The sequence below is a fragment of the Pseudomonas sp. AU11447 genome (genome assembly GCF_001672555.2).
Taxonomy (GTDB): domain Bacteria; phylum Pseudomonadota; class Gammaproteobacteria; order Pseudomonadales; family Pseudomonadaceae; genus Pseudomonas; species Pseudomonas nitroreducens.
Genome location: NZ_LZDG02000073.1, coordinates 55,552 through 161,947, shown reverse-complemented (window position 1 = coordinate 161,947; position 106,396 = coordinate 55,552). Strand labels below are relative to the sequence as shown.

At 64.2% G+C, this 106,396-nt stretch carries 90 protein-coding genes, 1 tRNA gene and 1 pseudogene (1 of these 92 cut by a window edge); 52 read left to right on the top strand and 40 right to left on the bottom strand.

Annotated features, from left to right (window positions below; translation table 11 throughout):
• The 10 genes from A6723_RS25815 to cyoE all read left to right on the top strand — a co-directional run.
• Positions 1-3,322, top strand: a 3,322-nt coding sequence (locus tag A6723_RS25815; RefSeq protein ID WP_064979887.1) for an Ig-like domain-containing protein, incomplete at its 5' end; no start/stop codon positions are given.
• Between the two features lie 99 nt (positions 3,323-3,421).
• Entirely contained in the window at positions 3,422-4,321 is a 900-nt protein-coding gene (locus A6723_RS25810) for an OmpA family protein (RefSeq protein ID WP_054910356.1), read from the top strand.
• Between the two features lie 265 nt (positions 4,322-4,586).
• Complete coding sequence (locus A6723_RS25805; protein WP_082450824.1) at positions 4,587-6,776, top strand: type I secretion system permease/ATPase; 2,190 nt, start codon at positions 4,587-4,589, stop codon at positions 6,774-6,776.
• A gap of 64 nt (positions 6,777-6,840) precedes the next feature.
• Positions 6,841-8,100 carry an HlyD family type I secretion periplasmic adaptor subunit gene (locus A6723_RS25800; protein WP_306304370.1) on the top strand — a complete coding sequence of 420 codons (1,260 nt, stop codon included), beginning with the start codon at positions 6,841-6,843 and terminating at the stop codon, positions 8,098-8,100.
• A 4-nt stretch (positions 8,101-8,104) separates the two neighbouring features.
• Positions 8,105-9,679 (top strand): TolC family protein, encoded by a 1,575-nt coding sequence (locus A6723_RS25795; protein WP_082450830.1) that lies wholly within the window; start codon positions 8,105-8,107, stop codon positions 9,677-9,679.
• Positions 9,680-10,603: 924 nt separating this feature from the next.
• On the top strand, positions 10,604-11,596 hold the full coding sequence (gene cyoA, locus A6723_RS25790) for a ubiquinol oxidase subunit II (RefSeq protein ID WP_054910358.1): 993 nt from the start codon (positions 10,604-10,606) through the stop codon (positions 11,594-11,596).
• Between the two features lie 6 nt (positions 11,597-11,602).
• Positions 11,603-13,585 carry a cytochrome o ubiquinol oxidase subunit I gene (gene cyoB / locus A6723_RS25785; protein WP_054910359.1) on the top strand — a complete coding sequence of 661 codons (1,983 nt, stop codon included), beginning with the start codon at positions 11,603-11,605 and terminating at the stop codon, positions 13,583-13,585.
• A gap of 4 nt (positions 13,586-13,589) precedes the next feature.
• Entirely contained in the window at positions 13,590-14,219 is a 630-nt protein-coding gene (gene cyoC / locus A6723_RS25780; RefSeq protein ID WP_015475724.1) for a cytochrome o ubiquinol oxidase subunit III, read from the top strand.
• Positions 14,219-14,584: a cytochrome o ubiquinol oxidase subunit IV gene (gene cyoD / locus A6723_RS25775; protein ID WP_024765643.1), complete on the top strand. Its 366-nt coding sequence runs from the start codon at positions 14,219-14,221 to the stop codon at positions 14,582-14,584. The genes cyoC and cyoD overlap by 1 nt, the downstream gene beginning before the upstream one ends.
• A gap of 11 nt (positions 14,585-14,595) precedes the next feature.
• Positions 14,596-15,483: a heme o synthase gene (gene cyoE / locus A6723_RS25770; RefSeq protein ID WP_054910360.1), complete on the top strand. Its 888-nt coding sequence runs from the start codon at positions 14,596-14,598 to the stop codon at positions 15,481-15,483.
• A 221-nt stretch (positions 15,484-15,704) separates the two neighbouring features.
• Here the strand turns inward: cyoE and A6723_RS25765 are convergent, their stop codons facing one another.
• From A6723_RS25765 to A6723_RS25755, 3 genes are all read right to left on the bottom strand, one after another.
• Positions 15,705-17,003 (bottom strand): NAD(P)/FAD-dependent oxidoreductase, encoded by a 1,299-nt coding sequence (locus A6723_RS25765; protein ID WP_054910361.1) that lies wholly within the window; start codon positions 17,001-17,003, stop codon positions 15,705-15,707.
• Positions 17,004-17,056: 53 nt separating this feature from the next.
• Positions 17,057-17,227, bottom strand: a complete 171-nt coding sequence (locus tag A6723_RS25760) for a DUF3094 domain-containing protein (RefSeq protein WP_054910362.1) — start codon at positions 17,225-17,227, stop codon at positions 17,057-17,059.
• A gap of 94 nt (positions 17,228-17,321) precedes the next feature.
• A complete protein-coding gene (locus tag A6723_RS25755) occupies positions 17,322-17,951 on the bottom strand; it encodes a DUF1780 domain-containing protein (RefSeq protein WP_054910363.1) in 630 nt (209 codons plus the stop codon).
• 121 nt (positions 17,952-18,072) lie between these two features.
• Here A6723_RS25755 and A6723_RS25750 point away from each other — a divergent pair, with 121 nt between their 5' ends.
• The 3 genes from A6723_RS25750 (at position 18,073) to A6723_RS25740 (ending at position 19,515) form a co-directional block, all read left to right on the top strand.
• Positions 18,073-18,507 carry a hypothetical protein gene (locus A6723_RS25750; RefSeq protein ID WP_054910364.1) on the top strand — a complete coding sequence of 145 codons (435 nt, stop codon included), beginning with the start codon at positions 18,073-18,075 and terminating at the stop codon, positions 18,505-18,507.
• Complete coding sequence (locus A6723_RS25745) at positions 18,504-19,193, top strand: energy-coupling factor ABC transporter permease (protein WP_054910365.1); 690 nt, start codon at positions 18,504-18,506, stop codon at positions 19,191-19,193. The genes A6723_RS25750 and A6723_RS25745 overlap by 4 nt, the downstream gene beginning before the upstream one ends.
• Positions 19,194-19,299: 106 nt before the next feature.
• Complete coding sequence (locus tag A6723_RS25740; RefSeq protein ID WP_054910366.1) at positions 19,300-19,515, top strand: hypothetical protein; 216 nt, start codon at positions 19,300-19,302, stop codon at positions 19,513-19,515.
• A 176-nt stretch (positions 19,516-19,691) separates the two neighbouring features.
• Here A6723_RS25740 and yacG read toward each other — a convergent pair whose 3' ends face one another.
• From yacG to pilB, 5 genes are all read right to left on the bottom strand, one after another.
• Positions 19,692-19,898, bottom strand: a complete 207-nt coding sequence (gene yacG / locus A6723_RS25735; protein ID WP_024765636.1) for a DNA gyrase inhibitor YacG — start codon at positions 19,896-19,898, stop codon at positions 19,692-19,694.
• Positions 19,895-20,503, bottom strand: a complete 609-nt coding sequence (coaE, locus tag A6723_RS25730; protein WP_054910367.1) for a dephospho-CoA kinase — start codon at positions 20,501-20,503, stop codon at positions 19,895-19,897. The genes yacG and coaE overlap by 4 nt, the downstream gene beginning before the upstream one ends.
• Before the next feature lie 64 nt (positions 20,504-20,567).
• Positions 20,568-21,440, bottom strand: a complete 873-nt coding sequence (locus tag A6723_RS25725; protein ID WP_054910368.1) for an A24 family peptidase — start codon at positions 21,438-21,440, stop codon at positions 20,568-20,570.
• A gap of 3 nt (positions 21,441-21,443) precedes the next feature.
• Positions 21,444-22,661, bottom strand: a complete 1,218-nt coding sequence (locus tag A6723_RS25720; RefSeq protein WP_054910369.1) for a type II secretion system F family protein — start codon at positions 22,659-22,661, stop codon at positions 21,444-21,446.
• A gap of 3 nt (positions 22,662-22,664) precedes the next feature.
• Positions 22,665-24,368 carry a type IV-A pilus assembly ATPase PilB gene (gene pilB, locus A6723_RS25715; protein WP_054910370.1) on the bottom strand — a complete coding sequence of 568 codons (1,704 nt, stop codon included), beginning with the start codon at positions 24,366-24,368 and terminating at the stop codon, positions 22,665-22,667.
• Between the two features lie 223 nt (positions 24,369-24,591).
• On the opposite strand from pilB, the gene A6723_RS25710 reads away from it, so the two are divergent.
• The 4 genes from A6723_RS25710 to A6723_RS25695 all read left to right on the top strand — a co-directional run bounded on the left by A6723_RS25710 (position 24,592) and on the right by A6723_RS25695 (position 28,802).
• Entirely contained in the window at positions 24,592-25,032 is a 441-nt protein-coding gene (locus A6723_RS25710; RefSeq protein ID WP_054910371.1) for a pilin, read from the top strand.
• A gap of 62 nt (positions 25,033-25,094) precedes the next feature.
• Positions 25,095-26,954, top strand: coding sequence for a hypothetical protein (locus A6723_RS25705; protein ID WP_054910372.1), 1,860 nt, complete (start codon positions 25,095-25,097; stop codon positions 26,952-26,954).
• Positions 26,947-28,683 (top strand): hypothetical protein, encoded by a 1,737-nt coding sequence (locus A6723_RS25700; RefSeq protein WP_054910373.1) that lies wholly within the window; start codon positions 26,947-26,949, stop codon positions 28,681-28,683. Before A6723_RS25705 ends, A6723_RS25700 begins: the two co-directional genes overlap by 8 nt.
• 43 nt (positions 28,684-28,726) lie before the next feature.
• Positions 28,727-28,802, top strand: a tRNA-Thr gene (locus A6723_RS25695).
• 58 nt (positions 28,803-28,860) lie between these two features.
• Here A6723_RS25695 and galE read toward each other — a convergent pair.
• Together galE and nadC are read right to left on the bottom strand one after the other, a co-directional pair.
• Positions 28,861-29,877 carry a UDP-glucose 4-epimerase GalE gene (galE, locus tag A6723_RS25690; RefSeq protein WP_054910374.1) on the bottom strand — a complete coding sequence of 339 codons (1,017 nt, stop codon included), beginning with the start codon at positions 29,875-29,877 and terminating at the stop codon, positions 28,861-28,863.
• Positions 29,878-29,980: 103 nt separating this feature from the next.
• Positions 29,981-30,826: a carboxylating nicotinate-nucleotide diphosphorylase gene (nadC, locus tag A6723_RS25685; RefSeq protein WP_054910375.1), complete on the bottom strand. Its 846-nt coding sequence runs from the start codon at positions 30,824-30,826 to the stop codon at positions 29,981-29,983.
• Between the two features lie 278 nt (positions 30,827-31,104).
• Here nadC and A6723_RS25680 point away from each other — a divergent pair, with 278 nt between their 5' ends.
• The 5 genes and pseudogenes from A6723_RS25680 to A6723_RS32725 all read left to right on the top strand — a co-directional run bounded on the left by A6723_RS25680 (position 31,105) and on the right by A6723_RS32725 (position 37,146).
• A complete protein-coding gene (locus A6723_RS25680; RefSeq protein WP_054910376.1) occupies positions 31,105-33,402 on the top strand; it encodes a DUF1631 domain-containing protein in 2,298 nt (765 codons plus the stop codon).
• Positions 33,403-33,477: 75 nt separating this feature from the next.
• Positions 33,478-34,050, top strand: a complete 573-nt coding sequence (gene ampD / locus A6723_RS25675; RefSeq protein ID WP_054910377.1) for a 1,6-anhydro-N-acetylmuramyl-L-alanine amidase AmpD — start codon at positions 33,478-33,480, stop codon at positions 34,048-34,050.
• Positions 34,047-34,889 (top strand): regulatory signaling modulator protein AmpE, encoded by an 843-nt coding sequence (gene ampE / locus A6723_RS25670; RefSeq protein WP_054910378.1) that lies wholly within the window; start codon positions 34,047-34,049, stop codon positions 34,887-34,889. Before ampD ends, ampE begins: the two co-directional genes overlap by 4 nt.
• Before the next feature lie 259 nt (positions 34,890-35,148).
• A pseudogene (locus A6723_RS32730) lies at positions 35,149-36,288 on the top strand (HAMP domain-containing protein); the annotation flags it as partial.
• 144 nt (positions 36,289-36,432) lie between these two features.
• Entirely contained in the window at positions 36,433-37,146 is a 714-nt protein-coding gene (locus A6723_RS32725) for a methyl-accepting chemotaxis protein (RefSeq protein ID WP_371914077.1), read from the top strand.
• A gap of 238 nt (positions 37,147-37,384) precedes the next feature.
• On the opposite strand, the gene A6723_RS25660 is transcribed toward A6723_RS32725, so the two are convergent.
• Positions 37,385-38,164, bottom strand: coding sequence for a TatD family hydrolase (locus A6723_RS25660; protein WP_054906683.1), 780 nt, complete (start codon positions 38,162-38,164; stop codon positions 37,385-37,387).
• 4 nt (positions 38,165-38,168) lie between these two features.
• Positions 38,169-39,161 carry a catabolite repressor/activator gene (cra, locus tag A6723_RS25655; protein WP_054906682.1) on the bottom strand — a complete coding sequence of 331 codons (993 nt, stop codon included), beginning with the start codon at positions 39,159-39,161 and terminating at the stop codon, positions 38,169-38,171.
• Positions 39,162-39,364: 203 nt separating this feature from the next.
• Between cra and ptsP the strand changes: the two genes are divergently transcribed.
• Genes ptsP through A6723_RS25640 form a run of 3 tightly spaced genes read left to right on the top strand, consistent with a single transcriptional unit; the run spans position 39,365 to position 44,987 of the window.
• Positions 39,365-42,259 (top strand): phosphoenolpyruvate--protein phosphotransferase, encoded by a 2,895-nt coding sequence (gene ptsP / locus A6723_RS25650; protein WP_054906681.1) that lies wholly within the window; start codon positions 39,365-39,367, stop codon positions 42,257-42,259.
• Positions 42,259-43,206, top strand: coding sequence for a 1-phosphofructokinase (gene pfkB, locus A6723_RS25645; RefSeq protein ID WP_054906680.1), 948 nt, complete (start codon positions 42,259-42,261; stop codon positions 43,204-43,206). Before ptsP ends, pfkB begins: the two co-directional genes overlap by 1 nt.
• Before the next feature lie 26 nt (positions 43,207-43,232).
• The gene (locus tag A6723_RS25640; protein ID WP_054906679.1) at positions 43,233-44,987 is read left to right on the top strand and encodes a PTS fructose-like transporter subunit IIB; all 1,755 of its coding nucleotides are present in this window, start codon (positions 43,233-43,235) and stop codon (positions 44,985-44,987) included.
• A 99-nt stretch (positions 44,988-45,086) separates the two neighbouring features.
• Here A6723_RS25640 and A6723_RS25635 read toward each other — a convergent pair whose 3' ends face one another.
• From A6723_RS25635 to arnB, 8 genes are read right to left on the bottom strand one after another with little or no spacing between them, the layout of a single operon-like run.
• Positions 45,087-46,469, bottom strand: coding sequence for a UDP-glucose/GDP-mannose dehydrogenase family protein (locus A6723_RS25635; RefSeq protein ID WP_054906678.1), 1,383 nt, complete (start codon positions 46,467-46,469; stop codon positions 45,087-45,089).
• A gap of 40 nt (positions 46,470-46,509) precedes the next feature.
• Positions 46,510-46,938, bottom strand: coding sequence for a 4-amino-4-deoxy-L-arabinose-phosphoundecaprenol flippase subunit ArnF (gene arnF, locus A6723_RS25630; RefSeq protein WP_054906677.1), 429 nt, complete (start codon positions 46,936-46,938; stop codon positions 46,510-46,512).
• Entirely contained in the window at positions 46,935-47,279 is a 345-nt protein-coding gene (arnE, locus tag A6723_RS25625; RefSeq protein ID WP_054906676.1) for a 4-amino-4-deoxy-L-arabinose-phosphoundecaprenol flippase subunit ArnE, read from the bottom strand. Before arnE ends, arnF begins: the two co-directional genes overlap by 4 nt.
• Complete coding sequence (gene arnT, locus A6723_RS25620) at positions 47,276-48,922, bottom strand: lipid IV(A) 4-amino-4-deoxy-L-arabinosyltransferase (RefSeq protein WP_054906675.1); 1,647 nt, start codon at positions 48,920-48,922, stop codon at positions 47,276-47,278. Before arnT ends, arnE begins: the two co-directional genes overlap by 4 nt.
• Entirely contained in the window at positions 48,919-49,806 is an 888-nt protein-coding gene (arnD, locus tag A6723_RS25615; protein ID WP_371914076.1) for a 4-deoxy-4-formamido-L-arabinose-phosphoundecaprenol deformylase, read from the bottom strand. The genes arnT and arnD overlap by 4 nt, the downstream gene beginning before the upstream one ends.
• Positions 49,803-51,824 carry a bifunctional UDP-4-amino-4-deoxy-L-arabinose formyltransferase/UDP-glucuronic acid oxidase ArnA gene (arnA, locus tag A6723_RS25610; protein WP_054906673.1) on the bottom strand — a complete coding sequence of 674 codons (2,022 nt, stop codon included), beginning with the start codon at positions 51,822-51,824 and terminating at the stop codon, positions 49,803-49,805. The genes arnD and arnA overlap by 4 nt, the downstream gene beginning before the upstream one ends.
• Entirely contained in the window at positions 51,821-52,825 is a 1,005-nt protein-coding gene (gene arnC, locus A6723_RS25605) for an undecaprenyl-phosphate 4-deoxy-4-formamido-L-arabinose transferase (protein ID WP_054906672.1), read from the bottom strand. The genes arnA and arnC overlap by 4 nt, the downstream gene beginning before the upstream one ends.
• A 7-nt stretch (positions 52,826-52,832) precedes the next feature.
• Complete coding sequence (arnB, locus tag A6723_RS25600; RefSeq protein ID WP_054906671.1) at positions 52,833-53,972, bottom strand: UDP-4-amino-4-deoxy-L-arabinose aminotransferase; 1,140 nt, start codon at positions 53,970-53,972, stop codon at positions 52,833-52,835.
• A gap of 279 nt (positions 53,973-54,251) precedes the next feature.
• Here arnB and A6723_RS32570 point away from each other — a divergent pair, with 279 nt between their 5' ends.
• The 4 genes from A6723_RS32570 to A6723_RS25580 all read left to right on the top strand — a co-directional run bounded on the left by A6723_RS32570 (position 54,252) and on the right by A6723_RS25580 (position 58,731).
• The gene (locus A6723_RS32570; protein WP_054906670.1) at positions 54,252-56,321 is read left to right on the top strand and encodes an aminotransferase class I/II-fold pyridoxal phosphate-dependent enzyme; all 2,070 of its coding nucleotides are present in this window, start codon (positions 54,252-54,254) and stop codon (positions 56,319-56,321) included.
• A gap of 69 nt (positions 56,322-56,390) precedes the next feature.
• Positions 56,391-57,176 carry a transporter substrate-binding domain-containing protein gene (locus A6723_RS25590; RefSeq protein WP_054906669.1) on the top strand — a complete coding sequence of 262 codons (786 nt, stop codon included), beginning with the start codon at positions 56,391-56,393 and terminating at the stop codon, positions 57,174-57,176.
• Between the two features lie 81 nt (positions 57,177-57,257).
• On the top strand, positions 57,258-57,968 hold the full coding sequence (locus A6723_RS25585) for an ABC transporter permease (protein ID WP_015475765.1): 711 nt from the start codon (positions 57,258-57,260) through the stop codon (positions 57,966-57,968).
• A gap of 13 nt (positions 57,969-57,981) precedes the next feature.
• Entirely contained in the window at positions 57,982-58,731 is a 750-nt protein-coding gene (locus tag A6723_RS25580; RefSeq protein ID WP_054906668.1) for an ABC transporter permease, read from the top strand.
• 57 nt (positions 58,732-58,788) lie between these two features.
• On the opposite strand, the gene A6723_RS25575 is transcribed toward A6723_RS25580, so the two are convergent.
• The gene (locus tag A6723_RS25575; RefSeq protein ID WP_054906667.1) at positions 58,789-59,412 is read right to left on the bottom strand and encodes a TetR/AcrR family transcriptional regulator; all 624 of its coding nucleotides are present in this window, start codon (positions 59,410-59,412) and stop codon (positions 58,789-58,791) included.
• Positions 59,413-59,517: 105 nt separating this feature from the next.
• Between A6723_RS25575 and A6723_RS25570 the strand changes: the two genes are divergently transcribed.
• A complete protein-coding gene (locus A6723_RS25570; RefSeq protein ID WP_054906666.1) occupies positions 59,518-60,531 on the top strand; it encodes a succinylglutamate desuccinylase/aspartoacylase family protein in 1,014 nt (337 codons plus the stop codon).
• A gap of 97 nt (positions 60,532-60,628) precedes the next feature.
• Here the strand turns inward: A6723_RS25570 and A6723_RS25565 are convergent, their stop codons facing one another.
• From A6723_RS25565 to A6723_RS25555, 3 genes are all read right to left on the bottom strand, one after another.
• Positions 60,629-61,072: a transposase gene (locus tag A6723_RS25565; RefSeq protein ID WP_054906665.1), complete on the bottom strand. Its 444-nt coding sequence runs from the start codon at positions 61,070-61,072 to the stop codon at positions 60,629-60,631.
• Between the two features lie 177 nt (positions 61,073-61,249).
• Positions 61,250-62,833, bottom strand: a complete 1,584-nt coding sequence (locus A6723_RS25560; RefSeq protein WP_054906664.1) for a peptide chain release factor 3 — start codon at positions 62,831-62,833, stop codon at positions 61,250-61,252.
• A gap of 115 nt (positions 62,834-62,948) precedes the next feature.
• Complete coding sequence (locus A6723_RS25555; protein WP_054906663.1) at positions 62,949-64,208, bottom strand: sodium:proton antiporter; 1,260 nt, start codon at positions 64,206-64,208, stop codon at positions 62,949-62,951.
• Positions 64,209-64,655: 447 nt separating this feature from the next.
• Here A6723_RS25555 and A6723_RS25550 point away from each other — a divergent pair, with 447 nt between their 5' ends.
• The 5 genes from A6723_RS25550 to A6723_RS25530 all read left to right on the top strand — a co-directional run bounded on the left by A6723_RS25550 (position 64,656) and on the right by A6723_RS25530 (position 69,872).
• Positions 64,656-65,372: an ABC transporter permease gene (locus A6723_RS25550; protein WP_038803232.1), complete on the top strand. Its 717-nt coding sequence runs from the start codon at positions 64,656-64,658 to the stop codon at positions 65,370-65,372.
• 26 nt (positions 65,373-65,398) lie between these two features.
• Complete coding sequence (locus A6723_RS25545) at positions 65,399-66,340, top strand: glycine betaine ABC transporter substrate-binding protein (protein WP_054906662.1); 942 nt, start codon at positions 65,399-65,401, stop codon at positions 66,338-66,340.
• A 1-nt stretch (position 66,341) separates the two neighbouring features.
• Positions 66,342-67,007: an ABC transporter permease gene (locus A6723_RS25540; RefSeq protein ID WP_024765896.1), complete on the top strand. Its 666-nt coding sequence runs from the start codon at positions 66,342-66,344 to the stop codon at positions 67,005-67,007.
• 2 nt (positions 67,008-67,009) lie between these two features.
• On the top strand, positions 67,010-68,176 hold the full coding sequence (locus tag A6723_RS25535; RefSeq protein WP_054906661.1) for a betaine/proline/choline family ABC transporter ATP-binding protein: 1,167 nt from the start codon (positions 67,010-67,012) through the stop codon (positions 68,174-68,176).
• Between the two features lie 532 nt (positions 68,177-68,708).
• Complete coding sequence (locus tag A6723_RS25530) at positions 68,709-69,872, top strand: type III PLP-dependent enzyme (RefSeq protein WP_054906660.1); 1,164 nt, start codon at positions 68,709-68,711, stop codon at positions 69,870-69,872.
• Positions 69,873-70,154: 282 nt separating this feature from the next.
• On the opposite strand, the gene A6723_RS25525 is transcribed toward A6723_RS25530, so the two are convergent.
• The 3 genes from A6723_RS25525 to A6723_RS25515 all read right to left on the bottom strand — a co-directional run bounded on the left by A6723_RS25525 (position 70,155) and on the right by A6723_RS25515 (position 73,536).
• Positions 70,155-71,957: a phosphoethanolamine transferase CptA gene (locus tag A6723_RS25525; protein WP_054906659.1), complete on the bottom strand. Its 1,803-nt coding sequence runs from the start codon at positions 71,955-71,957 to the stop codon at positions 70,155-70,157.
• Positions 71,958-72,054: 97 nt separating this feature from the next.
• The gene (locus A6723_RS25520) at positions 72,055-72,849 is read right to left on the bottom strand and encodes a tetratricopeptide repeat protein (protein WP_054906658.1); all 795 of its coding nucleotides are present in this window, start codon (positions 72,847-72,849) and stop codon (positions 72,055-72,057) included.
• 6 nt (positions 72,850-72,855) lie between these two features.
• Positions 72,856-73,536, bottom strand: a complete 681-nt coding sequence (locus A6723_RS25515) for a Fe2+-dependent dioxygenase (RefSeq protein WP_054906657.1) — start codon at positions 73,534-73,536, stop codon at positions 72,856-72,858.
• A 201-nt stretch (positions 73,537-73,737) separates the two neighbouring features.
• Here A6723_RS25515 and A6723_RS25510 point away from each other — a divergent pair, with 201 nt between their 5' ends.
• A complete protein-coding gene (locus A6723_RS25510; RefSeq protein ID WP_054906656.1) occupies positions 73,738-76,044 on the top strand; it encodes a TonB-dependent siderophore receptor in 2,307 nt (768 codons plus the stop codon).
• Positions 76,045-76,225: 181 nt separating this feature from the next.
• Positions 76,226-78,775, top strand: a complete 2,550-nt coding sequence (locus A6723_RS25505; protein ID WP_082450438.1) for a sulfite reductase flavoprotein subunit alpha — start codon at positions 76,226-76,228, stop codon at positions 78,773-78,775.
• Positions 78,776-79,153: 378 nt separating this feature from the next.
• On the opposite strand, the gene lpxO is transcribed toward A6723_RS25505, so the two are convergent.
• Positions 79,154-80,053: a lipid A hydroxylase LpxO gene (gene lpxO / locus A6723_RS25500; RefSeq protein WP_054906701.1), complete on the bottom strand. Its 900-nt coding sequence runs from the start codon at positions 80,051-80,053 to the stop codon at positions 79,154-79,156.
• Positions 80,054-80,182: 129 nt separating this feature from the next.
• Here lpxO and A6723_RS25495 point away from each other — a divergent pair, with 129 nt between their 5' ends.
• The 3 genes from A6723_RS25495 to A6723_RS25485 are packed head-to-tail and all read left to right on the top strand — an operon-like array spanning position 80,183 to position 82,526.
• Positions 80,183-80,938: a 5-oxoprolinase subunit PxpA gene (locus A6723_RS25495; protein WP_024765903.1), complete on the top strand. Its 756-nt coding sequence runs from the start codon at positions 80,183-80,185 to the stop codon at positions 80,936-80,938.
• Complete coding sequence (gene pxpB / locus A6723_RS25490) at positions 80,935-81,612, top strand: 5-oxoprolinase subunit PxpB (protein ID WP_054906654.1); 678 nt, start codon at positions 80,935-80,937, stop codon at positions 81,610-81,612. Before A6723_RS25495 ends, pxpB begins: the two co-directional genes overlap by 4 nt.
• Positions 81,609-82,526 carry a biotin-dependent carboxyltransferase family protein gene (locus tag A6723_RS25485; RefSeq protein WP_054906653.1) on the top strand — a complete coding sequence of 306 codons (918 nt, stop codon included), beginning with the start codon at positions 81,609-81,611 and terminating at the stop codon, positions 82,524-82,526. The genes pxpB and A6723_RS25485 overlap by 4 nt, the downstream gene beginning before the upstream one ends.
• A 2-nt stretch (positions 82,527-82,528) precedes the next feature.
• On the opposite strand, the gene prfH is transcribed toward A6723_RS25485, so the two are convergent.
• The 3 genes from prfH to A6723_RS25470 form a co-directional block, all read right to left on the bottom strand.
• The gene (prfH, locus tag A6723_RS25480; protein ID WP_054906700.1) at positions 82,529-83,140 is read right to left on the bottom strand and encodes a peptide chain release factor H; all 612 of its coding nucleotides are present in this window, start codon (positions 83,138-83,140) and stop codon (positions 82,529-82,531) included.
• Positions 83,140-84,276: an RNA ligase RtcB family protein gene (locus A6723_RS25475; RefSeq protein WP_054906652.1), complete on the bottom strand. Its 1,137-nt coding sequence runs from the start codon at positions 84,274-84,276 to the stop codon at positions 83,140-83,142. Before A6723_RS25475 ends, prfH begins: the two co-directional genes overlap by 1 nt.
• Positions 84,277-84,485: 209 nt before the next feature.
• Complete coding sequence (locus A6723_RS25470; RefSeq protein WP_054906651.1) at positions 84,486-84,968, bottom strand: Lrp/AsnC family transcriptional regulator; 483 nt, start codon at positions 84,966-84,968, stop codon at positions 84,486-84,488.
• A gap of 135 nt (positions 84,969-85,103) precedes the next feature.
• Here A6723_RS25470 and A6723_RS25465 point away from each other — a divergent pair, with 135 nt between their 5' ends.
• Complete coding sequence (locus A6723_RS25465) at positions 85,104-85,730, top strand: LysE family translocator (protein WP_082450433.1); 627 nt, start codon at positions 85,104-85,106, stop codon at positions 85,728-85,730.
• A gap of 117 nt (positions 85,731-85,847) precedes the next feature.
• Here A6723_RS25465 and A6723_RS25460 read toward each other — a convergent pair whose 3' ends face one another.
• The 9 genes from A6723_RS25460 to A6723_RS25425 all read right to left on the bottom strand — a co-directional run bounded on the left by A6723_RS25460 (position 85,848) and on the right by A6723_RS25425 (position 95,130).
• Complete coding sequence (locus tag A6723_RS25460; protein ID WP_054906650.1) at positions 85,848-86,507, bottom strand: hypothetical protein; 660 nt, start codon at positions 86,505-86,507, stop codon at positions 85,848-85,850.
• Between the two features lie 161 nt (positions 86,508-86,668).
• Positions 86,669-87,640 (bottom strand): peptide ABC transporter ATP-binding protein, encoded by a 972-nt coding sequence (locus A6723_RS25455; RefSeq protein WP_054906649.1) that lies wholly within the window; start codon positions 87,638-87,640, stop codon positions 86,669-86,671.
• Positions 87,637-88,614: an ABC transporter ATP-binding protein gene (locus A6723_RS25450; protein WP_054906648.1), complete on the bottom strand. Its 978-nt coding sequence runs from the start codon at positions 88,612-88,614 to the stop codon at positions 87,637-87,639. The genes A6723_RS25455 and A6723_RS25450 overlap by 4 nt, the downstream gene beginning before the upstream one ends.
• A complete protein-coding gene (locus tag A6723_RS32490) occupies positions 88,611-88,733 on the bottom strand; it encodes a hypothetical protein (protein WP_256233599.1) in 123 nt (40 codons plus the stop codon). Before A6723_RS32490 ends, A6723_RS25450 begins: the two co-directional genes overlap by 4 nt.
• A gap of 11 nt (positions 88,734-88,744) precedes the next feature.
• Positions 88,745-89,656, bottom strand: a complete 912-nt coding sequence (locus tag A6723_RS25445; protein ID WP_054906647.1) for an ABC transporter permease subunit — start codon at positions 89,654-89,656, stop codon at positions 88,745-88,747.
• Positions 89,657-89,809: 153 nt separating this feature from the next.
• A complete protein-coding gene (locus tag A6723_RS25440) occupies positions 89,810-90,820 on the bottom strand; it encodes an ABC transporter permease subunit (protein WP_054906646.1) in 1,011 nt (336 codons plus the stop codon).
• A 97-nt stretch (positions 90,821-90,917) separates the two neighbouring features.
• Positions 90,918-92,534, bottom strand: coding sequence for an ABC transporter substrate-binding protein (locus tag A6723_RS25435; RefSeq protein WP_054906645.1), 1,617 nt, complete (start codon positions 92,532-92,534; stop codon positions 90,918-90,920).
• A gap of 52 nt (positions 92,535-92,586) precedes the next feature.
• Positions 92,587-94,191: an ABC transporter substrate-binding protein gene (locus tag A6723_RS25430; protein WP_054906644.1), complete on the bottom strand. Its 1,605-nt coding sequence runs from the start codon at positions 94,189-94,191 to the stop codon at positions 92,587-92,589.
• A 222-nt stretch (positions 94,192-94,413) separates the two neighbouring features.
• Positions 94,414-95,130, bottom strand: a complete 717-nt coding sequence (locus tag A6723_RS25425; RefSeq protein WP_054906643.1) for an SIMPL domain-containing protein — start codon at positions 95,128-95,130, stop codon at positions 94,414-94,416.
• A 230-nt stretch (positions 95,131-95,360) separates the two neighbouring features.
• On the opposite strand from A6723_RS25425, the gene A6723_RS25420 reads away from it, so the two are divergent.
• The 11 genes from A6723_RS25420 to A6723_RS25370 form a co-directional block, all read left to right on the top strand.
• Positions 95,361-96,617: an ATP-binding protein gene (locus tag A6723_RS25420; RefSeq protein ID WP_024765915.1), complete on the top strand. Its 1,257-nt coding sequence runs from the start codon at positions 95,361-95,363 to the stop codon at positions 96,615-96,617.
• A gap of 24 nt (positions 96,618-96,641) precedes the next feature.
• Entirely contained in the window at positions 96,642-97,202 is a 561-nt protein-coding gene (locus A6723_RS25415) for a response regulator transcription factor (protein ID WP_054906642.1), read from the top strand.
• Positions 97,203-97,272: 70 nt separating this feature from the next.
• On the top strand, positions 97,273-99,006 hold the full coding sequence (locus A6723_RS25410; RefSeq protein ID WP_054906641.1) for an ABC transporter ATP-binding protein/permease: 1,734 nt from the start codon (positions 97,273-97,275) through the stop codon (positions 99,004-99,006).
• A 192-nt stretch (positions 99,007-99,198) separates the two neighbouring features.
• On the top strand, positions 99,199-100,167 hold the full coding sequence (locus tag A6723_RS25405; protein WP_054906640.1) for a M23 family metallopeptidase: 969 nt from the start codon (positions 99,199-99,201) through the stop codon (positions 100,165-100,167).
• On the top strand, positions 100,148-100,525 hold the full coding sequence (locus A6723_RS25400) for a hypothetical protein (RefSeq protein WP_064979884.1): 378 nt from the start codon (positions 100,148-100,150) through the stop codon (positions 100,523-100,525). Before A6723_RS25405 ends, A6723_RS25400 begins: the two co-directional genes overlap by 20 nt.
• 18 nt (positions 100,526-100,543) lie before the next feature.
• Positions 100,544-100,984 (top strand): polymer-forming cytoskeletal protein, encoded by a 441-nt coding sequence (locus tag A6723_RS25395; RefSeq protein ID WP_054906639.1) that lies wholly within the window; start codon positions 100,544-100,546, stop codon positions 100,982-100,984.
• A gap of 67 nt (positions 100,985-101,051) precedes the next feature.
• Positions 101,052-101,993, top strand: a complete 942-nt coding sequence (locus tag A6723_RS25390) for an AEC family transporter (protein ID WP_054906638.1) — start codon at positions 101,052-101,054, stop codon at positions 101,991-101,993.
• Positions 101,994-102,181: 188 nt separating this feature from the next.
• Positions 102,182-102,976 (top strand): YfaP family protein, encoded by a 795-nt coding sequence (locus A6723_RS25385; RefSeq protein WP_054906697.1) that lies wholly within the window; start codon positions 102,182-102,184, stop codon positions 102,974-102,976.
• A 38-nt stretch (positions 102,977-103,014) separates the two neighbouring features.
• On the top strand, positions 103,015-104,766 hold the full coding sequence (locus A6723_RS25380; protein WP_082450431.1) for a DUF2138 domain-containing protein: 1,752 nt from the start codon (positions 103,015-103,017) through the stop codon (positions 104,764-104,766).
• Positions 104,730-105,395 (top strand): DUF1175 domain-containing protein, encoded by a 666-nt coding sequence (locus tag A6723_RS25375; protein ID WP_037007436.1) that lies wholly within the window; start codon positions 104,730-104,732, stop codon positions 105,393-105,395. The genes A6723_RS25380 and A6723_RS25375 overlap by 37 nt, the downstream gene beginning before the upstream one ends.
• Positions 105,392-106,396 carry the start of an MG2 domain-containing protein gene (locus A6723_RS25370; RefSeq protein WP_064979883.1) on the top strand. 3,132 nt of this gene lie beyond the right edge of the window, so the window shows 1,005 of its 4,137 coding nt (coding positions 1-1,005); it begins with the start codon at positions 105,392-105,394; its stop codon lies off the right edge, out of view. The genes A6723_RS25375 and A6723_RS25370 overlap by 4 nt, the downstream gene beginning before the upstream one ends.

Below are 106,396 nucleotides of genomic sequence, written 5' to 3'. Positions count from 1 at the left end.
CAACACCAGCATCAAGTCGGATGTCTTCAGCCTCACCACCGACTACACCCCGCCGGACTACAGCAAGCTGGCTATTACTGGCGTGCTGGACAGTGTGGGTGATGCCACCGGCAACATTCTCAATGGTGGTATCACTGACGATTTCCGTCCGGTGATCAGTGGTACCGGCACGGCCGGGGATACTATCGCTGTGTATGCCAAGGACAGTACCGATAACCATCGGATCGGCACGGCCATCGTGGATGTAAGTGGCCATTGGTCGATGCAGCCTGTGATTGCGCTGGTGTCGGGGCTGAATGACCTAACCGCAGTGGAGTCCGATCCCGCAGGCAATGTCACCGCCCCGAGTGCGAAGTACAGCATCATACTGGATGGGACGACGCCGACTAATTTCGCCACCATTACAGGTATCTCCGACGATACCGGTTTCTCTGACCATGACTTCGTCACTCAAGACCGTACGCTGCTGATCAACGGCACAATCGACAGTGCGCTGCAGTCTGGGCAGAAGGTGCAGTTCTCCACAAACGGAGGGGTAACCTGGAAGGACGCCACCCTCAGCGATGATCGTTTGCGCTGGAGTTATGACAACAGGTCTGTGTCCCTGGCGGATGGTACCTATACCTTCGAGGCGCGCGTCGTCAGCGAGGCGGGTATTGCCGGTCAGGTGACGACTCAGCAGGTTGTCATCGACAACTCGCAGCCGACCAACAAGGTGACCTTCGCCCTGGATCCCGCCAGCGACAACGGCGTGTCCAACACCGATAACATCACCTCGATCATGACGCCAACGATCAACGGTACGGTGCAGGCGGGGAGTCACAAGTTCGAGGATCTTACCGTCACGCTGTTCTGGGACAAGAACGGCAACAACCAGATCGATCCCGGTGAGGATATTTACGGGCAAGGCATCAAGGTCAACAGCGATGGTACCTGGAGCGCCGACCTGTGGTCGTTGCACGAAGGCGACTACCTGCTGAAGGCTGTGGTGACGACGGCGTCCGGTGTCACCGCTTCGCCGAGCTATGTTGGCTCGCTGGATGGCAAGAACGACATCCTGACCATCACCAAGGATTCACCGCAGCACTATTACGGTGCCAAGCAGGCAGGCTTTGAGTTCGGCTGGGACGTAGTCAACATCGGTGACTTCAACGGCGACGGCTACGATGACCTTCTGGTGTCCGCACGTAACTCCGATACCTTGGGTCGAGTCAACAACGGTGGTGCATGGGTTCTGTTCGGCGGCGAGAACGGCTTGCCGGTGCTGGACCAGAACACCATCACCAACCTGAGACCTGACCAGGGCATCTTCTTTGCCGGCGCCTACAACGGCGACATCATGGGTACCGGCATTAACGCGCTGGGGGACTTCAATGGCGACGGTTACAAGGACGTCATCATCTCCTCGCACTGGCCGGACAAGATCTATGTGATCTTTGGCGGGCCGAACAACAGCTGGGGTACAGGCACGGTGGACCTGGCTACCATCGATGCTGGCGACAATACCCATGGTTTCGTGATCCGTAACTCGGGCGTCAACCCCAATAACCCCTCTGCGCCAGGCAACGACAGCTGGAACGGTGTTGGTGTCGGTGGTGGTGGCGACTTCAATGGTGATGGCTACTCGGACCTGCTGTTCGGCAACCGCGAGGCGGGTCCGAATAACAGTGGTGCTGGTTACGTTCTGTACGGCGGCGCCGGTGTCAACAAGAACATCGCCATGGATTGGAGCAACCCGGCCACTGGTACCGGCTCCAACCAGACCTGGGCGCACTTCCCGGCTGGCGTGAACGGCACGATGATCATCAACTCGTTCACTGGCACGGTCACTAACTCGTCGCAGGTGAATGGGGTCGACCTTGGCGACTCGATCAACAATGTCGGCGATGTCAACGGCGATGGTATCGACGATTTCGTGATCGCCGACCCGCGTGCCAACAACATCATGTCGCAGGGCTACGGTGCTTCCGCGGGTACCGCCTACCTGGTCTATGGGAAAGAGGGTGGTTTGGGGGCTTCGCTCGACCTGAACAACCTGACCCTGGATCAGGGCATCCGCATCAATGCGCAGCACTACGAGTGGCTTGGCTCGACGCGCCAGGACTACTCGACCAACACCATTACTGCGTTGGGCGATATCAACGGCGATGGCATTGGTGACTTTGCGATCAGTGCGCCTTACTCGGAGCCGGGCGACCCGGGCCGCGTGTGGGTCATCTATGGCAAGGCGGGGGGTTACACCAGCGATATCAACCTCGATGCATTGAATACCGTCGGTGTACCGTCGCAGTTCAACACCAACCCGACGTTCGACTCCAGTGTCGGCTCGCTCATCCTCAACGAGAAGGCGACCTACAACGCAGCCACCGGCAAGTGGACGCAGAGCACCGTAGACGAATGGTTCGGCGTGAGTATCCGTGCAGGTGGCGATATCAACGGCGACGGCATTGATGACTTCATCATCGGTGCGCGTTATGCCGACCGCCCTGGCATGGGTAACGGCGATAACGCCGGTGCGGTGTACGTGGTCTATGGCACCGAGCATGGTCTGCCAGCCATCTGGTCGATCAAGGATGTTGTCAACGATCCGAGCAAGGGCTTCGTGCTGTATGGCGAAGGTGCCGGCTATGAAATGGGTAACGGCGTGGCCATGGGCGACTGGAACGGCGATGGCATGGCGGATATCGCCACGGGTGCCTACAACGCCGACTTCACGGCCAACGACTCGGGAGCGATGTACGTCTACTACTCCTCCTCCGACTCGTTCACCAAGAAGTACACCAATGGTGATGATTACCTGGTGGCGGATGGCAAGGACGACCATGGCAACCCGGTCAATGACTACCTACTGGGTGGGGCTGGCAATGACACCATCGTCAACATCGGCACCATGGACTATGCCAACGGCGGTGAGGGCAACGACTTCATCCATATCGTCAGCACCGATTTCCTGGGTGTTAACGGCGGCTCGGGCACTGACACCCTGGTGTTCGATGGCCAAGGCCTGGACATCAATCTGTCGGTCATGAAAACCAAAGTGATCAGCTTCGAAAAGTTCGACCTGGGGCAAGGTGGCAATAGCCTGACGGTCAAGCTGGACGACGTGCTGCGGATGGGTGAAACCGACCTGATGTTCAAGGACGGCAAGAAGCAACTGGTAGTCAATGGCGACTCCAGCGGCAACGTCGACCTAGTCAAGACCGGGGTCGACTGGACCGAGTCGAGCGCCACCGGCAGCGATGGTCATGCCTACAAGGTGTACAGCTCGGGTACTGGTGAGCTGTGGGTCGAGGACCACGTTCAAGTACACCAGATCGCCTAAGCCCTGGCTGGAGTGCGGAATCTTCCGTGCTCCAGCCTCACCTCCCGTTCAATTGCAAACCTCGCCGTGCAAGCGGCGAGGGTTTGGAGAGTATTTCAAATGGCATTTTCTCTTTTCAGCCCCTTGCACAAAGGCGCCAGCTTCAGTGCCCTGGTGGTAGCCTTGGGTTTCGCCTCGGCTGCCCTGGCGCAAAACGATTCAATCTACGGCAACACCTACAGCCCGGTTCCCAATGCGGTACCGGAACAGGCTCAAGTCGTGCTTTATCGCGCCCTTGGCGAAGGCCGTGAGGCGGATCACGTGTATGTCGATGGCGAACTGCAAAGCGCGTTGATGCCGGGAGGCTACACCGTGTTCTGCCTTGCTCCCGGCCGTCACTCACTGGAAGCCTACGAGGGTGATGCACCGCTGTACGCCGGAAAACGCAATCCTGGAACCTATGCCGAGTTCACCGGTGGCAAGAGCTACTTCCTCAAGGCCCCGGCGGGTGGTGCCAGCAAGGTCCCCACGGCGCTCGCTCGCTCGACTGCCGAGCAGGAGCTGCAAGGCCTGCGCCTTCAGACCCATGTACTCAATCGCGCCAGCGCCGCCGTGCCGTGCCAGTCAGCGACCAAGTTGAGCCTGCGCAGCGATGTGTTGTTCAACTTCGGCAAGAGTTCCTATAAAGACCTGACCGCTCAGGGCCATGCGGAACTGAACAAGATCGCCCAGCAGATCGGTAGCCAGACTCAGGCCATCGAGAGCATCGAGGTCGTGGGCCATGCCGATCCGATTGGTAATGCCCAGGCCAACCAGCGCTTGTCGTTGGCGCGCGCGGAGACCGTCCGCCGTGCATTGGTCGAACTGGGTATCCAGAGCGACCTGGTGCAGGCCAGCGGGCGTGGCAGCAGCGAGCCCGTTGTGCAATGTGATAGCGGTTCGCGTAAGCAGCGCATTGCCTGCAACGCACCCAATCGTCGCGTTGAGCTGGTGATTCTCGGTGTGCGTGGCGACACCTAAGCGGTAATCCTGTATCCGCCGGGACCGGGCTTTGCCTGGTCCCGGCGGTTCTGTTCTGCCCCCTCTCTCTTCCCCCGCGGCGCTTGCCGACCCCGTCCCGTCTCCGCTCGTTCCTACGGCCTTTTCCAGCCGGATGGCGATATCGATGCCCTGGTCTGTCGGTAGACAGAAAGATACGTCAGATCAATCAGGCTTTTCCTATGCCGCGCGAAACGGGCCGTTTCTACCATGCGCATGCCTTTTCTTCCTCATCGTAGGTGCATTGATGAATCCCTCTGCGTTATCCCCTTCCGCCACCGTGGATCTGGGCGCTTCTTCCGAGAACGACAGTCTGCTGGCGGGGGTGCAATGGTTCTGCGCCCATTACGACAAGCCCGCGACTCTCGAGTCCCTGTACGCCGGTCTGCCACGCGGCCAGCGCCTGAAGCCGAGCCTGGTGGTGCGCATGCTGGAGCAGGCTGGCATCGGTGCCGGTTGGGTCAAGCGCCGTCCGGCTGAGCTGTCGTCCTACCTGTTTCCGCTGATGCTGCTGTTCAAGAACGGTGAGGCGCGCATCCTGGTGGCCCGTCGTGGCGAGCAGTTCGAGCTGGTGGTGCCTGAGGCGGGCGGCGGCAGCATGACGCTAAGTGCGGAGGAACTGCAGGAAAACTACCTGGGCTATGCGCTGCTGGTGCGGCCAAAGGCTGCCCCGGATGCGCGTACCGAGATCCCCCAGGGGGAGGGTCAGGCGCACTGGCTGTTCTCCACCTTGTGGAGCTATCGCCGCTATTACTACAGCGCGGCACTGGCGACCTTTCTGATCAACATCCTGGCGCTGTGCAGCACATTTTTCATCATGAACGTGTACGACCGCGTCGTACCCAACCAGGCCTTCGTCACACTCTGGTCGCTGGCAATCGGCGTGATGGTGGCGATCGGTTTCGAGTTCACTTCGCGGCAGACCCGCGCCTACTTGCTCGATTCCGCCGGCAAGAAGGCCGACCTGATCCTAGGCGCCAAGCTGTTCCGCCAGTTGATGGAGGTGCGCCTGGAGCACAAGCCTGCATCGGCCGGCTCCTTCGCCAACCAGTTTCGCGAGTTCGAGTCGGTGCGCGACTTCATCACCTCCGCCTCGCTCGCAACGTTGGCGGACTTGCCGTTCTGCCTACTGTTCATCTTTGTGTTGTTCCTGATCAGCGGCCCGCTGGCTTTGGTGCCCTTGGGGGCAATGATCGTATTGCTTGGCGTCTGCACCTACATCCAACTGCCTCTGTCGCGCCTGATGAAGGAAAACCTGCGCGAGGCGTCCCAGAAGCACGGGTTGCTGATCGAGGCAATTGAAGGCGTAGAGACGCTGAAAGCAACCCATGCCGAGGGCAGCATGCAGCGCCGCTGGGAAGACTTCAGCGCGCAACTGGCAGCCTCGTCGATCAAGACCAAGGCACTGTCGAACCTGGCCAGTAACTCGATCTCTCTGATCAGCCAGGTTACTACCGTGGTTCTGGTCCTGTGGGGCGTGTACCGGATTGCTGACGGCGACCTGACCCAGGGGGCATTGATCGGTACGGTCATGCTGACCAGCCGTGCTATCGGGCCTCTGGCAAGCGCAGTGGGCCTGGCAGTGCGTTACCAGCAGGCGAAGACGGCCTTGAAGTCGTTGAACCAGCTGATGGAAATCCCGACGGTTCGTGAGAACAGCCGGCGGTACCTGCAGGCACCGCAAGACGCGACCCTGTCACTGCGTCGTGTGAAGTTCCATTACCCGGCGCCGCCGATGCAGCCCGCGCCGACCGTGTTGAACAACATCACCCTGAATATCAAACACGGTGAGCGTGTAGCCATCGTCGGCAGTATCGGCAGTGGCAAGTCCACCCTGCTACGAGTACTCGCTCGGCTGTACCAGCCGGTGGAAGGCCAGGTGTTGATGAACGGCATTGATGCCGAACAGATCGATCCGGCGGATTGGAGTGCGGCAGTGGGCTTCGTAGGGCAGGACGCGCGGCTGTTCTATGGCTCGTTGCGGGAAAACCTGCTGATTGGCAACCCGTCGGCGACCAGTGAAGAACTGATTCACGTCGTGCAGTTGACTGGTCTGGCGTCCGTGGCCAGCAGCCACCCGCTGGGGTTCGATCGTCCGGTAGGGGAAATGGGGCAGGCGTTGTCCGGTGGGCAGCGACAACTGGTTGCCCTGGCGCGCTCGCTGCTGCTGCACCCGCAGGTGCTGCTGCTGGACGAGCCCACCAGTGGCATGGATATGCAGACCGAACGGATGTTCCTGCAGCGCCTGGAACAGGCTACGCAAGGCCGCACGTTGGTGGTGGTGACCCACCGTTTCTCGCTGCTGGAGCAGATCGATCGGCTGATCGTCCTGGATGCCGGCCAGATCGTTGCCGATGGTCCCAAGGACGAAGTGCTGCGCGCCCTGCAATCCAACCAATCCCCGACCGAGCCAAGCAAGGCTGCGGTCTATTCCTGACGAGCCCAACATGACTGATTCTCCAATCAAGGTCCCGGTAGCGCCGACCGGTGCGTCACCGAGTGTGCCGGCCGCCAAGAGTGCAGCAAAACCGGTTGCATCCTATGCCAAGGAAGTGGCGCGCCTGCGTGAAAACGACATGGCTTACGTAGAAGACCTGCAGGCGGCACTGATCTCCCAGAAAACCACTGCCAGCACGATTCTCCTGTTGCTGATCGGGGTGATCTTCTGCGGAGCGCTGATCTGGGCTTACTTCGCTCGCGTGGAGGAGATCACCCGCGGAGAGGGCAAGGTGATTCCTTCCAGTCGCGAGCAGGTCATCCAGAGCCTGGAAGGCGGCATCCTCGAGCAGATGAACGTCCGCGAGGGCGATGTGGTGCAAGCCGGCCAGGTGCTCCTGAAAATCGATCCGACCCGCGCCGGCGCGAGCTTCCGCGAAACGGAGTCCAAGGTGCTGGCACTAAAGGGCCAACTGGTCCGCCTGCGTGCTGAGGCCTATGGGCAGAAGCTGAGTTTTCCGGCGGACGTGAAAGCGGTTCCTTCGATCGTCGACTCCGAGACCGAGGCCTTCAACGCGCGTCGGCAGATGCTCGACGAAGGACTCACCGGGCTGCAGAAGAGCCTGTCGCTGGCTGAAGGCGAGCTGACGGTTTCGGAGCAGTTGGCCAAGAAAGGATTGATCTCGGATGTGGAGATCCTGCGCATGCGTCGTGCGGCCAACGAACTGCGCATCCAGATGAGCGAGCGACGCAACAAATACCGCTCGGATGCGAACGCCGACCTGACTCGCACGGAAAGCGAGCTCGCCCAGTCTGTCGAGAACCTTGCCGGGCGCGAGGACGTGATGAAGCGCACCACGATCACTTCGCCGATGAAGGGCATCGTGAAAAACGTGCGGGTGAACACCATTGGCGGCGTGATCCGCCAGGGCGACGACATCATGGAGATCGTCCCGCTGGAGGATCAGTTACTGGTGGAGGCGAAGATCCTGCCCGCCGACGTTGCCTTCCTGCGCCCCGGCCTCCCTGCGACCGTGAAGATCTCGGCCTATGACTACGCCATCTATGGCGGCCTCAAGGGCAAGGTCGAGCTCATTAGCCCTGACACCATCAAGGATGACGAAAAGGCTCGCCAGGGGCGCCCGGATACCTATTACCGAGTGCTGATCCGAACCGACCAGGCCGAGCTGGTCAAGGGCGAGAAACATTTTCCGATCATCCCGGGCATGACCGCGATCGCGGACATTCGCACCGGCGAAAAAACCATCCTGGACTACCTACTCAAGCCCGCGCTCAAAGCACGCGAGGCGTTCCGCGAGAGATGATGAAATGAAACCGCGTAAACCCCTGAAACTCGGGCGCAAGCGTGCCTGGCTCAATGGCTCGGCACTTGCCGTCGCTCTGGCTTCGCTCTCGACCGTTTCAGCTCCTGCTGCACTGGCGGCTGATGACGATGGCGAGCTGCTGAGCTTCCAAACCAAGCCTGCCGCGAGTGTCGCTACGAATGCCAATACTGCCGCAGCGCCGTCCGTGGCGGCCAGGTCTATCGACTCGAATGTCATCGCTCCAACCGCTCCTGTGCCAGCTGCCGGCAAGAAGATTCCGGCCTCCAGCCCAGTGGACCTATCCTTGCCGGTGGCCCTGGCTAGCAATTCAAGCTCGACGGATGGCGCTGGCCTGCAACTGTCGACCCTTGAGTACCTCCGTAACATGGTCGGCATCGCTCTGAGCATCAGCCCGGAGATGAAACAGGCATCTGCCACGCTGGATGCAGCACATAGCGATGTGGACCAGGCGAAGGGCGCACGCTGGCCCCAGGTGCAGTTGGGATTGAATTCGCCGACCCTCCGCTCCAAGAAGCAGGAAGGCGAAGGTGATGGTTCGGGGACGTCAATTCAGGTGGTGACGCCGGTCTATGACTTCGGTGCGATCAGCAACACCATCGACAGTCGCAGCAAGACTGCGAGCGCCCAGGAGCAAGCGGTGGAGCAGGCGCGGGTTACAGTCGCCTACAACACCGTTGCTTCTCTGCTGGAGCTCAGCCACCAGCAGGAAGCGCTGACGGCTACCGATCGCTATGTGTCGCGCATGCGTGAACTGGTGGACATGCTGTCGCAGATTTCCCAGGTCGACCCTGGGCGACGCAGCGAAGTCGTCCAGGCGCGCGCTCGTCTGCTTCAGGCGGAGACTTCTCGCGCCAACGTGCAGGCCAAGCTGCAGCAAGTGAAGACCAGCCTGGCCAAGTTGGTTGGTGAGGACGTGGCGGTGCCTGCCAGCGTGAAGTGGGAGTGGACGCGGATTAACCTGGAGCGAGCCCTGAGCGAGATGCAGGAAAGCCCGGCGATTCAGCAGGCCCGCTGGGAAATGGATGCCGCGCGGGCAAACGCCGAGTCCGTCAAGTCCTCGCAGCTTCCGGCGCTCAATTGGGTAGTCGGACGCAATACCGGCAATGACGTATTGAGCAGCAATGAGCCGTGGTCCACCGGACTTGCCGTGCAGTGGAACGCTTTCCAGGGCGGCTCGGGGAGGGCTGCTCAGCGCGCCGCCTACCAGCGCGCCGATGCTGCCGAACAGAAGATGGAGACTACCCGTCGCGAGGCGGAGTACCAAATTCGCAATCTGGCAGAGCAGCGTGATCTTGCTGTTTCCCGGATTGGCGAGTTCGAGTCCTTGCTGTCGGAGTCCGACGGTGTGCGCAAGATGTTCTATGACCAGTGGTATCACCTGGGCAAGCGTACCTTGCTGGATGTGCTGATTGCGGAGAACGATTATTACTCGGGGCAGGTCCAGTCGATCGACAACTTCTATGCCAGCAAGTCGGCCGATCTGCAGATTCGCTCGGAAGCCAGTGGGCTGCTTTCATGGCTTGCCATGGGCGAGGATCACACGGCTGTGCAGCGGTGATTGCCGGATTCATGCTGTCATTCGCGGGCAATGCTGTGCCGGTGAGGAGATGCGCCTCTTTAAGCAACGAAGAGGTGCTTTCGACTCCAAGGGGCAGCGCCTTGATGGTGGGCAGAATAACGGGGCGAATCGCGATCCTCGCAGGCTTATCCGGAAACAACCTGCATTGATTGAGCGCAGCAAACCGCTTCGATGCGGCGATATGTCGCAATGCAGAATGCCCCCTCCGCCCCCTCGAAAATAACCGTGACTGCAATATTGATCGGGGCGTTGCCCGAGCGTGCGCCGCTCCCTCTCTCGGCATTTGCATCTGGCCTGTAGCCCCTTTGCTACGGCGTCTGCAGCCCATCAAAGGGCTGTGGATAACTGCTATGGGCAGGGGGCAGGGCGCCTGTGTTCGACTGGCTGGTCGAGCAGGGAACGCTCGAGACTGTTTCCTGGTTTGAGAAAATATCTTGTTAAAAATGGGAGGCTGGGGCCTTGAAAGGCGTTTCTGAAATGCTTTGTAATACCCGCCGTCCATTTCCTACCCCCAAATCGCTGAGTCGCACTGACGCAGATCATGGCCAGTGTTCACCCTTCGGTGCAGCGGCATAACAACAGGGGGCTGCCATCGGTGGGCTCCTGTCATCTGACGAGTCGGGCAATCCGCTCGTGCAATCGGTGTGCGACGCGCGTGCTTTAACAGGCCGCCAGTCCAGACACCACACGCTGAATACTCACGGAACGAATCAGCTGACGAAATCGGTTTCGCATCGCGAAGACCGGGCGACCTCCCTTTGCCTGGAATCCTTGCGGCCGCATTCGTGAATCCATGACAGCCCTGGCAGGCGACCTGGAAAGGTCGCGGGTAACGAGTCGTCGAGCGATGCGTGGCGAAGGCTCATGGGCGGTGAAGCGATTTTCATCCACTAAGGCCGCAAGATGAAAAAAGAGCAGTACACAGGAATTTTGAAGAGACTGGCGTGGCTGCCGATGCTGATGCTCGGTGGTTGCAACATGGCGCTGTTCGACCCGAAAGGGCAGGTTGGCGCCGACGAGAAGTCCCTGATCATCACAGCAACCTTGCTGATGCTGATCGTGGTGGTGCCGGTCATCCTGATGACCTTTGCGTTCGCCTGGAAATACCGGGCTTCGAACACCAAGGCCACCTACATGCCGGACTGGTCGCACTCGACCAAGATCGAGCTGGTGGTGTGGCTGGTTCCCTGCCTGATCATTGCCGTGCTCGGCTGGATCACCTGGGAGAGCACCCACAAGCTGGACCCGTATCGTCCGCTGGACTCCGAGGTCAAGCCGGTGACCATCCAGGCCATCTCGCTGGACTGGAAGTGGCTGTTCATCTACCCCGACCAAGGTATCGCCACCGTCAACGAAATCGCCTTCCCGAAAGACACCCCGGTGAACTTCCAGATCACCTCGGATTCGGTGATGAACTCGTTCTTCATCCCGCAGCTGGGTAGCCAGATCTACTCCATGGCCGGGATGCTCACCAAGCTGCACCTGATCGCCAACGAAGAAGGCGTGTTCGACGGCATCTCCGCGAACTACAGCGGCGGCGGTTTCTCGGGCATGAAGTTCAAGGCCATTTCCACCTCCGAGCAGGGCTTCCAGGATTGGGTTGCGAAGGTCAAGGCCTCGCAGCAGACCCTGAACCTGGAGCAATACCCGGAGCTGGTGAAACCGACCGAGAACGTCCCGGCCACCTACTTCGCAACCGTCAGCCCCGAGCTGTTCTCCCACGTGCTGAACAAGTGGGAACACGCTGGCCATGCGATGGCCAAGGCCCATGAGGCCAAAGAGCAGGCCGAGAAGGGCGAGCACGGCGAAGCGCATGAAGAGGCCGCCATGGCGGGCCACGACATGAGCAACATGCAAGGCATGCAGGGCATGCAAATGAATCCGAGCCAGGAGTAACCGCAGATGTTCGGGAAACTGACACTGTCGGCCGTGCCGTATCACGAGCCGATCATCGTCATCACGCTGGCTATCGTCGCCCTGTTGGGCCTCGGTGTGTTCGGCGCGATCACCTACTACCGCAAGTGGACCTACCTGTGGACCGAATGGCTGACGTCCATCGACCACAAGAAAATCGGCGTGATGTACATCATCGTCGCCCTGGTCATGCTGCTGCGCGGCTTCGCCGACGCCATCATGATGCGCGGCCAGCTTGCGCTGGCTGAGGGCGCCAACCACGGCTACCTGCCGCCGGAACACTACGACCAGATCTTCACCGCTCACGGCGTGATCATGATCATCTTCATGGCCATGCCCTTCATGACCGGCCTGATGAACCTGGCCGTGCCGCTGCAGATCGGCGCGCGCGACGTGGCGTTCCCCTTCCTGAACTCCCTGAGCTTCTGGCTGCTGGTCGTCAGCGCCATGCTGGTGAACGTCTCGCTGGGCCTGGGTGAATTCGCCCGTACCGGCTGGGTCGCCTACCCGCCGCTGTCCGAGCTGGCCTACAGCCCGGGCGTGGGTGTGGACTACTACATCTGGGCGCTACAGATATCGGGTATGGGTACCTTGCTCACCGGCATCAACTTCCTGGTGACCGTGTTCAAGATGCGTACCCCCGGCATGAAGCTGATGCAGATGCCGATCTTCACCTGGACCTGCACCTTCGCCAACATCCTGATCGTTGCGTCGTTCCCGATCCTGACCGCGGCCCTGGGCCTGCTGTCGCTGGACCGCTACTTCGACATGCACTTCTTCACCAACGAGCTGGGCGGCAACGCCATGATGTACATCAACCTCTTCTGGGCCTGGGGCCATCCTGAGGTGTACATCCTGATCCTGCCGGCTTTCGGTATCTTCTCCGAAGTCACCGCGACTTTCGCTGGCAAGAAAATGTTCGGCTACACCTCGATGGTGTGGGCGAGCGCCGCGATCACCTTCCTCGGCTTCACCGTTTGGCTGCACCACTTCTTCACCATGGGTTCGGGCGGCGACGTCAACGGCTTCTTCGGCGTTGCGACCATGCTGATCTCCATCCCGACCGGGGTGAAGCTGTTCAACTGGCTGTTCACCATCTACCGTGGCCGCCTGCGCTTCGACACCCCGATCCTGTGGACCCTGGGCTTCATCGTCACCTTCACCATCGGTGGCATGACCGGCGTTCTGCTGGCCATCCCGGGCGCTGACTACCTGCTGCACAACAGCCTGTTCCTGATCGCCCACTTCCATAACACCATCATCGGTGGTGCGGTGTTCGGCTACCTGGCCGGCTTCGTCTTCTGGTTCCCGAAAGCCTTCGGCTTCAAACTGGACGAGAAGTGGGGCAAGCGTTCCTTCTGGTGCTGGCTGGTCGGCTTCTACATGGCCTTCATGCCGCTGTACATCCTCGGCTTCATGGGCATGACCCGTCGCCTGAACCACTACGACAACCCGATGTGGAAGCCGTACCTGGTCGTGGCTTTCTTCGGCGCCGTGCTGATCTTCCTCGGCATCGCCTGCCAGCTGATCCAACTGCTGGTGTCGATCAAGAACCGCGAGAAACTGGCGGACCTGACTGGCGACCCGTGGGGTGGCCGTACCCTGGAGTGGTCCACTTCCTCGCCGCCGCCGTACTACAACTTCGCCGAACTGCCGAAGGTCAACGACATCGACGCGTTCCACGACATGAAGCAGACCGGTACCGCGTACCGCAAGCTGCCGGCCTACGCGCCGATCCACATGCCGAAGAACACCGCCGCTGGCTTCTCCATCGCCGTGTTCGCCTTCCTCTTCGGCTTCGCCGCCATCTGGCACATCTGGTGGCTGGTGGGTGTTGGCTTCGTCGGCATGATCGCTTCGGTCATCGTGCGCAGCTACATCACCGACGTGGACTACTACGTCCAGCCGGATGAGATCGAGCGCATCGAGAACGCCAACTTCCAGAAACTCGCCACCGCGCAGCAGGTATAAAACCATGTCGACGGCAGTACTGAATCAACACCTGGTCGATACGCACGAAGCGGCGCACGACCATGACCACGCCCACGACAGCGGCGGTATGACGGTATTCGGCTTCTGGCTGTACCTGATGACCGACTGCATCCTGTTCGCGAGCGTCTTCGCCACCTACGCCGTGCTGGTCAACCACACGGCCGGCGGCCCGAGCGGCAAGGACATCTTCGAACTGCCCTACGTGGCCGTCGAAACCGCGATCCTGCTGATCTCCTCCTGCACCTACGGGCTGGCCATGCTGGCCGCGCACAAGGGTGCCAAGGGCAAGGCCATCGCCTGGCTGGGCGTGACCTTCCTGTGCGGCGCCGCGTTCATCGGCATGGAACTCAACGAGTTCCATCACCTGATCGTCGAAGGCTTCGGCCCGAGCCGCAGCGCCTTCTTGTCGTCCTTCTTCACCCTGGTCGGCATGCACGGCCTGCACGTATCCGCAGGCCTGCTGTGGATGCTGGTGCTGATGGCGCAGATTGGTACTCGTGGCCTGACCGCGCAGAACAACACCCGCATGATGTGCCTGAGCCTGTTCTGGCACTTCCTGGACATCGTCTGGATCTGCGTCTTCACCGTCGTCTACCTGATGGGGGCTCTGTAATGTCCGCTGCTGCACATCATCACGACTCCCACGGCGCCCACGGCCACGACTCCCATGGTGCCGGCCACGGCAGCCTGGGTTCGTACGCCATCGGCTTCGTGCTCTCGGTGATCCTGACCGCTATCCCGTTCTACATGGTCATCGACGGTGGCTTCTCGCGTCACGCCACCCTGCTGACCATGGTGATCCTGGGCCTGGTCCAGGTCGTCGTGCACCTGATCTGCTTCCTGCACATGAACTTCTCCTCGGAAGGCCGCTGGAACGTCATGGCATTCATCTTCACCGCCATCATCATCCTGCTGGTGGTTGGTCTGTCGCTGTGGATCATCTACACCGCAGACACCCTGATGATGCCGATGCCCTGAGGGCCGATGCCGTGAAACTCAAGCGTTATCTCCTGGTCGCCAAGCCGGGCATCATCTTCGGAAACCTGATCGCGGTGGCGGGGGGATACTTCCTCGCCGCTCGCGGCAGCGTTGACCCGATGCTGCTGCTGGCCACCGTGATCGGCCTGTCCCTGGTCGTTGCCAGCGGTTGTGTGTTCAACAACTGCATCGACCGCGACATCGATCGCTTCATGGAGCGTACCCGCAGCCGCGTCACCGTGACCGGGCAGATCTCGCTGACGGCCGCCCTGGCCCACGGCGTGGTTCTCGGCGCGGCGGGCTTCGGCCTGCTGGCGTGGAAGACCAACGTGCAGGCGACCCTGCTCGCTGCGTTCGGCTTCTTCGTCTACGTCGTGCTCTACAGCCTCTGGCTCAAGCGTGCCTCGGTCTACGGCACACTGGTCGGCAGTCTCTCCGGAGCCATGCCACCAGTGGTGGGCTACTGCGCTGCCAGCGGTCACTTCGACATGGGCGCTGCGGTGCTTCTGCTGATCTTCTGCCTCTGGCAGATGCCGCACAGCTACGCCATCGCGATCTTCCGCCTCAACGACTATCGCGCCGCCGGGATTCCCGTGCTGCCGGTAGAGCGGGGCATCGAAGCGACCAAGAAGCAGATCCTCTACTACGTGCTGGCCTTTGGTCTTGCGACCCTGCTGCTGACCGTCACCGGCTTCGCTGGCTACGGTTACCTGGTGGTGGCGCTGGCCGTCAGTGCCTGGTGGCTGTTCATCGCGGTGAAAGGCTTCAGTGCCGAAGACGATCGCCGCTGGGCCCGCCAGTTGTTCGCCTTCTCCATCATCGCGATCAGCGTGCTGAGCCTGATGATGTCCATCGACTTCCAGGCCATCCCGGCCCAGTCGATGCTGGCGGCGCTGTAAGGCCGCTCTGCTGTAACGAAAAAGCCGCCCCTCGGGGCGGCTTTTTTGTGCCAGGCATTCCTCGGCAATGAAGCTTTTTGTAGGAGCGAGCTTGCTCGCGAACCGCCCCAGCTTAGGAACTGCCGGGAAGAGCGTTCGAGCAGTCTCGCTCCTGCAGAGGCTCCCCGTACAAAAAAGGGCGGATACCTCGCAGTATCCGCCCTTCGTCTTTCATCCCAGGATCAATGCAGCTTCAACCGCGGCTCCGTGCTGCGCCCGATCCGGTCCGCGATCATCAACAACGCCGTGCGGAACGGCCCGTAGAGCGCCATCTGGTGCATGCGGTACAGCGACACGTAGAACATCCGCGCCAACCAGCCTTCGAGCTTCACGCTGCCCATCAGGTTACCCATCAGGTTGCCCACCGCGCTGAAGCGCGACAGCGAGATCAGCGAGCCGTAGTCGGTGTAGCGGTACTCCGGCAGCGGCTTGCCATCGAGCTTCGCGACCAGCGCCTTGGCCAGCAGCGAAGCCTGTTGGTGAGCGGCCTGGGCGCGCGGCGGCACGGTGCGATCGCTGCCATCGCCCATCGGGCAGGCGGCGCAGTCACCGAAGGCGAAGATGTTGTCGTCGCGGGTGGTCTGCAGAGTGGAGCGCACCACCAGTTGGTTGATGCGGTTGGTCTCCAGGCCGTCGATTTCCTTCAGCAGGCTCGGCGCGCGGATGCCCGCTGCCCAGACTTTCAAGCTCGCCGGAATGAACTCGCCTGCTGCCGTGCGCAGGCCGTCAGCCGTCACTTCCTGCACCGCCGAACCGGTGGCCACACGCACGCCGAGTTTCTCCAGCGTCTGGTGCACCGGCTGGCTGATGCGTTCGGGCAGTGCCGGCAGCACACGTGGGCCGGCCTCTATCAGGGTGATGCGCATGTTTTGTGGCTGGATGCCGGTCAGCCCGTAGGCCGCCAGCTCCTGCGCGGCGTGGTGCAGCTCGGCCGAAAGCTCGACCCCAGTGGCACCGGCGCCAACGATGGCGACGCTGATCTGATCGTCCTTGTCCTGCCCGGCGTGGGCGCGCAGGTAATGAGTGAGCAACTGCTTGTGGAAGCGCTCGGCCTGCTCGCGGGTGTCGAGGAAGATGCAGTGGTCCGCGGCGCCTGCGGTGCCGAAGTCATTGGTGGTGCTGCCGATGGACAGGACCAGCGTGTCGTACTCCAGGCTGCGAGCCGGCACCAGCTCCTCGCCCTGCTCATCGAGCGTGGCGGCGAGCTGAATGCGCTTGCTTGCGCGGTCCAGCCCATCGAGGCGGCCGAGCTGGAATTCGAAGTGGTTCCATTTCGCCTGGGCGACATAGTTCAGCTCATCCTCCGAGGAGTTGAGCGAGCCGGCGGCGACTTCGTGCAGCAGGGGTTTCCAGATGTGGGTGAGGTTGGCGTCGACGAGCGTAATGCGCGCCTTGCCCTTTTTACCCAGGGTGCGGCCGAGACGGGTCGCGAGCTCCAGCCCGCCGGCGCCGCCGCCGACGATCACGATACGATGGGACATGTTGCATTCTCATAGCTTAAGGAATCCTGTATCGGCCCGTGGCGGCACGGCGCTCACGCAAGGTAGGCCAGGAGGCGGCTCAGCAAACCCAGGGTGATGACTACCGCGAGCAAGCCTCCCATCATCAGCCAGGGTTTGAACGGCGCGCGTTCGACCTGGTGCACGGGGGAGCTGAGATAGTGATCGACCTTCTGCTGGTCTTCGGGGCTCAGGCGACTGGGCATGGGCGGCCTCCGTTTATAATGTCGAGCATTCTAGTAGGGCTTGGGCGGCCTCTCAATGCGCCGCCGATCAATGCAGCATTGCATGAGCGCCTATTTACAGGCCGACGCCCATGTCGAAAAGGATGCTTCGGCCCAGGCTGCCGCGCAGGAAATCCGGCGCGTCACTGTGGGCGAACAGCACGCGGGCAAAAGTCGGCCCGACCACCGACAGCGAGCGCCAACCCTGGCGCAGGTACTCGGTCGGCGGCGGAAAGGGCGTGTTGAAGTCCGGCGTCTCGCGCTTGAGGCTGACGAAGGCGAGCAGGTCCAGTTCGCGCGGGTCGATGCCGCGTTCGGTGTAGTTGTGTGCCTTCTTGCGCAAAGTAGGCGCCAGGCGCGCCTGCAGCTCCGCGCAGGGAATCCGCCGCGGGCGCTGCTCGCGACGAATCAGCTGGTTGATGCTCTGGGCCATGCGCCGGCGCAGCAGTTCTTCCTTCCACTCCTCATTGAGTCGGCGGCCCTGGTCGAGCACGAAGAACACCTCGAAGGTTGCATCGCGGAACAATACGTCCGGCGGCTGCTGGGTTGGCGCAATGAAGTCTTCCTGGCGATACGGCACCTTGAGCGCCTGCAGCAGTCGCTGGCACGCCCAGCACTCCCGTTCCCACTTGCGGGCATTGGAGAGGAAGTCGTTGGCTTGTTCCGCCTGGCGCGTCAGCAGGCGCAGATAGTCGGACTCGTTCATGCCCCAAGCATAGTTGCTGCGAAGCGCGGGCGGGTGGCGGGGGGGCGTGTAGACTGTTGCCAATCTTTGATGTTCGGGTCGAGGGTCAAGCGTGAAACGACTGCTGAGTGGGTTTGTGTTGATGGTAGTGGCGAGCTTTGCGGTGGCGCAGGAGTCGCCAGCCATCGGTTGGACGCTGCTGGACCAGTTTGACAAACCCTACACGGCGAACGCCGATCTCAAGGTGCTGCTGGTCGCCCACGACATGGCCGGTTCGAAGCTGGTAAAAGCCGCCCTGGCGGATCGTCCGCAGGGATACCTGGAGTCGCGCAGCGCCGCTTTCGTCGCTGACATCAGCCGCATGCCGGCACCGATCTCGAATATGTTTGCCATCCCCGCCATGCGTGACTACCCCTATCGCGTGCTGCTCGACCGCGAACCGCGCGTGGCCAGTCGCTTCCCCGCCACGGCGGATGCGGTGACCTGGTTGCAGCTGGAACAGGGCAAGGTCGTCGCCAGCCATAGCTTCGACTCGTCGGATGCCCTGCGCCAGGCGTTGGAGCGGGGCGCGCCGTGATCGCCGCACAGTTGCTGTCCGAAGAAACCCTTGAGCTTGGCTGGGCGATCTACCTGCCCATTGTCGCCTGGGCCATCTGGCGCGCGCCGTGGCTGGAACTAGTCAGCGATTTTCGCCGCCAGCACCTGGTGTTCGGCACCATGCTCGGGCTATTCCTGCTCTGGCTGGTACGGCGGGATTTTGCTTCCGGGGTGTCCTTCCATTTCATCGGCATGACCGCCGTAACCCTGCTGCTGGACTGGCCGCTGGCGATTATCGTCGGGCTGGTCGCGCAAATCGGCCTGTGCCTGATCGACCGCCAGGATTGGGCCGCCATCGGTGTCAACGGCATCCTGCTGATCCTGATTCCGGTGCTGATCACCGAGGTGGCGGCGATCCTCGTCGAGCATCGGCAACCCCGCAACCTGTTCGTCTATATCTTCTGCTCGGGGTTCTTCCCCGCGGCGCTGGCAGCCCTCTGCAGCCTGCTGCTGGGGCTCGGTCTACTGTGGATGGACGGGCTGTTCCCGATGCCGCCGTGGATCGAGGATTTCATCGGTTACCTGTGGCTGATCATGTTCCCCGAGGCTTTCATCAACGGCACCATCGTCACCGGGCTGGTGGTCTTCTACCCGGACTGGCTGGAGACCTTCAATCGTACGCGCTACCTGCAGGCGCCCTGGAAGGACGACGATGAGCCGCGCTGATGTTCGGCCATCTGCGAGGCCCATGCCCCCTGTGGCTTGATCCAGGTCAGTTCGGAAACCTCCTACGATCGGGGAAGCTTGGCCCCCCTTCGCAAGGAGATTGCCGATGAGCATTCACAGCTGGGCCGAGCAACGCCTCCACGAACTGCTGGTCGAGGCCGAAGCGGCCGGCCAGGACCCGCAACTGGTCGTTCGTGCACTGCTGAGCGCGGTGGTGCAGGCCAACGCGCAGGTCCGCACACAGGAAGACCTGGGGCATGAACTGCATTTCCTCGCCGACAACCTGGATGAGGAGCGGGACTACGCCTTCATGCGCCCCTGATTGAAAACCCCGCAGCCGCGGGACTTAGCTTTTCTGTAGGAGCGAGCTTGCTCGCGAACGTTTTTTAGGCAGTCTTCGTGATTAGGCGGTCCGCGAGCAAGCTCGCTCCTACAAAGAGTCCTGTGGCCTGGAGTGGCGCACAAAAAAGCCGCCTCGAGAGGCGGCTTTTTCACGGATCAATGCCCGCGCGGCGGTTTTTCCAGATCGCCGGAGAACAGCTCGTCTTCCTGGTTATCGCCGGGAATAGCGTGTTCTTCCGCCGCCCAGGCGCCAAGGTCGATCAACTTGCAGCGGTGCGAGCAGAAGGGGCGGAATTCATTCTTGGCGCTCCATTCAACAGGGGCGCCACAGGTGGGGCATTCCACGGTCAGGGGTTGGCTCATGGTTGTCCTCCACGCAGGCCTAGATAGAACTGATGCAGACGCTCGACCTGCTGGTGCAAGTGGCCGAGGTCGCCATCGTTGAGCAGCACGTCATCCGCGTGCTTGAGTCGGTCGTCGCGCAAGGCCTGGGCCTTGAGAATCGAACGGACCTGTTCTTCGGACACCTTGTCCCGGCGCATGGTGCGCTCCAGTTGCAGGTGCTCGGGGGTATCCACCACCAGCACGCGCTGGGTCATACGGTGCTGCCCGGACTCCACCAGCAGCGGCGATACCAGGATGGCGTAGGGCGATTGCGCCTGCGCCAGGTTGCTGGCGATCTCCTGGCCGATCAGCGGGTGCAGCAATTGCTCCAGCCAGCGTCGCTCATCCTCCGCCTTGAAGATGCGCTCGCGCAGGGCGGCACGGTTGAGCTGGCCGTCCGGCAGCAGCACGGCTTCGCCAAAGCGCTCGACGATCTGCGCCAGGGCCGGTCGGCCGGGTTCCACCACCCAGCGCGCGGCGTGGTCGGCGTCGACCATGTGTATGCCCAGCGAAGCAAAATGCTCGGCGGCGGCGCTCTTGCCACTGCCGATGCCGCCAGTGAGGCCCAGAATCCAGGGTTTCATCGTTCTCCTTTCTGCCGGCCCGGTGGCCGTCACAGGCGCCGAGGGAAGTCGGCGCCGGAGAAGGCTAGCGGAAACCGGCGAACTGCAGATAGGTCGCGGTTATTTGATCACCCCAGAGCAGCGCAATCCAGCCGGCGATGGCCAGATAGGGGCCGAAGGGGATCGGCGTACTGGTCTCGGCATTGCGCAGGCGCAGCATGATCACGCCCAGTACGGCGCCTACCAGCGATGACAACAGGATGGTCAGCGGCAGCACCTGCCAGCCACCCCAGGCGCCGAGCATGGCCAGCAGCTTGAAGTCGCCGTAGCCCATGCCCTCCTTGCCGGTGACCAGCTTGAACAGCCAGTACACTGACCACAGGCTCAGGTAGCCGAACACCGCGCCCCAGAGCGCATCGCCCAGGTTGGTGAAGATCCCGAAGTGGTTGACGATCAGCCCCAGCCAGAGTAGCGGCAGCACCAGGGCGTCCGGTAGCAACTGATGATCGACGTCGATCATGCTCATCGCCAACAAACCCCAGGTCAGCAACAGCATCGCCCCGGCCTGCCAGCCGAAGCCGTAATGCCAGGCGATGAAGGCCGACAGCGCGCCGCAGGCCAGCTCGATCAGCGGATAACGCTTGCTGATCGGCGCCTTGCACGACGAACACTTGCCACCCAGAACCAGCCAGCTCACCACCGGAATGTTCTCCCAGGGCTTGATCTCGTGGGAGCAGTGCGGGCACTGGGAGTTGGGCAGGACCAGGTTGTAGGTCGGACGCTTCTCGTCCTCCGGCAGGCCCAGGGTCTCCCGCGCCTGCTGCTGCCAGTCCAGCTCCATCATCCGAGGCAGACGATGGATCATCACGTTGAGGAAGCTGCCGACCAGCAGGCCAAGGAGGGTGGCGCATAAAACAAAGGCCAGCGGGGTGCTGGCCAGGAAGTCAAGAACGGACATGGGTTATACGACGTTGCCCAGTTGGAAGATCGGCAGGTACATGGCGATGATCAGACCGCCCACAAGCACCCCCAGTACCGCCATGATCATGGGTTCCATCAGGGTGGTCAGGTTGTCGACGGCGTTGTCGACTTCTTCCTCGTAGTAGCTGGCCACCTTGTCGAGCATGGCGTCGAGGGAGCCGGACTCCTCACCGATTGCGGCCATCTGAATGGCCATGCTCGGGAAGACCCCGGTGGTGCGCATGGAGAAATTCAGCTGGGTGCCGGAGGAAACGTCTTGCTTGATCTTGTTCACGGCGGTGCGGAATACCACGTTACCAGTGGCACCGGATACTGAGTCCAGCGCTTCGACCAACGGAACACCTGCGGCGAAGGTCGTCGCCAAAGTTCGCGCATAGCGCGCGACTGCTGACTTGTAGAGAATGTCGCCGACAATCGGCAGCTTGAGGACGCCGCGATCTACTGCGTCTCTGAATTTTTCCGAGCGTCGATGCGCTTCCCTCAGGGCAAATGCGATCACGAACATAGCTATCAGAATGACGAACCACCATTTCTGCATCACTTCTGAAATGCCGATGACCATCTGCGTAAATGCGGGAAGTTCTGCACCGAAGCTGGAGAATACGGACTGAAACTGTGGCACAACCTTGATCAGCAAAATGGCCGAGACGATTAGAGCGACGATTACAACCGCAATCGGGTAGGTCATCGCCTTCCGAATTTTGGCTTTGAGCGACTCAGTCTTTTCCTTGTACGTTGCAACTCGATCCAGCAGGGATTCGAGGGCTCCCGACTGCTCGCCTGCATCGACGAGGTTGCAATACAGGTCGTCAAAGTGCTGCGGTTTCTTGCGCAGAGAGTTGGCAAGGCTGTTGCCCGAGGCAACCTCTTGCTTTATCTCATCGACGAGCTTGCGCATGTTCGGGTTGTCGAAACCCTCCCCAATGATGTCGAAAGACTGCAGCAGTGGTACGCCTGAACCCATCATGGTCGCCATCTGACGGGTGAACAGGGCGATGTCCATGGGCTTGATCTTCTTGCCCGCGCTCAGCAGGGAGAGGCCCTTTTTGCGCACCTTGGTCGGATTGATGCCTTGTTTGCGCAACTGAGCCTTAACCAGCGCAGTATTGGTCCCAGAAAGCTCCCCTTTGACCTTTCCGCCCTTTCGATCAGTACCTTCCCAACTGAAAGTACTGGTCCTCAACACTTTTTCCGCCATGGATTAATCCTTGGTCACGCGGTTGACTTCCTCGAGACTGGTGACTCCCTGCATGGCTTTCAGCAGGCCCGAGGTGCGCAGATCGTGGAAGCCTTCTTTGCGGGCTTGATCCGCGATCTGAATGGAATTGCCTTCTTCCATGATAATGCGCTGCAGGGCTGGCGTGATTTTAACCACTTCATAAATACCCACACGTCCTTTGTAGCCGTTCTTGCAATTTTCACACCCCACAGGGGAATACAGCTTGAACGATCCGATCTTGTCTTCCGGAAAGCCTTCGTGCAGCTGGGCTTCGCGCGGAACGTCGTGTTCTTTCTTGCAGTGCGGGCAGAGCTTGCGAGCTAGGCGCTGGGCGATGATCAGGTTGGTGGAGGTGGCGAGGTTGAATGAGGCGACGCCCATGTTGAGCAGTCGGGTCAGCGTTTCTGCAGCACTGTTGGTATGCAGAGTGGACATTACCATGTGGCCGGTTTGTGCAGCCTTGATCGCAATCTCGGCGGTCTCCAGGTCACGAATCTCGCCGACCATGATGACGTCTGGGTCCTGGCGCAGGAAGGCCCGCAGTGCCTGGGCGAAGTCCATACCCTGACGTGGATTGACATTGACCTGGTTGATGCCCTCGAGGTTGATCTCCACCGGGTCTTCGGCGGTAGAAATATTGATGTCCGGGGTATTGAGGATATTCAGGCCCGTGTAAAGCGACACTGTCTTGCCGGAGCCTGTTGGGCCGGTGACCAGAATCATGCCTTGCGGCTGCTTTAGGGCGTCCAGATAGAGCTGCTTCTGTGCTTCCTCATATCCGAGTGCATCGATACCCATCTGCGCACTAGAGGAGTCGAGGATGCGCATAACGATCTTCTCGCCCCACAGCGTTGGCAGCGTGTTGACGCGGAAATCGATGGACTTGGTTTTGGATACCCGCATCTTTATGCGGCCGTCCTGTGGTTTGCGGCGTTCGGAAATATCCAGTCCCGCCATCACTTTCAGGCGGGCGGAGATGCGGCTGGCCAGTTGGATCGGTGGCTTGGCGGTTTCGTGCAACATTCCGTCAGTTCGAAAGCGCACGCGATAGATTTTCTCGTAGGGCTCGAAGTGTAGGTCGGACGAGCCACCCTTGATTGCGTCCAGCAGCATCTTGTTGACGAAGCGAACCACTGGAGCGTCGTCTGCATCGCCCCCGATGGCTTCCTCTTTCTGCTCGGCGCCACCATGCTCAATGTCTAAGCCGTCCAGATCGACGTCACCTAGATCGTCCAGCCCCCCCGTGGCGCTCTCGAAAAGTTTTTCGATGGCGTCACCCAGTTTGTCGTCCTCTACCAGAATTGCCTCGGTAGTCAGGCCCGTACTGAACTGAACGTCCGTGATCGCTTGGTGGTTGGTCGGGTCGGAGAGGCCTACAAAGAGCTTGTTACCCCGTCTCCACAGTGGAATCACCCTGTGTTGCCGAACCAGTTTCTCGCTGATGACTTCCTTGGGGATGCTCTCACGATCAATGCTGCTCAGGTCGCAGAACGCCACGCCGAATTGATCGGCTGCCAGCTCGGTCAGTGGTCGGCTTTTCACGAGCTTGTTTTGCACAAGATAGGTCACGAGCGATAGCTTGTTACGTTGCGCTTGCTGTTGAGCCTGTTGCGCACTTTTTTCATCGAGCAGCTCGGATTGCACCAGTTGACGGGCGAGTCCGGACAGTACGACTTGATCGTTCATGGGTAAATGCCAAGCGGTGGATTGCATGCCTTATAGCGCAGATGCCGCGAGGAGCCAAACTGACGGAAATTTGCTGCCGAAAATTGTCACTTCCTGCGTAAAATTTGCCCGATAGGTGGGCTTATTTCTTGCGAATGAGCTGGTTTTGGGTGTGGGAAAATTGGCACGGAAGCTGCTTTGCTCTCCCTAGGTCTTATGGCCTCGTCTAAACCTGGAGAGAACTATGAAAGCTCAAAAAGGCTTTACTCTGATCGAACTGATGATCGTGGTTGCGATCATCGGCATTCTGGCTGCTATCGCCATTCCGGCATATCAGGACTACACCGTACGTGCTCGCGTAACTGAAGGTCTGTCGCTGGCTTCTGCCGCCAAGACCACCGTAGCTGAGAACGCCGCCGCTGGTTCCTCCCCACTGAGTCTGGGTTGGTCCGCACCGACCACCACTGCCAACGTGAGCGCAGTCGATGTGGATGCCACTACCGGCGCAATCACCATTACCTACACTAGCGCTGCTGGCAACGGCAAGATTGTCCTGAAGCCGACCGCGGCCGGTACTGCTCTGAACGCAGGCACCGTTCCGACTACTTCGATCAACTGGGGCTGCAAATCCGCTGATGGTTCCACCCTGGATGACAAGTATCGTCCGGCCAACTGCCGCGGCTGATAATTGTTCCAGAAAGGCCCTCTATATGAGGGCCTTTTTTCTTTGTGTGTCGGGGGAAGCGTTTGAAGCGGATATTGCCTGTCATTCTGGTGCTGATCGCTGTCATTGCGATCTATTCCCAAGTCGCTCATTTCGAATACGCATGGGATGACTTGGCGCTGTTCATCGATAGCCCCGCGCTCAGAGGTGGGGCTGATACCATCGCGGCCATTACACGGCCGATTCTTCCTGGCACATCCTACTTCCGGCCCGCGGTTCTCCTCAGCTTCCTGCTGGAATTCAAATATTGGGGCATGAGCGCGACGTTCTCGCACCTTGTTAATCTGGCGTTGTTCCTGGCGAACATTGCCATGGTAGGGCTGCTTGCCTGGCGACTGTTTCCTGAGCGGCGTCATCTTCCCGCGCTGACCATGCTGCTGTACGGCATTCATCCAGCCATGATCGAGTCGGTTAGTTGGGTGGCCGGTCGTTTCGATCTCATGGTCACCTTTTTCGTGCTGTTCGGTCTGCTCTGCTATGTCGGAACCGAGCGAGCCATTCTCCGAGTCCTGGGTTGTAGCCTGGCGTTCTTCTGCGCGGCGGCTTCCAAGGAAATGGCAGTTGTCTATCCGCCCTTGCTGGGTGTTATTGCCGTGCTGGCACTGCGTGAGCGATCTCTAGCTTCCATTGTTGCGCGCCTTTCGCGCCGGCGCGACATCTGGGTGGCCGTCAGCGTATTTCTGGCCGGTCTGGTGTACCTGTGGCTACGTCACCATTTCCTGACGAGCATGGCCAATACCGATCCGCGAATGATCGCGCTCTCCATTACTGAGCGGGCAGCATTTGTCGGCCAGACCATCCTGTTCTACCTGCGGGTCTGCTTCCTGCCCTTCATGGATCTTGGGACCATGCATCCCTTCGATCCGGTTGGAATGACTCTGCCGCGAAAGCTTGTCGGCTTGATCGCTCTGCTGGCTTTCTGTGGGTTCTGCGCTTGGGCATTGTGGAGGCGCAGCGTCCTGGCGCTCCTGGCGTTGGCCTGGTGCGTTGCGATACTGCCTGTCACCAATATCCTGCCGCTGACGGTGGGAGGCAATATTGGTCACGAGCGCTTTATGGCTCTTCCGCTGGTCTTCCTCAGTCTGTGGGCCGGCTATGCACTGCTGGGCCTGCTGGATCGTGGACGCATAACTGTCTATTTCGGTGCGTTGGCGGTTGTTTGGTCGGTGGTCTCCATTTTCAACCTGCTGGTGACCGTTCCTCTTTGGCGCGATGATGTTGCGCTCTGGACTTGGGCCTATAACGCTCACCCGGAAATGGGTATCACCCAGTTCAGTGTAGTGTCGTCGATGTTGCGGACGGGCAATCTCGAAGACGCCGGCAAGTACCTTAAGGAAATCGAAGCATTCTATGGCGGAGAGTTGCCTCCACGGCTGTTGGCGATCAAGGGGCAATGGTTGCAGCGGAGTGGGCGGTACGAGGAGTCCATTGCAGCACTGAAAAAGGCATTGGAGGGTGGGGAAATGCTGCCGCATGAGATGCTCATGCAGCAGGGCATCGATTACAGACATTCACAGGTCGATCTTGGCAGTTTTAACGAGTCCTGGTACCTGCGTTTTGTATACGGCGCTATGGCCGAGAGCTATATCGGGGAGCGCAAGTTCGACGAGGCGATCGAGGCGGTGGACGTTCAGAACTTCTATCAACCTGATTACGCACCCGCACAATTGCTCAAAGCCTTGGCTTACTACGGAAAGGATGATGTGGCAGGCGGGGATGTCAACTACGAAAAGGCGAAGAGTTATTACACGCCGGAGCAATGGCCGCACGCGGACTCCATCAAGAAAAACTTCCTGACCAAACTCTGTTCTGAAGACAAGAAGCCAATGGCGGTCTGTGCTCGCTGGAGCTCGGAACAGAAATTGAACCTCGTACATGAATAAGTTCGCTCGTGCGATCACGATTGGCTTGTTGCTGGGTCTGTTCAGCGTTGCTTTCTTGCGAACGGCTTGGGTCACTGAAGACGCTTACATTACCTTTCGCGTGCTGGATAACCTGTTGTCGGGCAGAGGGCTTGTGTGGAATCCCGGGGAGCGGGTGCAGGTGTTCACGCATCCACTCTGGCTCTTCCTCCTGACGCCAATGACTTTGGCTGTTCAAGACCCGTTCTGGGCTAGTCTCTGGCTCTCCTATCCGCTGTTGCTGTTCGTGGTCATTCTGCTCTTCATGGCCGGGCAGCGCCGTCCGATGGCCACTTTGGCAGTGCTCTTGGTATTGCTGGGGTCGAGAGCTTTCATCGACTACTCCAGCTCTGGATTGGAAAACCCACTGGTGCATGCGCTCTTGGCCGGTTTCCTCTGGGTCTACTGGCGTTGGGAGGGGCGCTCTGAGCGGTTGCTCGTTCTCGGCGTACTCTTCTCCACGCTGTACCTGGCGCGTCCGGATGCCATAGTCATAGTGCTTCCGGCGATGCTCGCAGCAGCCATCATTCATCTCCGCCAGTTACGTCGCTTGCCGTGGTCACTGGCAGCAGGAGCCTTTCTTCTGCTAGCTTGGTCAGGCTTTGCTCTCTTTTACTTTGGTTCCGTCGTGCCCAACACTGCGCTCGCGAAACTGGGAACCGGTCTGACATTCCACCAGGCTGCTGCCCAGGCTATGGGAGGGATTCGCTGGCTGCTGGAGATGGACACCTTGACTCTTGTGCTGATTGCTACGGGAGCAGTGTGGGCACTCTGCACTCGGGAGCTGGCGGCACGAGTCTTCGGTCTGGGGATGTTGCTCTGGTTCGTCTATTACCTGGGCGCTGGCGGCGACTACATGGGGGGGCGTTTCTTCAGTCCGGTCGTTCTGGTGGCCTGCTGGTTGCTGATCGATCGTCTGCAAGCATGTGCGCTCGCAGACAGCCAGTTATGGTGCGCCGTACTGGCGGTGATGCTGGTGGTGAGCTTGCGGCCATATCACGGCTTTGCGCCGGTACTGACTGAGGATGATGTCGTTTCCGAACAGGTGCCCGGTGGACTGGCTGCCACCTTGCTGTCACCAAGTGATTTTCATGATTTTCGCATTGCCAGCGATGGAATGGCCGACGAACGAGGCTTTTACTACCGTTATCTAGGGATGTTGCCAAACCTGTTCGAGAAGGGGGTCCGCGAGAAAAATCTGGCTGCGCAGATGGGGATGCAGGCTCGAAATGCTTCGCCCGTTTTCCTGGCATGCAATATCGGCATGTTTGGTTACTACGCCCGGCATAGTATTGAAATCATAGACCCTTTAGCACTGGCTGATCCGATGCTATCTCGTTTGCCTGCTCGTGAGGGCGCGCGGGTGGGGCACTACGAGCGAGCGCTGCCTAAGGGCTACGTAGAAACGCTCGTGGCCGGAAGTAACCGTATTGAAGATCCGTCGCTGGCGAGATTGTGGAGTCTGGTGGAAAAAGTTACCCGCGGCGAGTTGTTCTCCATCGATAGATTGAGTGCAATCTATGAACTGAACGTTCATGGGCGACAACTGGTGAGGTCGGCTCACTATGATCGCAATGATCTGCACCTGCCCGGTGATGCAAGCGGCTCGCGCGCGATGTTTTCCTGTCTGGGGCAAGAGCGTGGCCCGTTCATCTGGCCTTTGCAGCAAGGTGAAACTGGCATCTCGGTGGCGCATTTTGCGGCGCCTTAGTTGCCTTGTCATTTTTCCTGGCGAGTGTTAATTTCGCGCCGCCGCCGGTGTAGCTCAGTCGGTAGAGCAGCTCATTCGTAATGAGAAGGTCGGGGGTTCGATTCCTCTTACCGGCACCATCTTCAGCAAAAAGCCCCGCTTTCGAGCGGGGCTTTTTGTTTTCCGGCAGATGGGAGGTCAGGCGTAGCCGTTAGGGTTCTGGCTTTGCCAGTTCCAGGCATCGCGGCACATGTCCTCGATGTCTCGCTGGGCAATCCAGCGCAACTCTTCGCCGGCCAATGCCGGGTCAGCGTGGTAGCTGGCGATGTCGCCGTCGCGGCGGGGGAAGAACTGGAAGGGCAGTTCGCGGCCGCAGGCTTTTTCATAGGCGCGGATGATTTCCAGCACGCTGTAGCCGCGGCCGGTGCCGATGTTGAAGGTCTTTGCGCCGCTGGCGCCGTCCAGCCAGCGCAGGGCGCTGAGGTGGGCGTTGGCCAGGTCGACGACGTGCAGGTAGTCGCGCACGCCGGTGCCGTCCGGGGTGGGGTAGTCGTTGCCGAAGACGCGGATGAACGGCTGCTTGCCGGTGGCGACCTGGGAGACGTAGGGCATCAGGTTGTTGGGGATGCCGTTGGGATCTTCGCCGATGCGGCCGCTGGCGTGGGCACCCACCGGATTGAAGTAGCGCAGGATGGCCATGGTCCACTGCGGATCGGCATGGGCGATGTCGCGCAGGGCGATTTCTGCCATCAGCTTGGATTGGCCGTAGGGGCTGGCGGGGCCAGTGGGTGCGTCTTCGCGGATCGGGCTCTCGGCCGCCAGGCCGTACACCGTGGCCGAAGAGCTATAGATGAAGCGCTTCACGCCGTGGCGTTGCATGACCTGGCACAGGGTGACGGTGCCCGTGAAGTTGATCTGGTAGTAAGCGATAGGGTCGGCCACCGATTCGGCGACGGATTTGACGCCGGCGAGGTGGATGGCCGCGTCGATGGCGTATTCGTTGAACAGCCGGTCGAGAGTGGCCTCGTCGCGGACGTCTCCCCTGACGAAGGGAATGCTTTGTCCGGTGAGCTGCTCGATGCGCTGTAGCGGGATGGGCGAGCTGTTGCTCAGGTTGTCGAGCACAACGGGCCGATAACCCTGTTCGATCAGTTCCAGACAGATATGGGAGCCGATATAGCCGCAGCCCCCGGTCAGCAGAATCTTGCCCGCCATTGCGCCAGTGCCTCCTTTCGCCAGCTGTAGGAAAGCGCCTAGGTAAATTCAGGCGCTTGGCTGGAAGCGTAGGCGAGGGCAGGCGCGCCTGCCGGGGCGATTACTAGCTCAGGCGCATCGACAGGTCCAGGGCCTTGACGTCCTTGGTCAGGGTACCGATGGAGATGTAGTCCACGCCGGTCTCGGCGATGGTGCGCAGGGTGCTCTCGGTGATGCCGCCGGAGGCTTCCAGCTTGGCGCGGCCGGCGGTGAGGGCGACGGCGGTACGCATGTCGTCCAGGCTCAGCTCGTCGAGCATGACGATGTCGGCGCCGGCGTCCAGGGCCTGGCGCAGCTCGTCCAGGTCTTCCACTTCGATTTCCACCGGCTTGCCCGGGGCGATCCGCTGGGCGGCGGCGATGGCCTGGGCGATACCGCCACAGGCGGCAATGTGGTTTTCCTTGATCAGGAAGGCGTCGTACAGGCCGATACGATGGTTATGGCAACCGCCGCAGGTGATCGCGTACTTCTGCGCCAGGCGCAGGCCGGGCAGGGTCTTGCGGGTATCGAGCAGCTTCACGCCGGTGCCGTCCACCAGGTTGGCGTAGTGGTGAGCGCGGGTTGCGGTGCCGGAGAGCAGCTGGAGGAAGTTCAGGGCGCTGCGCTCGCCGGTGAGCAGGGCGCGGGCGGGGCCTTCCAGGGTGAACAGGGTCTGGTCGGCACTGACCTGCTCGCCATCGCTGACCTGCCATTTCACCTGCACGCGCGGATCGACCTGGCGGAATACCTCGTCGACCCAGGCGGTGCCGGCGAGGGTGGCGTTCTCGCGGGTGATGATGCGGGCGCTGGCGGCGCGCTCGGCGGGAATCAGTTGGGCGGTGATGTCGCCGCTACCGACGTCTTCGGCCAGGGCGGCACGGACGTTGGCCTGGATTTCCCCGGAAAGCTCGGCGAGGGTGAGGTTCGGCATGCAAGGCTCCTGTTCGCAGTGTCGCGATTATACGGGCGGCGGCGCGTGACGTGCAGGGAGTGCCATTTTTTGTCTTATCGCGTGATCTGTCGGACGGACGGTGCCTACTGCTCTGTGAATTTCTTCAAGAATGCGTGAAATGTCTCTTGGTTGTGTAAGAAGCTTCCCTATAATGACGTTGAACCTTTCCGCTTTTTGACGCCACTAAATTGACGTTATGGATGACGCTTCGATGACTGTTGGTGCCGCCAGCCAGGTCTGACGGCAGGAGACTTGCGATGCAGAACGACGCGAACGTAGTGCCGCTGAACAAGCCGGCCACGGAATCCTCGCAGACTTCGTTCGCTGGACGCGTTCCGGCGGGGCTCGTCGCTGTCCGCGACAAGGTCGCCGTCCAGTTGCGTCATGCCATGCAGGCTCTGTTCGACAACGCCGACGATACCCTGTTCGAGATGGCCGATCGCGCCGCCAACAACGCCGAACAGAGCGCCTACTTCGAAGCCATGCGTGACCTGCGCCTGAAGCGCAAGGGTATCGAGCGTGGCTTCCTGCAGAAGGTCTTCGAAAGCTTTGCCAACCTGAACCAGTATGAAATCGGCCGCGCGCCGGTGCTGGATACGGTTTCCTACGAGAATCTCACCCTGGTGCAGAACGACGAGCTGGAAGAGTCCGTCGCCCTGGATGCCATGGTCGCCAAGGTGATGAGCCGCGACGGCGTCGCCCTCACTCACCTCACCACCCGATTCAATACCTTGGTCAGCAAGAAGGTCGAGGACAAGAGCAACCCGCTCGGCCCGCGCCAGCTCTGCGAGGCCTTCCTAGAGGCCTGTCGCGGCCTGGGTGTGGAGATCAAGGTCAAGCTGATCATCCTCAAGCTCTTCGAGAAGTACGTGCTGGCCGATGCCGAGCACCTGTACGCGGAAGCCAACCAGACGCTGATCGCCCTGAACGTGCTGCCGGAGCTCAAGTCCGTTCCGCTGCGTCGTCCGCCGCAACGTACGGTACCCAGCAGCCAGGGCGCCGCTCCGGCCGCCGCTGGTGCCGCCGAGGCGGGCGAGCAAGCAGGCGCTGGCCAGTACATGGACGCCGACAGCCAAGCGGCCTTCGCGGCCCTGCGCGACCTGCTCTCGCAGGTGCGCGGCAGCGCAGCCCCGGCGCGCCCGATGCCTGCCGATGCGGTACCGATTTCCAGCAACGACCTGATGCGCCTGCTGTCCCACCTGCAGTCGCACCTGCCGGCGCAGAGCATCGATGAGATCGATGTGCGCCAGCACCTAGACCACCTGCTGACCCGCGTCAGCAGCAAGAGCGGCCGTTCCCGTGTGGTCGGCCAGGTGGACGAGGACGTCATCAACCTCGTCTCCATGCTCTTCGAATTCATCCTCGACGACCGCACCCTGCCGGATTCGCTCAAGGCCCTGATCGGCCGCATGCAGATCCCGATGCTCAAGGTCGCGGTGCTCGACAAGACCTTCTTCAACCGCGGCAGCCACCCGGCGCGCCGCCTGCTCAACGAGATCGCCTCCGCCGCCCTGGGCTGGGCCGAGCACTCCGACGGCCAGCGCGACCACCTGTACCAGAAGATCGAGCAGGTGGTGATGCGTCTGCTGAACGATTTCGTCGACGACCCGGCGATCTTCTCCGAGCTGCTCGACGAGTTCATCGCCTTCACCGGCGACGAGCGCCGTCGCAGCGACCTGCTGGAGCAGCGCACCCGCGATGCCGAGGAAGGCCGCGCCCGCGCCGATCTGGCCCGCCAGGACGTGGAAGGCGTACTCAATGAGCGCCTGCTTGGCCGCACCCTGCCCGAAGTGGTGGTGCGCCTGTTGCAGGAGGCCTGGAGCCAGGTCCTGCTGCTCACCTGCCTGAAGCACGGCACCCATTCCTCCGAGTGGGAAGGTGCGCTGGCGACCATGGACGACCTGATCTGGAGCGTGGAGCCCCACGAAGACCCGGATTCCCGTCTGCGCCTGCTGGAGATGGTGCCGCAGTTGCTCAAGTCGCTGCGTGAAGGGCTGGCTTCGGCTGCCTTCGATCCGTTCTCCACGGGCGAATTCTTCAGCCGCCTGGAAGGGCTGCACGTGCAGGCCTTCCAGCGCTACAAACAGGTCGAGGAAGCTCCGCTGCTTGACCTGGAAGACGACCTGCCGCTGCTGGACGATCCGCTGGATGCTCCGGCAGCCGCCGCTCCCGCTGTTGCGCAGCCGGCCATGGTCGCGGTGGTCGAGGAAATCGTCCTCGCTTCGCCGGAACCTGCCCGCGTGGTGGAGCCCGAAGAGGCCTTCGCTGATGACGACGAGTCGCTGCGCAAGGTCGACGACCTGCGTGTCGGTAGCTGGGTGGAAATCCAGGAAGACGAAGAGCACAAGCTGCGCTGCAAGCTGGCAGCGGTGATCCGCCCGAGCGGTCGCTACATCTTCGTCAACCGCACCGGCATGAAGGTGCTGGAAAAGACCCGCATGAGCCTGGCGGTCGAGTTCCGTCGCAACGCCGTGCGCCTGCTCGACGATGCACTGCTGTTCGACCGCGCCCTGGAATCGGTGATCGGCAACCTGCGCCGCCTGAAGAACGCCTGAGCCCGCTGGCTGCGCGCCAGCGGGTGCATTTCCCCCGTCGCCTGCTTTAGAGTGGGGCTCTGCCAAGGAGTCTCCATGCAGATCGACCCCGAATCCGGCTGGTGCCTAGACGCCCAGCGCTGCCCTTCGCCGAACTTCAATGCCCGCCCCGATGGCGAGGAAGTCTCGCTGCTGGTCATCCACAACATCAGCCTGCCGCCCGGCCAGTTCGGTACCTGCAAGGTGCAGGAGTTCTTCCAGAACCGCCTCGCTGCCGACGAGCATCCGTACTTCGCCAGCATCTGCAGCCTGACGGTGTCCGCCCACTTCCTCATCGAGCGCGACGGCTCGCTGTTCCAGTTCGTTTCCTGCAACTCGCGCGCCTGGCATGCCGGCGTGTCCAGGTTCGATGGGCGGGAGAACTGCAACGATTTCTCCATCGGCATCGAGCTGGAAGGCACCGACATCGAGCCCTACAGCGACCGTCAGTACGAAGTGCTCGCCGAGCTGACGCGGCAGCTGCGCAAGGTTTATCCCGCGATCACGGCGGAGCGCATCCAGGGGCATTGCGACATCGCGCCGGAGCGCAAGACCGACCCCGGCGAGGCATTCGACTGGACGCGCTATCTCACCGATATCGGCGCGGCTGTGAAGAAGGAGTCGACATGAGTTTCCTGGTGCTGTTGCTGGTCCTGTTGGTCGAGAAATTTTCCAGCTGGCGTGCGCGGGTACAGCGTGATGGCTGGTGGCTCGGCTGGCTGGATACCGTGGGTGGCGTGAAGTCGCTGGTGGCGCAGCCCTGGCTCGGCCTGCTGGTGGCCATCCTGCCGCCGCTGCTGTTGCTGGCGCTGCTGCTGACCATTCTGGAGCCGGTGGCCTACGGCCTGCTGGCGCTTCCGGTACAACTGCTGGTGGTGGTCTGGAGCCTGGGGCGCGGCGATGTGCTGCGTGCCATCGGGCCGTTCCGCGATGCCTGGCGCCGTGAAGATGCCCAGGCCGCCTACCACGTCGCCGAGCGTGACCTGGGCGTGCAGGTCCAGGCCGATGGTGACGACGATCTGTTCGCCGTGGTGCAGGGCACATTGGTCTGGGAGGCCTACCAGGCCTTCTTTGCGGTGATCTTCTGGTACGCGCTGCTCGGCCCGGTGGCCGCGCTGGCCTACCGGCTGCTCGCCATTGCCGCCGAGCAGGGGCGCCAGCCGGTGCTGCGCGAGCGCGCCGCACAGTTGCGCCATGCCTTCGACTGGCTGCCGGCGCGGGCACTCGTGCTGAGTTTCGCGCTGGTCGGCAACTTCGTCGCGGTGACCCGTACGCTGTTGCATGACCTGCTGGCCTGGGATGTACCCGCCGCTCGTCTGCTGGCGCGCGCCGGGTACGTGGCCGAAGACTTCAACGAGGGCGGCCTGGGCGCCAAGGGCGTTGCCAGCCTGGATGCGCTATGGCAGCTGCTGGTGCGCTCCGCCGTGCTCTGGTACGCGGTCTTCGCCATCTGGGCATTGCTGCTCTGAGCTCGCGAATCGGGCCGGTTGCCGCCGGTCCGATGATGGCATTTTAACCTTAAGTTACAGAACTCCCCGCCGATATCAGGTACACATCGATTCCAAAGCGCGAGATGACGGTCGCTGTACGACAGCGGCCGCGCCGATGAGCGCACGTGGCGACAACCCGTCCAGGGGCGCGCCGCACCATCCCCGACAAGCAACATAACAATAACGGGAACAGGAGACGTCTTTCGTGAGGACCGTGCTCTATCCGGCCATCGCGCTGATGAACCGTCTGAGCTTCGGCATGAAGTTCAGCCTGATCAGTGTGCTGTTTTTCCTGCCGATGCTGATTACCAACTTCTACCTGGTGCGCGACTCCTACCGGCAGTTCGTCAGTACCCGTGCCGAACTGGAAAGCCTCCAGTTGATCGGCAACGGGCTGCAGGTGCGCCGCCACCTCGAGTCCTACAACGACCTGTTGCAGATCAATGGTGTGCTCGGCCAGTCGAACAAATCCTCCGGCATCGACTCGCGCATCAGCCAGTTGCACAAGGACCTGCAGGCGCAGATCCAAGCGCTGCAACCGGTCACCCAGGACGCCGAGCAGATCACCGAGTTCAACACCAAGCGCGATGAGTTGCTTGCCAGCCTGAAGGGCGTTGACGCCGAGGGCTCGCTGCAGAGCAAGTCGGCCATGGCGGCGCGCCTGCTCAGCGAAGTGCAGGTCTTCAACAAACTGCTGGTGTCCCAGGCTGGCCTGAGCCAGGACGACGCCCGCGACCTGCGCCAGTTGGCCGAACTGATCACCTCCGGCACTCCGCAGGTGACCGAGACCCTCAGCCAGGGCCGCACCATGGGGGCCAGCGCGCTGGGCCAGGGCTTCCTGAATTCCTCCACCAGCAGCAAGCTCGATGACCTGCTGCAGGAGCTGGAGAAGCTCCACGCCGAATACGGGCTCAAGCTGCAGGAAGCGCTGGGCGCCAGCGCTGCAGCGCAGAGCACGCTGGCCGCCGATGCCCAGGCCAGCCGCGAAACGATCAAGGCCATGGGTAAGCTGTTCGAGGACAAGGTGGTGATGGCCGACACCCTCGACACGCCCTGGCTCGATTTCTACGAACAGGTCAGCAAGGCGATCGAGCAGACCTATCGCCTGGACGACCATGTCCTGCAGTTCTTCGACGGCCAGTTGCAGGCCCGCCTGGCCAGCAAGCAGCGGCAGATGGTGCTGCTGGTGGTGGCGCTGCTGGTGGTGTTCGTTTCCATCGTCTACCTCTACGGCGGCTTCTACGTCTCCACCCGCACCACCCTCAAGAGCCTGGGCAAAATGATGGAGCGCGTCGCCGCCGGCGACATGACCGTCAACTTCCAGGCCCAGAGTCGCGACGAGCTGGGCGAGCTGGGCGATGCCTTCAACCAGACCGTGTCGAAGATCCACGACCTGATCGAGCAGGTCGGCCGCACGGTCAGCGAAGTGGAGCGGCAGACCGTGCGCGTGGAGTCGGTTTCCGCCGAGAGCAACCAGGCGGTAGCCGGCCAGCGCAACCAGATCGAGCAGGTCGCCACGGCCATGAACCAGATGGCCGCAACCGCCCAGGAGGTCGCGCGCAGCGCCGCCGTGGCGGTGGGCAGCGCCCACAACGTGAACCAGGAAACCACCAGCGGCCGCGCCCTGGTGGCATCCCAGGTGGGCAGCATCCAGCGCCTGGCTGGCGAGATCGACGAGTCGGTGGCGGTGATCAACCAGCTGGCCGCCGACAGCGCTTCGATCAGCCGTGTGCTGGACGTGATCAAGGGCATTGCCGAGCAGACCAACCTGCTGGCGCTCAACGCAGCCATCGAGGCGGCGCGTGCTGGTGAGCAGGGCCGGGGCTTCGCCGTGGTCGCCGATGAGGTGCGTACCCTGGCCAAGCGCACCCAGCAGTCCACCGAAGAGATCGAGCAGATGATCGCCCGCCTGCAGAACGGCGTGGGCGCCGCCGTGAAGGCCATGGGCAGCAGCCACCAGACCGCCGATGGCACTGTCAGCCAGTCGGCCCAGGTGCAGCAGGCGCTGGAGAATATCCTCAGCGCGGTCGGCGCCATCGTCGACCAGAACCAGCAGATCGCCGCCGCGGCCGAGCAGCAGACCGCCGTGGCCCACGACATCGACCAGAACATCGTCGAGATCAACCAGGCCGGCGAGCGCACCTCCGAAGGTGCCAGCGAGACCGAGCGCGCCAGCCGCGAACTGGCCGGGCAGGTGGTGGAGCTCAAGCGGCTGATCGGCGCGTTCCGCGTCTGATCCCGGGTTGTGCGAGGCAGGCGCAGCGGTCCGTCTCGCTAAAGGGTTTTCGCCAGCAGACCGATGTCCGTGGGTCGCACGGATGCACCCCATCTCACGGGCATCGGTTTGTCGGTGAATTCGCTATTGGCCTGTAGGAGCGAGCTTGCTCGCGAACAGATTCGGCAGGTCACTCCATCGTCGTGCGGTTCGCGAGCAAGAACTGGGCGTCCCCCTCGCTCCTACGAAGAGCAACCGCTCAACTCCAGCCGAACAACTCCATCGCATTGCGCGTGCTGGCGCTGGCCAGTTCTTCCGGGCTGATGCCCTTCAACTCTGCCAGCGCCACGCAGATATCCGGCAGATGTTCCGGGCTGTTGCGTACGCCGGGATACATCGACGGCGCCATGTCCGGCGAGTCGGTCTCCAGCACGATGGACTCCAGCGGTATCTCCGGCACCACCTTGCGCAGGCGGTTGGCCTGCGGCCAGGTCGGCGCGCCGCCCAGGCCCAGGCGGAAGCCCAGCTTGAGGTATTCGCGGGCTTCCTCGCGGCTGCCGGCGAAGGCGTGGACGATGCCCTGGCGCCCGGGCTTGTAACGCTTGAGCGTGGCGATCATCGCCGCATGGGCGCGGCGCACGTGCAGCAGCACCGGCAGCTCGAAGTCGATGGCAATGCGCAACTGCTCCTCGAAGATGGCCTGCTGGCCCTCGCGGTCGAGGTCTTCCAGGTAATAGTCCAGGCCGATCTCGCCCACCGCGCAGAGCTTCGGGTGGCCGGCCAGACGCTGCAGCCACTCGCGCAGCGCAGCAAGGTGTTCCGGCTTGTGCCGCGCCAGATAGATCGGGTGCAGGCCCAGGGCGGCGTAGAGGTCTGGCTCGCTGTCCACCAGCGCCCAGACGTCCTCCCAGTTCTCGCGGAACACCCCCAGCAGCACCTGCCGTTCCACGCCCAGCTCGCGGCTGCGTTGCAGCACGGCGGCGCGGTCCTGCTCGAAGTCCGGGCAGTCGAGGTGGTTGTGGGTGTCGATCAGGCGCATCGGCTCACTCCGTGCGCAGCTTGAGGTTGCGCGGGATCGGGTGCACGCCGGGCGTGTAGCTGTTCTGTTCGATGGCGGCCAGCGCCAGGTCCAGCGCGCGCTCGGCGATCAGCGCGTGCTGCTGGGAAATCGCGTTGACCTTCAGCGGAACGAAGTCCAGCAACTGGGTATCGCCGAAGGTGGCAATGCGCAGGTTCGCCGGCCAGCCGCTGGGCAGCGCCTGGAGCACGTCGAACACGCCTTCGAGCAGCACGTAGGAGGTGGTGATCAGCGCGTCGGGCAACTGCCCCTGGCCGGCCAGCAGCTCCTCCATCAGACGCCGGCCACACGGACGGCTGAAGGTCTCGCCGTGCTCGACCAGCACCTGGCCCTGGTAATCGCGCAGAGCGCTGCGGAAGCCGGCGGCGCGTTCCTGGGAAATGATCAGCTCCGGCCGCGCGCCAAGCAGGGCGATACTGCGGGGCGCGGGCCTCAGCAGGCTGGCGGTGAGGCGGTGGCTGGCGTCGCGGTCGTCGCTGACCACCGAGCAGAAGCGCTGCGGGTCGAGTTGGCGATCCACCGCGATGATCGGTACGCCGTCAGCCTGCAGGCGGGCGTGGCTTTCGTCGCCGACGGGCAGGCAACTGGCGACGATCAGTGCGTCGCAGCGGCGTGCGCGGAACAGGTTGAGCACCTGGCGCTCGGTGTCCGGTTCGTCGTCGGAACAGGCGATCAGCAGCTGGTAGCCGCGCGCTCGCGCGCCTTGCTCGAGCAATTTGGCGAGCTTGGCGTAGCTGGGGTTCTCCAGGTCCGGCAGGACAAAGCCCAGGGTGCGGGTCTGCCCGCGCCGCAGGCTGGCCGCCTGCTGGTCCGGGTGGTAGCCGTGCTCCTCGATCACCGCGCGCACGCGCTCCACCGTGGCGGCGCTGATGCGGCGCTGGACGGCCTTGCCATTGATCACGTAGCTGGCGGTGGTGACCGAAACACCGGCCAGGCGGGCGATATCACTGAGTTTCAACGCGGGATGCTGCCGACAATTGGGGGCTTCAAGGATCACGCATTATCGAGTAACGTGCCAGTCTCAATAGGTGAAACGATTCAGCATTGCGCGCGCAGTATTGCCTGAACCCTGTTCCTGCCCCGCAGCCTCTAAGCTGATCACCGTACAAGCGGATAACCGCCCCAGCGCCGGCACGCGCGAACGCCGGTGAGGAGAACGCGATGCTCGAATTCAACGCGCAGCAGGTCCGCATGGGCCAGCGCGCTGCCGACAAGCAGGCCGCCCTGGCCATGCTCGGCTCTGCCCTCGAAGACGATGGCCTGGTTGCCGAAGGCTACCTGGCGGGTCTTCAGGCCCGTGAAGCGCAAGGCTCCACCTATCTCGGGCAGGGTATCGCCATTCCCCACGGCACGCCGGAAACGCGTCACCTGGTGCAGCGCACCGGCGTGCGCCTGATGCACTTCCCCGAGGGGGTCGCCTGGGGCGACGGGCAGACCGTGCACCTGGCCATCGCCATTGCGGCCAAGTCCGATGAGCACCTGCGCCTGCTGCAACTGCTTACCCGTGCGCTGGGCGATGGTGAAGTAGGCCCGGCCTTGCGTGCAGCGGAAAAACCCGAGGACCTGCTGCAGCTGCTGCAACGTGGCGCGCCTCAGCCGTTGCTGTTCGACGAGCATCTGGTAGGGCTTGGCGTCGCTGCCGAAGACTTCGACGAACTGGCGCTGGTCGGTGCGCGGCGTTTGAAGAAGGCCGGCTGCGTGGTTCCCGGCTTCGCTGCCGCGCTGCATGACCAGGAGGCCCTGCCGTTGGGCGCGGGGCTCTGGTGGCAGGACAGCGAGCAATGCGTCACTCGTCCGGGCCTCGTCTTCGTTACCCCCGCGCGCGAGCTGAGCCACGCCGGCCAGCCGGTGCGTGGCCTGTTCTGCCTGGCTCGCCAGGACGACGCGCACGGGGCGGTGTTCGCGCGCCTGTGCGACCTGCTGGTGGATGGCCGTGCCGGCGAGCTGGCCAGCGCCACCTCCGTACGTGCGGTGCTGGAAGCCCTGGGCGGTGAACTGCCGGTGGATTGGCCGAGCATCCGGGTGCCGCTGGCCAACCCGCATGGCCTGCACGCGCGCCCGGCGCAGGTGCTGATGCTGCTGGCGCGGGACTACAGCGGCGAAATTCGCGTGCGCATCGCCGAGGGCGACAGCGCCCCGGTTTCCATCCGCAGCCTGAGTAAACTGCTCACCCTTGGCGCGCGGCGTGGGCAGGTGCTGGAGTTCTTCGCCGAGCCGGAAATCGCCGAGGCCGCACTGGCTGCCGTTCGCGCGGCCGTGGAGCAGGGCCTGGGCGAGGAAGTCGAGCCGCTGCCGGAAACCTTCGAGTTGATCGTCGACAGCGTGCAACAGGACGAGCAGGAATTGCAGGCCGTGCGGGCTCCCGAAGCGGGCGCGCAGTTGCAGGCCATTGCCGCATCGCCGGGCATTGCCCACGGCCCTGCGTACGTGCAGGTCGCTCGTGCCTTCGAGTTCGCCGTGCGCGGCGAGTCGGCGGACGTCGAGCGCCAGCGCCTCGATGAGGCGCGTATGGCCATCAGCGGGGAAATCGGAGCGCTGGTGGGGCGCAGCCAGGTCAAGGAAATTCGCGACATCTTCGTCACTCACCAGGCACTGCTGGACGACCCCGAGTTGCTCGACGAGGTGCAGGCGCGCCTGGCCGAAGGCGCCAGCGCCGAAGCGGCCTGGAGCCAGGTGATCGAACGGGTGGCCGGCGAGCAGGAGGCCCTGCGCGACGCGCTGCTGGCTGAGCGCGCGGCGGACCTGCGCGACGTTGGCCGGCGCGTGCTGGCGCGCCTGTGTGGCGTCGAGAGTGCGCTGGAGCCGAGCGAGCCCTACATCCTGGTGATGGACGAAGTCGGCCCCTCGGACGTGGCGCGGCTCGATCCGGAACGCGTGGCGGGTATCGTCACGGCGCGCGGTGGCGCCACTTCGCACAGCGCGATCATCGCCCGTGCGCTCGGCATTCCCGCGCTGGTGGGCGCCGGGGAAAGCGTGCTGGCGCTGGAGTCCGGCACGGCGTTGCTGCTGGATGGCGAGAAAGGCCAGATGACGGTCGCCCCCGATGTGCAAGCGTTGCACGCCGCCGAAACCCAGCGCGACCTGCGCCAGCGTCGCGCCACGCAGGCCGAGGCGCGCCGTCATGAGCCGGCGGTGACTCGCGATGGCCATGCCGTGGAAGTCTGCGCCAACCTTGGCGACACCGCCGGCGCGGCGAAAGCCGTGGAGCTGGGCGCGGAGGGCGTGGGTCTGCTGCGTACCGAGTTCGTCTTCATGGACAACCCCCAGGCGCCCGACCAGGCAACCCAGGAGATCGAATACCGCCGTGTGCTCGATGCCCTCGAAGGCCGCCCGCTGGTGGCGCGTACCCTCGATGTGGGCGGTGACAAGCCGCTGCCGTATTGGCCGATCCCCGAGGAAACCAACCCCTACCTGGGCATTCGTGGCGTGCGCCTGACGTTGCAACGCCCACAGATTTTCCGCACCCAGCTGCGAGCGTTGCTCTGTGCCGCCGCTGGCCGCCCGCTGCGCATCATGTTCCCCATGGTCGGGCAGGTGGAGGAGTGGCGGCAGGCCCGCGACCTCACCCTCGAACTCTGCGCGGAGCTGGGCGGCGAGCACGATCTGCAACTCGGCATCATGGTCGAGGTGCCGTCCGCCGCGCTGCTGGCACCGGTGCTGGCGCGCGAGGTGGACTTCTTCAGCGTCGGCACCAACGACCTGACCCAGTACGCCCTGGCCATCGACCGTGGCCATCCGAGTCTGTCCGCGCAAGCTGACGGCCTGCACCCGGCCGTGCTGCAACTGATCGACATGACCGTGCGCGCCGCCCATGCCCACGGCAAGTGGGTGGGCGTGTGCGGCGAGCTGGCCGCCGACCCGCTGGCGGTGCCCTTGCTTGTCGGGCTGGGAGTGGACGAACTGAGCGTTTCGGCGCGCAGCATCCCGCTGGTCAAGGCGCGGGTGCGCGAGCTGGACCTGCCGACATCCCGCGAGCTGGCTCGCGCGGCATTGGCCCTGTGCTCGGCAGCGGACGTGCGCCAGAGCGTCGCCCTGGCACTGCCGGAGGTGCACTGATGGCCCGTATTCTCACGCTGACCCTGAACCCCGCGCTGGACCTCACCGTGCGCCTGCCGACGCTTGCGCCCGGCGAGGTGAACCGCAGTGAGTCGGCACTCAGCCAGGCCGCCGGCAAGGGTCTCAACGTTGCCCAGGTGCTGGCCGACCTGGGGCATTCGCTGACCGTTGCCGGTTTCCTCGGTGCGGACAATGCGTTGCCCTTCGAGGCGTTGTTCCGTCGCCGTGGTTTCGTCGATGCCTTTGTCCGCGTGCCGGGTGAAACGCGGCGGAATATCAAGATCGCCGAAGGCACCGGGCGGATCACCGACATCAACGGTCCGGGCCCGGAAGTCAGTAGCGCCCAGCAGGATGCGCTGCTCGACCGCCTCGACCTGATCGCTGCCGATTTCGACATTGCCGTGGTCGCCGGCAGCCTGCCGCGCGGCATCGATCCGCAGTGGTTGCGCGAGCTGTTGCTGCGGCTGCAGGGCCATGGCCTGAAAGTCGCCTTCGATTGCAGCGGTGCCGCGCTGCGCACCGGGGTGGACGCCGCTCCCTGGCTGATCAAACCCAACGACCAGGAGCTCGGCGATGCATGCGGAAAACCTGCTGGCAGCGCTGAGGAGTTGGGCGCGCAGGTCGAATCATTGCGCGCGCGCGGTATCGAGCAGGTGGTGCTTTCCCAGGGCGCCGAGGGCGTGCGCTGGTTCGGTCCGCAGGGTGTCTGGCAAGCGGTGCCGCCCAGGGTGGAAGTCGCCAGCACGGTGGGCGCAGGCGATTCCCTGCTGGCCGGCATGGTCCATGGCTTGCTCGCCGGTTGGCCGCCCGAACGTGTGCTGCGCCAGGCCACGGCGGTGGCGGCACTGGCGGTCACCCAGATCCAGTTCGGCATCGGCGACGCGCAGCGGCTCAAGCGCATCGAGGACGCGGTGCAGGTTCAGGCGTTGGCCCCGTGCCAGCCCTGAGCGATAGAACAACAAGAGGTATGACGATGAACCTTGCCCTGATCACGGCCTGCCCCAACGGCCAGATTTCCAGCGTGCTCAGCGCCCGCCTGCTGCGGGCGGCGGCCGAGCGCCTGGGCTGGTCGGTGTGTGTCGAACAACGCGACCCGCAGCATCCGGAACGCCAGTTGAGCGAAGGACAGATTGCCGCGGCCGACTGGGTGCTGGTGGTCAGCGCGCAGCCGCTGGACCTCTCGCGCTTCGCCGGCAAACGCCTGGTGCAGGCGCGCCCGGCCGAGGCGTTGGCCGACCCGGCCGGTTTCCTTCAGCGCGCGGCGGCGGAAGCACCCGTCTGGCAGCCGGGCGAGGCCTCGCCAGTGCCTGCCGAAACGGAACGCGTGGCGAAGGTCGTCGCGGTGACTGCCTGCCCGACTGGCGTGGCGCACACCTTCATGGCCGCCGAGGCGCTGCAGCAGGCGGCACAGCAGATGGGCGTCGAGCTGCGGGTGGAAACCCAGGGCTCGGTGGGCGCACGCAATCCGCTGAGCGCGGAAGAAATCGCTGCTGCTGACGTGGTCCTGCTGGCGGCGGATATCGAGGTCAATCCCGAGCGTTTTGCCGGCAAGCGCATCTTCCGTTGCGGCACGGGTGTGGCGTTGAAGCAGCCCCAGGCGACCATCGAGCGCGCGCTGCAGGAGGCGACGACGGAGTCCGCCGCGTCTGCCGGCAACAGTGCGGCGCCGGCGAAGAACGAAGCGCGCGGCGTCTACAAGCACTTGCTCACCGGCGTGTCCTTCATGCTGCCGATGGTGGTGGCGGGCGGGCTGCTGATCGCCTTGTCCTTCGTCTTCGGTATCGAGGCGTTCAAGCAACAAGGCACCCTGGCGGCGGCGCTGATGCAGATCGGCGGCGACGCGGCGTTCAAGCTGATGGTGCCGATGCTCGCCGGCTACATCGCCTGGTCCATCGCCGATCGCCCCGGGCTGGCGCCGGGGATGATCGGCGGGCTGTTGGCGAGCACGCTGGGGGCAGGCTTCCTTGGCGGCATTGTCGCCGGCTTGCTCGCCGGCTACTCGGCGCGCGCGATTGCCCAGTGGGTTCCGCTACCGGCCAGTGTCGCGGCGCTCAAGCCGATCCTGATCATCCCGCTGCTGGCCAGCCTGTTCACCGGGCTGGTGATGATCTATGTGGTGGGTTCGCCAGTGGCGGCGATGATGAGCGCGCTGACCGATTTCCTCGCCGGCATGGGTACCACCAACGCCATCCTGCTCGGGCTATTGCTGGGCGGGATGATGTGCGTGGACCTGGGCGGGCCGATCAACAAGGCCGCGTACGCCTTCTCGGTCGGCCTGCTCGCCTCGCAGAGCTATGCGCCGATGGCGGCGGTGATGGCCGGTGGCATGGTCCCGCCGATCGGCATGGGCATCGCCACGCTGCTGGCGCGGCGCAAGTTTGCCCAGAGCGAGCGCGAGGCCGGCAAGGCCGCGCTGGTGCTGGGGCTGTGCTTCATCTCCGAGGGCGCGATTCCCTTCGCGGCCAAGGACCCGCTGCGGGTGATCCCGGCAAGTATCGCCGGAGGTGCGCTGACCGGCGCGCTGTCGATGCTGTTCGGCTGCAAGCTGCTGGCGCCCCATGGCGGGCTGTTCGTGCTGCTGATCCCCAACGCGATGAACCACGCGCTGCTTTACCTGCTGGCGATTGCCATCGGCAGCGTGGTGACCGGGGTGCTCTATGCGCTGCTCAAGCGCAGTGAGGCTGCGCCGATGATGGTGATGGGCGAGCAGGCGCCGGGGCGGGGTTGAGCATCCTGGCCTGGTCGGCGTGGGTGAGTTCGCGAGCAAGCTCGCTCCTACGAAGAGCCATGTCCCTCGTGTAGGAACGAGCTTGCTCGCGAATGCTCTTCAGGCCGTGCGCCGCGTGCGTTGTTCGACGACCTGCGCCGGAACCGGCAGGCGGTGCGAGTCGCCGCGGCCCATGGGGAAGTATTCGAAGCCGTAGCGCGCCAAGCGCTCGGGGTCGAACAGGTTGCGGCCGTCGAAGATCAGCGGGGATTTCAGGCGGCTGGCCACCAGTTCGAAGTCCGGCGCCTTGAACTGCCGCCACTCGGTGCAGATCACCAGGGCATCGGCGCCGCCGAGGGTGGCTTCCGGGGTGCCCATCAGGGTCAGGCGTTCATCGTGGCCGTACAGGCGCTGCGCCTCGGGCATGGCCTCGGGGTCGAAGGCGCGGACCTTGGCGCCGGCGGCCCACAGGGCTTCCATCAGGGTGCGGCTGGGGGCGTCGCGCATGTCGTCGGTGTTGGGCTTGAACGACAGGCCCCAGAGCGCGAAGGTGCGGCCCTTGAGCTTGCCGCCGTAGTAGCTGTGGATGCGTTCGAACAGCTTGCTCTTCTGCCGCTGGTTGACCGCTTCCACGGCGCGCAGCAGGTCGCTGGAACAGTGGGCTTCCTCGGCACTCTGGATCAGCGCCTGGACGTCCTTGGGGAAGCACGAGCCGCCATAGCCGCAGCCGGGATAGATGAAGTGGTAGCCGATGCGCGGGTCGGCGCCCATGCCCTGGCGCACGGCTTCGATGTCGGCGCCCAGGTGCTCGGCCAGCTCAGCGATCTGGTTGATGAAGCTGATCTTGGTGGCGAGCATGCAGTTGGCGGCGTACTTGGTCAGTTCCGCGCTGCGCAGGTTCATGGTCAGGATGCGGTCGTGGTTGCGGTTGAACGGCTCGTAGATCTCGCGCATCACATCCAGCACCTCGGGGCTTTCGCTGCCGATGACGATGCGGTCGGGTTTGCGGCAGTCGGCCAGCGCCGAGCCTTCCTTGAGGAACTCGGGGTTGGAGACGATCTCGAAGTCCAGGCTGCGGCCTTCTTCGGCGAGCACCGCGAGTACCTTGGCCTTCACGCGATCACCGGTGCCCACCGGCACGGTGGATTTCTCGACGATGATCACTGGCTGGGTGCGGTGACGGGCGATGCCTTCGGCCACGGCCAGCACGGCACGCAGGTCGGCCGAGCCATCGGGCAGCGGCGGGGTGCCAACGGCGATGAACTGCACGCGGCCATGGGCGGCTGTCTCGGCGACGTCGCTGGTGAAGCGCAGGCGTCCGGCTTCCAGGTTGTCCCTCACCAGCTCGGCCAGGCCCGGTTCGAAGATGCTGATCTGGCCGCGCTTGAGCTTGGCGATCTTGTCCTCGTCGATGTCCATGCACAGGACGTCGTGGCCTACTTCGGCCATGACCGCGGCCTGCACCAGGCCTACATAACCGATTCCGAATACGCTGATTTTCATGGTCTGCTCTCCCGAAAAGGGACTTGAAGCGGGATTGAGGTCAGTCGAACTGCGCGTGCTCGGAGCGAGCGTCGCTGGGTTTGATGACGGTTGTTCTGTCAGGTCGGCGTGGCGCGTTGATCGCGATCACGCCGGCAATTACCAGGGCTACGCCCAGGGTGCGCGGCAGGCTCATCGGCTCGCCGAGGCCCGGCAGCACGGCAGCGCCGAGGTAGACGAAGGCGTAGCTCAGGCTCAGCAGCGAGTAAGCGCGGCTCAGCGGCAGGTGTTTCAGGGCAAGCAGCCAGCAGAGCATCGACAGCGCGTAGGCGAGCACCGCCCCGGCCAGCACCAGAAGTGCGGCGATGTCGAGTTGCGCCAGGTCGAATGGCCAGTGCGAGGGCAGCCGCGACATGCTCCAGCGCATGCCCAGCTGTGCACTGCTCACCAGCAGCACGCTGCCCAGGGCGAAAGCGATGCCGCGCTTCACGAGTGCATCCCCAGCAGGGCGACGCCGCCGACGATCAGGGCCACACCGAACCAGTGGCGGCCGTCGATGCGCTCGCCGAATAGGCGGCTCGCCAGCAGCGTCACCAGCACGAAGTTCAGGCTCAGCATCGGGTACGCGACGCCGACTTCCAGGCGTTGCAGGACCAGCAGCCAGAGCAGCAGGCCGGCGCCCAGGCAGGCGACGGCCAGGATCAGCCAGGGCGAGAAGAGCTTCGCTGTCAGGCTCGAGGGCCCATCGCGCCAGCTTTCCACGGCGAATTTCTGCGCCAGTTGGCCCAGGCAGGTGAGCAGGCAGACGCCGGCCAGCAGCAGGGCGGTCATGGCGCGGCCTGCGGAATCAGCAGGACCACCAGGTGGTTCTGCCGGTAGCTGATGGCGTCGCTGGGCAGCATGGCCAGTTCCGCTTCGTCGCTGGCGCTGTTGACCCGCATGATCACGCCGATGGAGCCCTCGGCGCGGGCGCGGTCGATCCACGCGTGGATGCCCTCGGGCGGGATGCTGCGGCCCTGGCCTTCGGGGTAGCCCAGGCCGAACTTCAGCTCGCCTTCGGTGTTGAACAGCGTGATGTCGCTGCGCTGCGTGCGCCAGGCGAGTGCGGTGGCGGCGCCCAGGTCGTTGCTCAGCAGGCTGTGGGCATCCTTGAGCTGGTCCAGGTGCTCGGCGATGAACTGGTCGGGCATCTTGCTGTTGACCATCTTGTTCGGCATCGCGTTGGGCACCAGGGCCACCAGCAGCCAGGCCGCGAAGGCCGGCGCCGCCCAGAAGCGAGTGGGGCGCAGCAGTTGCAGCAGGCCGGCGAGCAGCCAGACGATGCACACCAGGGCAACCATCAGCACGCTGGGCAGTTCGTCGTGGTACTGCGGGTGCCGTGCCTGCATGAACAGCAGCCCGGCCAGCGCACTGCTACCCAGCACAAGATTGAGCGCGCCGTTGAACTTCAGGGCGACTTGCCGGTGCTGCTGCAGCGCGCGACCGAGGGCATCGGCCATCAGCAGGGCGAGCGGGGCGAAGCAGGGCATGATGTAGGTCGGCAGCTTGCCCTTGGCCAGGCTGAAGAACAGGAAGGGCATGACGAACCACAGCAGCAGGAACAGCAGCTTCGAGTCGCGCCAGCCCTGGATTGCGTTACGCAGCGCAGGGAAGACCAGCACCGCCCAGGGCAGTGCGCTGGCGAACAGCAGCGGCACGAAGAACCAGAATGGGCGGCCGTGCTGGGCGTCGTTACCGGCGAAGCGGCGGATGTGTTCGTGCCAGAAGAAGAAGTCCCAGAAGTCCGGCTCGCGGGCGTGGATCAGCAACACCCAGGGCGCGCAGACCAGCGCGGCTACCAGCACAGCCAGCGGGCCGTAGCGCAGCAGTTCGCCCAGGCGCTTCTGCAGCACGGCGTAGGGCAGGCCGACGATCACCGGCAACAGGAAGGCGAGGAAGCCCTTGGTCATGAAGCCGAATGCACAGGCGGCGCCCAGCAGACTCCAGGCGACAAGGCGCCCGCGCGTGGTGCTGGCATCGAAAGCGAACCACAGGGCTCCGAGGCTGAGGTTCACGCACAAGGTGAACTGCGGGTCGAGGTTGGCATAGCCGGCCTGCCCCGCGATCAATCCGAAGCTCAGGTACAGCAGACCGGCGGCCCAGGTGCGGCGCGGGTCGTTCCAAAGACGGCGGGCGACCAGGATCACCAGCAGGGTGCTCAGCGCGGTGACCAGCGCGGAGGCAAAGCGCACGCCGAACAGGTTCTGCCCGAACATGGCCTGGCTGGCTGCGATCAGCCAGTAGCCGCCGGTGGGTTTCTCGAAGTAGCGCAGGCCCAGCAGGTGCGGGGACACCCAGTCGCCGCTCTGCAGCATGGCCTGGCTGATCTGCGCGTTGCGCGACTCGTCGGGGATCCACAGGCCGTGGAAAGCCATCGGCAGCAGGATGCACAGGATGAAGGCGGCAAGCAGTGTCGGGTAGGCCAGGCGCTTCATGCGTGCTGCACCCCCAGCCAGCCTTCGCGGCCAGCCAGTTCGCCGCGCACCAGGCTGGCGACGGGCAGGGTGGTGGGGTTGTCCGGCAGCAGCCGGCCCAGCGGGACGAAGCGGATGCCGCCGGCCCGTGCCTGGGCCAGCAAGCGGCGGAAGTCGTGGGCCATGAGAATGCCCTCGACCTCGGCGTGAATGGTGTACACGTTCAAGGCGTCCATGTCGAAACGGGAAAGGATGTAGTCATTGAAGGCGGACGGCGCCACCTGTGGGCCGACGACCTCGTCGAAGGTGGGCATGTCCACCGGGATCTGCGGGGTGCCGGCGCGGCCATCGGCCAGGCGCGGGCGGAACAGCGAGCGGCCGCGGCAATCGCTGTTGTAGCGAAAGCCAAAGCGCTCCTTGGCTTCCACGGTGCGTTCGTCGGCGCGCCAGCCTGCCACCGCCGAACACTCCACCGGGTTGCCAAGGATGTCGGCGAGGGTATCGACGCCACGGCGGATCTGCTGTTCGAGCTGCTCGGTGCTCCAGCGGCCGGCGTTGGCCTGCCAGCCGTGGTGGTCCCAGGCGTGCAGGCCGACTTCATGGCCGGCGTCCTGGGCGCGCCGCATCAGGTGGCCCAGGTCGCGGCCGATCGGCTTGCCCGGCCAGGCGGTGCCGGCCAGCAGGATGTCCCAGCCATACAGGCCGGCGGCGTTGGAGCGCAGCATCTTCCACAGGAACTGCGGGCGGATCAGGCGCCACAGGTGGCGCCCCATGTTGTCGGGGCCAACGCTGAAGAAGAAGGTCGCCTTCACCTCGGCCTCGTCGAGCATGTCCAGCAGCCGCGGCACACCGTCACGGGTGCCGCGGTAGGTATCGACGTCGATGCGCAGTCCCGCTCTCATCAGGCGATGCTTTTCTGCAGCGGGAAGGCGTGGGGCACCCCACCTGCACGTTCGGCCAGGGCTTCGCGGAGGAAGAAGTCCAGGGTCTTGCCGATGGTGGCGGAGAGCTCCACGCTCGGCTGCCAGTTCAGCAGGCGACGGGCGTTCTCGATGCTCGGCTTGCGGTGCGACACGTCCTGGTAGCCGTCGCCGTAGAAGCTGCGGCTTTCCACTTCGCGGAAGCCGGCGAAGGGCGGGAACTGGTCGCGCAGCGGGTGCGCCTCGAACTGACGCAGCAGCTCTTCGCCCAGTTGGCGGATGCTGGCTTCGTTGTCCGGGTTGCCGATGTTGACGATCTGTCCGTCGCAGCGGCTGCCTTCGTTGTCGATGATCCGCGCCAGCGCCTCGATGCCGTCGTCCACGTCGGTGAAGCAGCGCTTCTGCTCGCCGCCGTCGACCAGGCGGATCGGCGTGCCTTCCACCAGGTGCAGGATCAGCTGGGTGATGGCGCGGGAGCTGCCGATGCGCGCCGAGTCCAGGCGGTCCAGGCGCGGGCCCATCCAGTTGAACGGACGGAAGAGGGTGAACTTCAGGCCCTTCTGGCCGTAAGCCCAGATAACGCGGTCGAGCAACTGCTTGGAAACCGAGTAGATCCAGCGCTGCTTGTTGATCGGGCCGACGATCAGGTTCGACTTGTCTTCGTCGAAGTTGGCGTCGCTGCACATGCCGTACACCTCGGAGGTGGACGGGAAGATCACGCGCTTGTTGTACTTCACGCAGTAGCGGACCAGCTTGAGGTTTTCCTCGAAGTCCAGCTCGAACACGCGCAGCGGGTTGCGGGTGTATTCGATGGGCGTGGCGATGGCTACCAGCGGCAGGACCACGTCGCACTTCTTGATGTGGTACTCGATCCACTCGGTGTGGATGCTGATGTCGCCTTCGACGAAGTGGAAGTCCGGGTTGCCTTTCAGGCGTTCGATGGCGTCGGAGCCGATGTCCAGGCCGTAGACCTCGTAGTTGCCGTCGCGCAGCAGGCGCTCGGAGAGGTGGTTGCCGATGAAGCCGTTGACGCCGAGGATCAGTACGCGGGTCTTGCGCTTGGGTTTGCCGCTGGCGCCGTGCAGGCGCGAGCCGTCCACCAGGCCCATTTCGCGGGCCAGTTGCGGGCCGGCGAGGAACAGGCCGCTGTCGCCCTGCTGGCCGGAGAGGATTTCCAGCGAGTCAGCACCACAGGCGATGCGCAGCGGGTCGACCGACAGGACCGAGCCGGCCGGCAGGCCGTTGTTGCCGGCGACCACGCGCGAGCTCCAGACGATCAGCTTGCGATCGCCCACCGGGGCGAAGGCGCCGGGGTACGGCTGGGTCACGGCGCGGACCAGGTTGTGCAGTTCGCTGGCAGGGCGCTTCCAGTCGAGCTGACCGTCCGCCGGGGTGCGGCGACCGAAGTAGCTGGCGCGGGATTCGTCCTGGGCGACTTCCTGCAGTTCACCCCGAGCCAGGCGGGGCAGGGCAGTGGCGAGCAGCTCGCGGGTGGCTTCGCGCAGCTTGCCGTGCAGCACCAGTGCGGTGTCGTCCGGGCCGATGGCGACGCTCTGCTGGGCGAGGATGCCGCCGGCATCGGCGCGCTTGACCATGCGGTGCAGGGTCACGCCGGTCTCGCTTTCGCCGTTGACCAGCACCCAGTTGGCCGGGGCGCGCCCACGGTAGCGCGGCAGCAGCGAACCATGCAGGTTGTAGGCGCCCTTGGCGGCGCAGGCCAGCAGCTCTTCGCTGAGCAGGTGGCGGTAGTAGAAGGAGAAGATGTATTGCGGCTGCAGTTCGCGGATGCGCGCGACCCACAGCGGATGGTTGACGTCTTCCGGGGCATGCACCGGGATTCCCAGGCGTGCGCAGAGCTGGGCTACCGATCCGTAGAAACGGTTCTCCTTGGGATCGTCAGCGTGGGTGAAGACGGCGTCGATCTGGTAACCGGCGGCGAGCAGTGCTTCGATGCCGGCGCAGCCGAAGTCGTGGTAGGCGAAGACAATGGTCTGCTGGGTCATGGCTGGATGGACTCGAAAGAAGGGGAGGAAGAGGAAAGCTGCGGGCGCGGTGCGTCGGCGCGGACGATGCGCTCGATGAAGAAGCGGGGGCGGGCGCGTACGTCGTTGTACATGCGGCCCAGGTACTCGCCGAGCAGGCCCATGCCGACCAGTTGCACGCCGGTAAACATGAACAGCACGGCGAACAGCACGAACACGCCGTGGCCGGCCCAGGCGGCGCCGAACAGCAGGCGCAGCACCAGCAGCATCAGGGCGAAGGCGAAGCCGGCCACTGCCATGCCGCCGCCGACGAAGGACAGCAGGCGCAGCGGCGAGGTGGTCATGCAGGTGACCAGGTCGAACATCAGGTTGATTAGGCGCAGGAAGTCGTACTTCGACTCACCGTGCTCGCGCTCGGCGTGGGCAACGAGGATTTCGCTGGTATGGCGGGCGAAGCTGTTGGCCAGGATCGGGATGAAGGTGCTGCGCTCGCGGCAGGCGAGCATCGCCTTGACGATGCTCGCGCGGTAGGCGCGCAGCATGCAGCCGTAGTCATTCATCGCCACGCCGGTGGAGCGCTGCACGGCGAGGTTGATCAGCTTCGACGGCCAGCGGCGCAGGGCGGAGTCCTGGCGTTGCTGGCGCACGCTGCCGACCACGTCGTAACCCTTGGCGGCTTCTGCCACCAGACGCGGGATTTCCTCCGGCGGGTTCTGCAGGTCGGCGTCGAGGGTGATCACCAGGTCGCCCTGGCATTGCTCGAAGCCGGCCATGATTGCCGCGTGCTGGCCATAGTTGCGGTTGAGGATCACCGCCACCACATGGCTGCCGGGCGCTTCGGCGGCTTCCTGCAGGAGGTCGGCGGAGCTGTCGCGGCTGCCGTCGTCGATCAGCACGATCTCGTAGTCGCGGCCCAGTTGTTCGCAGGCGGCGGTGGTGCGGCGCAGCAGCTCGGGGAGGCTGGCCTCTTCGTTGTACACCGGGATGACGATGGACACACGGTTGATCGGATAGGCTTTCACGGTGGCGTTACCGAAGCAGGGTTTCGATGGCGTCGACCACGCGGTCCTGGTCGGCCTGGGTCATGTCGGGGAACAGCGGGATGGAGACGATTCGCGAGGCATTCCACTCGGTGTTGGGCAGGTGCACATCCGGGTAGTGCTGGCGGTAGTAGCTGTGCAGGTGGCTGCCAATGAAATGGATGCCGCTGCCGATACCGCGCTCCTGCAGGCCCTGCATGAAGGCGTCGCGGTCGATGCCGCAGCGCTCCTGGTCGATGCGCAGGACGTACAGGTGCCAGGCGTGGTGCTGCGGGTAGTCCGGCAGCGCCAGGGGTTGCACCGGCAGGTGCGCCAGGCGACTGGCGTAGCCGGCGGCGAGTTCGGCGCGGCGGGCGTTGATCGCTTCGAGCCTGGGCAACTGCACCAGGGCGATGGCGGCGTTGATATCGGTGAGGTTGTACTTGAAGCCCGGTTCCACCACCTGCGCCTGCGGCTTGCGGCCGTGGGTCAGGCGGTCGTAGGCATCCACGCCCAGACCGTGGAACTTCAGGGTGCGCACGCGGTTGGCCAGGGCCTCGTCGTCGGTGACGAACATGGCGCCCTCGGCGCAGGTGAGGTTCTTGATCGCGTGGAAGGAGAAGATCGCGGTGCCGCGCTGGCCCACCGGACGGCCACGGTAGAAGGTGCCGGCAGCGTGGGCGGCGTCCTCGATCACCGGGATGCCGTGGCGCAGGGCGAGCTCGTTGATCGAGTCCATGTCGCAGGCCGCGCCGGCGTAGTGCACCGGAATGATGGCGCGGGTGCGCGGGGTGATTGCGGCTTCGATGCGCGCGGCGTCGGTCATCAGGTTGTCACGGTCGACATCGACGAACACCGGCGTGGCGCCCAGCAGGCTGATCATGTTGACGGTGGAGACCCAGGTCTGCGACGGGGTGATCACCTCGTCGCCCGGGCCGATGCCCAGGGCCAGCAGCGCCAGGTGCATGCCACCGGTGGCCGACGACAGTGCCACCGCGTGACGGCAACCGATGGAGTCGGCGAAGCGTTGTTCCAGTTCATGGTTCTTCGGCCCGGTGGTGATCCAGCCCGAACGCAGGACTTCGTTGACTGCCTGGATCTCTTCTTCACCGATGCTGGGACGGGAGAAGGGGAGGAAGGGCATTTCCATGTGGTGTTCCAAAGGCCATGGCGGCTCTGTCAGGGGGTGAGAGAACGCTACGGGGGTGATCGTTAAGAAGCCGTTAAGTGGATGTCGTGATTCCGTTCGTCGGTCGAACATGCGACAAGCAGCACCCGAAGGTTGGAGGGGGGGGGAGTGAACGGTCTGAAAACGACATGTCTGATGTCGGAAAACGCTGTTGAACACTCGTTCATCCTTGGCTATGGTGGCCCAACGCTCCTGCGGACCCTTCTGCAGGACATTCCGTCATTCGGATGAGGCCCTTGCATGCGTTATTCGTCGCTTGTGGACAGGATGGTCGGACCCGGCGTTGCCGCCTGGGATATTCACTACGCCGCCATTGCCGCCCAACGCGCCGGCCGCGACGTGATAGTGCTCAGCGTCGGCGACCCCGATTTCGCAACCCCGGACTTCATCACCGATGCCGCCGTTTCCGCCTTGCGCGACGGCGACACCCACTACAGTGATGTAGCTGGCCGCCCGGCACTTCGCCAGTCGATTGCCGCACTACATGAGCGACGATTCGGCCAAAAGGTCGCCGCCGAGAACGTCATTGTTGTCGCCGGAGCGCAGAACGGCCTGTTCGCCGCCGCGATGTGCCTGCTGGAAAAAGGCGACGAGGTCATCACCTTCGATCCGGTCTACGTCACCTACGAAGCCACGCTGAAGGCCACCGGTGCCGTGCTGGTCGGGGTTCCTACCCGTCCGGAGAATGGTTTCCGCCCTCTGGCCGGTGACATCGCGGCTGCCATCACGGCGCGCACCAAGGCGATCTTCCTCGCCAACCCGAGCAACCCCACGGGCGTCGTGCTGACTCGCGAGGAGTTGCTGGCGATCGCCGAGCTGGCGCAGGCCCACGATCTCTGGGTGGTGGTGGACGAGGTCTACGAGGGCCTGACCTTCGAGCGCGAACACCAGAGCTTCGCAGCGCTGCCGGGCATGGCCGAGCGCACCCTGAGCATCGGCAGCCTGTCGAAATCCCATGCCATGACCGGCTGGCGCGCCGGCTGGATAGTCGCCAACCCGACGCTGGTCGGGCATCTGGAAAACCTTGCGCTGAACATGTTCTACGGCCTGCCGGGGTTCGTGCAGGAGGCCGCGCTCGCTGCGGTGGAGCGCCACGATGAAGTGGTGGCGTCGATGCGCGAGATCTACCGCCGCCGCCGCGACCTGGTGGTGGCGGCGCTGAGTGATTGCCCGCGGGTGACGGTCCTGTCGCCCGAAGCCGGCATGTTCGTCATGGTCGATGTACGCGACACCGGCCTCAGCTCGCTGGATTTCTCCTGGCAGCTGTTCCATGTCACCGGCGTCTCGGTGCTCGACGCGGCAGCCTTCGGCCCGCAGGCGGAAGGTTTCGTGCGGTTGTCCTTCGGGTTGAGCGACGAGAGCATGGCGGAGGCCTGTGCGCGGATCATTCGCTTCGTCGAGTCGCTTCCCGCACGTGCCGAATCAACTGTAGGAGCGAGGGGGGCGCCTCAGCCATTGCTCGCGAACGCTCCTGATGCTTCTGCGGCTGTGGCTGGTTCGCGAGCAAGCTCGCTCCTACAGAAAGCAGAGCAGCCCACCACTAAGCCGGTGATCGAAGTCCGCGATATCCACAAGCGCTTCGGCGACTTCGAGGTGCTCAAGGGCGTTTCGCTGTCGGCCCGCGAGGGCGAGGTGATCTCGCTGATCGGTGCCAGCGGCTCGGGCAAGAGCACCCTGCTGCGCTGCATCAACATGCTGGAGATTCCCAACCAGGGCTCGGTCACCGTCAATGGCGAAACCATCCGCCTGGCTCAGAGCCGCCAGGGCGAGCCGATGGTAGCCGACCAGAAGCAGCTCACCCGTATCCGCTCGCAGCTGGGCATGGTGTTCCAGAGCTTCAACCTGTGGCCGCACCGCACCGTGCTGGAGAACCTGATCGAAGCACCGACCTTCGTCCTCCACGAGAGCAAGGCCGAGGCCCGCGAGCGCGCCGAGGCGTTGCTGGAACGTGTCGGCCTGGCGGAGAAACGCGACGAATACCCGGCCTTCCTTTCCGGCGGCCAGCAGCAACGCGTGGCCATCGCCCGCGCGCTGGCCGTGCGACCGAAAGTGATGCTGTTCGACGAGCCGACCTCGGCGCTGGACCCGGAGCTGGTGGGCGAAGTGCTGCGGGTGATTCGCTCGCTGGCCGAGGAGGGGCGGACCATGATCCTGGTCACCCACGAGATGGCTTTCGCCCGCGACGTGTCGAGCCATGTGGCGTTCCTGCACAAGGGCCTGATCGAGGAGGAGGGAACGCCCGAGGAAGTGTTCTCGCGCCCGCGCAGCGAGCGCTGCCGGCAGTTCGTCAACGCGCACCAGAATCGCTGACCGATGCCGCGCTGCCGGCGCATCGATGAGCGTGACCCATAACAAACGAAAACAACGCAGGGGATCACGATGAGCAAGAAAGGTCTGTGCAATCTGATGGTGGGTGCGGCGATGCTGATGGCCGGCGCGGCGAGCGCCCAGGCCGAGACGATCCGCTTCGCCCTGGCCGCCGAACCCTATCCACCCTTCTCGCAGAAGCAGCCCGATGGTAGCTGGGTCGGCTTCGAGCCGGACCTGATCCACAAGGTCTGCGCCGAGATGAAGGCCACCTGCGAGATCGACGAAGTAGCCTGGGACGGCATCATCCCGGCGCTGCTGGCGAAGAAGATCGACGTGATCTTCAACTCCCTGTCGATCACCGACGAGCGCGAGAAGCAGATCGCCTTCAGCCGCCCCTATTACGACACCCCGGTCGCCGTTGCCGCGCCGCAGGCGGTGGACGTGCAGATCAGCCCCGAAGGCCTGAAGGGCAAGGCCATCGGCGTGCAGATCTCCACGGTCAGCTCCAACTACCTGAAGAAGTACTACGAGAAGATCGCCGACGTGCGCTACTACGACACCCAGGACTCGGTGAACGCCGACCTGGTGGCCGGGCGCATCGACCTGATGATGGCCGATGGCATTGCCGTGGCTTCCTTCGTCAAGTCGCCGGACGCCCAGGCTGCCGGCATCGTCAACAAGGGCGAAGTGAAGTACGACCCCCTGTTCGGCCGTGGTGTTGGCGCCGGCATGCGCAAAGGCGACACCGAGCTGAAGGCGAAGATGGACGAGGCCATCGGCAAACTGCTCGCCAGCGACGACTACAAGGCGCTGTCGGACAAGTACTTCGGCATGAGCGTCGCGCCCAAGCAGTGACCCCGGCGCGATCCGCTTCAGCGCCCGCGCGCTTGTCCGGCGCGCGGGCACGAACCTGAGCCTCCCATCCTGGAGACGGCCATGCAAAGCATCTTCGACCTGATCGGCTTCGGTCCTACCGGCTGGGGCCCGGCCCTGCTCAAGGGGTTGCTGGTCACCCTGCAGATTTCCGTCGGGGCCTTCCTGGTCGGCCTGCTGATCGGCCTGGCCGCGGCCAGCGCCAAGATCGGTGGTCCGCGCCCGCTGGCGATGCTCGCGCGCGGCTACACCACGCTGTGCCGGGCGGTACCGGAACTGCTGCTGATCCTGCTGCTGTTCTACGTCGGCTCCATGGGCCTGAACCAGTTCTTCGAGTGGCTCGGCTATGGCCAGGTGAAGCTCAACGGCATGATGGTGGCCATCGTCGTGCTCGGCCTGGTGCAGGGTGCCTACGCCTCGGAGATCTTCCGTGGCGCGATCCAATCGATTCCCTATGGCCAGATCGAAGCGGCGCGCGCCTACGGCATGCACGGCTTCGGCCTGTTTCGCCGGGTAACCCTGCCGATGATGGCACCCAACGCGCTGGCCGGCATGGCCAACCTGTGGGTCAACCTGATCAAGGACAGTGCGCTGATCAGCGTGGTGGGCACCAACGAGCTGCTCTACACGGCCAAGCAGGCCGCCGGCTCGACCCGCCACTACCTGACCTTCTACCTCACCGCGGCGGCGCTGTACTACGTGCTCACCGTGCTTTCCAACCTGTTCGCGGGCTACCTGGAGCGACGCTTCCGTCGCTGGATTCCGGCGGTCTGAACGAGGCGCGGCGATGAACGAACACTGGCTATTCGTCTATGGGGCCCTGCTGCTCAAGGGCCTGGGCACCACCCTGGTGATCCTGCTGATTTCCGCCATCCTCGGCTTCGCCCTGGCGCTGGTCGTGGCGCTGGCGCGGATGTCGCGCAACTTCCTGGTCTCGCGCCTGGCGCTGGCGTACACCAGCGTGATTCGCGGCACGCCGTTGCTGGTGCAGATCTATATCTTCTACTACGGCCTGGGCAGCCTGTTCGCGCAGTTCCCGCTGATCCGCGGCAGCTTCCTCTGGCCCTACCTGCGCGACGGCTTCTGGTACATCGTGATCGCGCTGATCCTCTCGGTCGGCGCCTACGTCGGCGAGGTGGTTCGCGGTGGCCTCAAGGCGGTGCCGCGCGGCGAGCTGGAGGCCGCTTCGGCGTTCGGCATGAACCGCACGCTGGTGCTCTACCGTGTGTGGCTGCCGAGGGCGATCCGCCTGCTGCTGCCGACGCTGGCGGGGGAGAGCGTGATGCTGCTCAAGTCCACCGCGCTGGCGTCCACCATCGCCGTGGTCGACCTGCTCGGCGCGGCCAACGTGGTGCGCGCGCAGACCTTCCAGGTGTATGAGCCGCTGCTGCTGGTGGCGGCGATCTACGTCTGCCTGACCTTCATCATCGAGGCGCTGTTCGCCGTGCTGGAGCGCACCACGCCGGTTCGCCGCGAAACACAGAAGCCGGCGCAGCGATCATGGTTGGGCAAGCGTCGCGCAAGAACGGCGGTTTGAATATTCACGGCTCGCCCAACGACATCCAGCCGACGCGCAGCAGATCGTTGCCAAACCTCAGGCGTAGGCGCCGCGACGGAGGCCCTCTACCCAGCAGCGGCTGAGTTCGAGGCCGTCGGCGGCGCTGAAGTTGCTCGGGTTGAGGCACCACTCCAGCCACAGCCCGTCGAGCATGGCGGAGAGGCCGATGGCGGCCAGGCGCGGGCGCGCCACGCTGAAGCTTTCGGCGTGGGCGAGCTCGCTGATGAGTGTTTCGAGGATGGCAAGGTAGCTCTGATAGCCGCGCTCGTGCGCCTCGTTCACCGGCGGCGAGTGGCGGATCAGGCTCCAGAACACCACCCAGGGGCTGAGCAGGTCGGGGTCCAGCACTTGCGGTGAGAAGGAGCCGGTGAGGAAGGCTTCCATGCGTGCGGCGGGATCGCTGCCGACGGCGTCCACCTGCTGGTAGAGCGCCTGGGTGACCTCGCTGGCAAGGGTCTCGTAGGCCTGGGCAACCAGCGCGTCGATGCTGCCGAAATGGTGATTCACCAGGCCAACGGCAACGCCGGCTTCCTTGGCGATGCGGCGCACCGAGATGCCCGCGTGGCCATCGGCAACCAGGCACTTGAGGCAGGCACGTACCAGGTGGTCGCGACGTTCCTCGGAGGTGGCGCGCTGGGCTTTCTGGCGGGGCATGTCCACGGTGCGAGGTCCTTTTGCGGCGTGCCGGAAACCGGCGACTGGAGTCGATACTAGGAGGCGCCGGCAAAGATTTCCATGGGCGATTCGGACAGAGGAGAGGGCTTGATGATCGAGGATGTGTCCTTCAGCGTACCGGGTGACTCGGGCGCGGAGCTGCGCGTTCTGGCGTGGCGTATCGACGGCGGCAAGCCGGGGCCGCGGGTGCACCTGCAGGCCGGCGTGCACGCCGATGAAATCGCCGGGATGCTGGTGCTCCACGAACTGCTGCCGCGCCTGCGCGAGGCCGCCGAACGCGGCGCGCTCAATGGCAGCGTGACGCTGGTGCCGCAGGCCAATCCCTTCGGCATCGGGCAGTTCCGCCAGGGGCGGATTCTCGGCCGCAACCATGACGCCACGTCGCGCAACTTCAACCGTGGCTTCATCGCCTCGGCAGCGGCCAGCGGGACCCTAGACAACCTCACGCTGTGGCAGAAGCGCCTGGCCGAGCTGGCCGCGCCGGCGGACATCGTCCTCGACCTGCACACCGACGACGAGGCGCTGCAGTATGTCTACGTCCACGAGTGCTTCTGGCCGGCCGCGCAGGACCTCGCCGCGGCGTTGCGCGCGGAGTTGGCAATCATCTGGGAAGGCGATGGTGACGGTGCGTTCGAAGAAGTAGTGATTGCGCCCTGGCTGGCCGAACAGCGCTTCGATGGGCGCCTGGTCGCCACTGTTGAACTGCGTGGCCAGGGCGACGTCAGCGATGCCCTGGCGCAGCAGGATGCCGACGGCCTCTATCGCTTCCTCGGCGCGCGCGGCGTGGTGGACGATGCAGGTCCGTTACCGGAATGGAAGGGCGTCGCCACACCGATGGGCTTCATGGAAACCGTGTTCGCGCCGGCGGCGGGCGTGCTGGTTTTCGAACGCGAACTGGGCGAGTACATCGAGGCGGGCGAGCGCTTCGCGCGCATCATTGCCCGCCCTGGCGACGCCAGCAGCGAGCACATCCTGCGCGCACCGCAGAGCGGGCTGCTCGCCACACGCTATCGCGACCGGTTGATCCCGCAGGGCGCCATCGCCGCCAAGCTGACCGGCAGCGCGACTTCCAGCACCTGGAGTTCCGGCGCGCTCGATCCGTAGCGCCTAGCTGCTGTTTTGTAGGAGCGAGCTTGCTCGCGAACAAACCCCGCTGCGGGGCTAGGGTTCGCGAGCAAGCTCGCTCCTACAGGGCTATGCGTTACAGCCAGACAGCGTTCCAGAAGGAATATTCACGAAGTGATTTGACCAGTCCTGCGCGCAAAGGGTTGGCGACCAAATAGCGAGCCGCCGCTTTCAGGTCTTCATCGTGTCGCAGGGCGTAGTCGTGGTAGCCGGATTGCCAGACTTTGCCCGTGCGTTTGAGTGCCTTGTTGAGCGAAATGGCAGTGAGCGATTTGAGCGACTGCATGAAGTCACTGAGCGAGTGTCCATTGAGTTGCACCAGGCAATGCAGATGATCTGGCATCAATACCCAAGCCAGAATGCTCGTCGAAGTTAGTTGATGAAGCTCGCGGGCGACGGCGCTGGCGGCTGACCACTGATGGAAGAGCGGTTCGCGCTGGTGAGTTACTGTCGTCAGGAGGTATATCTGACCGTCAATCGAGCAACGCCCGTTTCGTAGATCCCTGCCATGAAATCCCATCGTGCCGCTCCCGTGCTGTCCGATGTCAAAGATTGCAGAGGAGGTGGGGCATGACTGTAGGAGCGAGCTTGCTCGCGAACCTGCGGGTCCGGTTCGCGAGCAAGCTCGCTCCTACAAAAAGCAAACGACAAAAGCAAAAACGCCCGCGCAAGGCGGGCGTTTTGGTGAGCGGCGAACTCAGTGGTGTTCGCGGGTGGCGCGGAAGGTGATGTCCGGCCAGCGCTCTTCCATCAGGCTCAGGTTGACGCGGGTCGGGGCCAGGTAGGTGAGGTGGCCGCCGCCGTCCACGGACAGGTTCTCGAAGGCCTTGTCCTTGAACTCCTTGAGCTTCTTCTCGTCCTTGCACTCGATCCAGCGCGCGGACCAGACGTTGATCTGCTCGTAGGCGCACTCGACCTTGTATTCCTCCTTCAGGCGGCTGGCGACGACGTCGAACTGCAGCACACCGACGGCGCCGAGGATGATGTCGTTGTTGCGCTCGGGGAAGAACACCTGGGTGGCACCTTCCTCGGCCAGTTCCTGCAGGCCCTGGCGCAGCTGCTTGGACTTCAGCGGGTCCTTCAGGCGCACGCGGCGGAACAGTTCCGGGGCGAAGTGCGGGATGCCGGTGAAGCCCAGCGCCTCGCCTTCGGTGAAGGTGTCGCCGATCTGGATGGTGCCGTGGTTGTGCAGGCCGATGATGTCGCCGGCGAAGGCTTCTTCCAGCTGCTCACGCTCGCTGGAGAAGAAGGTCAGCGCGTCGGCGATCTTCACGTCCTTGCCCAGGCGCACGTGGCGCATCTTCATGCCCTTCTCGTACTTGCCCGAGCAGATGCGCATGAAGGCGATGCGGTCGCGGTGCTTGGGGTCCATGTTCGCCTGGATCTTGAACACGAAGCCGGAGAACTTCTCCTCGGTCGGCGCCACGGTGCGCTCGTGCGCGCCACGCTCCAGCGGTTGCGGGGCCCAGTCGACGATGCAGTCCAGCACCTGGTCGACACCGAAGTTGCCCAGCGCGGTACCGAAGAACACCGGGGTCATTTCGCCCTTGAGGAAGGCGTCCTTGTCGAACTCGTGGCAGGCGCCCTGGACCAGTTCCAGCTCTTCGAGGAAGTTGTCGTAGAGGTCGCCCAGGTGCGCGCGGGCCTCGTCCGAATCCAGCTTGTCGATGACCTTGGTCTCGATACGCTCGTGGCCGTGGCCCGGCACGTAGACGATGATCTTGTCCTGGGCGAGGTGGTACACGCCCTTGAAGTCGCGGTAGCAACCGATCGGCCAGGTGATCGGCGCCGCCTTGATCTTCAGCACGGCCTCGATCTCGTCGAGCAGCTCGATGGGGTCGCGGATGTCGCGGTCGAGTTTGTTGATGAAGCTGACGATGGGCGTGTCGCGCAGCCGGCAGACTTCCATCAGGGCGATGGTGCGTGGCTCTACACCCTTACCGCCGTCGAGGACCATCAACGCCGAGTCCACCGCGGTGAGGGTGCGGTAGGTGTCTTCGGAGAAGTCTTCGTGGCCGGGGGTGTCGAGCAGGTTGATCATGTGCTCGCGGTAGGGGAACTGCATCACCGAGGTGGTGATGGAGATGCCGCGCTGCTTCTCCATCTCCATCCAGTCGGAGGTGGCGTGGCGGTCGGACTTGCGCGACTTCACGGTACCGGCGACGGCAATCGCCTTGCCCATCAGCAGGAGCTTCTCGGTAATGGTGGTCTTACCGGCGTCGGGGTGGGAAATGATCGCGAACGTGCGGCGCTTCGCGACTTCGGCGGCTTGGATGCTCATGGATGGATGCCTGGTCGATTCGGTGAAGACGGGCAGCGAGCGGCCCGAAAAACGCGGGATTATAGCCTGAATCGAGGCGCCGCCGGCAGACCCGGCGACGCAAGGCTCGGGGCTGTCAGTGGTCGCTGTCGGCGCCCTTGTAGATGCGCCGCACCAGCGGGCCGATGGACAGGCCCTGGAGCAGGATCGACACCAGCACCACCACGTAGGTCAGGCTGAGGATCAGGTCGCGCTGCTCGCCCAGCGGCAGGGACAGCGCCAGGGCCACCGAGACGCCGCCGCGCAGGCCGCCCCAGACGAGGATGCGGATGGTCCCGGCGGGCACCTGGCGGCGGCCGTTCTCGGTCTGGCGCAGCACGACGATGGCCGGGGCCACGGTGAGCAGGCGCGAGATCAGTACCGCGCCGCCCAGGGTGAACGCCGCCACCACGTGCAGCCAGTTGAACGGCAGCAGGAGCAGCTCCAGGCCGATCAGGGCGAACAGCAGGGCGTTGAGGATCTCGTCGATCAGCTCCCAGAACTTGTCGATGTAGCGCCGCGTTTCGTCGGACATGGCGTAGTGGCGCGCCTGGTTGCCGATGATCAGGCCGGCCACCACCATGGCGATGGGCGCCGACACGTGCAGCCGCGCCGCCAGCGCAGCGCCGCCGATCACCAGGGCCAGGGTCAGCATGACTTCCACCTGGTACTGGTCGATGCCGCGCATCATCAGGAACACGCCATAGCCCAGCGCCGCGCCGAACAGGATGCCGCCGATGGCTTCCTGCACGAACAGCCAGGCAATCGTCGAGGCGGTGGGCGTTTCGCCGGCCAGGAGGATGCCCAGCAGGATGGTGAAGACCACCACGGCGGTGCCGTCGTTGAACAGCGACTCGCCGACGATCGTGGTGGCCAGCGGCTTGGGCGCGCCGGCGGACTTGAGGATGCCCAGCACCGCGATGGGGTCGGTGGGCGAGATCAGCGCGCCGAACAGCAGGCAGTAGATGAAGTCCACGTGCCAGCCGAAGAGGGCGAAGGTGTAGTAGGCCAGATAGCCGATCACCGTGGTGGCGATCAGCACGCCGAAGGTGGCCAGCAGGCCGATGGGCCACTTGTAGTTGCGCAGGTCGGCGAGGTTCACGTGCAGCGCGCCGGCGAACAGCAGCGCGGGCAGGAACCAGGTCATCAGCACGTCGGAGAAGTCGATGCGGCTGATGATCTGCTGCATCTCGACTTCCAGCACCGGGTAGCCGAGCAGCGACATGCCCTGGGCGATGAAGGAGAACACCAGGGCGGTGGCCATGACGCCGATGGTCGGCGGCAGGCGGATGAAGCGGTAGTTGACGTAGGTGAGCAGGGTGGTCAGCGCGATGAACGCCGCGGCCAGATCAAGCATGGCGATGAATCTCCGTGGTAGGCAAGACGCCGGCCCCGAGTGACCTATCCATGGGTCGGGGGCACGCGAAAGGATCCCGATGATAACCGCTGGGCGAAGTCGCGTACGTTTTCACCGGGCGCATCCGCTGTTGGGCAAGCGGCGGGGGCCGATGGTTCAGCCGGATCGGAAGTTTTTTCGAAAGTTTTTTTGTCCGCCACAGCCCCCGGACCATGGGGGCTGAAGCCGAATGAGCGGCCGCGCGATGGCACAAGGATGGCAATTTTATTGAACGTAACGGCGCGCACGGGGGTCCACCCCTTCGCGACGACAATCCGTAGGCGCTTTCGCAAGTACTTGATTCTCGTCGCGTTTAATCGAGGTCCCAGGTAAGTCTCAGGACGGGATCGAGCGTCACGTGAGCGCGGCGATGCCAGTCGCCGCGCACCCGAAGGGAGTCCCCCAACCATGGTGAAGTCCACCACGGGCAAGGCCCTGTTCGGCGTCTGCTTTGCAGTCGTTGTGCTGGCTTTGCTGATCCACTGGATCACCCCCGCCACTCTGTGGCAGTACCGCGAAGACCTGCTGTTCTACCTGCAGGCGCACCTGATTCTGGTGTTCGCGTCCATGTTCGCCGCCATCGTGGTCGGCATCCCCGCCGGCATGCTGCTCAGCCGGCCCGCCCTGCAAGGACAGGCCGAGCGCCTGATGCAGATATTCAACGTCGGCAACACCATCCCGCCATTGGCTGTGCTGGCCATCGCCCTGGCGATCGTCGGGATCGGCAATGGCCCGGCGATCCTCGCGCTGTTCCTCGCTTCGCTGCTGCCCATCGTGCGCAATACCTACGAGGGCCTGCGCGCCGTGCCGGCGTCGCTCAAGGAAGCGGCCACCGGCATTGGCATGACGCCGCGGCAGGTGCTGCTGCGCGTCGAACTGCCCAATGCGGTGCCGCTGATCATGGGCGGTGTGCGTATTGCGCTGGCGCTTAACGTCGGTTCCGCGCCGCTGGCCTTCCTGATCGGCGCCAACAGCCTGGGCAGCCTGATCTTCCCCGGCATCGCCCTGGACGACCAGTCCAAGCTGCTGCTCGGCGCCGTGTGCACCGCGCTGCTGGCGTTGGTGCTCGATGGCCTGGTGGTGCTGTTCAGCCGCGGTTTCCTGGAACGGGGGCTGGCGAAATGAACGGGAGTTGTTTGAAAGGAGCCCGCATGACACGACGTCTGCTTGGCGCGTTGGGCCTTGTGCTCGCCGCCACAACCAGTCTTGCGCAGGCGGCCGATGTGATCCGCATCGGCGGCAAGCCGTTCACCGAGCAGCGCCTGCTCACCGCCATCACCGCGCAGTACCTGCAAAGCAAGGGCTACGAAGTGAAGGTCACCAACGGCCTGGGCAGTACCCTGGCGCGCAGCGCGCAGCAGAGCGGTCAGCTGGACCTGGTCTGGGAGTACACCGGCTCGTCGCTGATCGTCTACAACAAGGTCAAGGACAAGCTGGACGCCGAGCAATCGCTGGCCAAGGTCCGCGAGCTGGACGGCAAGAAGGGGCTGGTCTGGCCGACGCCCGCGCCGTTCAACAACACCTATGCCCTGGCGATGCCCGAGGAGCAGGCCGAACAGCTCGGGGTGCGTACCCTCAGCGATCTGGCCCGGGTGATGAAGGAGCAGGGCGGCAAGCAGACCCACCTGTTCGCCATGGACCCGGAATTCGCCGGCCGCCCGGATGGCCTCGCGCCGATGAGCGAGTTGTACGGCTTCCACTTTACCCGCGACGACGTGCGGCAGATGGACGCGGGCCTGGTGTACACCGCGCTGAAGAACCGCCAGGTGTTCGTCGGTCTCGTCTACACCACCGATGGCCGCCTGAAGGACTTCAAGCTGCGCGTGCTGGAAGACGACAAGCAGTTCTTCCCGTTCTACAACGCCGCGCCGGTGATGCGTGCCGATTTGCTGCAGAAGCATCCCGAGCTGAAGACGCTGTTCGATCCCATCGCCAAGTTGCTCGACGACAAGACCATGCAGGCGCTCAACGCCCAGGTCGATATCCAGCAGGAGCCAGTGCAGCGCGTGGCGCAGCAGTTCCTGCGCGAGCACCAACTGATCGGCGACAACGCGCAGACCACCCGGAAGCAGGCTGCCGGGGAGGAGAACTGACATGGACTTCATGACCGTGATTTCCCGCCTCGACTGGGTGCAGGTCGGCCAGCTGACGCTGCAGCACCTGATGCTGGTGTCCATCGCCGTGGGCCTGGCCATCGTCGTCGGTGTGCCGCTGGGGGTGCTGATGACGCGCTTCAAGTGGCTCGCCGGGCCGCTGCAGGGCGCCGCCACCGTGGTGCTGACCATCCCCTCCATCGCGCTGTTCGGCCTGATGCTGCCGCTCTACTCGAAGATCGGCCAGGGCCTCGGACCGCTGCCGGCGATCACCGCGGTGTTCCTCTATTCGCTGCTGCCGATCCTGCGCAACACCTACCTGGCGCTGACCAACGTCGAGCCCGGCATCCGCGAAGCCGGCAAGGGCATCGGCATGACCTTCTGGCAGCGCCTGCGGATGGTCGACATCCCCATCGCCGTGCCGGTGATCCTCGCCGGCGTGCGGACTGCCGTGGTGATGAACATCGGCGTGATGACCATCGCCGCGGTGATCGGCGCCGGCGGCCTGGGTGTGCTCATCCTCAATTCCATCAGCCAATCCAACATGCCCATGCTGGTGGTCGGCGCGGTCCTGGTGAGCCTGCTCGCCATCGCTGCCGACCTGCTGCTGCAGTGGTTGCAGCGTGCGCTTACCCCGAAGGGCCTGCGCCCGCAGACAGGAGACTGAACATGATCGAACTCGACCAACTGACCAAGACCTTCACCCTCAAGGACGGCAAGGAATTCCGCGCCGTGGACAAGGTCAGCCTGACCGTGGACAAGGGCGAGATCTGCGTGTTCCTCGGCCCCTCCGGCTGCGGCAAGACCACCACGCTGAAGATGATCAACCGCATCATCCAGCCCACCTCCGGGCGCGTGCTGATCGACGGCCAGGACACCGCCGAACTGGACGAGGTGACCCTGCGCCGGCGCATCGGCTACGTGATCCAGCAGATCGGCCTGTTCCCCAACATGACCATCGAGGAAAACATCATGGTCGTGCCGCGCCTGCTGGGCTGGGACAAACAGAAGTGCAAGGACAAGGCGCGCGAGCTGATGGCCATGGTCAAGCTCGAACCCAAGCAGTACCTGTCGCGCTATCCGCGCGAGCTGTCCGGCGGGCAGCAGCAGCGCATCGGGGTGATCCGCGCGCTGGCGGCGGATGCGCCGCTGCTGCTGATGGACGAGCCCTTCGGCGCGGTGGACCCGATCAACCGCGAGTCGATCCAGAACGAGTTCTTCGAGCTGCAGCGCAAGCTGGGCATGACCGTGATCATGGTCAGCCACGACATCGACGAGGCGATCAAGCTGGGCGACAAGGTGGCGGTGTTCAAGAGCGGCCGCCTGCTCCAGTTCGACCACCCGGATACGCTGCTGGCGCACCCGGCTGACGAATTCGTCAGCGCCTTCACCGGCCAGGACAGCACGCTCAAGCGCCTGCTGCTGGTGCGCGCCGAGGATGCCGCCGACAGCAGTATCGTCACCGCCCACCCGCAGACCACGGTGGCTGAAGCGCTGGAGAAAATGGAGGAGGACGACCGCCGCTACCTCGTCGTGGTGGACGCCAACGGCAAGGGCCTGGGCTACGTGCGCCGAAAGGACATGCGCCGCAAGGACGGTGTGTGCAGCGACTTCCTCAACGAATTCCGCGTGACCGCCAGCCACGATGAACACCTGCGCATCCTCTTGTCGCGCATGTACGAGTTCAACAGCTCGTGGCTGCCGGTGCTCGATGCGGACGGGCAGTTCCTCGGCGAGGTGACGCAGGAGTCCATCGCGGACTACCTGAGCTCCGGCCGCTCGCGTGGGCGCAAGACCAATATCGTGTCGCCGGCTGAGGTTGCCCAGGCTTCGTAGGGTGTTACCCGTACCCCCGCTGCGGATGGTTCCCTCTCCCCCGCCCTCTCCCTTCAGGGAGAGGGTTAGGGAGAGGGAGTGCCCAGCTCCGATTTTCCCCGTTCACCCTCCACGATATCCCCACCCGCACCACCCATCCCGAACAGCTGAACTCCCCCCTCTGTCACCGGTCGTTAACTCAGTAGGCCGATGATGCTGAAACCCGTCGAAAGCCCCGTTCTGTGCGGTATTCCGTGCATTTTGTTGAGTATCCAAAACAGTCAACCGGCAGTGCGACAAAGGGATGTAAAAAAGCGGCAATTCAGGGTTGAACTCACGAACTTCAGGTCCTAAAGTTCGCGCCCGAACGTCCATGCTGGAAACGATCCATCCGGCTCAAGTACTGACGACGAGAGATAGCCGGTGCCTTGCCCCGGTATCGGTAATGCTCGGCGACATGCCTTGGGAAGTAGGCGAACCAAAGTGGGGAAACGGATTCGACGTTCAGCTTCACCCCTACGAATAACCTGTTCTGCCATTTGGAGTCCCAACCATGTCCATCAAGGTCGAGGATTACTTCGCCCCCGAAACCTTCCAGCGCATGAAGGCATTCGCCGACAAGCAGGAAACCCCCTTCGTCGTCATCGACAAGCAGACCATCGCCGATGCCTACGACCAGCTGACCGGCTGCTTCCCGTTCGCCAAGATCTACTACGCGGTGAAGGCCAACCCCGCCACCGAGATCACCGAGTTGCTGCGCGACAAGGGCTCGAACTTCGACATCGCCTCCATCTATGAGCTGGACAAGGTGATGAAGACCGGTGTGCGCGCCGAGCAGATCAGCTACGGCAACACCATCAAGAAAGCCCGCGACATTCGCTACTTCTACGAGAAGGGCGTGCGCCTGTTCGCCACCGACTCCGAAGCCGACCTGCGCAACATCGCCAAGGCTGCACCGGGCTCCAAGGTCTACGTGCGCATTCTCACCGAAGGCTCCACCTCGGCCGACTGGCCGCTGTCGCGCAAGTTCGGCTGCCAGTCCGACATGGCCATGGACCTGCTGGTGCTGGCCCGTGACCTGGGCCTGGTGCCCTACGGCGTGTCCTTCCACGTCGGTTCGCAGCAGCGTGACATCGGCGTGTGGGACGCGGCCATCGCCAAGGTCAAGGTCATCTTCGAGCGCCTGAAGGAAGAAGACGGTATCGAGCTGAAGCTGATCAACATGGGCGGTGGCTTCCCGGCCAACTACATTGCCAAGACCAACAGCCTGGAAACCTACGCCGAAGAGATCATCCGCTTCCTCAAGGAAGACTTCGGCGACGAGCTGCCGGAAATCATCCTGGAGCCGGGCCGCTCGCTGATCGCCAACGCCGGCATCCTGGTCAGTGAAGTCGTGCTGGTGGCGCGCAAGTCGCGTACCGCGGTGGAGCGCTGGGTGTTCACCGACGTGGGCAAGTTCTCCGGCCTGATCGAAACCATGGACGAGTCCATCAAGTTCCCGATCCACGTGGAGAAGAAAGGCGAGCTGGAAGAAGTGGTGATTGCAGGCCCGACCTGCGACAGCGCGGACATCATGTACGAGCACTACAAGTACGGCCTGCCGCTGAACCTGGCCGCTGGCGACCGCCTGTACTGGCTGTCCACCGGCGCCTACACCACCAGCTACAGCGCGGTGGAATTCAACGGCTTCCCGCCGCTGAAGGCGTTCTACCTGTAACGCTGAATGCCCACGAAAAGCCCCGCCGATGCGGGGCTTTTTCATTCTGCGGCGCTGAAGCTGTTGCGCAGGTGCGGACTTTGTCCGCGAAATCCCGCACCAGGAAGGAAGCCGAAGCGACACTCCACCCTGTAGGAGCGAGCTTGCTCGCGAACGCTCTGGTCCCGCAGTGATGGGCGGTTCGTGAGCAAGCTCGCTCCTACAAAGAGCCTGTGCACCCTCGTCGGACGGAACGAAAAACGCCCCGCAATGCGGGGCGTTTTTCATGGCATCAGAGCAGACTCAGCCCTCCTTGGGCTGCTTCGTCACCGGAGTCTGCGCCGTGGCCGGCGCCTTGGTGTCGGTGGCGATTTCCTGCTGCTGTGCGGCCTTGTCCATCGGCAGCTTGTCGAACTCGTGCAGGCCGTCCTTCTTGTACGGGTCGCCGATCCAGCGCGGTGCAGCGGCAAACTGCTGGTTCACCAGGCTCTTGGCCGGTTCGTAGCGGTCGTAGCTCAGGCCGGCGAGGTCCGACAGGGTGTGGATCAGGTGCGAACTGCTGTAGGAGCGATTGGCCACCGCCTGCAGGTCGCGGGGGTGGTCGGCCTGCCAGCTCGGCGAGGTCCAGACCATGAACGGAATGGTGTACATCGGCCGGGTCGGGTCCATCTCGTTGCGGCCCAGGCGGTCGTGGTTGCCTGAGCTGTAGACCTCTTCGCCGTGGTCGGAGAGGTAAAGCATGAAGCCATTGGCGTTGGCGGCCGAGTAGCGCTTGATCAGGCTCGAGACCACGAAGTCGTTGTAGCGCACCGCGTTGTCGTAGAAGTTGTAGGTTTCCACCTGGTCATCCGACAGCGCCGAGGGCGCGCCCTGGCGGTCCTTGAAGTAGGCGAACTCCTCGGGGTAACGGTAGCGGTAGTCCATGTGCGTGCCCAGCAGGTGGACGACGATGAACTTCTTCTGCGCCGGGTCCTTCAGGGCCTTCTCGAACGGGTCCAGCACCACGCCGTCGTACTGGCTGGCGTTCTGGTTGCGCTGGTTGTTCAGGTACGCCTGCTCGTCCGTCTGCTGGGAGAAGGTGGTGAGCATGGTGTTGCGCTTGGTCATCGTCTGCTGGTTGGTGATCCAGAAGGTCTTGTAGCCTGCCTGTTTCATCAGGTTGATCAGCGACGGATCAGTGAGGAACTTGTCCGGGTTCTGCTCATCACCGAAGGTGAGGATCTGCTGCATCACCTCGATGGTGTAGGGGCGCGGCGCAACCACGTTCTGGAACACGGTGAGGCCCTTGCCACTGGCGGCGAGTGCGTCGAGGTTCGGCGTGGTGTCGCGGCCGTAGCCGTACAGGTGCATGTGCTGGCGGGTGGTGGATTCGCCCAGCACCAGCACCAGCGTGCGCGGGGCTTCGCCGCTGCTGTCCTTGAGGTTCTGCAGGGGCGGCAGGGAGGCGTTCTGCTGCAGCAGCTTCTGCATGTTGTCCAACTGCTGGCGGTACTGGACGTACCCCACCACCAGTTGCCACGGCACGGCCGGCTCCATGCGCGACTGCACCTTTTCCAGCGCCTGGGCGAAGGTGCGCTCCTGGGTGACCATCTGCTTGTAGAAGGGGTAGAACAGGTTCAGCACCACCAGCAGCACGGCCAGCGGCACGCGGGCATAGACCGGCATGCTGATCGGGCGGATACGCTTCCACAGCAGCACGGCGACCACGGTGTAGGCCAGCAATGCCAGGCACAGCCAGAGGCTGAAGTACTGGCTGAAGTATTCGCCGGCCTCGGCGGTGTTCGACTCGAACATCACGAAGATGACGCTCTGCGAGAACTCCTGCTTGTAGATGCCGAAGTAGCTCAGGCCCACCAGCGAGGCGCCCCAGAGCACCAGGCCGATGACGGCGGCGATGCCTTTGGTGAAGCGCGGCAGCAGCAGCGGCGGCGCGAGCCACAGGCTGCTGAGGAAGAAGGCGTCACGGAAGCCGGCGAAGCCGGTAGTGCCGCTGAACAGGATCAGCGCCTGGGTAACGCCGGAGAAGTACCAGAAGAACAGCAGGAGCCAGCCCAGGGCGGCCCAGTCCACGCGTTTGCGCGCTACGGGGGATGTGGTGTTCGACACTTGCGCCTCGTCGTTACGTGGCGGCTGCCGAACACTCCGGCAGCCAGGTTAGCCGGCGACGCTAACAGGGTAGGCGTGAAATTTACGTCAAGGGGCGTCAGGCGACGCCCATCTGCTCGGCGAGTTGATGCAGGTCCGATTCGTCGCCCAACTCGGCGGCGCGCTGGAAGTAGGCCAGGGTCAGCTCCCGCAGGCTTGGCGGCATGGAGTCGGCGAGCTGCCGGCGGGCTACGCGGAGGAAGTTGAGGTTGCCGCCTTCCAGCGCCCGTTCCAGCCAGATGCGCGCGGCTGGCAGGTCGCCGCGCTCGGCGAGCACTGAGGCGTGGCTGAACTGGCCACGGAAGTCACCGGCCTCGGCCGACCGACGGTACCACTGGTGAGCCGCGCCAAGGTCGCGGGGCACCACCAGACCCTCCTCGTGGAAGCGCCCCACCAGGTTCATCGACTTGGCATGGCCCAATGCCGCCGCGCCCTCGTAGAGCGATAGCGCGCGGGCATCGTCGCGCGCCACGCCGCGGCCGGTGGAAAGCAGGTTGGCGAGGTTGTACATGGCCCAGTCGAGCTTCTGCTGCGCCGCGATGGCGTAATGGCTGGCCGCAGCCGTCTCGTCCTTGGCGCACCCCCAGCCGTGCTCCAGGCAGCGCCCGAGCATGTTGCGGGCCATGGCATGACCGCGCTCGGCGGCGATGCCGAACCAGGTCAGGGCCAGGCCGATGTCCTGTTCGATGCCGTGGCCGTCGAGGAGTATCTGCCCGAGCAGCGCCTGGGCCTCCAGGTTCCCTTCACGGGCACCGGCCAGGATGAGCCGGGCGGTCTGCCGCGGATCGTCGGCGAGCTGGCCGGTGAGGTCCTCGACGTTGATTTCTTCAGTGCGACGCAGGACGAAGCTCATGGCAGATCAGACATCCACCCAGCGCCGTAGCAGGTTGTGATAGGTGCCGGTCAGCTCGATCAGCGCCGGGTGGTCCGGCACGTCGCGGGTGAGTGCCTGGATCGACTGGTCCATCTGGAACAGCAGGGCGCGCTGGCTGTCCTCGCGCACCAGGCTCTGGGTCCAGAAGAACGAGGCAATGCGCGCGCCACGGGTCACCGGGTTGACCTTGTGCAGGCTGGTGGCGGGGTAGAGCACCAGGTCGCCGGCCGGCAGCTTCACCTGCTGGGTGCCGTAGGTGTCCTGAATCACCAGTTCGCCGCCGTCGTAGTCGTCGGGGTCGCTGAAGAACAGCGTCGAGGACACGTCGGTGCGCACGCGCTCGCGGCCACCCTGGGTGTCGCGCACGGCGTTGTCGATGTGGAAGTCGAACGAACCGCCGCCGGTGTAGCAGTTGAACAGCGGCGGGAAGACCTTGCTCGGCAACGCGGCGGACTGGAACAACGGGTTGCTCCACAGGCGCTGCAGCATGGCCTCGCCGATCTCGCGGGCCAGCGGGTGATCCTGCGGCAGTTGCAGGTTGTGCTTGGCGCGGGACGACTGGTAGCCGGCGGTGACCTTGCCGTCAGCCCACTCGGCCTGCTCCAGGGCGGCGCGGATGCGCGCCACCTCATCGCGGGTGAAGATGCCAGGAATGTGCAGCAGCATGGGCCGGTTCCATCAGTTTCGATAATTTGCCAATGATAATGATTTGCAACAGATCGGTACAACCGGCATTCCCCTACTTCCGACAGGGAGAAAGTGTAAAAGTTGTAAATCATGTGCGTATGGTAATGAATGTGAATTGATACAAATTCTCAGTTGCAATAAATTGCGCGGCCTTCATGAACCCCTGGGGAGGGAGTTTCGATGTCGCGTCAATCCACCGAGTTCGCCGGCAGCAAGCCGCGCCTTCTAGTCAGCGCTGTCGGCGTGGCGATCACCGCCATGTCCGGTACTCATCTGGCCCACGCCGCCGAGGCGTCGTCGAAGAAGTCCGGCCAGGACGTCCTGTCCCTGGACGCCGACACTGTCGTCGGTACCCAGCAGCAGGACCCGACCACCTACAACGTCGAGAAGTCCGCCTCGAAGAAGTACACCGCACCGCTGCTGGATACGCCGCGCTCGGTAACCGTGGTGCCGCAGCAGGTGATCAAGGACACCGGCGCGCTGACCCTGCAGGACGCGCTGCGTACCGTGCCGGGCATTACCTTCGGCGCCGGCGAGGGTGGCAACCCGACGGGTGACCGTCCGTTCATCCGGGGTTTCGACGCCCAGAGCGACACCTACGTCGACGGCGTCCGCGACACCGGCGCGCAATCGCGTGAGGTCTTCAACCTCGAGCAGATCGAAGTCAGCAAGGGCCCGAACTCGGCCTTTGGTGGCCGCGGCTCGGCCGGTGGCAGCCTGAACCTGATCAGCAAGCAGGCCAAGGCCGGTAACTTCACCGACGGCAGCTTCACCTACGGTTCCGACCAGACCCGTCGCTACACCCTCGACACCAACCAGGAGTTCCTCGACGGCAACGCCGCGTTCCGCCTGAACCTGATGACCCACGACCAGAACGTCGCCGGTCGCCAGGCGGTGGACGCCAGCCGCTGGGGTATCGCGCCGTCCCTGACCTTCGGCCTCAACGGCCCGACCCGCGTCACCGTCAGCCATTACCACCTGGAAAGCGACGACACCCCGGACTCGGGTATCCCGTACGCCAAGAGCGCCGACCGCAGCAAGCACAACCCCGACAAGCCGGTGAACGTCGACCGCGACAACTACTACGGCCTGGAGGATCGCGACTTCCAGAAGAGCCGCATCGACACCAGCACCATCACCTTCGAGCACGACTTCAACGATGCCCTTGGCCTGCGCAATACCCTGCGCTACGGCACCGCGCACCAGGACTACATCTGGACCCAGCCCGACGACAGCCAGGGCAACATCAACAACGGCACGGTCTGGCGCCGCAACAACAACCGCGTCAGCACCACCACCACCGCGACCAACCAGACCGACCTGTTCGGCGAGTTCTACCTGGCCGGCTTCAAGAACAGCTTCACCACCGGCCTGGAATTCACCCGCGAAGACAGCAAGCGCGACGGCTACACGGTGAACACCAATACCGGCTCCAGTGCCGGCGCCAACAAGTGCCGCCCGGGCATCGTCGGCGCGCCCAGCGGCTACAACTGCACCAGCCTGGAAAACCCGAACCCGCACGACCCGTGGAACGGCAGCATCGTCCGCAACTACAAGCCGCTGAACACCGTGGCCACCACCAAGGCGATCTACGGCTTCGACACCATCGACCTCAACGAGCAATGGCAGGTCAACGTCGGTGCGCGCTTCGACAGCTTCGAGACCACCGCGAAGAACCATGGCGTGTCGCCGACCACCAAGTTCGAAGACAGCTCCAGCTTCTGGAACTGGCAGGCCGGCGTGGTCTACAAGCCGGCGCCCAACGGCAGCATCTACGCGTCCTACGCGACCTCCGCGACCCCGCCGGGCTCGATGCTCGACAACGGTGACACCGGCAACGCCGTGGACACCTTCGCGGTGAAGAACAACCTGGAGCCGGAAGAAACCACCAACTACGAAATCGGCACCAAGTGGAACTTCCTCGACGAGCGCCTGGAGCTGACCGCGGCGATCTTCCGCACCGACAAGGACAACGCCCGCGTGCTGGTCTCCAACCAGACCTACGACAACGCCGGCCAGTCCCGCGTCGACGGCATCGAGCTGTCCGCCAGCGGCAAGATCACCGACAAGTGGAAGGTCTTCGCCGGTTACAGCTACCTCGACAGCGAGCTGGTCAAGGCGGGCAAGTCCGGTCGTAGCGGCGCAGTGAACGCCACCGCACCGTCCAACGACGGCAACCAGATGCCCAACACCCCGGAAAACAGCTTCAGCCTGTGGACCACCTACGACGTACTGCCCAACGCCACCATCGGCGGCGGCACCTTCTACGTCGACAAGGTCTACGGCGACGTGGCCAACACCATGTACGTGCCGGACTACTGGCGCTACGACGCAATGGCCTCCTACAAGCTGAGCAAGAACGTCGACTTCCAGCTCAACGTGCAGAACGTCTTCGACAAGCAGTACTTCGACAAGGCCTATGCCGCGCACTACGCGTCGCAGGCGGCCGGCCGCACCGTGCTGCTGTCCACCAACTTCCACTTCTAAGGGCGCGCACCTCTGGCGACCTGCCCCGGCCGATGCTCCTCGGCCGGGGCTTTTCTTTGTCCGGGCCGCCAGTGCCGGAGGTAAGGCCAGGGTAAAGATTGTTAAATCGGCTGCGTTTGCGAGCCATTCTCATTAAAATGCCCGCCCTGCGTGATGGGTGTCCGAAGGTGAAACCGCGGTGTTGAAGAAAGTCCTTTTCCAGTTGCATTGGCTGTTTGGTATCAGCGCAGGACTTGTGCTGGCGCTGATGGGCATCACCGGGGCGATGCTGTCGTTCCAGGATGAAATCCTGCGGGCCATCAACCCCGAGAGCCTGGTGGTGGAAAAGCGCGCCGAAGCCGTGCTGCCGATGGACGAACTGATCCGCCGGGTGGAAAGCGCCGAACCAGGCAAGAAGGTCGCCTTCTTCTGGCTCAAGACCGAGGGCGTGGAGTCCGCGCGCATCTTCTTCACCCCGCCGCCGGGCCAGCGCCGTGGCGAATCCCTGTATGTCGACCCCTACACCGCAGAAGCCCTGCCCGCGCCGGTGGGCGAGGGCGCCTTCATGTTCATCATGCAGCTGCATCGCTTCCTTGCCGCCGGCGAAGTCGGCCAGCGGATCACTGCCGCCTGCACCCTGATCCTGATCTTCTTCTGCCTCTCCGGCCTGTACCTGCGCTGGCCACGCAAGGCGCTGAACTGGCGCACCTGGCTGACCTTCGACTGGCGCAAGAAAGGCCGCGCCTTCAACTGGGACCTGCACGCCGTGGCCGGTACCTGGTGCCTGGTGTTCTACCTCCTGGCCTCGCTGACCGGCCTGTACTGGTCCTACGAGTGGTACCGCAACGGCCTGTTCAAGCTGCTCGACGACGCCCCCGCCGGCCAGGCCAAGGGCGGCCAGCGGGGCGGCGGCAAGCGCGGCCCGGCGCCCGAGGGCCCGCCGCCGGTAGTCGATGCCACCGCCATCTGGAACACCATCCAGCAGACCGGCGGCTCCGCCATGACCGCCTACAACCTGCGCCTGCCGCCGGTGAAGGGCCAGCCGGCCACCGTCTTCTACCTTCTCGATGACGCTGCCCACGAGCGCGCCTTCAACGAGATGACCATCGACCCGGCCAGCGGCAAGCTGCTCAAGGACCGCCGCTACAACGACAGCAGCGCCGGCAAGCAACTGCTCACCAGCGTGTACGCCCTGCACGTCGGCAGCTATTTCGGCCTCACCGGGCGCATCCTGATGATGCTCGCCAGCCTGGCCATGCCGCTGTTCTTCATCACCGGCTGGCTGCTCTACCTTGATCGCCGCCGCAAGAAGCGCGCAGCGCTGGCCGCCCGTGGCGAGCTGGGCACTACGGCTGGTGGTGCCGACTCCTGGTTGATCGGCTACGCCAGCCAGAGCGGCTTCGCCGAGCAACTGGCCTGGCAGAGCGCCGGCCAGTTGCAGGCTGCTGGCCTGCCGGTACGCGTCGAACCGCTGGGCAAGCTGGACCGTGCGCAGCTGGAGCAGACTCGCAATGCGCTGTTCGTGGTCAGCACTTTCGGCGAAGGCGAGGCTCCGGACAGCGCCCGTGGTTTCGAGCGCCAGGTGCTCGGCCAGTCCCTTGGCCTGAACGACCTGCGCTTCGCCGTACTTGCCCTGGGCGACCGCCAGTATGAGCACTTCTGCGGCTTCGCCCGGCGCATGCAGGGTTGGCTGCAAGGGCAGGGCGCGCGCCCGCTGTTCGACGGCGTGGAAGTGGACAACGGTGATGCCGCCGCGCTGCATGACTGGCAGATACGCCTCGCCGAACTCTCCGGCACCGCGCCGCAAGTGGCCTTCACCGCGCCGGCCTTCGAAGTCTGGACGCTGAGTGGCCGTGACCACCTGAATCCCGGCAGCCAGGGCGAATCCACGTGGCTGCTGCGCCTCGGGGCGCCGAGCGACTCGCAGATCGACTGGGCCGCCGGCGACCTGGTGGAAATCGTCCCGCGCCAACCGGAATTCCTCGTCAGCCGTTGGCTCGAACGCCTTGGCCTCGACGGTTCCGGCAGCGTGCAGGTCGACGGCCTGGCCATGCCGCTCAAGGACGCCCTGGCCGGCTGCCTGTTGCCGGCGAACCTGGAGCATCTGGTCGGCCAGCACGGCCAGGCGGTGGTTGACGCGCTGATCAAGCTCTCGGTGCGCCAGTACTCCATCGCCTCATTGCGCAGCGAAGGCTCGCTGGAACTGATCGTCCGCCAGGAGCAGCACGCGGACGGTTCGCTGGGCATCTGCTCCGGCTGGCTGACCCAGTACCTGCCCGAGGGTGGCAGCCTGCTGCTGCGCCTGCGCCGTAACCGCAGCTTCCACCTGACCGAGGAGGATCGTCCGCTGATCCTGATCGGCAACGGCACCGGTATCGCCGGCCTGCGCGCACTGCTGCAGGCGAGCGTAGCCGAGGGGCGTTCGCGCAACTGGTTGCTGTTCGGCGAGCGCAATATCGCCCACGACTTCTACTGCCGCGACGAGCTCGAAGGCATGCTGGCGCGCGGCGAACTGCAACGCCTGGACGTCGCTTTCTCGCGCGACCAGGCCGAGAAGGTCTACGTACAGGATCGCCTGCGCGACAGCGCCGAAACACTCGCCCAGTGGCTGGAACAGGGCGCGGTGATCTACGTCTGCGGCAGCCTGCAAGGCATGGCCGAAGGCGTCGACCGTGCCATGCGCGAGATGCTTGGTGATACCGAGGTCGAGGGGTTGCTGGAGAGTGGGCGCTATCGGCGCGACGTGTATTGATAGGGCGTTGGGTGTAGTCGATCGCGGACGAAGTCCGCTCCCACGCTCAGCATGACTGGCTTTTCGTAGGAGCGAGCTTGCTCGCGAACGGATTTTCCGGCAGCTCCAGCGCTGGGTGGGTTCGCGAGCAAGCTCGCTCCTACAGGATCAAATACTCCTCACCCAAACCCTGGCTGCGTGCTCCGCTCCCACAGGAATGGGGCGCGCAGCCAGTTTCGCAGGCCGGATAACGCGCCAGCGTTATCCGCCGATTGGCCGCCGGCGGATAGCCTGCTCCAGGTTATTCACCCTGCGCAGGGCCCCTCAAATGGCGCAAACAAAAAGGCCCCCGCGAACGCGGAGGCCTTTTTTGATACCGGGGCGCTTAAATCCAGTCGCTCAGATCCACAGGAACAGCGCCAACACCGCCGCGAAGAAGCCCCACTTCTGCAGGTAGTACAGCTTGCGGTTGCGCTTCTTCAGGGCCTTGCCCTGCAGGCGGATCTTGTACAGCGAGGCGAACGCGCGGTTGATGCCGCCGGTCTTGTCGCCCGCATCGTTGGGCGAGGCTGCCGCGGCCATCACGTTGCGGCTGAACCAGCGGTTGAAGGCCGTTACCCAGCCGTACTTCAGCGGTCGCTCGATGTCGCAGAAGAGAATCACCCGGTCATGATCCGTGGTGTTCTCGGCGTAGTGGATGTAGGTCTCGTCGAACACCACCGCCTCGCCGTCGCGCCAGTGGTAGCGCTCGCCGTCCACCTCGATGAAGCAGCCCGGGTCGTTCGGCGTCAGCAGGCCCAGGTGATAGCGCAGCGAGCCAGCGTACGGGTCGCGGTGGCGCACCAGGCGCGAGCCCGGCGGCAGCTCGGCGAACATCGCGGCCTTCACCGACGGAATCTGCCGCAGCAGCTCGGTGGTCTTCGGGCACAGCGCATCGGCCGACGGATGGCTGTCGTCGTACCATTTCAGGTAGAAGCGCTTCCAGCCGGTCTTGAAGAAGGAGTTGAAGCCGACGTCGTTGAGCTGGTCGGAGCGCTTGATGCTGCCGGCATCGCGCAGGTGCAGCGCTTCGCTGCGGATGGCTTCCCAGTTCTCGGTCAACAGGCGCATTTCCGGGAACTGCTCGGTCGCCAGGTACGGGCGGCTGGGTACCTTGGAGAACAGGTACATCAGGCAGTTGATCGGCGCCAGGAAGCTGGAGTGGTCGCTCAGCTGGCGCGTGAACTTGTGGCGCACCCGTCCACGCAGGTGGACATAGACGATGCTCAGGCCGAAGGCGGCCAGGATGGCGGCTTTGATCATTCGGGGAGGTATCCGCTACTACAGACCGGGGATAGTACTACTCCTGAACGTGAGTGAGTATTCTCCGAAGGCCAAAGGCCATGGTCTGCTTTACCCTGTAGGAAACTTGGAAGGACGGCGACACCAATGACCGAGAGCACGACGCGAATCCTGCTCAACTGCGACATGGGCGAAAGCTTCGGCGCCTGGCGCATGGGCGACGACACCCACGCCATGCCGCTGATCGACCAGGCCAACCTCGCTTGTGGCTACCATGCGGGCGACCCGCTGACCATGCAGCGCACCGTGCGCCTGGCGGTGGAGCAGGGCGTCAGCATCGGTGCTCACCCGGCCTACCCGGACCTCGCCGGCTTCGGTCGCCGGCACATGAACTGCTCGCCCGAGGAAGTCCACGCCCTGGTGCTCTACCAGATCGGCGCGCTGGATGCCTTCTGCCGCGCCGCGGGCACCCAGGTGGCCTACGTGAAGCCCCACGGTGCGCTGTACAACGACCTGGTACGCGACGATGCGCTGCTCTGCGCCGTGCTCGACGCCTGCGCCGCCTATCGCAAGCGCCTGCCGCTGATGGTGCTGGCCCTGGCCGACAACAGTCGCGAGCTGCAACTGGCCGATGTAGCCGATGTGCCGCTGATGTTCGAAGCCTTCGCCGACCGCGCCTACCTGCCCGACGGCCAGCTCGCGCCGCGGCGCCTGGCCAATGCCGTGCATCACGAGCCGCAACGCATTCTCGACCAGGCCCTGGCCATCGCCCGCGGCGAACCCTTCCCGGATATCGACGGCAACCCGCTGCGGCTACGCGCCGACAGCCTCTGCGTGCATGGCGACAACCCCGAATCCCTGGCGGTGCTGCGGCGCCTGCGTGGCCTGCTGGACCAGGCATGATCCGTCTCGAGCCCTTCGGCGCCACGGCGCTGCTGATCACCCTGGCCGAACAGCCCGACGACACCTTGCCGCTGCGCATCGCTCGGTTGTCCGAACGCCTGCGCACCGAACTGGGCCCGGCGCTGACCGATTGCGTGGCGGGCTGGACGACCCTGCTCCTTCACTACGACCTGCTGCGCATCGACTTGCCGCAGTTGCAGCGCCAGGTGCAGGCCGCGCTGGCGCAGTGGCCAGGCGAGGCCGCGACCGGTGACGTGGAGCGGCTGCATGAGATTGCCGTGTGGTACGCCGGTGAAGACCTCGCCGAGGTTGCCCTTCACTGTGGCCTCACGCCGACCCAGGTGATCGACCTGCACGCTGGTCGCGACTACCGCGTCGGCGCCGTCGGCTTTGCCCCCGGCTTCGCCTACCTGGGCGAGTTGGACGAGCGCCTCGTCCTGCCGCGCCGGGCCACGCCGCGCACACGGGTTCCCGCCGGCAGCCTCGCCATTGCCGAGCGCCAGACAGCGGTTTATCCACAGGCCTCACCCGGTGGCTGGCACTTGCTGGGACGCACCGCGCAGCGCCTGTTCGATCCCTGCGCGACGCCTCCCTGCCCGCTGGCCGTGGGCGATCGGGTGCGCTTCGTACCCATCGACGAAGCTGCTTTTCGCGCTGCGGGCGGTGACGCATGAGCCTGACGGTCATCGCCTGCGGCCCGCTGTGCCTGCTGCAGGATGGTGGTCGCCAGGGCTGGCAGCGGCTCGGCGTTTCTCCTGGCGGGCCTGTGGATAAACACGCCGCGGCCTGGGCGAATCGCCTGCTCGGAAACAACTACGGCACAGCATTGTTGGAGATCGCACTGGGCGGCGTGGAGCTGGAGGCGCAGGACGATACCTGGCTGGCGCTGACCGGCGCCGAGCTGCCTGCACAACTCGATGGCGCACCGCTTCCCGTTTGGTCGCGTTTTCATGTTCGGGCCGGGCAGCGCCTCAAGCTCGGTTTCGCCCGTGCCGGACAGCGTGCCTATCTCTCTGCTGCCGGTGGTTTCCGTGCGGCACCGGTACTGGGTAGCGTTTCGACCCAGACGCGGGAAAGGCTCGGAGGTCTTGCCGGCAATGGCGAGTCCCTGGCCGTGGGGGATGTGCTGGAATGCGCCGCTGCGGGCGGGCATTTCTCCCGTGGCGCCGACGTGCCCTGGCCCTATCGGCCGGACTACCGTGAATGCCCGGTCCTGCGCGTTTTGCCAGGCCCGGATGCCTTCACCACCGAACAGCGCCGGGCTTTCTTTACTCAGCCCTGGCAGATCAGCCCGCAATCCGACCGCATGGGCGTGCGCCTGCGCGGCGAAGCCCTGGGCGCGCCACGCCGGCAGTGGTCGTTGGGAATAGTGGAGGGCGCCATCCAGGTGCCGCCGGACGGCCAGCCGATCATCCTGCTGGCCGACCGGCAGACCATGGGTGGCTACCCGCTGCTGGGCGTGCTGCACCCGCTGGACATCGGCCGCCTGGCGCAATGCCCGGCGCACAGCGAGGTGCGCTTTGTCGAGGCGAGCGTGGAACAGGCGCAGGCGGACCTGCGCGCGTTCCTGGGGTTTTTCTCCGGCTGAGCTCAGCCCTCGAAGCGCTCGCCGCGGAACACCCGGCGGGGATTGCCGCGTTGCAACTGGTGATGCACCAGCCGGCGTTCGGCGCGCAGTTCGCTGTCCGCCTGATCCGCGCGCTCCTCCAGCTTGCGGGCGATCAGCAGCAGCGCCAGGCGCTTGTTGGCGTGTTGGCTGCGTTCGCTCTGTACCTTCACACTCAGGCCGGTGGCGGTGTGGGTGGCGCGCACCGCCGAGTCAGTGGTGTTGACGTGCTGCCCGCCGGGGCCGGAGGAGCGCAGGGTCTCGAAGCGCACTTGGCCTTCGAGGCTGGCCGGCGGCGCGCTGAACCGCGCGCCACCGAAGTACCAGTTCTTGCGTCCGTGATTGGGTCGGTAAGGGCTGGCGCAGACCCATTGCAGGGTCCCGCTCCAGTCCTCGGCCAACGCCGCCGCCGCTTCGCCTTCCAGCGCCAGCAGCACTGAGAGCAGGGTGCCCCGACGCGGGCCGGCTTCCTCCTCGATCACCCGAGTCTCGACCTCCAGGGTTTCGGCCTCACGCTGCAGGCGTTGCAGGGCCTTGGCCACGGCCAGTGCGCATTCGTCCGGCCCCTGGGCCGCGGATAGCTGAAGCAGGATCATCAGCAGCACTCCCCACGGGTCTTGTAGGTCAGCACCGGTTTGAGTCGCGCCAGTACCCGCAGCAGCCCCGCTTCGCGCAGCGCCCCGACCACCGAGTCGATGGCCTTGTAGGCTTCTGGCGCTTCCTCGTAGAGCAGCCCGCGATCGCCGCAGATCACCCGGCTACCCAGTGCAGTGCGGGCCAGTTGCTCGACGCGGTAGCGCGCCGAGAGACGGTCCTTGCACTCGCTGCGCATCCACTTGCGTCCCGCGCCGTGGGCGAGGGAGTAGAGGCTGCGTGGATCGGCGACTGGTTCCACCAGGTAGCTGTAGTCGCCGCGCGAGCCGGGGATGACCATCATCCCGCGATCCGCCGGCGTCGCGCCCTTGCGGTGCAGCCAGCCGTCGACGCCTTCGATTTGCGCCGGGCTGACGAGGTTGTGGTTCACGTCCAGCACCTGCGCGCCGTCCGCACGCAGGCGGTCGAGCATGCGCAGGGCGATCAGCTGGCGGTTGGCTTCGGCGAAACGCAGCGCGCCATTGTGGCGAGCCAGGTAGTGCGCGCAGTCGTCGGTGCCTTGTTCCAGACCCTGGTGGCTGAAGCGGTCCACCTGCTCGCGCAGGATGGCTTCGCCCAGGCCGCGCGAACCGCTGTGCACCAGCAGGAGCAGGTGGCGGCGGTCGATACCGAGGGCTGCCACGGCGGCTTCGTCGTAGAGCTGATCGAGTTGCTGCAGCTCGGCGAAGTGGTTGCCGCCGCCGATGGTGCCCAGCGAATGCTCGTGGCCGCACGGCGGCAGATCGAAGCTCGTGATGCGCTCGTTCCAGTCGTCGCCCAGCGGGCCGTCGAGGTTGCCCAGACGCTTTTCCAGCTTGTCCAGGTTCAGCTTGGCGGTGGCGATATCGGTACGCCACAGCGCCATGCCGCAGCCAATGTCGTTGCCCACCAGCGCCGGATACAGGCGGCCGGTGGAGAAGAACGCCGCGCCGATCGGGTAGCCGCGCCCGGGGTGCAGGTCCGGCATACCGGCGACTCGCTGCATGCCCGGCAGGCGGGCGGTGGTTTCAAGTTGCTGGATCGCTTTACCTTCGATCCAGGTGTCGTCCGCGGCGATCAGGGTGATGCCGGCGGACAGATTTTGGATGCAATTGCCCATTGTCCAATCCCATGAGGAATGAAACGAAAAAAGAGATGGGGGCAGGCCGGAGCCGGGCAATGCGATGCCGCCAGAGGGGCGGCGGGGAAGCAATTACGCCAGACGCGACCTGCAAAGGGTGATCAGTGCTTGCATGATGTCTCTCCTTTGCTGTCGGTGGATGGAAGGTGGCGAATGATAGGCGCGCAGCGGCCCGCGCGCAATCTTCGCTATTTCGGCAGGTGCTGCAGCGGTAGCGGCGCCGATTCCTTCACCGTCTGGATGGCGAAGTTGCTGCGGATGTCGCTGACGCCCGGCAGCTTGAGCAGGGTGCCGGTGAGGAACTGCTCGTAGGCGCGCAGGTCCGGCAGCACTACTTGCAGGAGGAAGTCCGACTCGCCGCTGACCAGGTGTACCGAGATGACCTCCGGCAGGTCGATCACCGCCTGGCGAAAGGCGGCCGCGCTGGTATCGCTGTGGCGCTCGACCTTCACGCCGACAAACACCGTCAGCCCCAGGCCGACTTCGTCGCGGCCCAGTTCGGCGTGGTAACCGCGGATCATCCCGGCCTCTTCGAGGATGCGCACGCGCCTCAGGCAGGGCGAAGGGGAGAGCCCGATTTCCTCGGCAAGCTGCACGTTGGTCAGGCGGCCGTCGCGCTGCAGGACTGCGAGGATGCGGTGGTCGTAGGCGTCCAGTTTTGGGCTTGGCATGATTGGCTGATTAAGTGGCTTAAGATTGGCAGAGTATGCCAATTGGCAGCTTTGTGCTGGTGGAATACGCAAGCACCTACTCCGAGCTTCAGGCATAGAATCCTTATCCACAATGTCTTCTTCGGAGTGGCTCCTGTGGATATCGGCGTCTTCCTGCTGGCCCTGGCGATGGTCTACCTGCTGCCCGGGCCGGACATGATTCTCCTGCTGCACACCGGTGCCCGCGAGGGCTGCCGCGCGGCATTGGCGACCGCGCTCGGCCTGGGCCTGGCGCGCGCCTGCCATGTGGCGCTGGCGGCGACCGGGCTGGCACTGCTGTTCCGCACGGCGCCGTGGACGTTCGATGTGGTGCGCATCGGCGGTGGCCTTTATCTGGCGTGGATTGGCTTGCAGTTGCTCCGAGCGCCGGTTGGCGTGCCGCTGGCGGAGGGGAGCGCCGGGTTATCCACAGTGAGCTACCGCCGGGCGTTTCGGCGTGGTCTGCTGACCAACCTGCTCAATCCCAAGGCGCTGTTGTTCTGTTCGGTGCTGTTGCCGCAGTTCATTCATCCGCAGAACGGGCCGCTGGCACTGCAGTTCGCGCTGCTGGGCGGTGTGCTGGTGGTGGTCGGGCTGGGCTTTGACAGCTTCTACGCCGTCAGCGGCGAGCGCATGGGCCGCTGGCTGGCGCGGCACAGGGCGATGCAGCGGGTGCAGCAGTGGGGCTTCGGCGGGATTCTGCTGGGCTTCGGCGTGCGCCTGGCGCTGATCCGTGATCTGTAGGGGCAGTTTCGGTGGGGTGGTGAGCAAGTTGCAGAACAGCGCAAACGGCTCTTCGTGGGGGCGGGCTTGCCCGCGAACTGACTCCGCCGCTAGGCCTGTTCGCGAGCAAGCTCGCTCCTACAGGTCTTCTGGGAGGATTTTCCACAGCCGTGCCACGGACGGCTTCTGCGGATTGCGCGCGACCACCAGCAGGCCGAGTTCCTTGCCGCGCAACTCGCGCAGCAGCTGCGCGCCCTTGCGCTGTTGCAGGCTCTCGGCGAGATGCCCGAGGGCGATCGCCGCCGCGGCTGGGTGCGTGGCGACCGGCACGTAGCTGCCGCCGTCCATATCCAGCACCACATGCTTTTCTCCGGGTTCCGGAGTGGGGATATGCAGGCTGGTCTTGAGCAGTTGTGCCATGGCTTCGTCGCGTTGGGCAGCCGTCAGCTGTCCCGGTGGCAGTGCCCGTTCCAGGGGAAAGAACTCGTCTCTGGGCTCGATTGTCGGTTTGACCTCGGCAGACGGCTGGGCAGGAGCCTTGGCACGAACCGGTGCGGGCGGCGGTTTTGGCGCTGACGAGGGCGGCGCGCTGAAGTCCAGTTCATCCTGGTCGAGCCCACTCCAGTCGATCTCGTCGAGATCGATGTCCCCCGGCGCCTTTTTCTTCGTCGTCGACGATTTCTTCCGTGATTTCACTGCCGCGCGCACGTCCATCCGCCGTTGCCGCTTCCATTTGTGCAACTGCACATTGGCGACGATGGCGGTGACGAGGATCAGCAGGAGGAAGAACAGCAGCATGCGGAGTGTGGCCCTGTGGATAACGGCCACTGCGGTGCAGGACAGTGGCGGGACGCCACCCTAGCGGGACGTTCTGGATCGGGCCGTAGGCCTGTTCCCGCTGCGCTGTAGGACGCAGCTGTATCCGAAAGAGGGCCGGCCTATGACCGGCCCGTTTCGCATCAGTTCAGGAACTGCTCGGCGTGATGACAGGCGACTTGTCGCTCATCCAGCAGTCGCAGCTCTGGTACCTCAGTCCTGCAGCGCTCGGTCGCGTAGGGGCAGCGCTTGTGGAAGGCGCAGCCGCTGGGCGGGTTGAGCGGGTTGGGGAGCTCGCCCTGGATCTTGATCTTCGGCTTGTCCGGGTCGGGATGGATGGCCGGGGTCGCCGAGAGCAGCGCCTGGGTGTAGGGATGCAGCGGGCGCTCGTAGAGCTTCTCCGCCGGGCCCATTTCCGCCGGACGACCGAGGTACATCACCAGCACATCGTCGGCCACGTGGCGGACCACGGCGAGGTTGTGGGAGATGAACACGTAGGCGGTGCCGAACTCCTGCTGCAGGTCCATGAACAGGTTGAGCACCTGGGCCTGGATCGACACGTCCAGCGCCGAGGTCGGTTCGTCCGCCACCAGCACCTTGGGCCGCAGCATCATGGCGCGGGCCAGGGCGATGCGCTGGCGCTGGCCGCCGGAGAACATGTGCGGGTAGCGCTGGTAGTGCTCGGGGCGCAGGCCGACCTGCTTCATCATCGCCTGCACCCGCTCGCGGCGTTCGATGCGGGAGAGGCTGGTGTTGATCACCAGCGGTTCGGCCAACTGGTCACCGATCTTCTGCCGCGGGTTGAGCGAGGCGTAGGGGTTCTGGAAGACCATCTGCACGTCGCGGCGCAACTGTTTGCGCTGCTCGTGGTTGGCACCTTTCACTTCCTGGCCGGCGATCTGCAGCGAGCCGGAGGTGGGCTCTTCGATCAGGGTCAGTGCGCGGGCGAGCGTGGACTTGCCGCAGCCGGATTCGCCGACCACGGCCAGGGTCTTGCCGGCCTGCAGGTCGAAGGACACGCCGTTGAGCGCGCGAACCAGGGCGTGGGGCTTGAACAGGCCCTGGGAGATTTCGTAGTGACGGGTCAGGTCGCGGGCGGTCAGAACGGCGGTCATCGGGCCACCTCGGTGTTCAGGTTGAGCGGGTAGAAGCAGCGCACGGCGCCGCGCTCATGGTTTTCCAGCGCCGGGCGTACGCTGCGGCAGTTGTCCTGCACGTAGGGGCAGCGCGGTGACAGCAGGCAGCCCTGAGGGCGATCGTATTTGCCGGGAACGATGCCGGGCAGGGTCGCCAGGCGCTCTTCACCGGCACTGTGTTCCGGAATCGCCTTGAGCAGCGCTTCGGTATAGGGATGTGTCGGCAGGTCGAACAACGCCGGCACCTGGCCGATCTCCACCGCCTGACCCGCGTACATCACACAGACGCGCTGGGCGGTTTCGGCAACCACGGCGAGGTCGTGGGTGATCAGGATCAGCGCCATGCCCTGGTCGCGCTGCAGGTTCAGCAGCAGCTCCATGATCTGTGCCTGGATGGTTACGTCCAGCGCGGTGGTGGGTTCGTCGGCGATCAGCAGCTTGGGTTCGCCGGCGATGGCCATGGCGATGGCGACGCGCTGGCTCATGCCGCCGGAGAGCTGGTGCGGGTAGGCGTCCAGGCGCTGGGCGGCGCCGGGGATTTCCACCCGTTCGAGCAGTTCCAGGGCACGCTGGCGCAGGGCTTTACCGCGCAGGCCGAGGTGCAGCTTGAGCACTTCCTCGATCTGGTAGCCGACGGTGAAGCTGGGGTTGAGCGCGGTCATCGGGTCCTGGAAGACCATGGCGATGTCCTTGCCGACGATGCGCCGACGCTCACGGCCTTTCAGGCGCAGCATGTCGGTGCCGTCGAACTGCATGGTGTCGGCGGTGATGATGCCGGGGGCGTCGATCAGGCCCATCAGGGCCATCATGGTCACCGACTTGCCGGAGCCGGATTCGCCGACGATGGCCAGGACTTCACCCTTGTCTACCGAGAGGTCGAGGCCATCCACTACCGGGATGGCATTGCGGTCGCCGAAGCGGACCGAGAGATTGCGCAGGTCGAGGAGGCTCATACGGCGGTCTCCGTCAGTCTCTTGTTCTGGTAGGAGCGAGCTTGCTCGCGAACGGGAAACGCAGAAGATTGCAGGTTCGCGAGCAAGCTCGCTCCTGCAGCGGCGGTCAGGTTATGCATGGCTGCTGTCCTCACGCCGCGTTCTTCAGCTTCGGGTCCAGCGCGTCGCGCAGGCCGTCGCCCATCAGGTTGATCGCCAGCACGCTGAGCAGGATGGTCAGGCCGGGCAGCGAGACGACCCACCAGGCGCGCTCGATGTAGTCGCGCGCGGAAGCCAGCATGGTGCCCCACTCGGGCGTCGGCGGTTGTACGCCGAGGCCCAGGAAGCCCAGGGCGGCGGCGTCGAGGATGGCCGAGGAGAAGCTCAGGGTGGCCTGCACGATCAGCGGCGCCATGCAGTTGGGCAGCACGGTGACGAACATCAGGCGCAGGGTGCCGGCGCCGGCGAGGCGCGAGGCGGTGACGTAGTCGCGGTTCAGCTCGCCCATCACGGCGGCGCGGGTCAGGCGCACGTAGGCCGGCAGCGAGACGATGGCGATGGCGATCACGGTGTTGATCAGGCCCGGGCCGAGGATGGCGACGATGGCCACCGCCAGCAGCAGCGAGGGCAGGGCCAGCATGATGTCCATCAGGCGCATGATCACCGGGCCCAGGCGGGTCGGCGAGAAGCCGGCGAGCAGGCCGAGGAAGATGCCGGGGATCATCGAGATCAACACCGAAGTCAGGCCGATCATCAGCGACAGCCGCGCGCCGTGCATCAGGCGCGAGAGCAGGTCGCGGCCCAGTTCGTCGGTGCCCAGCAGGAACTGCGCGTTGCCGCCTTCGAGCCAGAGCGGCGGGGTGAGCAGGAAGTCGCGGAACTGCTCGCTCGGATCATGGGGCGCGACCCAGGGCGCGAACAGCGCGCAGAACACGATGACCAGCATGAACAGCAGGCCGCCGACCGCGCCCTTGTTGCGCGAGAAGGCATGCCAGAACTCTTTCAGCGGGGATGGATAGACCAGGCTCGGGTCGCTGGCGGGAGTAAGAGAATCTGTATTCATTGCAAGCTCCGTAGAAGCTGCTCAGGGCCTCGCGAGCTAGAGCGAGACGAGGAAGAGTCCGCCGAGAAAGCGCAGTTTGCATGAAGCAAATGAGCATTTATCGGTGGAGTCTGACGCTGTATCGCCGACGCGCAGCAGGCCATGGGCAGTTTCTCAGCGTTGGTGGCGGATGCGTGGGTTGGCGAGGCCGTAGAGGATGTCCACGATGAAGTTCACCAGGATCACCAGGGTCGCCACCAGCAGGATGCCGTTCTGCACCACCGGGTAGTCGCGGCGGCCGATGGCGTCGATCAGCCATTTGCCGATGCCGGGCCAGGAGAAGATGGTTTCGGTCAGGACCGCGCCGGCCAGCAGCGTGCCGACCTGCAGGCCGAATACGGTGAGCACCGGGATCATGGCGTTGCGCAGGGCGTGCACGAATACCACGCGGGCGGGCGACAGGCCCTTGGCGCGGGCGGTGCGCACGTAGTCCTCGCGCAGCACTTCGAGCATCGAGGAGCGGGTCATCCGCGCGATCACCGCCAGCGGGATGGTGCCCAGCACGATGGCGGGCAGGATCAGATGGCGCACGGCGTCCATGAAGGCGCCTTCTTCATCGGACAGCAACGTGTCGATGAGCATGAAGCCGGTCTTCGGCTCGATGTCGTAGAGCAGGTCCAGGCGCCCGGAGACCGGCGTCCAGCCGAGGCTTACGGAGAACAGCATGATGAGGATCAGGCCCCACCAGAAGATCGGCATGGAGTAGCCGGCCAGGGAGATGGTCATCACCCCGTGGTCGAACAGCGAGCCGCGCTTGAGCGCCGCGATCACCCCGGCGAGCAGGCCGAAGACGCCGGCGAACAGCAGGGCCGCCAGTGACAGTTCGAGGGTGGCGGGGAACAGGGTGAGGAATTCGTGCCAGACGCTGTCGCGGGTGGTCAGCGATTCGCCGAGGTTGCCCTGGGCGAGGTTGCCGATGTAGTCGAGGTACTGCTGGTAAAGCGGCTTGTCGAGGCCCAGGCGGTGCATGGCTTCGGCGTGCATCTGCGGGTCGACGCGGCGTTCACCCATCATCACTTCCACGGGGTCGCCCGGAATCAGGCGGATCAGCGCGAAGGTCAGCAGGGTGACGCCGAAGAAGGTCGGTATCAGTAGCCCGAAGCGCCGGGCAATGAAGGACAGCATTGTGGGGAGTTCTCCACATGGGATGGTCACGGTTGGGCCGCGTCATGGGCGGTCCGTTCTTGTCGACATCGACCCTTTTGAGGTCTGGTCCTTGTCGTTATGGTCCCGGTGAGCCCTGTAGCTGCACACGGGAAAAATTGTTCGAGCCCAGCGGGCTCAGGGTAAAGCCTGTTACGCCAGGCCGCACCACGGCGAACTGCTTCGGGTAGGCCAGGGCGATCCACGGCGCCTCGTGCTGGTAGATCGCCAACGCCTGGCGGTAGAGGCCCGCGCGGGCTTCCTGGTCGGTAATGGCGCGGGCCTTGCGCAGCAGTTCGTCGAACTCCGCGTTGCACCAGCCGGCCTGATTCTCGCCGCTTTTCGCCGCCGCACAGGACAGGTTCGGCGTGAGGAAGTTGTCCGGGTCGCCATTGTCGCCGGCCCAGCCCATGAAGATCAGGTCGTGCTCACCCTGCTTGGCGCGCTTGATCAGCTCGCCCCATTCGAAGACGCGGATGTCCGCCTGGATGCCGATCTTGCCCAGGTCGTCCTGCAGCATCTGCGCACCGATGCCGGGGTTGGGGTTGGTCGGGCCGCCGCCGGGGCGGGTCCAGATCGACAGTTTCAGGCCGGGCTTGATGCCGGCTTCTTCCAGCAGTTGCCTGGCGCGTGCCGGGTCGTGGGGCCAGACCTTGAGCTGCGGATCGGAACCCCACAGTGTCGGCGGATAGGGCGCCACGGCCAATGTGGCGGCGCCTTCGCCGAACTGCGCGCGCAGGTAGGCGTTGCGGTCGAAGGCGAGGTTGATCGCCTGGCGCACGCGCACATCGTCCAGCGGCTTGTGCCGGGTATTGATGCCGACGTAGGCGACCAGCAGCGAGTCCAGTTCCTCGACCTTGAGTTTCGGGTCCTGGCGCAGCGCGGGCACGTCGGTGGGCTTGGGGTAGACGGCGATCTGGCAGTCGCCGGCCTTGACCTTCTGGATGCGCACGTTCGGGTCGGGGGTGATCGCCAGCAGCAGTCGGTCGATCTTCGGCTTGCCGCCCCAGTAGTCCGGATTGGCGGTGAAGCGCACCTGGGCGTCCTTCTGGTAGCGCTGGAAGACGAAGGGGCCGGTGCCGATGGGCAGGTTGTTCAACTGCTCGGCCTTGTCGGCGGCCAGCAGCAGGTCGCCGTACTCGGCCGAGTAGATGGAGGCGAAACCCATCGCCAGGTCGGCGAGGAAAGGCGCCTCGGGATGTGTGAGGGTGAAGCGCACGTGGTGCTCGTCGAGCTTTTCCACCGCGCTGATCAGGCTTGGCAGGCCCATTGCCTCGGCATAGGGAAAGCCGCGCGGGGCCAGCTTGTTCCACGGGTGCTTCGGGTCGAGCTGGCGCTGGAAGCTCCAGAGCACGTCGTCGGCATTGAACTCGCGGGTCGGCGTGAAGTAGTCGGTGCTGTGGAATTTCACGCCCTGGCGCAGAGCGAAAGTGTATTGCAGGCCGTCGTCGCTGATTTCCCAGCTCTCCGCCAGCGCCGGCACCACGCGGGTGCTGCCGGGGGCGAACTGCACCAGGCGCTCGAAGACCGTCTCGGCGGAAGCATCGGCGGTGGTCGCGGCGGTGTACTGGGTGATGTCGAAGCCCTCGGGACTGGCCTCGGTGCAGACCACCAGGGACTGGGCGAGTGCCGAAGTGCAGCCGAGCAGGCTCGCCAGGATCATCCCGGAGAGCCGTTTGCGGAAATGGCTGAGCATGGGGCTGGCGGTCGGGGCTTTGGCCGCCGGCGATTGCCGGCGGCCATTGGCCTTACTTGCCGACGCTGACGCCGTAGAACGAGTTCAGCGCGAACGGGCTGATCTTGAAGTCCTGCACCGTCTTGCGCATCGGCTGGTACACGGTGGAGTGGGCGATCGGGGTGATCGGCACCTGCTCCTTGAGAATGTGCTGGGCCTGCTTGTACAGCTCGGTGCGCTTGGCCTGGTCCGGGGTGCGCTTGGCATCCTTGATCAGCTTGTCGTAGGCCGGGTCGCACCATTTGGAGAAGTTGTTGCCGTCCACGGCATCGCAGCCATAGAGGGTGCCCAGCCAGTTGTCCGGGTCACCGTTGTCGCCGCTCCAGCCGATCAGCATGGCGTCGTGCTCGCCGCCCTTGGCGCGCTTGATGTACTCGCCCCATTCGTAGGTGACGATCTTCGCCTTGATGCCGACCTTGGCCCAGTCGGACTGCAGCATCTCGGCCATCAGCTTGGCGTTGGGGTTGTACGGGCGCTGCACCGGCATGGCCCACAGGGTGATCTCGGTGCCTTCGGCGACGCCGGCCTTCTTCAGCAGCTCCTTGGCCTTCTCCGGGTTGTAGCCGGCATCCTTGATGCTGTCGTCGTAGGACCACTGGGTCGGCGGCATGCCGTTCACGGCAAGCTGGCCGGCACCCTGGTAGACGGCGTCGATGATCGCCTTCTTGTTCACCGCCATGTCCAGCGCCTCGCGCACTTCGAGCTTGTCGAATGGCTTGTGCAGGACGTTATAGGCGATGTAGCCGAGGTTGAAGCCCGGCTGCGATGGCATGTTCAGGTTCGGGTCCTTCTTCAGCGCTTCCAGGTCGGCCGGGCGCGGGAAGAGGGTGATCTGGCACTCGTTGGCCTTGAGTTTCTGCATGCGCACCGAGGCGTCGGTGTTGATGGCGAAGATCAGGTTGTCGATCTTCACCTCGCCCTTGTTCCAGTAGTCCGGGTTGGCCTTGAAGCGGATCATCGCGTCCTTCTGGTAGCGATTGAACACGAACGGGCCGGTGCCGATGGGCTTCTGGTTGATGTCGCTGGCCTTGCCCTGCTTGAGCAACTGGTCGGCGTATTCGGCGGACTGGATCGAGGCGAAGCTCATGGCGAGGTTCTGGATGAACGCCGCGTCAACTTCGTTGAGGGTGAACTTGACGGTCTTGTCGTCGACCTTCTCCACCTTGGCGATGTTTGCGTCCATGCCCATGTCGGTGAAGTAGGGGAATTCCGTCTGGTACGCCTTACGGAACGGATGGTTCTTGTCGAGCATGCGGTTGAAGGTGAACAGCACGTCGTCGGCGTTGAACTCGCGGGTCGGCTTGAAGTACTCGGTGGTGTGGAACTTCACGCCCGAACGCAGGTGGAAGGTGTAGGTCTTGCCGTCATCGGATACGTCCCACTTTTCCGCAAGGCCGGGGATGACCTGGGTGCCGCCGCGCTCGAACTGGGTGAGGCGGTTGAAGACCGTCTCGGCCGAGGCGTCGAAGTCGGTGCCGGTGGTGTACTGGCCGGGGTCGAAGCCAGCCGGGCTGCCTTCGGAGCAGTAGACCAGGTTGTTGGCGGCGTGGGCGAACAGCGGGGCGCTGGCGAGCAGGCCAGCAGCAACCATGGAGCGAATGACGGCGTTCTTACGCATACGGACCTCTGATTATTCTGATTTTCTAGAGGGAACAGTCGGATTGACTGCGTTGCGTGAAGCTATGCACGGCACATGCCGCACGCAAGCTGCTAGCGCCGATCAGTGTAGAAGTTGTGACGCGGGTGCAAGGGAATGTCGCAATTTCGACAATGGGAACCGTGCGGTCGAGCGGCGGCGCCCCGGTCCCCCAAGGCGCCGCGCTGGAAATGGCCGTGAGTGTTACGGCATCTGCACCTCGATCGTGCCATCGGCGCTGACGGTGACCTGGCTGGTGCCGGCCTCGATTTCCTGCACCGGTGCCGAATCCATGGAGGCAAACTTGGCGGCGGCCATGCGCATCACCGGCATCGGCCGTGGCGCGCCGGAGGTGTTCAGGTTCAGGCTGACCAGCTTGTAGCCCTTGCCGCCGAGCGCGTCGGTGAGTACCTGGGCGCGGGCCTTGAAGGCATCCACGGCGCCTTTCATCATCGCGTCCTCGTTCTTCGCGCGGGTGGCGTCGGCGATGCTGAAGTCCATGCTGCCCATCTTCAACTTGCCCAGCAGGTCGGCGGTGAGTTGCGAGAGGGCGGCGAAGTCGGTGCTCTCCAGACGGATTTCCGCGCGCTCGCGCCAGGCGGTGATCTTCTGGCCCTTGTCGTCATACACCGGGTAGCTGTTGCGGCTGCCCAGGCTGACGGTCACGCCTTTCACCTTGCGTGCCTGCTCCACGGCCGCATTCAGCGCGGTGGTGGTCTCGGCGGCCAGCTTGGCCGGGTCGGTGCCCTGGCTTTCGTTGAACAGGGTCACATGCATCAGGTCGTGGGCAACTTCCTGGCTGACCTCGGCGCGCAGCGAAACCTGGTTGTAGCGAGGTTCGTCTGCCAGGGCTCCCAGGCTGGTGGCGCACAGGGCGATGGCGGCGGCGATGGCGGTGAAGGGTTTCTTCAGTACAGACATGGGTGACTCCTTGCTCCAGAAAATGTCCCGGCCACAGCTTAGTAGAGCCAGTGGCGAGGACTGTCAGACCCTTTGACGAGGATTCGTTCCGATCCGGGTTATTGACGGATGTCACCAATTGTTTCGGCGCGAGGCGGCCGACGCGGGCCGCGCTGGAGTATGCTGTGGCGCTATGCCGCATAAAGGAGAGGGGGCTCTTGGCTATACTCGCGCAAATTCCGGAATTCACCATGCGCCCACCGGTTTTCCAGCTTTCCGCCAGTCGTCAGAACCTTCTGCATCTGACGCTCATCCGTATTCTCGTGCTTGCCGCCCAGGCCGGTTCGGTCGGGCTCGCCTATAAGGCCCAACTGATTCAACTGCCCTGGCTTGCGCTGGGCGTGACCCTCGGTGTCTCCCTTGTGCTCTGCCTGGGCACAGCTTTGCGCCTGCGTGGCCCGTGGCCGGTGACGGAGCTGGAGTACGCTGTCCAGCTCGCCTGCGACCTCGTTATCCACAGCGTCCTGCTGTATTACTCCGGCGGCTCGAGCAATCCCTTCGTCTCCTATTACCTGGTGCCGCTGACCATCGCCGCCGCGACCCTGCCATGGCTCTACACCATCGCCCTGGCAGGCCTGGCGCTGGCCAGCTACACGGTCCTGCTGGTGTGGTTCCACCCGCTGGAGATGGCTGCGGGGCAACGCGACAACCTCCTTATTTATGGCATGTGGCTGAGCTTTGCCCTGGCTGCTGCACTGATCACTTTCTTCGTCGCCCGCATGTCCGAGTCGCTGCGCCGCCAGGAGCAGTTGCAGGCGCAGCGTCGCGAGGAAGGCATGCGTGACCAGCAACTGCTGGCCGTGGCGACCCAGGCCGCCGGCGCCGCCCATGAACTGGGCACGCCGCTGGCGACCATGAGCGTACTGCTCAAGGAGTTGCGCCAGACCAATGCGGACCAGCCAATGTTGCAGGAAGATCTCGCCCTGCTGCAGGAGCAGGTCAAGCTCTGCAAGACCACCCTGCAGCACCTGGTGCGCGCCGCCGAAGCGGATCGTCGCCAGGCGGTGGAAGAGCAGGGCGCCAACGAGTGGGTCGAAGCGGTGCTGCGGCGCTGGCATTTGATGCGCCCGGAGGCGAGCTATCGCTATCAGACGCTCGGCAAGGGCAAGGCACCGCGGATGACTCCGCCGACCGACCTGAGCCAGGCGCTGCTGAACCTGCTCAATAATGCGACGGACGCCTGTCCGGACGACCTGGACATCCGCCTGGACTGGGATGCCGGGGAAATCTGCCTGAGCATCCGCGACCAGGGCCCGGGCGTGCCGCTGGCCATTGCCGAACAGCTCGGCAAGCCGTTCTTCACCACCAAGGGCAAGGGGTTCGGCCTGGGATTGTTCCTGAGCCAGGCCAGCGTGACCCGTGCGGGTGGGACGGTGAAGTTGTATAACCATGAAGATGGCGGCACTCTGACCGAGTTGCGTCTGCCCAGAAGCTATGGCGTGGCCTGATCGCCGCGCCCGCGAGGAAGTACCATGAGCGAAGAGATCCTGTTCGAAGGCGAAGAGCAGCCCCACCTGCTGCTGGTGGACGACGATGCCACCTTTACCCGCGTCATGGCCCGTGCCATGACCCGTCGCGGGTTGCGGGTGTCGGTCGCCGGCTCCGCCGAGGAAGGCCTGGCCATGGCCAAGGACGATCTGCCCGACTACGCCGTGCTGGACCTGAAGATGGACGGCGACTCCGGCCTGGTGCTGCTGCCCAAGCTGCTCGAGCTCGACGCCGAGATGCGCGTAGTGATCCTCACTGGCTATTCCAGCATCGCCACCGCGGTGGAAGCGATCAAACGCGGCGCCACCAACTACCTGTGCAAACCGGCCGACGCCGACGATGTGCTCACCGCACTGCTGTCGCAGCACGCCGACCTGGAAACGCTGGTGCCGGAAAACCCCATGTCGGTCGACCGCCTGCAATGGGAACATATCCAGCGCGTGCTTGCCGAACATGACGGCAACATCTCCGCGACCGCCCGAGCGCTGGGTATGCACCGGCGCACATTGCAACGTAAGCTGCAGAAGCGCCCGGTGAGGCGTTAAGCGATCGATAACACAAAGGAGCGCCAATGAGCGCTCCTTTTTTGTATGTACAGCCGTGCGAGCCCATCCCATGACCGACAGCGCCGAATACCGCGCCGCGAACGATGCCGTTCGCAGCCGCTTCTTCCACCGAGTCTGGCACCTCACCGCGCCATACTGGCGCAGCGAAGAGAAGGGCATGGCCTGGTTGCTGCTGATCGTGGTCATCGCCCTCTCGCTGGTGGGGGTGGCCGTCTCGGTCTGGCTCAACAGCTGGTACCGCGACTTCTACAACGCCCTGCAGAACAAGGACGTCGACTCCTTCATCCGGCTGGTCCTGTACTTCTGCGGCATTGCCGCCGCCGCAATCCTGATCGCCGTCTACCGGCTCTACCTGACCCAGATGCTGACCATCCGCTGGCGCCGCTGGCTGACGGAAAAGCACTTCGCCGCCTGGTTGGGCGACAAGAACTATTACCGCCTTGAGCAGCGCGGCCATACGGACAACCCCGACCAGCGCCTGACCGAAGACCTCAACAACTTCACCGACACCACCCTGACCCTGGGTCTTGGCCTGATTCGCAACGTCGTCAGCCTGGTGTCCTTCTCGGTCATCCTCTGGGGCGTCTCCGGCAGCATCGAAATCCTCGGCATCACCATTCCCGGCTACATGTTCTGGGCAGCGCTGCTCTACGCGGCGGTTGGCAGCTGGCTGACGCACCTGATCGCGCGCCGCCTGATCACCCTGAACAACCAGCAACAGCGCTTCGAGGCGGATCTGCGTTTCGGCCTGGTACGGGTGCGCGAGAATGCCGAGAGCATCGCCCTGTACAACGGCGAGGCCAACGAGAACGAACGGTTGATGACGCGCTTCCGCAATGTCTGGGGCAACTTCTGGGAACTGATGAAGGTGCAGAAGCGCCTGACCTTCTTCAGCTCCGGCTACGCGCAGATCGCCATCATCTTCCCCCTGGTGGTCGCCGCCCCGCGCTACTTCGCCGGCAAGATCCAGCTTGGCGAGCTCATGCAGATCAACTCCGCCTTCGGCAACGTGCAGGACGGCCTGAGCTGGTTCATCGACGCCTACGCCAGCCTCGCCAACTGGCGCGCCACCTGCGACCGTCTGCTGAGCTTCCGTGGGGCCATGGCCGACATCGCCCAGGAGTCTGCCAACATCGACGTGCGCAAGTCCGGCGAACTGCTGCAACTGCAGAACCTCACCCTGAGCCTGGGCAGTGGTCGCGAACTGCTGCAGCCCACCAACCTGGCGATCAACACCGGGGAGCACGTACTGATCGGTGGCCCGTCCGGGGGGGGCAAGAGCACCCTGCTGCGCGCCATGAGCGGCCTGTGGCGCTACGGCAGCGGCGTTGTGCAAATGCCTGAGGCGCGAAGCCTGTTCGTCCCGCAAAAGCCCTACCTGCCCATCGGCACCCTCGCTGAGGCGCTCTGCTATCCGGAGCAGGGCGATCGTCACAATCCCGAGCAACTGAAACAGGTGCTGCACCTGTGCCGCCTGGATTCGCTGGTACCGCGGCTGGACGAAGCCGACCACTGGCAGCGCGTGCTTTCCCCGGGCGAGCAGCAACGTCTGGCCATCGCCCGTGCACTGCTTTATGCGCCGCAGTGGCTATTCCTCGACGAGGCGACTTCCGCGCTGGACGAAACCGACGAAGCCGCTCTCTACCAGGTGCTGCTGGACCAACTGCCTGGCGTCACCCTGGTCAGCATTGGCCACCGTGTCAGCCTGAAACGATTCCATCCGCGCCAGCTGCGCCTGGACGATCATCGTTTGCAGGAGATCGAGGCCGTTATACCTGTGTAGTGGCAGTTTGATTCACTGGGATACTGTGAACGTGTTAGTGGGAAACATCTGAAAGTCTTCTCAGACATGATGATTTCTTCTTATTTGTTTACATTTTTCAGTGTTTAGCCGCTGCGAAGCTTTCAATAACAGGTACCCTGTGCAGCCCGGTCCTACCAGGACCGGGTTTCGTAAGATTCAACGGTACCTCGCATGAGTTTCCTTTCTCCCACCCGGCAGGCATTGACCCGTTCGGACCTGCAGCTGATCGATCGGCGTCGGTTCCTGCTGGTGGCCGGCTGCACGGCGATGCTGTTCGCCGTACTGGCCTTCGTCGGCGGCGTCTGGGTGGGGCGGGCCAATGTCGAGCCGGTGGCGATTCCCGTCGTCGCGAGCGCCCCCGAAGTGTCCGAGGATGATTCCTCTGAGCGTTTCGCAGCGGAGCGGATCGGGGAGCTGGCCGGTCGCCTGCAAGTGCTGGAGAAGGACGCCACCTACCTGCTCAAGGCCGTCGACAGCCACGAGGAAATCGCGCGCAAACTGTCCAAGGTCGACCCTGAGCTCGTGCCAAAGCCCCAGGCGCCGACCACCAAGGGCAAAGGCGGCATCCTGCTGCCGCCGCGCCCTTGTGCCGAACCGCTGCCTGTTTCCAACGTCGATCTGGAGCGGAGCGAGCGCTCGGCAAAATGCCTGCGCCGGGTATTCGACCTGTTGATGGACCAGGTGGCGCGGCGCAACGCCGACTTCATGGCCATTCCCGCCCGCCGCCCGATGGAGCAGGCGCGCTTGGGGTCGCCTTTCGGCAACCGGCTCGACCCCTTCAATCACCGCCTGGCATTCCACTCCGGCCAGGACTTCTCGGCGCCGACCGGCAGTCCAATCCATGCGGCAGCAGGTGGACGCGTCATCGTCGCAGGGCCGAATCCATCCTATGGCAATCGCGTGGAGATCAATCATGGCAATGGCCTGGTTACACGCTATGCCCACGCCTCGAAACTGCTGGTGAAAGTGGGCGACGTAGTGCTGCCGGGGCAGGAAATTGCCAAGGTGGGCTCCACCGGGCGCTCCACGGGGCCGCACCTGCATTTCGAAGTGCTTTACCACGGCGAATTCGTCGACCCACAGAACTTCCTCTCTCTGGGAGGCATGGAGATCGATAGCGATGGTATGGCCTCGGACTAGGAAACCCTCCACCCGCGACCTGCTGCGCGCCGAGCACCGTCCCCATGTTCCTCGTGGCTCCGCGGCGTTGGGCCGCGCGGCTTTGCTCCTGGTTCTCTTGCTGGCAGTGGCGCTGGCGGGCGTCTGGTTGATGCGTCACCAGGGTGAGGTGGCGGGGCGTGTACAGGCTGATGAACTCCAGGCGCTGCGCGTGCAGGTCGAGCAGTTGACCGCCGAACTGGAGGACAAACGCCTGCAGGGCGACGAGGACCGCGCCAATCGGGAGCAGCTGATGCAGCGCATCGATTCGATGTCCGCCGAAATCAAGAAACTCAAGACTGAGCTGGCCTTCTACCGCCAGCAGAAACCTGGCAAGTAGTACGCGCGAGGAATTGCGATGTTCAGCAACAGCAAGAAGAAAGGCCCGCAGGTGTCGGTGGACAAATTCTCCAGCCTGCTCTCGGGCAATGTCGATCTGGTCGGTGATATGCAGTTCCAGGACGGCCTGAAGATTCTCGGTACCGTGAAAGGCAACGTCTGCCACAAGCCCGGCGCCGCCAGCTTGCTGGCGCTCAGTGCTGAAGGGCGGATCGAGGGGAATGTCAGTAGCTACGACGCGCTGATCGACGGCACAATCATCGGCGACCTGTACGTCGAGCACCTGCTGGAGTTGCACTCAAATGCCCGCGTGGTCGGCAATATCCAGTACCGCCAGTTGAGCATGGAGAACGGCGCCACCGTGGACGGCAAGCTGATGCGCCTGGCCGAAGGCGAGGCGCCCAAACCGCTGGAATTGGCGGCGCCGCTCTGGGGCGAAGCAACCGACGCGCAGGTCTGATTCGTCCTGTGGGGCGGGTACATAGCTTGCTATGATTCTGCCCCCGTCGTCCTGATGTCCGCTTCCCATGCTTGCCCTGCTGCTCCAGACCTTCGCCATCACCGCCCCGGTTTTCGCCATGTTGTTTCTGGGCGTGCTGTTGCGTCGCGTCGGGGCGATCAATCCGGAGTTCATCCAGACCGCCTCGGCACTGGTGTTCAACGCCACCATGCCGGCGATGCTGTTCCTCGGCATCTACCACTCCGACCTGCACAGCGCAGCGCGCCCCGAGGTACTGCTGTACTTTTGCGCGGCGACCCTGGTGGGCTTCCTGCTGGCCTGGGGTTGGGCGGCCTGGCGAGTGCCGCGTGCCGAGCGCGGCGTCTACGTGCAGGGCTCGTTCCGCGGCAACAACGGCATCATCGGCCTGGCCCTGGCCACCAGCATTTACGGTGACCACGGCCTGGCGCTGGGTTCGGTTCTCGCCGCCCTGGTGATCCTCTGCTACAACACGCTGTCCTCGGTGGTGCTGGCGATCTACAGCCCCAGCATGAAGTCCGACCCGCTGAGCATCGCCCGCAACGTCATCTGCAATCCGCTGATCATCAGCGTGCTGGCGGCGCTGCCGTTCTCCTGGTTCGGGATTGGCCTGCCGGCGTGGCTGCTGACCTCCGCGGACTACTTCGCCCAGATGACCCTACCGCTGGCGTTGGTGTGCATCGGTGGCACCCTGTCGCTGGCTTCCCTGCGTGAGAGTGGTGGCCTGGCGATCAGTGCGAGCCTGATGAAGATGATCTGGCTGCCGCTGATCTGCACCACTGCCGCCTGGTTGTTGGGGTTCCGCGGCGCAGAACTGGGCGTGCTCTTCCTCTATTTCGCCAGCCCCACGGCTGCGGCCAGCTACGTCATGGCTCGCGCTGCCAACGGCAACCACGAACTGGCGGCGTCGATCATCGTCATCACCACGCTGGTAGCGGCGCTGACGACCAATGTCGGCATCTTCGTCCTGCAATGGGGTGGTTGGATGTGACCTGGGCGGAGGCGAGATTCTTCCAAGTGGTGTTACGCCAAAAGCCATTTCGCTTGTAGGAAATTTCTGAAAGATCGCTCTGTGTCGCATCGTCGAGCGACGGCGCGTTCCGCCAGTCGACAAGACCGGTTACATTTGGCTCCCCCGCAATGCACGATCAAGGAATGTTCATGCAGCTCACGCGTCGGATGGTTCGTGCCGTCTTTATTCTGTCAGCCAGTCTCCTGGCTGCGACGGTCGCTGCCGAGCCGGGTGTGGACCTTTCCAGCCCTACTGCCGGCTGGCGTTACTCCGGCCTGACCGATGATCCCAGCGTGCCGCGAGTGGCCTATCCCACGCCTCCCATCGACCGTGGCGGTGTTCGTGGCCGCAGCCTGATCGAAGGGCACCTGCGTGAAGTCTCTGGCGTCGATCGTGCCCAGCGCCTGGTAGTCAACGGCAATCCCCTCCCGCTCTACACCGATGCCGAAGGCAAATTCGTTCGCCCCTACAACTTCGGTGCGGGTAGCAACAGCGTTGCGGTCAGCAGCGACCAGGGCAAATCCCTCAAGCGCGTGCAGTTCTACGAAGCCAACACTGGCCGCATCCCGCCGCGCATCCGCCTGGCCCTGGGTTGGAACGACCCCAAGGCCGAACTCGACCTGCATATCGTCACGCCCGACGGCCAGCATGCCTTCTGGGCCAACCCGCGCCTGAGCAACGGCGGCGGCCTCGACCCGGATGGCGTCGACGGCCCCGGCCCGGAAATGTTCACCATGGCCGCGCCGCTGCACGGCACCTACCTGGTTTACGTGAACTACTGGGGCAACTACAGCGCCAGCCAGGGTTACAACTTCCAGGAAGGCAATCACGAGCAGGACGTGATCACCGCCGAGATCAACCTGGTGTTCAACGAAAATACCGTCAACGAGAAGCGCGAGACCTTCGTGGTGCCCATGCGCACCATCGGTGATCTGGTGCTGGTGAAGACCTTCAACTACTGAATTCGCCCCTCGCAGGGATGACACGGGACAAGCGATCCATGAGCGACAATACGCCCTCCAGCAGTCAAGACAGCACTCCGACGCCGCCGGCAGCACAAGCGCCGCGCCGTGGGCCGCTGATCGCCATCGGTGTGGTGGCTGCCGCGCTGGTCGCCGGCGGTCTGGCCCTGGCCTTCGGCCTGATCCCCGCCTTCCACTCGGCGCCGGTCGACACCCTGGAGGCGCCGGAAAGCCCGGAGGTGGTGCGCGACCTCAAGCGCCCGGACGCGTTGATCGAAAGCGCCTCCCTCAGCCAGTTGCCCAAGGCGGTGCTGGAAGTGCCGCTGCTGCGCGACGTGCTGACCGAGGATTTCGTCTTCTACTACGAGAACAACGCCGACCGCCTGGGCCTGACCGGCACGCTGCGGCGCATCGTCTACGAGCACGAGCTGACCCTGAAGGACAGCGTGATCGAGGAACTGCTCGACCAGCCGGCCCAGGTCGCCCTGTGGCGCGGCGCCGATGGCCGCCTGCGCGACTTCATGGTGGTCCTCAAGCGCGGTGGCCTGGCCAAGGTCCTGGAGCCGCTGGCCAAGGTGGCTGCCGACGATACCCAGCTGAAGAAGGTCTCGGAGATCCAGGTGAAAGGCGCCGCCACGCCGGTCTACAGCCTGCGCTACGGCGCGGAGAAGACCTTGCTGTTCGTCTCCCGTGGCGACCAGATGCTGGTGCTGTCGAACCCGAAGATGCTCTTCCCCAATCCGGACTACGACAACCTCGGTGAGCCCGATGCGGCAGTTGCCAAGGACCTGGGCAGTGCGCTGGAGGGCGAGCCGCTGTTCGCCAAGGACTTCGCCCTGGAGCCGCGCGGCGAGCTGAAGCAGCGTATTACCCTGAGCGCCGGCGTGCTCGCCATGGGCTATCAGCGCTTGATCCCGACCTTCGCCGGTGTGCGCTTCGAGCAGGGCAAGGACGGTTGGCACAGCTACCTAGCGCTCAACGAAGTGGCACGTCAGCCGGACCTGGATTTCACCCCCGTCTGGCAGGCCATGCCCATGGGAGCCAGCGCCTGCGTTGCTCTTCCGGTCACGCCGGGGCTGTACGACAACATGCTGGTCAAGCTGGGTGCCGAGCAGAAGATGGCCGCCGCCTTCTCCGAGCATCTCTCCGGTGCCGCCGGCCTCTGCTGGTACCCGGAGTCGCGCCTGCACTCGCCGCTGCTCGCGGTGAAGCTCGATGCACCCGCCAGCCCCGAGCTGGACGATCAACTGGGCAAGCTGTTCGGCAGCATGATCGGTGCCTACGAGGCCAATGTGGAGGCGGGCGCCTTCGAGGTGGAAAGTCGTGCCGAAGGCGATGGTCGCCTCTGGCAGCGCCAGGTCAGCTCGCGCTTCGGCCAGTACCCGGCCAGCGCGGCGGAGAATCCCGACCAGGTCAGCGGCAACGGTTTCTTCCGTGTCAGCCTGCTGCGCGATGGCAACACCCTGCTGTTCTCCATCGACGACAAGCTGCTCGACAAGGCGCGCAATACCTTGGCCAAGCGCTACCCGCCGCTGGCCGACGTGCTGCCCAAGGATGCATTGGTGCCGGCCTACCTGGCGCCCAAGACGCTGTCCGAGTTGCTCAAGCGCGAAACCCTCGACAGCCTGCCGCAGGACCTCGAGCCGGTGTTCCGCAACGCCGCCGATACGCTGCTCCTGCCACGCCTGAAGACCCTCGCCGGTAACGGCTCCTACGCCTTGACCCTGCCGGCCGGCAGCGAGCCGAGCGGCGAATGGGAGTGGCTGCCGCTGGACTGGAAGGCGCTGTGATCCGCAAACCCCTCACACTGCTCGCCGGTCTGCTCGTCGCCACGCTGGCGCATGCGGCTGAGCCGGCACTGGATGCGCAGCAGACCCAGGTGTTCCGCGCCTGGTTCGTGCGCATCGCCGAGGAACAACTGCGCCGTGGGCCGAACCCGCGCTGGTACCAGCAGGACTGCGCGGGCCTGGTGCGCTTCGCTGCCAACGAGGCGCTGAAGGTTCACGACGCCAAATGGCTGCGCGCCAACGGCATGTCCAACCGCTACCTGCCGCCGGAGCTGGAGCTTACCGACGCGCAGCGCAACCTCGCGCAGAGCTGGCAGCAGGGCGGTGGCAAGACCGGCCCTTACGTCAATGCGATCAAACTCATTCAGTACAACAGCCAGCTCGTTGGCCGCGACCTCAACCAGGCGCGCCCCGGCGACCTGATGTTCTTCGACCAGGGCGATGACCAGCATCTGATGATCTGGATGGGCCGCGACATCGCTTATCACACCGGCACTCGTACGGCGACCGACAACGGCATGCGCTCGGTCAGCCTGCAACAACTCATGACATGGAAGGACACCCGATGGATACCCGACGAATCCAATCCCAACTTTATCGGCGTCTATCGCTTGTCCTTCCTGACCCGATGAACGCGCTGCGCGGCATTGCCGCTGCCCTGGCCTGCGCCGGCCTGATCGCCGCCGCACCCACACTTGTGCAGGCGGACGACGACGTTCCGGCGAGCAATTACACGCCCATGGCCGGCGAGTCGTTCTTCCTGCTGGCCGACTCCAGCTTCGCCTCCGACGAAGTGGCTAAGGTGCGCCTGGAAGCGCCGGGCCGCGACTACCGTCGCTACCGCATGGAGCCATACGGCGGAGCGGACATCCGCGTCTACCGCATCGACCAGCCGCTGGACTTCCTCAAGCGCCAGAAGAACCTGCACCGCGTGCTGTCCGAAGGGCAGTTCAAGGGCGAGGGCCTGTCCAACACGCTGGCCTACCTGTGGGACAACTGGTACCGCAAGTCGCGTCGGGTGATGCAGCGGACCTTCTCCTACGAGTCGCGCCAGCAGGTCACCGAAGTGGTGCCCGAGCTGAAGATGGGCAATGCCATGCGCGCCGCGACGCCTTATGACGCCCAGCCGCAGTACGCGCCGATCCCCGGCCTGCCGATGGTCAGCCAGTTCCGCTATCCGCTTTGGGACGCCAAGCCGATCCAGCCGCCTAAGGAAGTCACCCTGGCCGGCTCCTCCAGCGAGTTCATCAACGTCGCTCCCGGCAACGTCTACGTGCCGCTGGGCAAGTTGAAACCCGGCCTCTATCTGGTCGAGGCGCTGGTCGGCAAATACCGCGCGACCACCGTGGTGTTCGTCTCCAACAGCGTTGCGGTGAGCAAGATCGCCGGCAACGAGTTGCTGGTCTGGACCGCGCGCAAGCATGAAGGCACGCCGGTGGGCGGCGCCAAGGTACTGTGGACCGACGGCCTCGGCGTGATGAGCAGCGGCAGCAGCGACGCCGATGGCTTGCTGCGCCTGCAACACGTCAGCCCCGAGCGCTCCTTCGTGATCGGTGAGGATGAGGAGGGCGGCGTCTTCGTCTCCGAGAACTTCTATTACGACAGCGAAATCTACGACACCAAGCTCTACGCC

What these genes read in the sequence shown, in the direction of transcription:
- A6723_RS25810 (WP_054910356.1), top strand. Translation starts at nt 3,422, where the DNA reads ATGGCATTTTCTCTTTTCAGCCCCTTGCACAAAGGCGCCAGCTTCAGT.
- A6723_RS25805 (WP_082450824.1), top strand. Translation starts at nt 4,587, where the DNA reads ATGAATCCCTCTGCGTTATCCCCTTCCGCCACCGTGGATCTGGGCGCT.
- A6723_RS25795 (WP_082450830.1), top strand. Translation starts at nt 8,105, where the DNA reads ATGAAACCGCGTAAACCCCTGAAACTCGGGCGCAAGCGTGCCTGGCTC.
- cyoA (WP_054910358.1), top strand. Translation starts at nt 10,604, where the DNA reads ATGAAAAAAGAGCAGTACACAGGAATTTTGAAGAGACTGGCGTGGCTG.
- cyoB (WP_054910359.1), top strand. Translation starts at nt 11,603, where the DNA reads ATGTTCGGGAAACTGACACTGTCGGCCGTGCCGTATCACGAGCCGATC.
- cyoC (WP_015475724.1), top strand. Translation starts at nt 13,590, where the DNA reads ATGTCGACGGCAGTACTGAATCAACACCTGGTCGATACGCACGAAGCG.
- cyoD (WP_024765643.1), top strand. Translation starts at nt 14,219, where the DNA reads ATGTCCGCTGCTGCACATCATCACGACTCCCACGGCGCCCACGGCCAC.
- A6723_RS25765 (WP_054910361.1), bottom strand. Translation starts at nt 17,003, where the DNA reads ATGTCCCATCGTATCGTGATCGTCGGCGGCGGCGCCGGCGGGCTGGAG.
- A6723_RS25760 (WP_054910362.1), bottom strand. Translation starts at nt 17,227, where the DNA reads ATGCCCAGTCGCCTGAGCCCCGAAGACCAGCAGAAGGTCGATCACTAT.
- A6723_RS25755 (WP_054910363.1), bottom strand. Translation starts at nt 17,951, where the DNA reads ATGAACGAGTCCGACTATCTGCGCCTGCTGACGCGCCAGGCGGAACAA.
- A6723_RS25750 (WP_054910364.1), top strand. Translation starts at nt 18,073, where the DNA reads ATGGTAGTGGCGAGCTTTGCGGTGGCGCAGGAGTCGCCAGCCATCGGT.
- A6723_RS25740 (WP_054910366.1), top strand. Translation starts at nt 19,300, where the DNA reads ATGAGCATTCACAGCTGGGCCGAGCAACGCCTCCACGAACTGCTGGTC.
- yacG (WP_024765636.1), bottom strand. Translation starts at nt 19,898, where the DNA reads ATGAGCCAACCCCTGACCGTGGAATGCCCCACCTGTGGCGCCCCTGTT.
- coaE (WP_054910367.1), bottom strand. Translation starts at nt 20,503, where the DNA reads ATGAAACCCTGGATTCTGGGCCTCACTGGCGGCATCGGCAGTGGCAAG.
- A6723_RS25725 (WP_054910368.1), bottom strand. Translation starts at nt 21,440, where the DNA reads ATGTCCGTTCTTGACTTCCTGGCCAGCACCCCGCTGGCCTTTGTTTTA.
- A6723_RS25720 (WP_054910369.1), bottom strand. Translation starts at nt 22,661, where the DNA reads ATGGCGGAAAAAGTGTTGAGGACCAGTACTTTCAGTTGGGAAGGTACT.
- pilB (WP_054910370.1), bottom strand. Translation starts at nt 24,368, where the DNA reads ATGAACGATCAAGTCGTACTGTCCGGACTCGCCCGTCAACTGGTGCAA.
- A6723_RS25710 (WP_054910371.1), top strand. Translation starts at nt 24,592, where the DNA reads ATGAAAGCTCAAAAAGGCTTTACTCTGATCGAACTGATGATCGTGGTT.
- A6723_RS25700 (WP_054910373.1), top strand. Translation starts at nt 26,947, where the DNA reads ATGAATAAGTTCGCTCGTGCGATCACGATTGGCTTGTTGCTGGGTCTG.
- galE (WP_054910374.1), bottom strand. Translation starts at nt 29,877, where the DNA reads ATGGCGGGCAAGATTCTGCTGACCGGGGGCTGCGGCTATATCGGCTCC.
- nadC (WP_054910375.1), bottom strand. Translation starts at nt 30,826, where the DNA reads ATGCCGAACCTCACCCTCGCCGAGCTTTCCGGGGAAATCCAGGCCAAC.
- A6723_RS25680 (WP_054910376.1), top strand. Translation starts at nt 31,105, where the DNA reads ATGCAGAACGACGCGAACGTAGTGCCGCTGAACAAGCCGGCCACGGAA.
- ampD (WP_054910377.1), top strand. Translation starts at nt 33,478, where the DNA reads ATGCAGATCGACCCCGAATCCGGCTGGTGCCTAGACGCCCAGCGCTGC.
- ampE (WP_054910378.1), top strand. Translation starts at nt 34,047, where the DNA reads ATGAGTTTCCTGGTGCTGTTGCTGGTCCTGTTGGTCGAGAAATTTTCC.
- A6723_RS32725 (WP_371914077.1), top strand. Translation starts at nt 36,433, where the DNA reads ATGAACCAGATGGCCGCAACCGCCCAGGAGGTCGCGCGCAGCGCCGCC.
- A6723_RS25660 (WP_054906683.1), bottom strand. Translation starts at nt 38,164, where the DNA reads ATGCGCCTGATCGACACCCACAACCACCTCGACTGCCCGGACTTCGAG.
- ptsP (WP_054906681.1), top strand. Translation starts at nt 39,365, where the DNA reads ATGCTCGAATTCAACGCGCAGCAGGTCCGCATGGGCCAGCGCGCTGCC.
- pfkB (WP_054906680.1), top strand. Translation starts at nt 42,259, where the DNA reads ATGGCCCGTATTCTCACGCTGACCCTGAACCCCGCGCTGGACCTCACC.
- A6723_RS25640 (WP_054906679.1), top strand. Translation starts at nt 43,233, where the DNA reads ATGAACCTTGCCCTGATCACGGCCTGCCCCAACGGCCAGATTTCCAGC.
- A6723_RS25635 (WP_054906678.1), bottom strand. Translation starts at nt 46,469, where the DNA reads ATGAAAATCAGCGTATTCGGAATCGGTTATGTAGGCCTGGTGCAGGCC.
- arnE (WP_054906676.1), bottom strand. Translation starts at nt 47,279, where the DNA reads ATGACCGCCCTGCTGCTGGCCGGCGTCTGCCTGCTCACCTGCCTGGGC.
- arnT (WP_054906675.1), bottom strand. Translation starts at nt 48,922, where the DNA reads ATGAAGCGCCTGGCCTACCCGACACTGCTTGCCGCCTTCATCCTGTGC.
- arnA (WP_054906673.1), bottom strand. Translation starts at nt 51,824, where the DNA reads ATGACCCAGCAGACCATTGTCTTCGCCTACCACGACTTCGGCTGCGCC.
- arnB (WP_054906671.1), bottom strand. Translation starts at nt 53,972, where the DNA reads ATGGAAATGCCCTTCCTCCCCTTCTCCCGTCCCAGCATCGGTGAAGAA.
- A6723_RS32570 (WP_054906670.1), top strand. Translation starts at nt 54,252, where the DNA reads ATGCGTTATTCGTCGCTTGTGGACAGGATGGTCGGACCCGGCGTTGCC.
- A6723_RS25590 (WP_054906669.1), top strand. Translation starts at nt 56,391, where the DNA reads ATGAGCAAGAAAGGTCTGTGCAATCTGATGGTGGGTGCGGCGATGCTG.
- A6723_RS25585 (WP_015475765.1), top strand. Translation starts at nt 57,258, where the DNA reads ATGCAAAGCATCTTCGACCTGATCGGCTTCGGTCCTACCGGCTGGGGC.
- A6723_RS25580 (WP_054906668.1), top strand. Translation starts at nt 57,982, where the DNA reads ATGAACGAACACTGGCTATTCGTCTATGGGGCCCTGCTGCTCAAGGGC.
- A6723_RS25570 (WP_054906666.1), top strand. Translation starts at nt 59,518, where the DNA reads ATGATCGAGGATGTGTCCTTCAGCGTACCGGGTGACTCGGGCGCGGAG.
- A6723_RS25565 (WP_054906665.1), bottom strand. Translation starts at nt 61,072, where the DNA reads ATGGGATTTCATGGCAGGGATCTACGAAACGGGCGTTGCTCGATTGAC.
- A6723_RS25560 (WP_054906664.1), bottom strand. Translation starts at nt 62,833, where the DNA reads ATGAGCATCCAAGCCGCCGAAGTCGCGAAGCGCCGCACGTTCGCGATC.
- A6723_RS25555 (WP_054906663.1), bottom strand. Translation starts at nt 64,208, where the DNA reads ATGCTTGATCTGGCCGCGGCGTTCATCGCGCTGACCACCCTGCTCACC.
- A6723_RS25550 (WP_038803232.1), top strand. Translation starts at nt 64,656, where the DNA reads ATGGTGAAGTCCACCACGGGCAAGGCCCTGTTCGGCGTCTGCTTTGCA.
- A6723_RS25545 (WP_054906662.1), top strand. Translation starts at nt 65,399, where the DNA reads ATGACACGACGTCTGCTTGGCGCGTTGGGCCTTGTGCTCGCCGCCACA.
- A6723_RS25540 (WP_024765896.1), top strand. Translation starts at nt 66,342, where the DNA reads ATGGACTTCATGACCGTGATTTCCCGCCTCGACTGGGTGCAGGTCGGC.
- A6723_RS25535 (WP_054906661.1), top strand. Translation starts at nt 67,010, where the DNA reads ATGATCGAACTCGACCAACTGACCAAGACCTTCACCCTCAAGGACGGC.
- A6723_RS25530 (WP_054906660.1), top strand. Translation starts at nt 68,709, where the DNA reads ATGTCCATCAAGGTCGAGGATTACTTCGCCCCCGAAACCTTCCAGCGC.
- A6723_RS25520 (WP_054906658.1), bottom strand. Translation starts at nt 72,849, where the DNA reads ATGAGCTTCGTCCTGCGTCGCACTGAAGAAATCAACGTCGAGGACCTC.
- A6723_RS25515 (WP_054906657.1), bottom strand. Translation starts at nt 73,536, where the DNA reads ATGCTGCTGCACATTCCTGGCATCTTCACCCGCGATGAGGTGGCGCGC.
- A6723_RS25510 (WP_054906656.1), top strand. Translation starts at nt 73,738, where the DNA reads ATGTCGCGTCAATCCACCGAGTTCGCCGGCAGCAAGCCGCGCCTTCTA.
- A6723_RS25495 (WP_024765903.1), top strand. Translation starts at nt 80,183, where the DNA reads ATGACCGAGAGCACGACGCGAATCCTGCTCAACTGCGACATGGGCGAA.
- pxpB (WP_054906654.1), top strand. Translation starts at nt 80,935, where the DNA reads ATGATCCGTCTCGAGCCCTTCGGCGCCACGGCGCTGCTGATCACCCTG.
- A6723_RS25485 (WP_054906653.1), top strand. Translation starts at nt 81,609, where the DNA reads ATGAGCCTGACGGTCATCGCCTGCGGCCCGCTGTGCCTGCTGCAGGAT.
- prfH (WP_054906700.1), bottom strand. Translation starts at nt 83,140, where the DNA reads ATGATCCTGCTTCAGCTATCCGCGGCCCAGGGGCCGGACGAATGCGCA.
- A6723_RS25475 (WP_054906652.1), bottom strand. Translation starts at nt 84,276, where the DNA reads ATGGGCAATTGCATCCAAAATCTGTCCGCCGGCATCACCCTGATCGCC.
- A6723_RS25470 (WP_054906651.1), bottom strand. Translation starts at nt 84,968, where the DNA reads ATGCCAAGCCCAAAACTGGACGCCTACGACCACCGCATCCTCGCAGTC.
- A6723_RS25460 (WP_054906650.1), bottom strand. Translation starts at nt 86,507, where the DNA reads ATGCTGCTGTTCTTCCTCCTGCTGATCCTCGTCACCGCCATCGTCGCC.
- A6723_RS25455 (WP_054906649.1), bottom strand. Translation starts at nt 87,640, where the DNA reads ATGACCGCCGTTCTGACCGCCCGCGACCTGACCCGTCACTACGAAATC.
- A6723_RS25450 (WP_054906648.1), bottom strand. Translation starts at nt 88,614, where the DNA reads ATGAGCCTCCTCGACCTGCGCAATCTCTCGGTCCGCTTCGGCGACCGC.
- A6723_RS32490 (WP_256233599.1), bottom strand. Translation starts at nt 88,733, where the DNA reads ATGCATAACCTGACCGCCGCTGCAGGAGCGAGCTTGCTCGCGAACCTG.
- A6723_RS25445 (WP_054906647.1), bottom strand. Translation starts at nt 89,656, where the DNA reads ATGAATACAGATTCTCTTACTCCCGCCAGCGACCCGAGCCTGGTCTAT.
- A6723_RS25440 (WP_054906646.1), bottom strand. Translation starts at nt 90,820, where the DNA reads ATGCTGTCCTTCATTGCCCGGCGCTTCGGGCTACTGATACCGACCTTC.
- A6723_RS25435 (WP_054906645.1), bottom strand. Translation starts at nt 92,534, where the DNA reads ATGCTCAGCCATTTCCGCAAACGGCTCTCCGGGATGATCCTGGCGAGC.
- A6723_RS25430 (WP_054906644.1), bottom strand. Translation starts at nt 94,191, where the DNA reads ATGCGTAAGAACGCCGTCATTCGCTCCATGGTTGCTGCTGGCCTGCTC.
- A6723_RS25425 (WP_054906643.1), bottom strand. Translation starts at nt 95,130, where the DNA reads ATGTCTGTACTGAAGAAACCCTTCACCGCCATCGCCGCCGCCATCGCC.
- A6723_RS25420 (WP_024765915.1), top strand. Translation starts at nt 95,361, where the DNA reads ATGCGCCCACCGGTTTTCCAGCTTTCCGCCAGTCGTCAGAACCTTCTG.
- A6723_RS25415 (WP_054906642.1), top strand. Translation starts at nt 96,642, where the DNA reads ATGAGCGAAGAGATCCTGTTCGAAGGCGAAGAGCAGCCCCACCTGCTG.
- A6723_RS25410 (WP_054906641.1), top strand. Translation starts at nt 97,273, where the DNA reads ATGACCGACAGCGCCGAATACCGCGCCGCGAACGATGCCGTTCGCAGC.
- A6723_RS25405 (WP_054906640.1), top strand. Translation starts at nt 99,199, where the DNA reads ATGAGTTTCCTTTCTCCCACCCGGCAGGCATTGACCCGTTCGGACCTG.
- A6723_RS25400 (WP_064979884.1), top strand. Translation starts at nt 100,148, where the DNA reads ATGGTATGGCCTCGGACTAGGAAACCCTCCACCCGCGACCTGCTGCGC.
- A6723_RS25395 (WP_054906639.1), top strand. Translation starts at nt 100,544, where the DNA reads ATGTTCAGCAACAGCAAGAAGAAAGGCCCGCAGGTGTCGGTGGACAAA.
- A6723_RS25390 (WP_054906638.1), top strand. Translation starts at nt 101,052, where the DNA reads ATGCTTGCCCTGCTGCTCCAGACCTTCGCCATCACCGCCCCGGTTTTC.
- A6723_RS25385 (WP_054906697.1), top strand. Translation starts at nt 102,182, where the DNA reads ATGGTTCGTGCCGTCTTTATTCTGTCAGCCAGTCTCCTGGCTGCGACG.
- A6723_RS25380 (WP_082450431.1), top strand. Translation starts at nt 103,015, where the DNA reads ATGAGCGACAATACGCCCTCCAGCAGTCAAGACAGCACTCCGACGCCG.
- A6723_RS25375 (WP_037007436.1), top strand. Translation starts at nt 104,730, where the DNA reads ATGGGAGTGGCTGCCGCTGGACTGGAAGGCGCTGTGATCCGCAAACCC.